The organism is Brevundimonas sp. KH_025 (assembly GCF_057839885.1).
In genome coordinates this window covers 2113205-2222025 of record NZ_CM174501.1, presented here as the reverse complement: position 1 = coordinate 2222025, position 108821 = coordinate 2113205, and the positions used below count along the sequence as shown (strand labels likewise).

Annotated in this window: 111 protein-coding genes, 1 tRNA gene, 2 other RNA genes and 1 riboswitch (2 of these 115 running past the window's edge); of the genes, 57 read left to right on the top strand and 57 right to left on the bottom strand. The window is 68.5% G+C overall.

Annotation, left to right across the window (positions count from 1 at the left end):
* A protein-coding gene (locus AC3IS2_RS10990; RefSeq protein ID WP_489197805.1) for a DUF5996 family protein crosses the window boundary here: on the top strand, positions 1-453 show its 3' portion. 492 nt of this gene lie to the left of the window's left edge; the window shows 453 of its 945 coding nt (coding positions 493-945); its start codon lies off the left edge, out of view; it ends in the stop codon at positions 451-453.
* A 3-nt stretch (positions 454-456) separates the two neighbouring features.
* Here AC3IS2_RS10990 and thrC read toward each other — a convergent pair whose 3' ends face one another.
* Positions 457-1845 carry a threonine synthase gene (gene thrC, locus AC3IS2_RS10985; protein ID WP_489197804.1) on the bottom strand — a complete coding sequence of 463 codons (1389 nt, stop codon included), beginning with the start codon at positions 1843-1845 and terminating at the stop codon, positions 457-459.
* 153 nt (positions 1846-1998) lie between these two features.
* On the opposite strand from thrC, the gene AC3IS2_RS10980 reads away from it, so the two are divergent.
* Positions 1999-2943, top strand: coding sequence for an aspartyl protease family protein (locus AC3IS2_RS10980; protein WP_489197803.1), 945 nt, complete (start codon positions 1999-2001; stop codon positions 2941-2943).
* A 4-nt stretch (positions 2944-2947) separates the two neighbouring features.
* Here AC3IS2_RS10980 and ypfJ read toward each other — a convergent pair whose 3' ends face one another.
* From ypfJ to erpA, 3 genes are all read right to left on the bottom strand, one after another.
* On the bottom strand, positions 2948-3799 hold the full coding sequence (gene ypfJ, locus AC3IS2_RS10975; protein WP_489197802.1) for a KPN_02809 family neutral zinc metallopeptidase: 852 nt from the start codon (positions 3797-3799) through the stop codon (positions 2948-2950).
* 82 nt (positions 3800-3881) lie between these two features.
* Positions 3882-4274, bottom strand: coding sequence for a hypothetical protein (locus AC3IS2_RS10970; protein ID WP_489197801.1), 393 nt, complete (start codon positions 4272-4274; stop codon positions 3882-3884).
* A gap of 43 nt (positions 4275-4317) precedes the next feature.
* Positions 4318-4671, bottom strand: a complete 354-nt coding sequence (erpA, locus tag AC3IS2_RS10965; protein ID WP_489197800.1) for an iron-sulfur cluster insertion protein ErpA — start codon at positions 4669-4671, stop codon at positions 4318-4320.
* Between the two features lie 103 nt (positions 4672-4774).
* Here erpA and AC3IS2_RS10960 point away from each other — a divergent pair, with 103 nt between their 5' ends.
* The 10 genes from AC3IS2_RS10960 to AC3IS2_RS10915 all read left to right on the top strand — a co-directional run bounded on the left by AC3IS2_RS10960 (position 4775) and on the right by AC3IS2_RS10915 (position 12382).
* Positions 4775-5962, top strand: coding sequence for a deoxyguanosinetriphosphate triphosphohydrolase (locus tag AC3IS2_RS10960; RefSeq protein ID WP_489197799.1), 1188 nt, complete (start codon positions 4775-4777; stop codon positions 5960-5962).
* 79 nt (positions 5963-6041) lie between these two features.
* Positions 6042-6833 carry an SPOR domain-containing protein gene (locus AC3IS2_RS10955; protein WP_489197798.1) on the top strand — a complete coding sequence of 264 codons (792 nt, stop codon included), beginning with the start codon at positions 6042-6044 and terminating at the stop codon, positions 6831-6833.
* 21 nt (positions 6834-6854) lie between these two features.
* Positions 6855-7904: a beta-N-acetylhexosaminidase gene (gene nagZ / locus AC3IS2_RS10950; RefSeq protein WP_489197797.1), complete on the top strand. Its 1050-nt coding sequence runs from the start codon at positions 6855-6857 to the stop codon at positions 7902-7904.
* 2 nt (positions 7905-7906) lie between these two features.
* Positions 7907-8731: a segregation and condensation protein A gene (locus AC3IS2_RS10945; protein ID WP_489197796.1), complete on the top strand. Its 825-nt coding sequence runs from the start codon at positions 7907-7909 to the stop codon at positions 8729-8731.
* A gap of 148 nt (positions 8732-8879) precedes the next feature.
* Positions 8880-9548 carry an SMC-Scp complex subunit ScpB gene (gene scpB, locus AC3IS2_RS10940; protein ID WP_489197795.1) on the top strand — a complete coding sequence of 223 codons (669 nt, stop codon included), beginning with the start codon at positions 8880-8882 and terminating at the stop codon, positions 9546-9548.
* 180 nt (positions 9549-9728) lie between these two features.
* Positions 9729-10097, top strand: coding sequence for an AtpZ/AtpI family protein (locus tag AC3IS2_RS10935; RefSeq protein WP_489197793.1), 369 nt, complete (start codon positions 9729-9731; stop codon positions 10095-10097).
* A gap of 14 nt (positions 10098-10111) precedes the next feature.
* Positions 10112-10903: a F0F1 ATP synthase subunit A gene (locus AC3IS2_RS10930; protein ID WP_489197792.1), complete on the top strand. Its 792-nt coding sequence runs from the start codon at positions 10112-10114 to the stop codon at positions 10901-10903.
* 57 nt (positions 10904-10960) lie between these two features.
* Entirely contained in the window at positions 10961-11185 is a 225-nt protein-coding gene (locus tag AC3IS2_RS10925) for a F0F1 ATP synthase subunit C (protein WP_087140839.1), read from the top strand.
* A 73-nt stretch (positions 11186-11258) separates the two neighbouring features.
* Positions 11259-11864: a F0F1 ATP synthase subunit B family protein gene (locus AC3IS2_RS10920; protein ID WP_489197791.1), complete on the top strand. Its 606-nt coding sequence runs from the start codon at positions 11259-11261 to the stop codon at positions 11862-11864.
* The gene (locus AC3IS2_RS10915) at positions 11864-12382 is read left to right on the top strand and encodes a F0F1 ATP synthase subunit B (RefSeq protein ID WP_489197789.1); all 519 of its coding nucleotides are present in this window, start codon (positions 11864-11866) and stop codon (positions 12380-12382) included. The genes AC3IS2_RS10920 and AC3IS2_RS10915 overlap by 1 nt, the downstream gene beginning before the upstream one ends.
* Positions 12383-12457: 75 nt before the next feature.
* Here AC3IS2_RS10915 and AC3IS2_RS10910 read toward each other — a convergent pair whose 3' ends face one another.
* From AC3IS2_RS10910 to gcvT, 6 genes are all read right to left on the bottom strand, one after another.
* Positions 12458-12925 carry a DUF6789 family protein gene (locus AC3IS2_RS10910; protein ID WP_489197787.1) on the bottom strand — a complete coding sequence of 156 codons (468 nt, stop codon included), beginning with the start codon at positions 12923-12925 and terminating at the stop codon, positions 12458-12460.
* Positions 12926-13042: 117 nt separating this feature from the next.
* A complete protein-coding gene (locus AC3IS2_RS10905; protein WP_489197786.1) occupies positions 13043-13456 on the bottom strand; it encodes a hypothetical protein in 414 nt (137 codons plus the stop codon).
* Positions 13457-13636: 180 nt separating this feature from the next.
* Positions 13637-15217: an aminomethyl-transferring glycine dehydrogenase subunit GcvPB gene (gcvPB, locus tag AC3IS2_RS10900; RefSeq protein WP_489197785.1), complete on the bottom strand. Its 1581-nt coding sequence runs from the start codon at positions 15215-15217 to the stop codon at positions 13637-13639.
* Between the two features lie 14 nt (positions 15218-15231).
* On the bottom strand, positions 15232-16578 hold the full coding sequence (gene gcvPA / locus AC3IS2_RS10895; RefSeq protein ID WP_489197784.1) for an aminomethyl-transferring glycine dehydrogenase subunit GcvPA: 1347 nt from the start codon (positions 16576-16578) through the stop codon (positions 15232-15234).
* Positions 16579-16735: 157 nt separating this feature from the next.
* Positions 16736-17101 carry a glycine cleavage system protein GcvH gene (gcvH, locus tag AC3IS2_RS10890; RefSeq protein WP_489197783.1) on the bottom strand — a complete coding sequence of 122 codons (366 nt, stop codon included), beginning with the start codon at positions 17099-17101 and terminating at the stop codon, positions 16736-16738.
* A gap of 12 nt (positions 17102-17113) precedes the next feature.
* Complete coding sequence (gene gcvT, locus AC3IS2_RS10885) at positions 17114-18229, bottom strand: glycine cleavage system aminomethyltransferase GcvT (protein ID WP_489197782.1); 1116 nt, start codon at positions 18227-18229, stop codon at positions 17114-17116.
* A 161-nt stretch (positions 18230-18390) separates the two neighbouring features.
* Positions 18391-18489: riboswitch (glycine riboswitch) on the bottom strand.
* A gap of 111 nt (positions 18490-18600) precedes the next feature.
* Here gcvT and AC3IS2_RS10880 point away from each other — a divergent pair.
* Positions 18601-19569, top strand: coding sequence for a class 1 fructose-bisphosphatase (locus AC3IS2_RS10880; RefSeq protein WP_489197781.1), 969 nt, complete (start codon positions 18601-18603; stop codon positions 19567-19569).
* Between the two features lie 139 nt (positions 19570-19708).
* On the opposite strand, the gene AC3IS2_RS10875 is transcribed toward AC3IS2_RS10880, so the two are convergent.
* The 3 genes from AC3IS2_RS10875 to AC3IS2_RS10865 all read right to left on the bottom strand — a co-directional run bounded on the left by AC3IS2_RS10875 (position 19709) and on the right by AC3IS2_RS10865 (position 23393).
* Entirely contained in the window at positions 19709-20725 is a 1017-nt protein-coding gene (locus AC3IS2_RS10875; protein WP_489197780.1) for an adenosine deaminase, read from the bottom strand.
* A 186-nt stretch (positions 20726-20911) separates the two neighbouring features.
* The gene (gene argS / locus AC3IS2_RS10870; protein WP_489197778.1) at positions 20912-22714 is read right to left on the bottom strand and encodes an arginine--tRNA ligase; all 1803 of its coding nucleotides are present in this window, start codon (positions 22712-22714) and stop codon (positions 20912-20914) included.
* A 4-nt stretch (positions 22715-22718) separates the two neighbouring features.
* The gene (locus tag AC3IS2_RS10865; protein WP_489197777.1) at positions 22719-23393 is read right to left on the bottom strand and encodes a Tat pathway signal sequence domain protein; all 675 of its coding nucleotides are present in this window, start codon (positions 23391-23393) and stop codon (positions 22719-22721) included.
* 149 nt (positions 23394-23542) lie between these two features.
* Between AC3IS2_RS10865 and ispH the strand changes: the two genes are divergently transcribed.
* The gene (gene ispH / locus AC3IS2_RS10860) at positions 23543-24514 is read left to right on the top strand and encodes a 4-hydroxy-3-methylbut-2-enyl diphosphate reductase (protein WP_489197776.1); all 972 of its coding nucleotides are present in this window, start codon (positions 23543-23545) and stop codon (positions 24512-24514) included.
* Positions 24515-24587: 73 nt separating this feature from the next.
* Here the strand turns inward: ispH and AC3IS2_RS10855 are convergent, their stop codons facing one another.
* Entirely contained in the window at positions 24588-25154 is a 567-nt protein-coding gene (locus AC3IS2_RS10855; RefSeq protein ID WP_489197775.1) for a DUF3035 domain-containing protein, read from the bottom strand.
* Between the two features lie 68 nt (positions 25155-25222).
* Positions 25223-25750 (bottom strand): signal peptidase II, encoded by a 528-nt coding sequence (lspA, locus tag AC3IS2_RS10850; protein ID WP_489197774.1) that lies wholly within the window; start codon positions 25748-25750, stop codon positions 25223-25225.
* Positions 25751-25858: 108 nt separating this feature from the next.
* On the opposite strand from lspA, the gene AC3IS2_RS10845 reads away from it, so the two are divergent.
* From AC3IS2_RS10845 to AC3IS2_RS10830, 4 genes are all read left to right on the top strand, one after another.
* Complete coding sequence (locus AC3IS2_RS10845) at positions 25859-26728, top strand: TIGR01459 family HAD-type hydrolase (protein WP_489197772.1); 870 nt, start codon at positions 25859-25861, stop codon at positions 26726-26728.
* Positions 26729-26766: 38 nt separating this feature from the next.
* Complete coding sequence (locus AC3IS2_RS10840; protein ID WP_489197771.1) at positions 26767-27228, top strand: MaoC family dehydratase; 462 nt, start codon at positions 26767-26769, stop codon at positions 27226-27228.
* 8 nt (positions 27229-27236) lie between these two features.
* On the top strand, positions 27237-28166 hold the full coding sequence (locus AC3IS2_RS10835) for a bifunctional riboflavin kinase/FAD synthetase (protein ID WP_489197770.1): 930 nt from the start codon (positions 27237-27239) through the stop codon (positions 28164-28166).
* 78 nt (positions 28167-28244) lie between these two features.
* Positions 28245-28625 (top strand): hypothetical protein, encoded by a 381-nt coding sequence (locus tag AC3IS2_RS10830; RefSeq protein ID WP_489197769.1) that lies wholly within the window; start codon positions 28245-28247, stop codon positions 28623-28625.
* Positions 28626-28656: 31 nt separating this feature from the next.
* Here the strand turns inward: AC3IS2_RS10830 and AC3IS2_RS10825 are convergent, their stop codons facing one another.
* Positions 28657-28818 carry a hypothetical protein gene (locus AC3IS2_RS10825; RefSeq protein WP_489197768.1) on the bottom strand — a complete coding sequence of 54 codons (162 nt, stop codon included), beginning with the start codon at positions 28816-28818 and terminating at the stop codon, positions 28657-28659.
* A 439-nt stretch (positions 28819-29257) separates the two neighbouring features.
* Complete coding sequence (locus AC3IS2_RS10820) at positions 29258-29812, bottom strand: DUF3828 domain-containing protein (RefSeq protein WP_489197766.1); 555 nt, start codon at positions 29810-29812, stop codon at positions 29258-29260.
* 247 nt (positions 29813-30059) lie between these two features.
* Between AC3IS2_RS10820 and ileS the strand changes: the two genes are divergently transcribed.
* Positions 30060-32987: an isoleucine--tRNA ligase gene (ileS, locus tag AC3IS2_RS10815; protein WP_489197765.1), complete on the top strand. Its 2928-nt coding sequence runs from the start codon at positions 30060-30062 to the stop codon at positions 32985-32987.
* Between the two features lie 189 nt (positions 32988-33176).
* Here the strand turns inward: ileS and AC3IS2_RS10810 are convergent, their stop codons facing one another.
* Entirely contained in the window at positions 33177-33875 is a 699-nt protein-coding gene (locus AC3IS2_RS10810) for a 2OG-Fe(II) oxygenase (protein ID WP_489197763.1), read from the bottom strand.
* A gap of 54 nt (positions 33876-33929) precedes the next feature.
* Entirely contained in the window at positions 33930-35198 is a 1269-nt protein-coding gene (gene tipF, locus AC3IS2_RS10805) for a flagella assembly cyclic-di-GMP phosphodiesterase TipF (protein WP_489197761.1), read from the bottom strand.
* 111 nt (positions 35199-35309) lie between these two features.
* Between tipF and AC3IS2_RS10800 the strand changes: the two genes are divergently transcribed.
* Positions 35310-36080, top strand: a complete 771-nt coding sequence (locus AC3IS2_RS10800; protein ID WP_489197760.1) for an SDR family NAD(P)-dependent oxidoreductase — start codon at positions 35310-35312, stop codon at positions 36078-36080.
* Between the two features lie 82 nt (positions 36081-36162).
* The gene (locus tag AC3IS2_RS10795; protein WP_489197758.1) at positions 36163-37077 is read left to right on the top strand and encodes a lysophospholipid acyltransferase family protein; all 915 of its coding nucleotides are present in this window, start codon (positions 36163-36165) and stop codon (positions 37075-37077) included.
* An 8-nt stretch (positions 37078-37085) separates the two neighbouring features.
* On the opposite strand, the gene AC3IS2_RS10790 is transcribed toward AC3IS2_RS10795, so the two are convergent.
* Together AC3IS2_RS10790 and AC3IS2_RS10785 are read right to left on the bottom strand one after the other, a co-directional pair.
* Positions 37086-37583 carry a response regulator gene (locus tag AC3IS2_RS10790; RefSeq protein ID WP_489197757.1) on the bottom strand — a complete coding sequence of 166 codons (498 nt, stop codon included), beginning with the start codon at positions 37581-37583 and terminating at the stop codon, positions 37086-37088.
* 65 nt (positions 37584-37648) lie between these two features.
* Entirely contained in the window at positions 37649-37858 is a 210-nt protein-coding gene (locus AC3IS2_RS10785; protein WP_489197755.1) for a DUF2093 domain-containing protein, read from the bottom strand.
* Between the two features lie 84 nt (positions 37859-37942).
* On the opposite strand from AC3IS2_RS10785, the gene AC3IS2_RS10780 reads away from it, so the two are divergent.
* Positions 37943-39103 (top strand): DmpA family aminopeptidase, encoded by a 1161-nt coding sequence (locus AC3IS2_RS10780; RefSeq protein WP_489197754.1) that lies wholly within the window; start codon positions 37943-37945, stop codon positions 39101-39103.
* A gap of 141 nt (positions 39104-39244) precedes the next feature.
* On the opposite strand, the gene xseA is transcribed toward AC3IS2_RS10780, so the two are convergent.
* Complete coding sequence (xseA, locus tag AC3IS2_RS10775; protein ID WP_489197752.1) at positions 39245-40726, bottom strand: exodeoxyribonuclease VII large subunit; 1482 nt, start codon at positions 40724-40726, stop codon at positions 39245-39247.
* Between the two features lie 65 nt (positions 40727-40791).
* Here xseA and AC3IS2_RS10770 point away from each other — a divergent pair, with 65 nt between their 5' ends.
* Together AC3IS2_RS10770 and purD are read left to right on the top strand one after the other, a co-directional pair.
* Positions 40792-40953 (top strand): hypothetical protein, encoded by a 162-nt coding sequence (locus AC3IS2_RS10770; protein ID WP_431563955.1) that lies wholly within the window; start codon positions 40792-40794, stop codon positions 40951-40953.
* A gap of 56 nt (positions 40954-41009) precedes the next feature.
* Positions 41010-42287 (top strand): phosphoribosylamine--glycine ligase, encoded by a 1278-nt coding sequence (gene purD / locus AC3IS2_RS10765; protein WP_489197751.1) that lies wholly within the window; start codon positions 41010-41012, stop codon positions 42285-42287.
* A 48-nt stretch (positions 42288-42335) separates the two neighbouring features.
* Here purD and AC3IS2_RS10760 read toward each other — a convergent pair whose 3' ends face one another.
* Positions 42336-43034: a murein L,D-transpeptidase catalytic domain-containing protein gene (locus AC3IS2_RS10760; RefSeq protein WP_489197750.1), complete on the bottom strand. Its 699-nt coding sequence runs from the start codon at positions 43032-43034 to the stop codon at positions 42336-42338.
* A gap of 128 nt (positions 43035-43162) precedes the next feature.
* On the opposite strand from AC3IS2_RS10760, the gene AC3IS2_RS10755 reads away from it, so the two are divergent.
* On the top strand, positions 43163-44479 hold the full coding sequence (locus tag AC3IS2_RS10755; RefSeq protein WP_489197749.1) for a metal-dependent hydrolase family protein: 1317 nt from the start codon (positions 43163-43165) through the stop codon (positions 44477-44479).
* Positions 44480-44655: 176 nt separating this feature from the next.
* Here AC3IS2_RS10755 and AC3IS2_RS10750 read toward each other — a convergent pair whose 3' ends face one another.
* From AC3IS2_RS10750 to tkt, 9 genes are all read right to left on the bottom strand, one after another.
* On the bottom strand, positions 44656-45849 hold the full coding sequence (locus AC3IS2_RS10750; RefSeq protein WP_489197748.1) for a phosphoglycerate kinase: 1194 nt from the start codon (positions 45847-45849) through the stop codon (positions 44656-44658).
* Positions 45850-45966: 117 nt separating this feature from the next.
* Positions 45967-46974, bottom strand: coding sequence for a type I glyceraldehyde-3-phosphate dehydrogenase (gene gap, locus AC3IS2_RS10745; protein ID WP_489197747.1), 1008 nt, complete (start codon positions 46972-46974; stop codon positions 45967-45969).
* Positions 46975-47088: 114 nt separating this feature from the next.
* Complete coding sequence (locus AC3IS2_RS10740) at positions 47089-48390, bottom strand: S41 family peptidase (RefSeq protein WP_489197746.1); 1302 nt, start codon at positions 48388-48390, stop codon at positions 47089-47091.
* 54 nt (positions 48391-48444) lie between these two features.
* On the bottom strand, positions 48445-48702 hold the full coding sequence (locus AC3IS2_RS10735; protein WP_489197745.1) for a YbdD/YjiX family protein: 258 nt from the start codon (positions 48700-48702) through the stop codon (positions 48445-48447).
* The gene (locus AC3IS2_RS10730; RefSeq protein ID WP_489197744.1) at positions 48695-50782 is read right to left on the bottom strand and encodes a carbon starvation CstA family protein; all 2088 of its coding nucleotides are present in this window, start codon (positions 50780-50782) and stop codon (positions 48695-48697) included. Before AC3IS2_RS10730 ends, AC3IS2_RS10735 begins: the two co-directional genes overlap by 8 nt.
* A 264-nt stretch (positions 50783-51046) precedes the next feature.
* Positions 51047-52240, bottom strand: coding sequence for a formate-dependent phosphoribosylglycinamide formyltransferase (purT, locus tag AC3IS2_RS10725; protein WP_489197743.1), 1194 nt, complete (start codon positions 52238-52240; stop codon positions 51047-51049).
* Between the two features lie 4 nt (positions 52241-52244).
* The gene (locus AC3IS2_RS10720; RefSeq protein ID WP_489197742.1) at positions 52245-52637 is read right to left on the bottom strand and encodes a VOC family protein; all 393 of its coding nucleotides are present in this window, start codon (positions 52635-52637) and stop codon (positions 52245-52247) included.
* Positions 52634-53476 carry an alpha/beta hydrolase gene (locus tag AC3IS2_RS10715; RefSeq protein ID WP_489197741.1) on the bottom strand — a complete coding sequence of 281 codons (843 nt, stop codon included), beginning with the start codon at positions 53474-53476 and terminating at the stop codon, positions 52634-52636. Before AC3IS2_RS10715 ends, AC3IS2_RS10720 begins: the two co-directional genes overlap by 4 nt.
* Before the next feature lie 5 nt (positions 53477-53481).
* Positions 53482-55431 carry a transketolase gene (gene tkt / locus AC3IS2_RS10710; RefSeq protein WP_489200145.1) on the bottom strand — a complete coding sequence of 650 codons (1950 nt, stop codon included), beginning with the start codon at positions 55429-55431 and terminating at the stop codon, positions 53482-53484.
* A 143-nt stretch (positions 55432-55574) separates the two neighbouring features.
* On the opposite strand from tkt, the gene AC3IS2_RS10705 reads away from it, so the two are divergent.
* The 7 genes from AC3IS2_RS10705 to AC3IS2_RS10675 all read left to right on the top strand — a co-directional run bounded on the left by AC3IS2_RS10705 (position 55575) and on the right by AC3IS2_RS10675 (position 58895).
* Positions 55575-55832: a hypothetical protein gene (locus AC3IS2_RS10705; protein WP_489197740.1), complete on the top strand. Its 258-nt coding sequence runs from the start codon at positions 55575-55577 to the stop codon at positions 55830-55832.
* Positions 55832-56170, top strand: a complete 339-nt coding sequence (locus tag AC3IS2_RS10700) for a cell division protein ZapA (RefSeq protein WP_489197739.1) — start codon at positions 55832-55834, stop codon at positions 56168-56170. The genes AC3IS2_RS10705 and AC3IS2_RS10700 overlap by 1 nt, the downstream gene beginning before the upstream one ends.
* A gap of 62 nt (positions 56171-56232) precedes the next feature.
* Positions 56233-56393, top strand: a non-coding RNA gene (ssrS, locus tag AC3IS2_RS10695) — 6S RNA.
* 269 nt (positions 56394-56662) lie between these two features.
* Positions 56663-57208, top strand: a complete 546-nt coding sequence (locus tag AC3IS2_RS10690; RefSeq protein WP_489197738.1) for a 5-formyltetrahydrofolate cyclo-ligase — start codon at positions 56663-56665, stop codon at positions 57206-57208.
* Positions 57205-58029, top strand: a complete 825-nt coding sequence (locus tag AC3IS2_RS10685) for a TIGR00282 family metallophosphoesterase (RefSeq protein ID WP_489197737.1) — start codon at positions 57205-57207, stop codon at positions 58027-58029. Before AC3IS2_RS10690 ends, AC3IS2_RS10685 begins: the two co-directional genes overlap by 4 nt.
* Before the next feature lie 105 nt (positions 58030-58134).
* Positions 58135-58584, top strand: coding sequence for a MotA/TolQ/ExbB proton channel family protein (locus AC3IS2_RS10680; protein ID WP_489197735.1), 450 nt, complete (start codon positions 58135-58137; stop codon positions 58582-58584).
* Positions 58584-58895 carry a BlaI/MecI/CopY family transcriptional regulator gene (locus AC3IS2_RS10675; protein ID WP_489197733.1) on the top strand — a complete coding sequence of 104 codons (312 nt, stop codon included), beginning with the start codon at positions 58584-58586 and terminating at the stop codon, positions 58893-58895. Before AC3IS2_RS10680 ends, AC3IS2_RS10675 begins: the two co-directional genes overlap by 1 nt.
* A gap of 10 nt (positions 58896-58905) precedes the next feature.
* On the opposite strand, the gene AC3IS2_RS10670 is transcribed toward AC3IS2_RS10675, so the two are convergent.
* From AC3IS2_RS10670 to AC3IS2_RS10660, 3 genes are read right to left on the bottom strand one after another with little or no spacing between them, the layout of a single operon-like run.
* Complete coding sequence (locus tag AC3IS2_RS10670; protein ID WP_489197731.1) at positions 58906-59247, bottom strand: indole-3-glycerol-phosphate synthase; 342 nt, start codon at positions 59245-59247, stop codon at positions 58906-58908.
* Positions 59247-61457, bottom strand: a complete 2211-nt coding sequence (gene purL / locus AC3IS2_RS10665) for a phosphoribosylformylglycinamidine synthase subunit PurL (protein ID WP_489197729.1) — start codon at positions 61455-61457, stop codon at positions 59247-59249. The genes AC3IS2_RS10670 and purL overlap by 1 nt, the downstream gene beginning before the upstream one ends.
* A 46-nt stretch (positions 61458-61503) precedes the next feature.
* Positions 61504-62301, bottom strand: a complete 798-nt coding sequence (locus tag AC3IS2_RS10660; protein WP_489197727.1) for a hypothetical protein — start codon at positions 62299-62301, stop codon at positions 61504-61506.
* A 117-nt stretch (positions 62302-62418) separates the two neighbouring features.
* Here AC3IS2_RS10660 and AC3IS2_RS10655 point away from each other — a divergent pair, with 117 nt between their 5' ends.
* Positions 62419-62700 carry a hypothetical protein gene (locus AC3IS2_RS10655; protein ID WP_489197725.1) on the top strand — a complete coding sequence of 94 codons (282 nt, stop codon included), beginning with the start codon at positions 62419-62421 and terminating at the stop codon, positions 62698-62700.
* Positions 62701-62746: 46 nt separating this feature from the next.
* Positions 62747-63832, top strand: a complete 1086-nt coding sequence (locus AC3IS2_RS10650) for an aspartyl/asparaginyl beta-hydroxylase domain-containing protein (protein WP_489197724.1) — start codon at positions 62747-62749, stop codon at positions 63830-63832.
* On the opposite strand, the gene AC3IS2_RS10645 is transcribed toward AC3IS2_RS10650, so the two are convergent.
* The 4 genes from AC3IS2_RS10645 to AC3IS2_RS10630 all read right to left on the bottom strand — a co-directional run bounded on the left by AC3IS2_RS10645 (position 63829) and on the right by AC3IS2_RS10630 (position 66499).
* Positions 63829-64641, bottom strand: a complete 813-nt coding sequence (locus AC3IS2_RS10645) for a hypothetical protein (RefSeq protein WP_489197723.1) — start codon at positions 64639-64641, stop codon at positions 63829-63831. The genes AC3IS2_RS10650 and AC3IS2_RS10645 overlap by 4 nt on opposite strands.
* A 56-nt stretch (positions 64642-64697) precedes the next feature.
* Positions 64698-65360: a phosphoribosylformylglycinamidine synthase subunit PurQ gene (gene purQ, locus AC3IS2_RS10640; RefSeq protein ID WP_489197722.1), complete on the bottom strand. Its 663-nt coding sequence runs from the start codon at positions 65358-65360 to the stop codon at positions 64698-64700.
* 246 nt (positions 65361-65606) lie between these two features.
* A complete protein-coding gene (locus tag AC3IS2_RS10635; RefSeq protein ID WP_489197721.1) occupies positions 65607-66035 on the bottom strand; it encodes a hypothetical protein in 429 nt (142 codons plus the stop codon).
* Positions 66032-66499 carry a YbhB/YbcL family Raf kinase inhibitor-like protein gene (locus AC3IS2_RS10630; protein ID WP_489197720.1) on the bottom strand — a complete coding sequence of 156 codons (468 nt, stop codon included), beginning with the start codon at positions 66497-66499 and terminating at the stop codon, positions 66032-66034. The genes AC3IS2_RS10635 and AC3IS2_RS10630 overlap by 4 nt, the downstream gene beginning before the upstream one ends.
* A 115-nt stretch (positions 66500-66614) precedes the next feature.
* Here AC3IS2_RS10630 and AC3IS2_RS10625 point away from each other — a divergent pair, with 115 nt between their 5' ends.
* Positions 66615-67784: a class I SAM-dependent methyltransferase gene (locus AC3IS2_RS10625; protein ID WP_489197718.1), complete on the top strand. Its 1170-nt coding sequence runs from the start codon at positions 66615-66617 to the stop codon at positions 67782-67784.
* A 4-nt stretch (positions 67785-67788) separates the two neighbouring features.
* Here AC3IS2_RS10625 and AC3IS2_RS10620 read toward each other — a convergent pair whose 3' ends face one another.
* Genes AC3IS2_RS10620 through purC form a run of 3 tightly spaced genes read right to left on the bottom strand, consistent with a single transcriptional unit; the run spans position 67789 to position 69276 of the window.
* Positions 67789-68277 carry a GNAT family N-acetyltransferase gene (locus AC3IS2_RS10620; RefSeq protein WP_489197717.1) on the bottom strand — a complete coding sequence of 163 codons (489 nt, stop codon included), beginning with the start codon at positions 68275-68277 and terminating at the stop codon, positions 67789-67791.
* A gap of 1 nt (position 68278) precedes the next feature.
* Positions 68279-68518: a phosphoribosylformylglycinamidine synthase subunit PurS gene (purS, locus tag AC3IS2_RS10615; protein ID WP_105563084.1), complete on the bottom strand. Its 240-nt coding sequence runs from the start codon at positions 68516-68518 to the stop codon at positions 68279-68281.
* Positions 68518-69276, bottom strand: coding sequence for a phosphoribosylaminoimidazolesuccinocarboxamide synthase (gene purC, locus AC3IS2_RS10610; protein ID WP_489197715.1), 759 nt, complete (start codon positions 69274-69276; stop codon positions 68518-68520). The genes purS and purC overlap by 1 nt, the downstream gene beginning before the upstream one ends.
* Before the next feature lie 269 nt (positions 69277-69545).
* Here purC and AC3IS2_RS10605 point away from each other — a divergent pair, with 269 nt between their 5' ends.
* From AC3IS2_RS10605 to AC3IS2_RS10595, 3 genes are all read left to right on the top strand, one after another.
* Positions 69546-69869 (top strand): DUF1476 domain-containing protein, encoded by a 324-nt coding sequence (locus AC3IS2_RS10605; RefSeq protein ID WP_489197714.1) that lies wholly within the window; start codon positions 69546-69548, stop codon positions 69867-69869.
* Between the two features lie 21 nt (positions 69870-69890).
* Positions 69891-70682, top strand: coding sequence for a sterol desaturase family protein (locus AC3IS2_RS10600; RefSeq protein ID WP_489197712.1), 792 nt, complete (start codon positions 69891-69893; stop codon positions 70680-70682).
* Positions 70683-70763: 81 nt separating this feature from the next.
* Positions 70764-71246, top strand: coding sequence for a hypothetical protein (locus tag AC3IS2_RS10595; RefSeq protein WP_489197710.1), 483 nt, complete (start codon positions 70764-70766; stop codon positions 71244-71246).
* Between the two features lie 174 nt (positions 71247-71420).
* Here AC3IS2_RS10595 and AC3IS2_RS10590 read toward each other — a convergent pair whose 3' ends face one another.
* The 4 genes from AC3IS2_RS10590 to purB form a co-directional block, all read right to left on the bottom strand.
* The gene (locus AC3IS2_RS10590; protein WP_489197709.1) at positions 71421-72053 is read right to left on the bottom strand and encodes a fasciclin domain-containing protein; all 633 of its coding nucleotides are present in this window, start codon (positions 72051-72053) and stop codon (positions 71421-71423) included.
* A 119-nt stretch (positions 72054-72172) separates the two neighbouring features.
* The gene (gene purU / locus AC3IS2_RS10585; protein ID WP_489197708.1) at positions 72173-73012 is read right to left on the bottom strand and encodes a formyltetrahydrofolate deformylase; all 840 of its coding nucleotides are present in this window, start codon (positions 73010-73012) and stop codon (positions 72173-72175) included.
* Positions 73013-73024: 12 nt separating this feature from the next.
* Positions 73025-73522: a DNA-deoxyinosine glycosylase gene (locus AC3IS2_RS10580; RefSeq protein ID WP_489197706.1), complete on the bottom strand. Its 498-nt coding sequence runs from the start codon at positions 73520-73522 to the stop codon at positions 73025-73027.
* 5 nt (positions 73523-73527) lie between these two features.
* Positions 73528-74829: an adenylosuccinate lyase gene (gene purB / locus AC3IS2_RS10575; protein ID WP_489197705.1), complete on the bottom strand. Its 1302-nt coding sequence runs from the start codon at positions 74827-74829 to the stop codon at positions 73528-73530.
* 311 nt (positions 74830-75140) lie between these two features.
* On the opposite strand from purB, the gene AC3IS2_RS10570 reads away from it, so the two are divergent.
* Together AC3IS2_RS10570 and AC3IS2_RS10565 are read left to right on the top strand one after the other, a co-directional pair.
* The gene (locus AC3IS2_RS10570) at positions 75141-75461 is read left to right on the top strand and encodes a DMT family transporter (RefSeq protein WP_489197703.1); all 321 of its coding nucleotides are present in this window, start codon (positions 75141-75143) and stop codon (positions 75459-75461) included.
* Positions 75462-75490: 29 nt separating this feature from the next.
* Positions 75491-76147 (top strand): glutathione S-transferase family protein, encoded by a 657-nt coding sequence (locus AC3IS2_RS10565; protein ID WP_489197702.1) that lies wholly within the window; start codon positions 75491-75493, stop codon positions 76145-76147.
* A gap of 192 nt (positions 76148-76339) precedes the next feature.
* On the opposite strand, the gene AC3IS2_RS10560 is transcribed toward AC3IS2_RS10565, so the two are convergent.
* A complete protein-coding gene (locus AC3IS2_RS10560) occupies positions 76340-78052 on the bottom strand; it encodes a lytic transglycosylase domain-containing protein (RefSeq protein ID WP_489197700.1) in 1713 nt (570 codons plus the stop codon).
* Between the two features lie 93 nt (positions 78053-78145).
* Complete coding sequence (locus AC3IS2_RS10555) at positions 78146-78958, bottom strand: uracil-DNA glycosylase (RefSeq protein ID WP_489197699.1); 813 nt, start codon at positions 78956-78958, stop codon at positions 78146-78148.
* A gap of 191 nt (positions 78959-79149) precedes the next feature.
* Between AC3IS2_RS10555 and AC3IS2_RS10550 the strand changes: the two genes are divergently transcribed.
* The 6 genes from AC3IS2_RS10550 (at position 79150) to ppdK (ending at position 89756) form a co-directional block, all read left to right on the top strand.
* Positions 79150-80799 (top strand): electron transfer flavoprotein-ubiquinone oxidoreductase, encoded by a 1650-nt coding sequence (locus AC3IS2_RS10550; RefSeq protein ID WP_489200144.1) that lies wholly within the window; start codon positions 79150-79152, stop codon positions 80797-80799.
* A gap of 39 nt (positions 80800-80838) precedes the next feature.
* Positions 80839-82734 (top strand): tetratricopeptide repeat protein, encoded by a 1896-nt coding sequence (locus tag AC3IS2_RS10545; protein WP_489197698.1) that lies wholly within the window; start codon positions 80839-80841, stop codon positions 82732-82734.
* Positions 82735-82738: 4 nt separating this feature from the next.
* Positions 82739-83611, top strand: a complete 873-nt coding sequence (locus AC3IS2_RS10540; RefSeq protein ID WP_489197697.1) for a 4-(cytidine 5'-diphospho)-2-C-methyl-D-erythritol kinase — start codon at positions 82739-82741, stop codon at positions 83609-83611.
* A 61-nt stretch (positions 83612-83672) separates the two neighbouring features.
* Positions 83673-84560, top strand: coding sequence for a glycine--tRNA ligase subunit alpha (locus AC3IS2_RS10535; protein ID WP_404619234.1), 888 nt, complete (start codon positions 83673-83675; stop codon positions 84558-84560).
* Between the two features lie 153 nt (positions 84561-84713).
* On the top strand, positions 84714-86774 hold the full coding sequence (gene glyS / locus AC3IS2_RS10530) for a glycine--tRNA ligase subunit beta (RefSeq protein ID WP_489197696.1): 2061 nt from the start codon (positions 84714-84716) through the stop codon (positions 86772-86774).
* 291 nt (positions 86775-87065) lie between these two features.
* A complete protein-coding gene (gene ppdK / locus AC3IS2_RS10525) occupies positions 87066-89756 on the top strand; it encodes a pyruvate, phosphate dikinase (protein WP_489197695.1) in 2691 nt (896 codons plus the stop codon).
* An 88-nt stretch (positions 89757-89844) separates the two neighbouring features.
* Here ppdK and AC3IS2_RS10520 read toward each other — a convergent pair whose 3' ends face one another.
* The 7 genes from AC3IS2_RS10520 to AC3IS2_RS10490 form a co-directional block, all read right to left on the bottom strand.
* Positions 89845-90111: a hypothetical protein gene (locus AC3IS2_RS10520; protein ID WP_489197694.1), complete on the bottom strand. Its 267-nt coding sequence runs from the start codon at positions 90109-90111 to the stop codon at positions 89845-89847.
* A 98-nt stretch (positions 90112-90209) separates the two neighbouring features.
* Positions 90210-91355, bottom strand: coding sequence for a beta-ketoacyl-ACP synthase III (locus AC3IS2_RS10515; protein WP_489197693.1), 1146 nt, complete (start codon positions 91353-91355; stop codon positions 90210-90212).
* Between the two features lie 144 nt (positions 91356-91499).
* The gene (locus AC3IS2_RS10510) at positions 91500-93569 is read right to left on the bottom strand and encodes a capsule polysaccharide biogenesis protein (RefSeq protein ID WP_489197691.1); all 2070 of its coding nucleotides are present in this window, start codon (positions 93567-93569) and stop codon (positions 91500-91502) included.
* A gap of 177 nt (positions 93570-93746) precedes the next feature.
* Positions 93747-94565 (bottom strand): HpcH/HpaI aldolase/citrate lyase family protein, encoded by an 819-nt coding sequence (locus tag AC3IS2_RS10505; RefSeq protein ID WP_489197690.1) that lies wholly within the window; start codon positions 94563-94565, stop codon positions 93747-93749.
* A complete protein-coding gene (locus AC3IS2_RS10500) occupies positions 94565-95242 on the bottom strand; it encodes an SDR family NAD(P)-dependent oxidoreductase (protein ID WP_489197688.1) in 678 nt (225 codons plus the stop codon). Before AC3IS2_RS10500 ends, AC3IS2_RS10505 begins: the two co-directional genes overlap by 1 nt.
* 52 nt (positions 95243-95294) lie before the next feature.
* Positions 95295-96191: an ROK family protein gene (locus tag AC3IS2_RS10495; RefSeq protein WP_489200143.1), complete on the bottom strand. Its 897-nt coding sequence runs from the start codon at positions 96189-96191 to the stop codon at positions 95295-95297.
* The gene (locus tag AC3IS2_RS10490) at positions 96188-96682 is read right to left on the bottom strand and encodes a GAF domain-containing protein (RefSeq protein ID WP_489197687.1); all 495 of its coding nucleotides are present in this window, start codon (positions 96680-96682) and stop codon (positions 96188-96190) included. The genes AC3IS2_RS10495 and AC3IS2_RS10490 overlap by 4 nt, the downstream gene beginning before the upstream one ends.
* Positions 96683-96856: 174 nt before the next feature.
* Between AC3IS2_RS10490 and AC3IS2_RS10485 the strand changes: the two genes are divergently transcribed.
* Complete coding sequence (locus tag AC3IS2_RS10485; protein WP_489197686.1) at positions 96857-97036, top strand: hypothetical protein; 180 nt, start codon at positions 96857-96859, stop codon at positions 97034-97036.
* Positions 97037-97482: 446 nt separating this feature from the next.
* On the opposite strand, the gene AC3IS2_RS10480 is transcribed toward AC3IS2_RS10485, so the two are convergent.
* The gene (locus tag AC3IS2_RS10480; protein WP_489197685.1) at positions 97483-98643 is read right to left on the bottom strand and encodes a serine hydrolase domain-containing protein; all 1161 of its coding nucleotides are present in this window, start codon (positions 98641-98643) and stop codon (positions 97483-97485) included.
* Positions 98644-99139: 496 nt separating this feature from the next.
* Positions 99140-99215 (bottom strand) — tRNA-Ile (locus AC3IS2_RS10475).
* A gap of 184 nt (positions 99216-99399) precedes the next feature.
* Here AC3IS2_RS10475 and AC3IS2_RS10470 point away from each other — a divergent pair.
* From AC3IS2_RS10470 to AC3IS2_RS10425, 10 genes are all read left to right on the top strand, one after another.
* The gene (locus AC3IS2_RS10470; RefSeq protein ID WP_489197683.1) at positions 99400-100152 is read left to right on the top strand and encodes an SIMPL domain-containing protein; all 753 of its coding nucleotides are present in this window, start codon (positions 99400-99402) and stop codon (positions 100150-100152) included.
* Positions 100153-100301: 149 nt separating this feature from the next.
* Positions 100302-102089, top strand: coding sequence for a signal peptide peptidase SppA (gene sppA, locus AC3IS2_RS10465; RefSeq protein ID WP_489197682.1), 1788 nt, complete (start codon positions 100302-100304; stop codon positions 102087-102089).
* 112 nt (positions 102090-102201) lie between these two features.
* The gene (locus AC3IS2_RS10460; RefSeq protein ID WP_489197681.1) at positions 102202-102522 is read left to right on the top strand and encodes a hypothetical protein; all 321 of its coding nucleotides are present in this window, start codon (positions 102202-102204) and stop codon (positions 102520-102522) included.
* Between the two features lie 9 nt (positions 102523-102531).
* Entirely contained in the window at positions 102532-103293 is a 762-nt protein-coding gene (locus AC3IS2_RS10455) for an N-acetylmuramoyl-L-alanine amidase (RefSeq protein ID WP_489197680.1), read from the top strand.
* Positions 103294-103325: 32 nt separating this feature from the next.
* An RNA gene (gene rnpB / locus AC3IS2_RS10450) (RNase P RNA component class A) lies at positions 103326-103704 on the top strand.
* A 506-nt stretch (positions 103705-104210) separates the two neighbouring features.
* Positions 104211-104687 (top strand): division/cell wall cluster transcriptional repressor MraZ, encoded by a 477-nt coding sequence (locus AC3IS2_RS10445; protein ID WP_489197678.1) that lies wholly within the window; start codon positions 104211-104213, stop codon positions 104685-104687.
* Complete coding sequence (gene rsmH / locus AC3IS2_RS10440; protein ID WP_489197677.1) at positions 104684-105661, top strand: 16S rRNA (cytosine(1402)-N(4))-methyltransferase RsmH; 978 nt, start codon at positions 104684-104686, stop codon at positions 105659-105661. Before AC3IS2_RS10445 ends, rsmH begins: the two co-directional genes overlap by 4 nt.
* Positions 105658-106068, top strand: coding sequence for a cell division protein FtsL (ftsL, locus tag AC3IS2_RS10435; RefSeq protein ID WP_489197675.1), 411 nt, complete (start codon positions 105658-105660; stop codon positions 106066-106068). The genes rsmH and ftsL overlap by 4 nt, the downstream gene beginning before the upstream one ends.
* A 20-nt stretch (positions 106069-106088) precedes the next feature.
* Positions 106089-107882, top strand: a complete 1794-nt coding sequence (locus tag AC3IS2_RS10430) for a peptidoglycan D,D-transpeptidase FtsI family protein (RefSeq protein ID WP_489200142.1) — start codon at positions 106089-106091, stop codon at positions 107880-107882.
* Positions 107879-108821, top strand: the 5' portion of a protein-coding gene (locus AC3IS2_RS10425; protein WP_489197674.1) for a UDP-N-acetylmuramoyl-L-alanyl-D-glutamate--2,6-diaminopimelate ligase. The gene runs 518 nt beyond the window's last position; the window shows 943 of its 1461 coding nt (coding positions 1-943); the start codon lies at positions 107879-107881; its stop codon lies off the right edge, out of view. Before AC3IS2_RS10430 ends, AC3IS2_RS10425 begins: the two co-directional genes overlap by 4 nt.

The window sequence follows — 108821 nt, the reverse complement described above, 5'->3', positions numbered from 1 at the left end:
CGGTTTCTGGGCAAGTGCAGCCCCGTCCATCTGTTCTGGGGCGCCTTCGATCTGGCCGTGACGCGGTTCTCGGGGCGGCGGGCGCCCCTGCATCCGGGCGGGGTGCCGAACCTGCCCGACGACGTGACGCGCGAGGCCTATTCGCACGAGGTGTCCAGCGCGGGCTTCTGGCCCGGCGATCCCAAGCGCGAGCCGTCCTTCTACGCCTACGCCTATCCCGCGCCGCCGGGGTTTGAAGCGGCGGCTGCAGCGCCGGTCGCGGCCCATTGGGACGCCGGGCTGGGCGAGTTTGTCCTGCCCTATGCGGCGGTGCGGGCCGAGGACGATCCCGACGCCGCCCTCTGCGCCTTTCTGGAAGCCACCTATGAGGCCGCCGCTGATCTGGCGGCCTGGGACCGGGCGGCGCTGGAATGTCCGCAGGGACAGCCGCGTCACCCCCGCTGGGTGGGCTAGGGCCTAGCCCGCGAAGCCCTTCACCGCCGCCAGCGCCGCCTCGGCCGTGTTGTCGATGATGGTCAGGCGCTCGGGCTGGTCGCCCAGGGCGCGGATGACGGGGGCGGGTTCGGGCTGGAAGCCGAGCACGTCCGAGGCGAAGGCGCCGAACTTGGACGGGTGGGCGGTCGACAAGGCGACGACGGGGCCGTCAGCGCGGTCCAGTTGGCGCGCGGCGGCCAGGGCCACGGCGGTGTGCGGGCAGACGACGCGGCCCCAGGCGGCGTGGGCGTGGGCGATCTCGGCCTGGGTCGTCGCCTCGTCGATGGAGACGGCGGAGACTTCCGATTTCAGAGCGGCCAGCAGGTCCGGGGACAGGGTGACGGCGCCGTCGCGGGCGAAGGTCTCGAACACGGCGCGGACAGCGTCGGCGTCGCGGCCGGAGGCCTCATAGACCAGACGTTCGAAGTTGGACGGCGCCTGGACGTCCATCGACACGCTGCCGCTCTCGACGGCGGGGCGGCGGGCATAGACGCCCTCGTTGATGGCGCGGGCCAGGGCGTCGTTCTGGTTGACGGCGGCGACGAAGCCGTTGACCGGCAGACCCATCTTCCTGGCCGCGATGCCGGCGAAGGCGTCGCCGAAATTGCCGGTCGGGACGACGAAGGTCGCCGCCTGACCCAGCTGGGCCGTGGCCGAGACATAGTAGGGGATCTGCCCCGCCAGCCGGCCCCAGTTGATCGAGTTGACCGACGACAGGCGGCGGCCGTCGCGCAGGGATTCCTCGGCCAGAAGGCCCTTCACCAGACGCTGGCAGTCGTCGAAGTCGCCGCGCACGGCCAGGTTCAGGACGTTGTCGGCCTGAACCGTCGTCATCTGCTTGCGCTGCACCGGCGAGACGCGGTCCAGCGGGTGCAGGACGACCAGATTGATGCGCGCGGCCCCGGCGAAGGCGCGCACGGCGGCGGCGCCAGTGTCGCCGCTGGTGGCGGTCAGCAGGGTCAGCTTCTGGCCCGTCGCGGCCAGGGCCTCGTCCGACAGGGCGGCGACCAGTTGCATCGCCAGATCCTTGAAGGCGGCGGTCGGGCCGTGGAACAGCTCCAGCACGAACAGGCCGGGCTCCAGCTCGACCAGGGGCGTCACCGCCGGGTGGTCGAAGCCCTTGGTCAGCCGCTCCAGCGCGCGATCCAGCGCGCCAGCGGGCAGGGCGTCGCCGATGAAGGGGGAAATCGCCTCCTTGGCCATCTCGGCATAGGTCCGCCCCGGCCGCGCCGCGTCGGCGGGCAGGGTCGGCCAGGCCTGCGGCATATAGAGGCCGCCGTCGGGCGCGATGCCGCGCAGCAGGGCGTCGGCGAAGTTGGTCGGGGCGGCGTCGCCGCGCGTCGAAAGGTAACGGTCGGGGGAGGTGCTCATGACGGGTCGTTTCTAGCTGTCGGGCGGCGCTTCGTCATGATTATTTTGCGTCAGCGAAGGCGATTTCGCGGTTTCGCGCAACAAGATGACGATAGGGCGCTGCGGCGTCGGAGGGGCTGGCGCATCGTCGCTGTCCGGTCCATGTCAGGCAGGATGAGACGCCGTTCCTTCCTGATCCGCGCGGGCGCCGCCGCGGCCGCTGTCGGCGGCGGCCTGTGGCTCAAGGACCATGTGATCTGGCGGCGGCCGACGCTGGCCTTTCCCGAGGGCGGGAGCAGCGGCTGGCTGTCGTTCGCGGTCGCCGACGCGGCCACGCCGACGGTGCGGACGCGGATCGCCGGGCGCGAGGTGACGGCCCTGATCGACAGCGGCGCCCAGTATTCGGTGATCGACCGGGGGCTGGTCGAGGCGCTGGGCCTGACGCGTTTCTTCGACATGCCGATGGTGGCCTATGGCGTCGGGGGCCAGCCGCAGGTCGGACGCGGGGTGACGCTGGACGTGACGGTCGGATCGCTGACCGTCGGCGCGCTGCGGGCGGCCATCCTCGATCTGGGGCCGCTGGCGGCTGAAGCGGGGCTGGGCGCGCCGCTGGTGCTGGGGCAGGACCTGCTAGGGGAGGCGGTGCTGGAGCTGGACATGAAGCGCCGACGCGCGCGCCTGACTGATCCGGGCGATCATGTCGTTTCGCCAGCCCTGAGACCTGTCGCGGTCAAGCGCAGCGGCACGGCGATGACCGCCGAGGTGACGGTCGAGGGGGCGGTGATCCGGGCCGTGGTCGACACGGGTTTCTCGTCCCTGATCGCGCTTGGCCAGGGTGCGGCCGAGGCGGCGGGCCTGCTGGACGGACGAACCGAGGCGGTCGGGTCCAGCATCGTCCTGGGCGGGGTGGCGCGGGCGCGGGTGATCGAGGTGCGGACCGTGACCTTTGGCGACGACCTGTGGCGGTCGGTGGGGGTGCCGGTCTTCGCCGACGGGCCTCTGCCCCATGCGCCCGACGCCCTGCTGGGCGTGGCCGCCTTCGAGGATCGCGACGTGGTGCTGGACCTGGGGCGAGGGCGTCTGCACGTCTCGCCCCAGATGGACCTGACGGTGGGTTAGGGCGTCACAGCCCCTTGAAGGTGTCGCAGGCCGCCGGGTCGCCGGTCTGATAGCCGCGCTGCAGCCATTCGACCCGCTGGGCCGAGGAGCCGTGGGTGAAGCTCTCGGGCGAGACGCGACCGCCGCCGCGACGTTGCAGCGCATCATCGCCGATGGCCTGGGCGGTCTTCATGCCTTCTTCCAGATCGCCCGGCTCCAGAGCCACCTGACCGCCGGAGACGGCGGCGGCGTTGCTGGCCCAGACCCCGGCGTAGCAGTCGGCCTGAAGCTCCAGCGCGACGGAATACTTGTTGCCCTCGGCCTGTGATCGCGCGGCCTGCTGGGCGCGCTGCACCTGCTGGCTGGCGCCGGTCAGGGTCTGGATGTGGTGGCCGAACTCGTGGGCGATGACATAGGCCTTGGCGAAGTCGGCGCCCGAGGCCCCCAGCTTGGTCTCCATCTCGCGCCAGAAAGACAGATCCAGGAAAACCTTCTGGTCGGCGGGGCAGTAGAAGGGGCCCATGGCCGACTGGCCGAAGCCGCAGCCCGTCTGGGTGCCTTGCTCGTAGAGGACCGTGGTCGGCGGCGTGTAGCCGCGCAGCTTGGTCTTCCACACGTCGTTGATGTTGGAGCCGATGACCTCGACGAACTGACCCGCCTGATCCTCGGGCGAGCCGAGTTTGCCGGCCTGTTCCGACTGGCTGGCGCCGCCGAACTGGCTGGCGACCTGCTGGGTCGTGGTGGGGTCGATGCCGAAGACGAAATAGCCGATGGCCGCCAGCACCAGAACCCCGATGCCGCCGCCCGCCACCGCGCCGCCGCCCATGCCGCGCCGGTCCTCGATGCCGCCGCCGCGCCGTCCGCCCTGCCAACGCATGATGTCGTCTCCGCCCTGAAATCTCGCCCGAAGCTAGGCCGAAACGCGGGGATCAGGGAAGGGATGCAATTGTAACCGGCGGTCAGTGCGGGCGGCGGTCCAGCCAGGCGTCGATCTCGGTGACGCCGCGCGTCATCTCCTCGCGCCGGGCCGCTTGGGCTTCGCGGGCCTGTCGTTCCTGTTCCGGGGTGCGCGGGGCGTAGACCGTCGGCGGGGGCAGGGGCGGCGTCGGTTGGCGCGCGGCCTGCAGCCGCTGGATCGTCAGCTGGGTCTGCAGCCGCTGCTGCTGGGCCAGGGCTTCACGCTCGGCGGCCTGATTGCGCAGACGGTCCATCTCAAGGCGGTGCTGGTCGGCGATGGCGGAGCCGGGGTCGTAGCCGGGCGGCGGCGGACCCGGCCAGCCGGGCCAGGTCTGGGCGTTCGCGGCCAGAGGCAGGGCGGCCAGCAGCACGGTCATGAAGATCAAGCGGCGCATGATCGAAACATGGGCGCCCGGTCGGCTTGCGCCAAGCGAAGCCTTAGATGGCGAAGCTGACGCCGCAGCCGCAGCTGGAGGAGGCGTTGGGGTTGCGCACCACGAACTGCGCCCCCGCCAGTTCGTCGACGAAGGCGATCTCTGACCCCTTGAGGAAGGGGATGGAGACGGGGTCGATCACCGCCGCCTGACCGTCGCGGCGGATGATCAGGTCATCGGCCTCGGCGGCGTCGACAAGTTCCAGCCGATACTGAAAGCCCGAGCAGCCGCCGCCGTCGACGGCGACGCGCAGCATGACGGCCTTGCCCTCGGTCACGGCCAGCTTGGCCAGACGCTTGGCCGCGCTCTCGGCCAGAACGATGCCTTCCGGCGCGCGGGCCGAAATGGAAAGCGACAAGTCGCGGGCTGATTCTGTGGATTGGACGGTGCTCACGGCTCTCTATATGAGGAGCTGACAGGCGTTCGCAAAGGCCTGTGCTGCAATAGAAGTGCTGTCCGCCTTGAGCCAGACCCGCGCGTCCTTCGCCGAAGACCCCGCCGCCAGCCGCGGCCGCCACGTTTTCGAGCCCGCCAGCCGCACCCGCACCCCCTTCGCCCGCGACCGCGACCGCATCATTCATGCCACGGCCTTCCGCCGCCTGAAGGAGAAGACCCAGGTCTTCGTCGCGCACGAGGGCGACCACTACCGCACCCGCCTGACCCACAGTCTGGAGGTGGCCCAGATCGCCCGGTCGCTGGCCCACGCCCTGCGGCTGGATGACGATCTGGCCGAGACCATCGCCCTGGCCCACGACCTGGGCCATCCGCCCTTTGCTCATGCGGGCGAGGACGAGTTGCAGGCTCAGATGGCCGACTACGGCGGCTTTGATCACAACGTCCAGAGCTTCCGCGTCATCACCGAGCTGGAAGTCCGCTATCCGAAATTTCTCGGCCTGAACCTGAGCTGGGAGACGGTCGAGGGCGTCATCAAGCACAACGGGCCGGTGATGCATCACCTGGACGAGCCGGCGTGGAAAACGGTGGCGGCTTATGCGCCGGGCGGGGCGGCGAACTGGGACCTGAGGCTCGACACCTTCGCCTCGCTGGAGGCCCAGTGCGCGGCCATCGCCGACGACATCGCCTATAACAACCACGACGTGGACGACGGGGTGCAGGCGGGCCTGTTCACCCTGGCCGATCTGGCCGACGTGCCGCTGATCGGGCCGTGTCTGGCCGGGGTGCGCCGCGACTGGCCGGCGCTGGACGACCGCATGGTGCGTCTGGAGGCCGTGCGCCGCATGATCGGCATCATGGTCGACGACGTTCTGGCCGAGACCGAGCGGCGGCTGGCCGAGCACCGCATCGTCACCGTCGAGGACGTGCGTCGCGCGCCGCAGATGATGGTGCAGTTCTCGCCGGGCATGATGGCCGACCTGGCCGTGCTGCGTCGCTTCTTGTTCGAGCGGATGTATCGCCACTATCGGGTCAACCGTACCCGCAGTCAGGCGCGCCGCGTCCTGGCGCAGCTGTTCCACCTGTTCATGGCCGAGCCCGAGGTCATGCCGCCCGAATGGTCAGCCCCGGCCCTGTCGGACGATCCGGTCAAGCGGGCGCGGGCGGTGTGCGACTATATCGCCGGCATGACCGACCGCTACGCCATCGAAGTCCACGGCAAGCTGTTCAGTCTCGACCTGGCGCTTGATCTGTGATTCGAAAGCGGCCACGGGCGGGCTAGACTGATGTTTCCCGGCGCCGATTCGCGCGGGGCCGATCCAGAAAGCGCGACCCATGTCCTACGACGACGATCACCGAGGCAACCCCAACGCCGGCCGCGAGCGGGGGGCCTATACGCCGCCCACCGACGACGACCTGCCGTTCGAGCGTCGCAGCTATGATCCTCGTCGCGCCCCTGCCGCCAAGTCGCCGCCGATCACCCTGATCATCAGCGCCGTCGTCCTGCTGCTGCTGATCGTGGCCGTGGTGGTCTTCTATCGCTCGGGCGTGCGCTCCTCGACCGACGCCCCGCCCGCCGTGGGCACGCCGGTCGAGAGCATGAAGGTCGAGGCGCCGCTGGACGCCCAGCCGATCGACCCGGAAGCCGGCGTGCGCGTCTATCGCGACGGCGGCGAGGCGACCGGCGCCGCCCCCACCTTCACCCCCGGCCCGGAAGCGGTCGAGCCGCGCCCGGCGCCCCAGCCGCTGCCCGCCGCGCCGACGGCTCTGCCGCCTGCCGCCCCGGCCGTCGTTGCGCCTGCTGCTCCCAAGGCCAAGCCCGTGACCCCGGCGCCGGCCGTCAAGGCTCCGACCGCGCCAGCGCCGGCGGCTCCCGCCGCCGCTGGCGGTTCCTCGGGCGTGCAGATCGGCGCCTTCTCCTCGACCGCCATCGCCGACCGTGAATACGCCGCCGTCGCCGCGCGCTTCGGCTCGTTCGCCTCGGGCGCCGAAAAGCGGGTGCAGGAAGTCACCGCCGCCAACGGCTCGACCGTCTATCGCACCACCTTCGGCGGCATGAGCCGCGACCGCGCCGTCGCCTTCTGCAACGCGCTGAAGGCCGCCGGCCGCGACTGCATCGTCCGCTAAGACGAGCAGGAAAGAAGACGCATGACCTCCGCCGCCATCTACGGCTGTTCCGGCCATAAGCTGACGGCGGAGGAGCGCGCCTTCTTCGCCGAAGTCCGCCCCTGGGGCTTCATCCTGTTCCGCCGCAACGTGGACACGCCCGCTCAGGTCAAGGCTCTGGTCGAGGACCTGCGCGACAGCATCGGCCGCGCCGACGCCCCCGTCCTGATCGACCAGGAGGGCGGCCGGGTGCAGCGCCTCGGCCCGCCGCACTGGCCCAAGTATCCGCCCGGCTCGGCCTACCTGAAGGCGACGAACGATCCGGCGGCGGCGCGCGAACTGGTGCGGCTGGGGGCGCGGCTGATCGCCCACGATCTGCGCGAGCTGGGCATCACCGTCGACTGCGTGCCGGTGCTGGACGTGCCGGTGCCGGGCGCTCACGACATCATCGGCGACCGCGCCTATGCTCAGGACCCCGCCACCGTGACCCAGCTGGGCCGGGCGGCGGCGGAAGGCCTGCTGGCGGGCGGCGTCCTGCCCATCATCAAGCACATTCCCGGCCACGGCCGCGCCTTCTCTGACAGCCATCACGACCTGCCGGTGGTCGAGACCGATCTGGCCACGCTGGACGGCTGGGACTTCGCCCCGTTCAAGGCCCTGTCGGATATGCCGATGGCCATGACGGCCCACGTCGTCTTCACCGCCGTCGACGCCAAGCGCCCGGCCACGACGTCGAAGAAGGGCATCCGCCTGATGCGCGAGCATCTGGGGTTCTCGGGCCTGATCATGTCCGACGACCTGTCGATGAAGGCCCTGTCCGGCACCCTGACCGAGCGCGCCGAACAGTCGTTGAAGGCGGGCTGCGACGTCATCCTGCACTGCAACGGCGATCTCGGCGAAATGCGTCAGGTGGCCGAGGGGACCGGCAAGCTGAAGGGCGAGGCCAAACGCCGCGCCGAGGCCGCGCTGGCCCGCATCGTCCACACCGCCGAGCCGTTGGACGTCGCCGAGGCCCGCGCCCGGCTGGAGGCGGCTCTGAGCGGGCGCTTCGAAGCCGCTAAAGGGCCCGATGTCGGCGAGGCGCAGGCCTAACAATGGATCAGGCGTTCCAGCCCAATCTGGACTTCGCCGCCGTTGACGACGCTGACGCCGCAGAGGCCTTCGTCGTCGATCTGGAGGGCTATGAAGGGCCGCTGCACGTCCTGCTGGCGCTGGCGCGCACACAGAAGGTGGACCTGCTGAAGCTGTCCATCACCAAGCTGGCGGAACAGTATCTGGCCTTCGTTCACGAGGCGCGTCGGCGCAACTTCGCCATGGCCGCCGACTACCTCGTGATGGCGTCCTGGCTGGCCTATCTGAAGTCCCGCCTGCTGTTGCCGCGCACCGAAAAGGGCAAGGCCGAGGAGCCGCCGGCGGAGGAAATGGCCGCCGCGCTCGCGTTTCGCCTGCAGAAGCTGGAGGCCATGCGCCGCTCGGTCGAGGCCATCACCAGCCGCCCGCAGTTGAAGCGCGACGTCTTCACGCGTGGCGACCCGGAGGCCGCGGTCATCATCCCGTCCGACCGCGTCGACGCCAGCCTCTATGAGCTGATGGCCGCCTATGTCGCCCAGCGTCGGCGCGAGGAACGGCGCCGCTACGCCCCCGGCCAGCGGGTCGAGGCCTTCCAGCTGGAGGCGGCGCGCGACTGGCTGCGCGGCCTGATGCCGCGTCTGGCCGACTGGACGCCGCTGGAACAGATCGCGCCCTCGCGTGAAGCGGAAGGCGAGGGGCCGAGCCAGGCCAGCTATACTGCCTCGACCCTGTCGGCCAGTCTGGAGCTGGTGAAGGAGGGCGAGATGGACGTGCGCCAGGCCGAGGCCTTCGCCGACCTCTTCCTCAAACGCCGGGGCCTGGGCCAACCGCTGGAGCTGACGCCGTGAGCCCCCACCATTCGCTCATCCCGGCGAAGGCCGGGATCCAGATGCAAGAACAGCTCGTGCCTGTCTTTCGCAGATCCGTCCTGCAAGCCCTTGCGCCCTACAATCTGGATCCCGGCCTTCGCCGGGATGAGCGGGATCGGGTGCGCTGATGTCTGACCTCAGCTTCAAACCCGACGAAACCGAGATCGAGCGCCGGGTCGAGGCCCTGCTGTTCGCCGCCGCCGCCCCCCTGTCGGCGGTCGAGATCGCGCGCCGTCTGCCCGAGGGCGCCGACGCGGGCCGGGCCATCGCTTCCTTGCGCCAGCGCTATCAGGGGCGGGGCGTCGAGCTGGAATGCGTGGCCGACCGCTGGCGGTTCCGCACCGCCGCCGACCTCGGCTTCCTGATGACCGAGGAGCGCGAGGAGCCGCGCCGCCTGTCCAAGGCCGCGCTGGAGACCCTGGCCATCATCGCCTATCACCAGCCCTGCACCCGCGCCGAGATCGAGAGCGTGCGCGGCGTCTCCCTGTCCAAGGGGACGCTGGACCTGCTGCTGGAGATGGACTTCGTGCGGCTGCGCGGGCGTCGGCGCACGCCGGGGCGGCCCGTCACCTACGCCACGGCCGACCGCTTCCTCGAGCATTTCAGCCTGGCCAGCCTCTACGACCTGCCGGGCGTGCAGGAGATGAAGGCCGCGGGCCTGCTGGATCTGTCGATTCCGGTCGGCTTCGAGGTGCCCGATCCGACCCGTAGCGGCGACTCGGAGGGCGAGGACCTGCTGACCAACCTGGACGACGGCGCGCCCGAATTCGCCCAGGATTTCGTCAGCGAGGACTGAGACTCGGCCCCCGAGCAGCGACGCATCGCCACGCCTGTTTTTTGGTTGGCCGTAAGGCGCTGAAAAACAAAGGCTTAAGTAAAGATTGGCGCGCCTTGACCTGAGGCCCCCTCGGCTATAGGTTCCGCGCCGAATTCAGACCCGTTCCGGCCCTGTGTCGGACGCTGAGCGAACAGGCCCATGTCCCCGACGAAGGAATCGCGCGAAGAGGCGATCAAACGCCTCAACGAAAGCGCATCCGCGCTGGAAGGCCGGACCAAGGTCGAGCAATCGGCCGAGTTCGCTGCGCACGCGGTGACGGGACAGGCCTACAAGATCATCGCCGAGCTGCTCGGCGGTGTTTTCGTTGGTCTGGGCCTCGGGTTCGGCGTCGACCGTTTGTTCGGCACGACCCCCTGGGGCCTGTTGGTCGGAGTCCTTCTGGGCTTCGCCCTGGCGATCTACATGGCGCGCCGGACAGCCAACCGGCTGATGGCGCAGGCGATGGCGGCAGGTGTCAAGGCGGAAGCCGTGCCCTACGTCGAAGCCGGCGAAGACGAAAAAGACTAAGGAGCGAAAGGCCCGTGGCCGATCCGATTCACCAGTTCCAGATCGCGCCGATGCCGGGCCTCGACTTCGGCGAGGTCACCCTTCCGCTTGTCGGCAAGGTCAGCCTGGCCTTCACCAACTCGCACCTGGCGATGACCCTGGCCTTTGGCCTGGTGGTGATCTTCCTGACGCTGGCGACCTCGCGCGCCCAGGTGGTGCCGGGCCGCATGCAGGCGGCGGGCGAAACCCTGTTCGGCATGATCGACAACCTCGCCCAGTCGATCATCGGCCACGACGGCCGCAAGTATTTCCCGTTCGTCTTCACCCTGTTCCTGCTCATCCTGATGATGAACATTCTGGGGATGTTCCTGACCTTCACCGCCACCTCGCAGCTGGCCGTCACCGCCACCTTCGGCGTCCTGACCTTCGCCCTGGTGGTCATCATCGGCATCGCCAAGAACGGCCTGGGCTTCTTCGGCCTGTTCTGGCCGACCAGCGCGCCGTTGGCCCTGCGTCCCGTCGTCGGCCTGATCGAGTTCTTCTCCTTCCTGCTGCGTCCCGTCACCCTGGCGCTTCGTCTGTTCGGCAACATGCTGGGCGGTCACGTGGCGCTGAAGATCTTCGCCGGCTTCATCGTCTCCCTGGTGGGCGTGGCGCTGGCAGGCGGCACGGGCCTGTTCGCCCTGCCGGTGGCGGCGCTGTCGCTGGGCATGGTGATCGCCCTGACCGCGCTCGAGTTCCTCGTGGCCTTCCTTCAGGCTTTCGTTTTCGCCGTTCTGGCCTGCATCTATCTCAATGATGTGGTCAACCTGGGCCATGGCCATTAAGGCTGCGGACCAGCACTAACCCCACCCTCTAACGCTCCAAGAATTAGGAATATCATCATGGACGCTGAAGCCGCCAAGTTCATCGGCGCCGGTATCGCCACCATCGGCATGGTCGGTTCGGCCCTGGCCGTCGGCAACATCTTCGGCCAATTCCTGGCCGGCGCCCTGCGCAACCCGGCTGCCGCCGCGTCGCAAGTCGGCAACCTGTTCGTGGGCGCCGCCCTCGCCGAAGCCCTGGGCATCCTGGCCTTCGTGCTCGGCATCCTGATCTGGCTCGGCTAAACCCGAACCCGCTGATCAGCGGCGGCGCGCCTGACCGGCTGCGCCGCCGCATCTGCTTTCACGACGGATAATCATGGCTGCAACTCCCTCAGCTCCGCCCCCGGTCTTGCCGGTGGAACAGGCCGTCGAATACGCGGCCGAAACCGGGCACGTGCCCGCCAACGCGGCTGCCGCCGCCGCCGAGCATGACGCCGGCGGACTGCCGCAGTTCGAGTTCCAGCACTGGGCCGGGCAGGTCGTCTACCTGCTGATCCTGTTCGTCATTCTGTATGCGCTCATCGCCAAGGTCTTCGCGCCGCGTCTGCGCCGCGTGATCGACGAACGGGCCGAAACCATTTCCGCGGCCGTGGCCACGGCGCGTTCGGTTCAGACCGAAGCCGCCGCCCAGGCCGAAGCCGCCCGCGCCGAGGTCGACAAGGCCCGCGCCGACGCCCGCGCCACCGCCGTCGCCGCCAAGGCGCGCGTCGCCGCCGAGATCCAGGCCCGTCAGGCCCAGGACGAAGCCGCCGTCGCCGCCCGCGTCGCCGACGCCGAGAAGGCCATCGCCGCCACCCGCGACGGCGCCATGGCCCATGCCTCGACCATCGCCTCGGACACCACCCGCGCGATCGTCGAGCGTCTGACCGGCAAGGCCCCGACGGCCGCCGAGGCCGACGCGGCCGTCAAGGGAGCCGCCTGATGAACATGTTCCTCGATCCCCACTTCTGGGACCTCAAGACCAGCGCCGAACTGTGGGTTCTGGTCGGCCTGATCATCTTCGTCGCCATCGCCGTGATGGCCGGCGCGCCGCGCATGGCCGCCAAGGCCCTGGACGGCAAGGCCGCCAAGATCCAGTCGGAACTGGACGAAGCCGCCCGCCTGCGCGCTGAAGCCGAAGCCATGCTGGCCCAGATCCGTCAGGAAAAGGCCGAGGCCGAGGCGCAAGCCGCCGAGATGCTGGCCGCCGCCGAAGCCGACGCCAAGCGTCTGGAAGCCGAAGCCAAGGTTCGCATCGAAGAAGGTCTGGCCCGTCGTCAGGCCCTGGCCGAGCGCCGCATCGCCCAGGCCGAGGCCCAGGCCACGACCGAGGTCAAGGCCGCCGCCGCCGACCTGGCCGCCAAGGCCGCTCAGGACATCCTGGCCGCCCGTCTGGCCGGCGCCAAGTCGGACCCGCTGATCGACGCCGCCATCAGCCAGATCGGCGCCAAGCTGAACTGATCGCCGTCGTGGCGACAAGCACATCAGGCCCCGCCGGCGACGGCGGGGCCTTTTGCGTTTTGGCGAGGCCCGCGATCAGTGAGCGGGCGCGCCGTGGATGAAGCCGGCGCGTTTCTCGCGCGCCACCAGCCGGGCATAGACATTGCCCAGCACGCCGCCGAAGACCATGTGGGTGATCAGCATCCAGGCGAAGGTGCCGAAGCCCGCGCTGCCCGTGAAGGTGCGCGGATCGCCCATCATGGTGATGATCAGCATCATGCCCACCCAGGAAGCAACGGCGAACAGGATGCCCTTGGTTTCGGGCGTCTTGGTCGGCAGTCGGGCGTAGAGAAGAGCAAACAGCGGACCCAGCACCAGCGAACCGATCACGAAGTGAATGGCCCAGCCGGCGGCCAGATTGCCCGACAGGCCGAACATCCTGGCCACAATGCCCGGGAAGGGATCGAACATCCGGCCCAGCAGCATATTGCCGGCCTCAAGGATGGAAACCGCAACGGTGGCCGAGAAGCCGGCGAGGATTCCCTTTTGTACGCGTGACATCATTTGAACAGCGCCTCCCAACGCTATCGGCTTCTGATTACGCGAGAGGAAGCATACGCCGATCGCGACGGGCCGCGCGGCGGTTGAGTTCACGTTACCGTGTGCGGTGAAGCGTGGCTGTTAGCGGAACAGCCTGCGGACGGCGCGACGGGTCCGCTTGCGCGCCCGGATCAGCAGCCGCGAGGGGCGGCGACGCAGCACCACCTTTTCGGCGCGCAGAGCCTGCTGCCAGAAGACCGGCGCGATCTCGGGCTTGCGGCGCATCAGGCGGCGGAAGGGATAGACCCACTTGGGTCGGGCATGCTGGGCGCGGATGAACTGCCGCTTGGCCCACCAGGAGTTGCGTAGCAGCAGGACCAGGCCGACCGCGATGACCGGCACGCCGCCGGGGCCGGGCAGGGGGGCGATCAGGATGCCCAGGCCGATGATCAGGAAGCCCAGCGCCATCATCCCCAGCCGCTGCGCACGACGCAGCAGTCCGGGCCTCTGGCGAGGCCGGCTGTCGGCGCGGAAGGGAATCAGGGCCAGGGTCACGAGCGTCACGGACGAGGGAGGAGGAGGCGACCGCCTTGGGAGGGGCTGTCAGCCTATCCTAGACACGGGCGACAAGGCCGAACCGTGGCGTGGGGGTGAAGCTTTCGTAAGAGGGGCCTGAAAAGCAAAACGCCGTGTCCCGAAGGACACGGCGCTTCACTTCAGACCGCGATCGGACGCTTATTCGGCGGCGATGTTGGAGCCTTCCGGGGCGGTCCAGCGCAGACGCGGCGCGCGCGCGGCGCGGGTCTCGTCCAGGCGCCGCAGGGGCGCATGGAAGGGGGCGCCCTTGAAGCGTTCGACGTCGCCCGCCTTGGCGGCCTCGGCCAGCAGACGCATGGCGTGGATGAAGCGATCCAGCTCCTGCTTCGATTCCGTCTCGGTCGGCTCGATCAGCATGGCCCCGTGGACGACCAGGGGGAAGTACATGGTCATCGGGTGGAAGCCCTCGTCGATCATCGCCTTGGCGAAGTCGAGCGTGGTGATGTCCGTGCCCTTCAGCCATTCGTCGTCGAACAGGGCTTCGTGCATGCACGGTCCCTCGGGGAAGGCCGGGCTCATCAGGTCCTCGAGGCGGGCCTTGATGTAGTTGGCGTTGAGGACGGCGTCCTCGGCCACCTGACGCAGGCCGTCCGAGCCGTGGCTCATCATGTAGGACAGGGCGCGGACATACATGCCCATCTGGCCCTGGAAGGCGCACAGGCGGCCGAAGGCCTGCGCCGCCTCGTCTTCCTCGCGCTCGACCAGCTTGTAGCCGTCCGCGCCCGCCACGACCCACGGGGCCGGGGCGAAGGGGGCCAGGGCTTCCGACAAGACCACCGGACCCGCGCCGGGACCGCCGCCGCCGTGGGGCGTCGAGAAGGTCTTGTGCAGGTTGATGTGCATGGCGTCGACGCCCAGGTCGCCCGGGCGCACCCGGCCGACGATGGCGTTGAAGTTGGCGCCGTCGCAGTAGAAGTAGGCGCCCGCTTCGTGGGTCAGGCGGCTGATCTCCAGGATGTCGCGCTCGAACAGGCCGCAGGTGTTCGGGTTGGTGACCATGATGGCCGCCACGTCCGGACCCAGCTTGGCGGCCAGATCGGCCACGTCCACGCGGCCGTCGTCGGTCTGGGCGACCTCGACCACCGAATAGCCGACGAAGGCGGCGGTGGCGGGGTTGGTGCCGTGGGCCGAGGTCGGGACCAGCACCTTGCGGCGCTGCTCATGCTCGCCCTTGGCTTCGTGGGCGGCGCGAATGGCCATCAGGCCGCACAGTTCGCCGTGCGCGCCGGCCTTGGGCGACAGGGCCACCGCGGGCATGCCCGTCAGTGTCTTCAGCCAGTGGGCCAGTTGGTCCATCAGTTCCAGCGCGCCCTGGACCGTCGATTGCGGCTGCAGCGGGTGGATGTCCGAGAAGCCCGGCAGGCGCGCCATCTTCTCGTTCAGGCGCGGGTTGTGCTTCATCGTGCACGAACCCAGCGGATAGATGGCCAGGTCGATGGCGTGGTTCTTCTGGCTCAGGCGCACATAGTGGCGCATGGCCTCCGGCTCCGACAGGCCAGGAAGACCAATGGGGTCCTTGCGAACCAGGTCGCCCAGGTCCGAACCGTCCGTGGCGGGCTTGGGCAGGTCGACGCCGGTCTTGCCCCAGCCTTCGCCTTCGAAGATCAGGTGCTCGTCCTGCAGCAGGCCGCGCGCGCCCGTCAAGGTCGGGTGCTTGTAGTCGTTGTCCGGCAGGGCGTTCGGGGTGGTCGGGCGGCCGACAGTGTTCATCGTGCTCATGGTTCTATCTCCCCTCAGGCCGCCAGGACCTTGGCGAGCGAAGCCGCCAGGATCTTGATGTCGGCGTCCAGCGTGGTCTCGGTCGCGGCGACCAGCAGCACATCATCCAGACCCGCTTCCGGGGCCAGACGGCTGTAGGGCACGCCGGCCAGGATGTGATGGTCGGCCAGGGTCTGGACCACCTCAGCGGCGTTCTTGGGCAGCTTGACCGCGAACTCGTTGAAGAAGCGCGGGGTCAGGATCTCGACGCCGGGAATGGCGGCGAGGGCGTCGCGCGTGGCCAGGGCCTTCTCGTGGTTGAGCAGGGCCATCTGGCGCAGGCCCGTCTCGCCCAGCAGGCTCATGTGGATGGTGAAGGCCAGGCAGCAGAGGCCCGAGTTGGTGCAGATGTTCGACGTGGCCTTGTCGCGGCGGATGTGCTGCTCGCGCGTCGACAGGGTCAGGACGAAGCCGCGACGGCCGTCGGCGTCGACGGTTTCACCGCAGTAGCGGCCGGGCGTCTGGCGCAGCAGCTTCTCGCGGGTGGCGAACAGGCCGATGTAGGGACCGCCGAAGTTCAGGGCGTTGCCGATCGACTGGCCTTCGGCCGCGACGATGTCGGCGCCCATTTCGCCGGGCGACTTCAGCAGGCCCATCGACACGGCTTCCGTCACGACGACGATCAGCAGGGCGCCGGCGGCGTGAGCGGCCTCGGCGATCTTGGTCACGTCGGTGGCGGTGCCGAAGACGTTGGGGGTCTGGACGACGACGCAGGCCGTGTCCTTGTCGATGGCGGCGATGACAGCGTCTTCAGCGTCAACGGCGGCGGTCAGAGCCTCGGTCTCGACGCCGACGGCGTGAACCACGGTCTCGGTCGCCTTGACGTAGTGGGGATGCACCCCGCCCGAGATGATCGCCTTGTTGCGGCGGGTCACGCGGGTGGCCATCAGCACGCCCTCGGCCATGGCGGTCGAACCGTCATAGAGCGAGGCGTTGGCGACTTCCATGCCGGTCAGGTTCGCGACCTGGGTCTGGAACTCGTACAGGTACTGCAGCGTGCCCTGGGCGATTTCCGGCTGGTAGGGGGTGTAGCTGGTCAGGAATTCCGACCGCTGGATCACGTGATCGACCGTGGCCGGGACGTGGTGCTTGTAGGCGCCGGCGCCGCAGAAGAAGGGGACGGTCCCGGCCGTGGCGTTCTTGCCGGCCATGGCCGAGAGGGCGCGTTCGACCTCCAGCTCGCCGGCCACGCGGGGCAGGTCGACAAAGCCGTCGCGGCGCGCGGCCTGCGGCACGTCGATGAACAGGTCGTCGATGGATTTGGCGCCGATGGCGGCCAGCATGGCCTCACGGTCGTCGGGCGTCAGGGGGAGGTAGCGCATCTTTGACTCCTAGCCCTTCCCCTCGAGGGGGAAGGGTTGGGATGGGGTGTTGGCAGGCGGTCGCCGAAAGAAACTCGGGTGGCGCCGATCGGAGTTCAGATGGGAAAGGGGATGCCTCCACCCCTCCCAACCCTCCCCCTCGAGGGGAGGGCTTCTATTATTGCGTGCTCAGGAAGGCGTCGTAGGCGGCCTGATCCATCAGGGCTTCGACCTGCGAAGCGTCCGAAATCTTGATCTTGGCGAACCAGCCTTCGCCTTCGGGATCGGCGTTGACGGTTTCCGGGGCCGAGGCCAGGGCGGCGTTGCCCTCGACCACTTCGCCCGAGACGGGGGCGTAGACGTCCGAGGCGGCCTTGACGCTTTCGACCACGGCGAAGCTGTCGCCCTGGTTGAAGCTCTTGCCGGCTTCCGGCGTCTCGACGAACACCACGTCGCCCAGGGCGTCAGCAGCGTGCTTGGAAATGCCGACCGTGGCGACGTCGCCCTCGAGGCGAACCCACTCGTGATCTTTGGTGAAGCGCATGTGTCTGATCTCTCAGGCTTTAGGTTTGCGATAGTAGCGGGTGGCCACGAAGGGAGTGGCGACGACTTCGGCGGCGGCGGGTTTGCCGCGCACGATGACTTTCAGGTCCGTTCCCAGCGCGGCGAAGGCCGGCGGGACGTAGCCCATGGCGATGTTGCGGCCCAGGGTCGGCGAGGGGCCGCCCGAGGTGATGACGCCGATGACGTTTCCGTCCATGTCGGCGATCTCGGCGCCTTCACGGGCCGGGGCGCCTTCCTTGACGTTCAGGCCGATGCGGACGCGCGCCGGGCTGTCGGCCAGTTCCTTGAGGATGCGCTCGGCGCCGTTGAAGTCGGCGGCTTCCTTGCGCGACTTGGACAGAGCGAAGGTCAGGGCTGCCTCGACCGGGCTGGTCGTGGCGTCGACGTCGTGGCCGTGCAGCGGCAGGCCGGCTTCCAGACGAAGCGAGTCGCGGGCGCCCAGGCCGATCGGCTTCACGCGGGCGTCGCTCAGCAGCAGGTTCCAGACGCGCTCGGCGTCGGCGTTCGGCACCGAAATCTCATAGCCGTCCTCGCCGGTGTAGCCCGAGCGCGAGACGAAGCAGTCGACGCCGAACAGCATCAGACGGGCCGAATCCATGAAGCCCATCTCGCCCAGGGCCGGCTCATGCTTGGCCATGACCTCGGCGGCTTCCGGCCCCTGGATGGCCAGCAGGGCGCGGTCGTCGAGGACGACCAGCTTGGCGTCGCCGGCCAGATTGGCGTTGAGGAAGGCGAAGTCGGCGTCCTTGTTGCCGGCGTTGACCACGACATAGAGGCCGTCATGGTCGGGCTTGCCGGCCATCAGGTCGTCCATGATGCCGCCTTCGGCGTTGAGCAGCAGGGAATACTTCTGCTTGCCGGCCTTGAGGATTTCATAGTCGCCGGGGACGAAGCGCTGGAACTGCTGGATCGCGTCGTCGCCGGTGATGCGGGCCTGGCCCATGTGCGAGACGTCGAACAGGCCGGCGTGTTCGCGGGTCCAGCGGTGTTCGGCCAGAACGCCTTCGTACTGGACCGGCATGTCATAGCCGCCGAAGCCGACCATGCGGGCGCCCAGCGCGCGGTGCGCGGCGTTGAGGGGGGTGGTCTTCAAGGCCTGGTCGCTCATCGAGCATCCTCCGGTCGCGGGTTGCGGCGATAGCTTCGCCGTCGTCGCGCCCCCGCTGTCCTGAAGCCTGAGAGATTCCGACCGTCCCCGCAAAAGAGGTCGGCCTTGCTCCGTCGGCGCGCCCATGAATCCCGGGAAGGGGGGCGACTTTCCAGCGTCCGTGCGCTTTCGCGGTCCTTTTGCCTGAGCGTTTCCGGGGCGGTTGCGCCTTCGGCTCCGGCAGCCGCTACACGACCGCCGATCTCTCCCGCGAGAGCGTGCGACCTAAGGCCCCGACTCCGAGGCGAAGTCAAGCGGGACCGGGCTTGCCGCGAACGATCCGAAGGGCCATGAGGGCGCGAACTGCTCTCGTGACAGGATTGAAGGCCGCCATGACCGCCCGCACCGACCTCGCCGCCCACCTGGCCTCCCTCGATCTGCCGCAGGCCCTGACCCAGACCCTGACGGCCGCCGCCGCCGCCTGCGTCGAGATCCGCAAGATCGTGTCGGGCGGGGCCCTGGTCGGGGCCCTGGGCGCGTCCGGCGCCGTCAACGTGCAGGACGAAGAGCAGAAGAAGCTCGACGTCATCTCCAACGATGTCCTCACCGAAATGCTGTTGGCCTGCCCGGCCGTGGCCGGCGTGGCGTCGGAAGAAATGGACACGATCCAGCCGGGGACCAACCCGGCGGGCGAGTACCTGGTCCTGTTCGACCCGCTGGACGGCTCGTCCAACATCGACATCAACGCCCCGGTCGGCACCATCGTCTCGGTGCTGAAGGCGCCGTCGGCGACGCCGACCGAGGCCGACTTCCTGCAGTCCGGCCGTCATCAGGTCGCGGCGCTGTATGCCGTCTATGGCGGCCAGACCATGCTGGTTCTGACCACGGGCCAGGGCGTGGCGGGCTTCACCCTGTCGCACGACGGCCAGTGGCTGATGACGCACGGAGCGATCACCGTCCCGGCGGACACGAAAGAGTTCGCCATCAACATGTCGAACCAGCGCCACTGGGCCGAGAGCGTGCAGCGCTACATCGCCGGCTGCCTGCAGGGCGCCGACGGTCCGCGCGGCAAGAATTTCAACATGCGCTGGGTCGCCGCCATGGTGGCCGACGTGCACCGCATCCTGATGCGCGGCGGCGTCTTCCTCTACCCGTGGGACAAGCGCGAGCCGAACAAGCCGGGCAAGCTGCGCCTGATGTACGAGGGCAACCCCATGGCCTTCCTGATCGAACAGGCGGGCGGCAAGGCGACGACGGACGGGACCCAGGCGATTCTGGACGTGACGCCGACGGAGCTGCACCAGCGGATTCCGGTGGCGCTCGGTTCGGCCAACGAGGTCGATCAGATCGCGGCGGCCTAACCTTCACGCTGTCATCCCGGCCAAGCCTCGCATCGCGAGGCGCAGAGCCGGGACCGCCAAGGACTCGACATTCAAACGGCAGCGCTTCCGGCGGTCCCGGATCGAGCCTGCGGCTCGTCCGGGATGACGCAAGAGAGGGTCAGGCGGCTTTTGCGTAGGCCTCGACCTCGGCGAGCCGCGCCGTCTTGTCGGCGTCGCTCAGGAAGCTGCCTTCGAAGCTGTTCTTCGCCAGTTGCGTCACCTGCTCCCGCGTCAAACCCACGGCGTTGGCCAGCTGGATGTAGTTGGCGTTCACATAGCCGCCGAAATAGGACGGGTCGTCCGAGTTCAGAGTGACGTGCAGGCCGCGGCGCAGCATCTCGGGGACCGGGTGGTCCTTCAGGTCCTTGACCACGCACAGCTTCAGGTTCGACAGCGGGCAGACGGTCAGGGTCATCTGCTCGGCGGCCAGACGCGCGATCAGGGCCTCGTCCTCCATCGAGCGGTTGCCGTGGTCCATGCGGTCGATGTGCAGCAGGTCCAGGGCCTCATGCACATAGGCGGGCGGGCCTTCCTCGCCGGCGTGGGCGCACAGTTTCAGGCCTAGGTCGCGGGCGGCGGCGAAGACGCGCTGGAACTTGGACGGCGGATGGCCGACCTCGGACGAATCCAGCCCGACGCCGATGAAGTGGTGCAGATACGGCTTGGCCATTTCCAGCGTGGCGAAGGCTTCGTCCTCGCTGAGGTGACGCAGGAAGCTGAGGATCAGGCCGCTGGTGACGCCCAGTTCGGCCTTGGCCCGGTCCATGCCCGCGATCAGGCCCTCGACCACCACGCCGAAGGGGACGCCCCGGTCGGTGTGGGTCTGGGGGTCGAAGAAGATTTCGGCGTGGCGCACGTTGTCGGCGGCGGCGCGCTGGAAATAGGCGAAGGCCAGGTCCTCGAAGTCCTGTCGCGTCAGCAGCACGGCGGCGCCCGCGTAATAGATGTCGAGGAAGTCCTGAAGGTTCGAGAAGTCATAGGCCGCGCGCACGGCCTCGACGCTGTCGTAGGGGATGGCGACGCCGTTGCGCTGCGCCAGCTCGAACATCAGTTCGGGCTCGAGCGAGCCCTCGATGTGCAGGTGCAGTTCGGCCTTGGGCAGACCGGCGATGAAGGCGTCGAGGGCGAGGGGCATTGGGGGGGAGGCTCCGTAGCAAGACGGAACCATAGCGAACGCGCCCCATCCCGTCATCCCGGCCGCAGCGTAGCGGAGAGCCGGGACCGCCCAAGACGCGGCATTGGACTCGACATTCAGACGGTCGCGCTTCCGGCGGTCCCGGATCGGCCCTGCGGGCCGTCCGGGATGACGTCGGAAGGGAGATTACATCCGCTCGGGCGTCTCAATGCCCAGCAGTTCCAGCGCCTGTTCCAACTGGTGCAGGCTGGCGGCGGCGAGGGCCAGGCGCGAGCCCTTGGTGGCGGCGTCGGGCGCGACCAGGATCGGGCAGGCGGCGTAGAATTTCGAGAAGCTCTGCGCCAGCCGATAGGCGTGTTCGGCGATCAGGTTGGGCGAACGCTTGTCATAGGCGTCCGCCGTGGCCGCGTCGAAGGCGTCCAGCGTCAGGGCCAGATCACGCTCGGCCGGTTCGGCGACGACGATGGGGGCGAAGGCCACGCCCTGATCGGCGGCCTTGCGCAGCAGGGATTTCACCCGCACGGCCTGATACAGCAGATAGGGGCCGGTCTTGCCCTCGAAGCTCATGAAGCGGTCGAGGTCGAACACGTAGCTGGTCGTGCGGTTGTTCGACAGGTCGGCGAATTTCAGCGCCGCGACCGCCACCTTGCGGGCGATGTCCTCGAACTCGGCTTCCGGCAGGTCATCGCCCAGCTTGGCCTCGTGCAGGCGCTCGCGCGCCTTGTCGGTGGCCATGGTGATCAGGTCGTGCAGTTTCAGCACGCCGCCCGCGCGGGTCTTGAACGGCTTGCCGTCGGCGCCGTTCATGGTGCCGAAGCCGAGGTGTTCCAGCGACTTTTCAGGCGCGTAGCCGGCCAGATAGGCGGCGCGGAAGACCTGTTCGAAATGCTCGGCCTGACGTTCGTCGACGACGTAGAGGATCAGGTCGGGATCGATGGATTTGCGGCGGTCCAGGATCGTGGCCAGATCGGTCGTGCCGTACATGGCCGAGCCTTCCGACGACACCACCAGCAGGGGCGGCGGGCTGGGGGCCTCGATGACCGAGCCGTCGGCCAGCTTCTTCTTGCGGGTCTCGCCGGGCTTGGCGACGTGGACCACCTGGGCGCCGTCGTCGGGGACCAGCAGGCCGGTCTCCTTCAGGTGGGCCAGCATCTCGGGCATCAGGGGATCGGCGTCGCTCTCGCCGTTCCACAGGTCGAAGGTGACGTCCAGGGCGCCGAACTCACGCTCCAGTGCGGTGCGGCTGACGGCGACGAAATGCGCCCACAGGGCGCGGTAGCCGGGACGGCCGCCCTGCAGTTCAGCGGTCGCCTTGCGGGCGCGGTCGCGGAAGGCGGGGTCTTCCTTGGCCTTGGCGGCGGCCTGCGGATAGAGGCGTTCGAGGTCTTCCAGCGTCACCGGGCTGTCGGCGGGGAAGGGGCCGTCGCCGTCGGCCATGAAGGCCAGGCCCAAGCCCTCGTCGCCGCAGGCGGTGATCAGCAGGCCCATCTGGAAGCCCCAGTCGCCGAAGTGGGCGTCGCCCCAGACCGTGTCGCCGCGGAAGCGGAACAGCCGCTTCAGGCTCTCGCCGATGATGGAGGAGCGCAGGTGGCCGACGTGCATCGGCTTGGCCACGTTGGGGCCGGCGTAGTCGATGACGACCTTGCGCGACGGCGTATTCAGCGAGGCGCCGGCCAGGACTTCGTCGGCGGCGACCTCTGCGGCGCGCTGCGACAGGGCGGCGTCGGAGAGCTTCAGGTTGATGAAGCCGGGACCGGCCACCTCGACCGACGACAGGCGCGGATCAGCGGTCAGGCGTTCGGCCACCTTGGCGGCCAGTTCACGCGGATTGGCCTTCAGCGCCTTGGCGGCGGCCAGCGCGCCGTTGGACTGGAAGTCGGCCAGGTCGGGACGGTCGGAGGCGACGACGCGGGCCAGGGCCTTGTCCACGCCTTCGGCGGCGAAGGCGGCTCCGACCGCTTCGCTGAGAGAGGTCTTGAGATCAGTCATGTTCTTAGGGGTTCGGTTGGGGCTGGCCGGCGGTGACGCGGAAGCGGCTGCCCGAGCGGTTGAACTCGGCCATGTCCGGCGTGACGTCGAAGCCGACCAGGACTTCGAAGTTGTTGCCGCTGGTGGTGGCGTCGGCGCGCGGGATGACGATGGACTGGGCCTGCTGGACCGTGGCGGTCGTCTGGCCTTCGAAATTGACCGGCAGGTCGAAATATTCCTTGGCCAGGACGGCCGAGTTCCGCTCGGTCACCGCCACCCAGTAGCGATAGGTGCGGGCATCGCCGCTGGCTTGCGGACCCTTGCCGAGGTTGAACAGGATGTTGAAGTCCAGGCGGATCGGGTCGGCGTCGCGATAAACGCAGTCGGCGGTCACGCCTTCGATCTCGCCGGTGAAGCCGATGGTCGCCGTGGAGGGACGGTTGAAATCCGTCATCTCGACGTAGCGGGCGGCGTCGTACAGCACCTTCACATAGGGGCAGGGGCCGGCGTTGGCGCGGCGCGACAGCGGGGCGATCCGCACCTGACGCGCGTTTTGCGACGTGCCCTGGTCCGGCGCCTGGTCGCGGCTCTGCTGGCCGCCCGGGCGGCCCTGGCGACCGCTGGACTGGGCCTCGGCGGATTGGGGAATCAGCACGGCCGCGAGGGAGAGGGCGGCGAGGGCGGTCAGGACGCGACGCATCAGGAGCTTTCCGGCAGTCGAAGGGGGCGCGGGACGATCGGACGTCCGACCTAGCCACGCTCGGTGGTGATAGCGGCTAAAGCGAGGCGCGGCAAACGCGACCATGCAGGCAGTGGCGGCAAGGGGCGCGAGCGACTAGGTTCCGGGCCATGAACGCGCCTGTATCGTCCTCCGCCTTTGAACGTCGTCCCCTGAACGTGCGGCTCGCCACGCCGCGCGGCTTCTGCGCCGGGGTGGACCGCGCCATCCAGATCGTCGAGCGCGCCATCGAGAAATTCGGCGCTCCCGTCTATGTGCGCCACGAGATCGTTCACAACCGCCACGTCGTCGAGCGGCTGAAGGGCATGGGCGCGGTCTTCGTCAAGGAGCTGGACGAATGCCCCGACGACCGGCCCGTGGTCTTTTCGGCCCACGGCGTGCCAAAGTCGGTGCCGGCCACGGCGCAGTCGCGCGAACTGCTGTTCCTCGACGCCACCTGCCCCTTGGTGTCCAAGGTCCACGTCGAGGCCGAGCGCCACCATGCGGCGGGGCGGCACATCATCCTGATCGGCCACGCCGGCCACCCTGAGGTCGTCGGCACCATGGGCCAGCTGCCGCCCGGGGCGATCAGCCTGGTCGAGACGGTCGCCGACGCGGAAAGCTTCCAGCGGCCCGGCGATCAGCCCCTGGCCTACGCCACCCAGACCACGCTGTCGGTGGACGACACCGCCGACATCCTGGCGGCGCTGAAGCGGCGCTTCCCGGAACTGCCCGACCCGCACAAGGAAGACATCTGCTACGCCACCACCAACCGGCAGGAGGCGGTCAAGCGTCTGGGCGAGGGGTGCCAGCTGGTGCTGGTGGTCGGCTCCAAGAACTCGTCCAACTCGGCCCGTCTGGTCGATGTGGCGCTGAAGGCCGGGGCCGGCGACGCCCGTCTGGTCGACGATGCGGGGGACGTGGACTGGTCGTGGTTCGACGGCGTGACCACGGTCGGCGTCACCGCAGGGGCCTCGGCGCCCGAGCCGCTGATCGAGGCCCTGATCGACGCGATCCGCGACCGATTCGACGCCGTCGTGACCGAAGACGACGGCGCGCGCGAGACCGTTTCGTTCAAGCTGCCGCGCGCCCTGACGGCCTGAGCGACGGAATAAAGAAAAGGGCGCGTCCGTCGAAACGAACGCGCCCCTGATTTCCTGGCCTTTCAGCCCTGTCTTACAGGCCTGGCAGCTTGAAGCGGCTGTCGCGGCGCGGGGTGATGGCGATGCCTTCGCGGCCGCCGGTCAGGGCTTGCAGACGGGCGTGTTCGGAGTTGGCGTCGATGGTGCGCGAACCCTCGGCGGTCTGGCTGACGGTTGCGGTCTGGGTGGCCGGATCGTTCTTGCGCCAGAACATGACGCGGTTGGCCCAGCTTTCTTCCTTGTGGGCCAGGTCGCCGAACTCGTCATCGACGACATAGCGGGCCAGGGGATCGGCGCGGTCGGCGCCGGCCTGGGCGACCAGGGCCTGCTCGCCGCCGGTGCGGGTCACGGCCTGGCGCTGACCCAGCAGGATCTGACGGGCGGCGCTTTCAGGGGCCAGTTCCTGCGGACGCGGCTGGCCCGGCGACGGCGGGGTCAGGCCGTATTCCGGCGGCACGGCCAGCGGGGCGCTGGCGACGGTGACGAACTCGTCCGGCACGACCTTGGTCAGGCCGATGCTCTGCTTCATGCTCGCGCAGGCGGTCAGGCTGAGGGCGGTGGTGGCGAGAAGGGCCACAGTGAGGGCGCTACGGATACGCATAAGGTCAGCTCGGCTCCGGGAGGCGCGCCCTGTGGCGCTGGCTCGGGACGATAGTGAAGAGGGGGTGATTACGACTTTTCGTTGGCCGCGCCAACCGTGGAGCTGCGTTCCGACAGGAAGCTGTCGAGGATCAGCAGGACGACGCCGACCGTGATGCCCGCGTCGGCGATGTTGAAGATCCACGGAAACAGGCCGGTTCCCGAGAAGTCGAGGAAGTCCACGACCCCGCCGAAACGGATGCGGTCGAAGACGTTGCCCAGGGCGCCGCCCATGACCAGGCCGATGGCCGCGATCATCAGCTTGCGGTCCGAGCGGGTCGCCCACCAGGCAAGAGCGGCCGCCACCAGAATCGAGAAGGCGCTCAGGATCCAGCGCCCCGCGCCGCCGCCGAACAGGCCGAAGCTGACGCCCGTGTTCAGCACATAGGTCAGGTTGAAGACCGGCGGCATGACCTCGGCGATGCGATAGCCGTCGGGAATCTGCGAGATGTGGGCCGCGTCGATGGCGCCCAGAACCCAGGCCTTGGTCAGTTGGTCCAGGACGATGATGACGAGGGCGATGCCGTAGGCGGCGTAGGCGAGGCGAGAAATTTTCATGTCCCAAGCCGGTTAGCAGGAAGCAGGGCGAGGGCGAAGAGGGAAAGCGACGACGCGGCGCGGCGGTTGCAGCCTTCCACCTCGCGCCCTGACGACTATAACGCTGGCATGACCTTGCCTCACGCCTTGCCCCGCCTGTCCGCCGTCGCCGACGACTACGACATCCTGCTGTGCGACGTCTGGGGGGTGATCCACAACGGCCGTGAGAGCTGGGCCACGGCCTGCGAGGCCCTGACCCGGTTCAACGAAAAGGGCGGGCATGTCGTCCTGATCTCCAACTCGCCGCGCCCGTCGTCGGACGTGGTGGCGCAACTGGACTTCCTGGGCGTGCCGCGCTCCGCCTGGAAGGCCTTTGTCACCTCGGGCGACGCCACCCGCGCCGAACTGGCCCGCCGCGCGCCCGGCCCGGCCTGGATCATCGGCCCCGACCGCGATTTCGTCCTGTATGAAGGCCTGAACCTGACCAGCGCCCACGACGCCGAGGACGCCGCCTTCATCTCGGTCACAGGCCCCTACAACGACGCGATCGAGACGCCCGAGGACTATCGCGAGCGCCTGATTCCCGCCGTCGAACGCGATCTGGAGCTGATCTGCGCCAACCCCGACCGCATCGTCCAGAAGGGCGACCAGATCATCTATTGCGGCGGCGCCATCGCCGACCTCTACGAATCCATGGGCGGGCGCGTGGTCATGGCCGGCAAGCCGTTCGGTCCCATCTACGAACTGGCCCTGCGCGAGGCTCAGACGCTGATGGGGCGTCCCGTCGATCGCTCGCGCGTCCTGTGCATCGGCGACGGCGTCATCACCGACGTCCTGGGCGCTGCGGAACAGGCGCTGGACTGCCTGTTCATCGCCCAGGGCATCCACGGCGACGCCGCCAAGGGGCCGGACGGAACGCTGGATCCGGCCCTTGCGGGCGAATTGCTCCGGGCCGAGACGACCTTCGCCCGCTACGCCGCGCTGGAACTGGCGTGGTGAGGCTCGCCATTTCGTCGCACCTGCCGTAAAGCCCGCACATGGTCGAATACGTCACACAGCACCCGTCGGGCGGTTACATCCTCGACGAACTCCACGTCGGCATGGCCGCAGAGAAGACCGTCCACGTCACCGAGGACCGGATTCGCCTGTTCGCCGAGGCGTCGGACGACTTCAATCCGGTGCATCTGGACGAGGCCTTCGCGTCCAAGACCGCCTATCGCGGCCGCATCGCCCACGGCCTGCTCAGCGCCGCCTTTGGTTCGGCGGTGGTCGGCACCATCCTGCCGGGCGCCGGCTCCATCTATATTTCGCAGACCCTGGCCTTCCACTTCCCGGTCCGCATCGACGACATGGTCCGCATCGTCATCACGGTGATCGAGATGGAGACCGACAGCGCCCGCGTCGAGCTGAAGTGCGAAGGCTTCGTCGGCGACAAGCTGATCATGGACGGCGTGGCCGTCGTGCGCGTGCCGCGTCGGCGCAAGCCCTCGGCGCGCTGAGGCCAGAGGTGGTCGAGGTCATTCGCGGCTGGCGCGACCTGCCGGCCTCGCAGCGCGGCGCGGCCGTGGCCGTCGGCGCTTTCGACGGGGTGCACCGGGGCCATCAGGCGGTGATCGCCTCGGCCCGCGAGGCGGCCCAGCGTCTCGGCGTCCCGCTGGGCGTGGTCAGCTTCGATCCGCATCCGCGCCGCCTGTTCCAGCCCGAGGCCGCGCCCTTTCGCCTGATGACGGCGGACCAGATGGCCCGCGCCCTGGCGCCGCTGGGCGTCGACCGCCTGTATTTGATCCCCTTCGACGCCGAGATGGCGGCGATGAGCGACGAGGATTTCGCCGGGCGCGTGCTGGGTGAGGGCCTCGGCATCGTCCACGCCGCCGTCGGCTTTGACTTCACCTTTGGCAAGGGCCGCTCCGGCTCGCCCGAAGCGCTGCGGACCTATGGCGAGGGTCTGGGCTTCTCCGTCTCCGTCACCGACCGGATCGACGACGCCTCGGGGCTGAAGCTGTCGTCCTCGGCCGTGCGCGAGGCGCTGAAGGCCGGCGACATGGACCGCGCCGCCGCCATCCTAGGCCGCCCCTTCGCCATCCAGGGCGAGGTGATCCACGGCGACAAGCGCGGCCGCACCATCGGCGTGCCCACCGCCAACATCGCCATGGGCGACTATATGCGCCCCGCCTATGGGGTTTACGCCGTTCGCAGCCGCCTGCCGGACGGACGGGTCATCGACGGCGTCGCCAACCTGGGCGTCCGTCCCATGTTCGAGATCGAACAACCCCTGCTGGAAGTCTGGCTGTTCGACTTCGACGAGAGCCTCTACGGCCAGACCGTCGAGACCGAACTGGTCGCCTTCCTGCGCGGCGAGATGAAGTTCGACGGCCTGGATGCGCTCAAGGTCCAGATCGAGGCCGATGCGGCGGCGGCGAAGGCTGCGCTGGGCTGAGGGGCGGCTTTCGACTCGTTGCGGACGCTGGATTTGTCAGTTGGTGACGCAGTGCGGTTCTTCACATAACCTCGCAGTATGAGATCGCTGATTGCCCTAGCCACCATTATGTTCGTGGCAACGCCGGCCACGGCGGATGAAGCGGATTTTTGTCGGTCGGGACAATCCTACGAACTACGTGAGGCGATCATCACCTATCGCCGTTGTCCTTCGATGCACATCGCCCGGCCCTACGCCCGGTCGCTCGATCGATACACAGTCCCGATGGCGGCTTCGGCCTTGCTGAGCCTTTGCAGCGACGAAGGCGACGCGGTGGAAGCCCTATTGCTGTCGTGTGCTAACGGCAACGCCGACGAAGCCAGATCGCGGTTCTCACCGATCTACCGGAGGCTCTTCGAAGGGGCCGAAACGATAATCCCGTTGGACCGGGCCGAACGTAGGCATCAGCCTGACGGGTAACGCCATGTCCGCCAGCCACCCTTAGCCGCCGCTACCCGATCGCCTTCAGCAGGCACTCCGACAGGGCCGGATGCCCCGCCACCAGAATGTCCGCCACGCGCCATTGGGTGGCTTCGCGGGACAGTTTCAGGGTCTGGCGTCTTTCCTGACCATCGACGGTGAAGACGACGGCGACCTCGCCGTCCCGCGGCACCGGTTGGTCGAACGCGCCTCGATTTCATGCCAGCTGCTTATGCGCCGCTGATGCGCGATGGAGGAAACCGCATGGAATCCTTACGGGATTCTGCGGTCCTTAGCGGCTCTCTGAAGCGCATGGGGCAGGCCTGAAGCCGGGGATTTCAGGCGAGCGCGGGGCGTCCGACGTCAGAACGGAACGCCTTCGTCGCCCAGGCGACGGCAGAGCTCGAGCGGTTGGCGAAGCGGCGGCGGCGGTCCGTCGCCGCAGCACTGGCCGTTTGCTGCGAACGATCTGCTTTCAGAAAGCCAGGAATGAACAAGCTGAACCCGCATCAGATTTTCACCGCCGTCGTCGGCAGCGTGGCCGTGTCGGCTTTCGTGACAAGCTTGGTCATACTCGTGCGCCTGACGCTTGTCTGAGCGAGCAGCGATCCCGCTGTCGCAGACCTTTGCGACTAGCCCTCGGCGCGTTCGGCGATGACCATCAGTTCGTCGTGCAGCGACTTGCCCTTGTCGTCGACGACGTCGGCGATGCGCCACATGGGGCCTTCCTTGACCAGCTTCAGGGTCTGTCGGTGCGTCTCGCCGTGGTTGGTGAAGCTCACATCCGCGGACGCCGCCTTGTCGCCGTCCGGCGTCATCTTCAGCGCGGTCAGGGCGAAGCCGTCGGCGTCCTGACAGGCGCAGATCGGGTCGTAGTTCAGATAGGGAACCTCGCCCTTGGCGGCGCGGAAGTCGGCGCCGACGAGAGCGTTCAGGGTGCGCGAATAGAGCGGGTCGCGACCGGGGGTGATCGCGGCCGCCGCCGGGTCCGGCGTCGCGGAAGGGGCTGCGGCGTTGGCGTAGAGGGCGCGGACGAAGGCCTCGGCGTCCTGTTCTCCGGCGGCATAGATGGCCGCGCGTCCGGTCAGCGCCGCCTCGGCAGGGGCGGGCGGGGCCTCCTCGGCCGGGGAACAGGCCGCCGCCGTCAAAGCCAGCACCGTCGCTGTCATGATCGCCTGAACGCGCATCCGCTCGCCTCCCGTTCCTGTGTTCGCTTCGACTATGGCGCAGGCGCCGCCCGGTCTGCTAGACCGTTTCAACCATGACCGTTCGCGTGATCCGTCCGATTTCGATTAGCCGCCCGGCGTAGCGCCAGGGCTGGTCAGCCCCGCGCACGTCGGGATCGAATATCGCCGATGCCGTTCAACGGCCTTCACGCTAGACTGCGCTCGCGCCGCCCTCTCGGCGCCCGCGCACAAAGACAAAGATTACCCCATGGCCGACGCCACCAACGACACCGCTTCCGACGCTTCGGGCCGCGACTATCGCGACACCGTCTTCCTGCCCGAGACGCCCTTCCCCATGCGGGGCGGGCTGCCGAAGAAGGAACCGGAGATCATCGCCGCCTGGGGCGACCTGTACGGCCACCTGCGCGCCACCCGTCAGGCCCAGAAGGCGCCGCTCTACGTGCTGCACGACGGCCCGCCCTACGCCAATGGCGACATCCACATCGGCCACGCCCTGAACAAGACGCTGAAGGACTTCGTCGTCCGCTCGCGCTTCCTGCTGGGCTATGACGTCGACTACGTCCCCGGCTGGGACTGCCACGGCCTGCCGATCGAGTGGAAGATCGAGGAGCAGTTCCGCGCCAAGGGCCGCCGCAAGGACGAGGTGTCCAAGTCGGAATTCCGCAAGGCCTGCCGTGAATACGCCGCCGGCTGGATCGACGTGCAGCGCGACCAGTTCAAGCGCCTGGGCATCACCGGCGACTTTGACAACCGCTACGCCACCATGGACTTCACGACCGAGGCGGCCATCGTCGCCGAGTTCCACAAGTTCAAGAACTCGGGCCAGCTGTATCGCGGCTCCAAGCCCGTCATGTGGTCGCCGGTCGAGCGCACGGCTCTGGCTGACGCGGAGGTCGAGTATCACGACCACGTCTCGCCCACGATCTGGGTCAAGTTCCCGGTGGTCGGCGCGACCGACAGCCACCCCGACGACCTGCTGTCCTTCCGCGCGGCCACGCCCTCGGTGGTGATCTGGACGACCACGCCCTGGACCATCCCGGCCAACCGGGCCATCAGCTACGGCCCCGACATCGCTTATGGCCTGTATGAGGTCACGGCGCTGGAGGAAGGCCTGGACTATGAGCCCTGGGCCAAGCCGGGCGACCGCTTCATCATCGCCGACAAGCTGGCCGAGGACGTGTTCAAGGCGGCCAAGATCAGCGGCTTCACCCGCGTCGACGGCATCAACCCGTCGGGTCTGGAATGCGCCCACCCGCTGGCGGCGCTGGATTCGGGTTACGGCTTCTCCGTGCCGCTGCTGGCCGGCGACCATGTGACCGACGACGCCGGCACCGGCTTTGTCCACACCGCGCCGGGCCACGGCGCGGACGACTATGCTGTCTGGCAGGCCCACGGCCACCGCGAGGTGCCGGACACGGTCGACGCCGACGGCGCCTATTATGATCACGTCCCCCTGTTCGCCGGCCTCAAGGTGCTGGAGACCGAGGGCAAGAAGACCGGCAAGTTCGGCCCCGCCAACGGCGCGGTGATGGACAAGCTGATCGAGGCCGGCAACCTGCTGGCGCGCGGCCGGATGGAGCACTCTTATCCGCACTCGTGGCGCTCCAAGGCCCCGATCATCTTCCGCAACACGCCGCAGTGGTTCATCCGCATGGATGAGCCGCTCGACAATGACGGCACCCTGCGCGACCGCGCCCTGACGGCCATCGACGCCACCGCCTTCCACCCGGCGGCGGGCAAGAACCGCATCCGGTCGATGGTCGAGGGCCGCCCCGACTGGCTGATCAGCCGTCAGCGCGCCTGGGGCACGCCCCTGGCCATGTTCGTGGACAAGCAGACCGGCCAGCCCCTGCATGATCCCGAGGTCGACGCCCGCATCCTGAAGGCTGTGTCCGAGGGCGGCGCCGACGCCTGGTTCGACCGGCCCGACGCCGACTTCCTGGGCGCGCACGACGCCGACCGCTTCGAGAAGATCCAGGACATCCTCGACGTCTGGTTCGACTCGGGCTGCACTCACGCCTTCACGCTGGAAGCCCGTGATCCGGCCCATGGCTACAAGGGCGACCGCCCGTCGCACTGGCCCGCCGATCTCTATCTGGAAGGTTCGGACCAGCATCGCGGCTGGTTCCAGTCCAACCTGCTGGAAGGCTCCGGCACGCGCGGCCGCGCCCCCTATGACGCCGTCCTGACCCATGGGTTCACCCAGGACGAGAACGGCGAGAAGATGTCTAAGTCCAAGGGCAACACCACGGACCCGGCCGTCATCATCAAGGAGTCGGGCGCCGATATCCTGCGCCTCTGGGTCGCCCTGGTGGACTATGCCGAGGACCAGCGGATCGGGAAGCAGATCCTGCAGACCACGGTCGACGCCTATCGCAAGTTGAGGAACACCGTCCGCTATCTGCTGGGCGCGCTGAACGGCTTCGACGAGGCCGAACGCCTGCCCTACGACCAGATGCCGCCGCTGGAGCAGTTCATCCTGCACCGTCTGCACGAACTGGATGGTCAGGTGCGCGAGGCCTACCGCGACTACCGCTTCCAGGACGTCGTCCGTCCGGTGATGGAGTTCTGCTCGGGTGATCTGTCGGCCCTGTATTTCGACGTGCGCAAGGACAGCCTCTATTGCGACCGTCCCGACAGCGTTCGTCGTCGCGCGGCCCGCACGGTGATGGACGAGGTCTTCATGCGCCTGACCGCCTGGCTGGCCCCGCTGACGCCCTTCACCATGGAAGAAGCCTGGACGACGCGCTTCCCGGACGCCGGCACCAACTGCGCTCGCGTCATCCCGGAAACGCCTGACCAGTGGCGCAACCCGGCTGAGGCCGAGCGTTGGGCCGGGGTCAACACCGTGCTGGAGATCGTCAACGAGGCGCTGGAAGCCGCGCGTCGCGACAAGCTGATCGGCGGCGCCCTGGACGCCTGGCCGGTCGTCACCGGCCCGGCCGAGGCCTTCGCTCCGTTCGATGGCCTGGACGCCGCCGAGGTGTTCCGCACCTCGGGCGCTGAACTGGTGGTCGGCGGCGACGCCGTCACCGTCGAGGTGAAGCTGGCCGACTATGCCAAATGCGCCCGTTCGTGGCGCCGGGTGCCGGACGTCGGCTCCGACGCCGACTTCCCCGACCTGTCGGCCCGCGACGCCGACGCGGTCCGGTGGTTGGACGCGCAGAAGGCTTAAAGGATCAGGCCCCTTCGTTTCGACGGAGGGGCCTTTTCTTTGGCCCATCCACTGTCCGCTCATCCCCGCGGAGGCGGGGACCCAGTGCTTTGGCTGCACACGTCGCGCCTTGAGTTCGGGCAGGATTTCAAGCGGAACCGCGTGTGGCTCTCACTGGGTCCCCGCCTCCGCGGGGATGAGCGGGAATTGTTAGCTCGCATCATGAAAAATCAGCCCCAGCGTCATCCGCTGGCCCGCGCGCACCGTGCTGACCCCGTGGCGCATCTGCACGCGATAGTCGCCGCGCGTTCCGGCGACGGGGCGTTCGCGCACGGCGAAGATGACGGCCTCGCCCTGTTTCAGCGGCACGACATGGGCCTGTGACTGCGAGCGGGGCTTCTGCTCGACCAGAACGAACTCGCCGCCCTCGAAATCCGCCGGATCGCTGAGCAGGATCGCGGCCTGCAGCGGGAAGACCAGATCGCCGTAGAGGTCCTGATGCAGCCGGTTGTAGTCGCCGGGGCCGTAGCGCAGCATCAGCGAGGTCGGCCGCGTCTGGCCCGCCGCCCGACACTGGGCGGTCAGCGCATTGAGACTGTCGGGAAAGCCCGACCGCTCCAGCCGCGCCGCCCAGCCGTTGGCGACGGGCGCCAGTCCCGCATAGAGCCGCGCCCGCAGCCGGGGCAGGGGATCGGGCAGGGGATTGTCGAAGTACTGATACTCGCCCTGCCCAAAGCCGTGGCGCTGCATGACGATGCGGCTGCGGAACCGTTCGGGCTGGTCGTAGAGGGCTTGCAGGGCCGCGCAGGTCGCGGGCGTCAGCAGAGGCCCGACGACGGCCCAGCCCCGGGCGTTCAGGTCGTCAGCGATGCGGGGCCAGTCGAGGGCAGGGGAGGAGGCGTCGGTCATGGCCGCATGAACGCGGCTTTCGTCGCTGCTGTCTGGCGGCTTTCGGCTGCGGGATCAGAACCGGCGGCGCTGCTCGGCCGACTTCAGCGTGGTGCGGACGAACTCGGCAGGGGGATCGGTCTCGGCCAGGACGGCTTCCTTGATGGCGCGGGGCTCGCCGAACAGGTGGCCCTGGCCCATGCCGATGTCGAGTTCGAGGATGTCGACGACCTGTTTCTCGCTCTCGACCTTCTCGGCGATCAGTTCGAGGCCATAGCGGCGGGTCAGGGGCGCGAAGTCGGCGGCCTGGATGTCGGGCTGGGTGGCGAGCGGCGCGGCGCCGTCCAGATCCAGCAGCTGTTCGATCAGCAGGTCGGCCGCCACCTTGATGAAGCGCACGTCCGAACGCTGCAGGTCGGCGAAGTCCAGATCCAGCGTCTGCACCTTGTCGATGGAGAAGCGGAAGCCCAGGTCGGCCAGCTTGGCCATGTTGCGGGCCTCGGCCGCGCCGCGCGCGTCGAAGGTGGCCTGACCCAGTTCGAAGATCAGGGCCTCCTTCAGGTCGCGGTTCTGGCTGAGGAAATCCAGGAACTGCGGGAAGAAGGTCTCGTCGCCCAGCGAGGCCAGCGACACGTTGCAGAAGACGCCGACCTTGCGGTCCTGACGCGCCAGACGGCGCACGATCTGGGCGCAGCGGAACAGCAGCAGGTTGTCGATGGCGGGCAGCAGGCCCTCGCCCTCGGCCACCGACAGGTATTCGGCGGGCATCATGATCCGGTTGGACGGATCGCGCAGGCGGGTGAAGCTTTCGTAGAAGACGGTCCGGCGCTGCGGCAGGGTGACGACCGGCTGCAGATAGAGGTCGATCCGGTTCTCGGTCAGGGCGTCGTGGACGGTCTTGAGCAGGGTGTTCGACTGGACCTGACGGCGGCCCTCATAGGTGTCGGCGGTGATCGGCGAGGACGACAGCCGCTCGTCGATCGAATCGCTCATCTGCTGGATCAGGCCCTCCAGCATTCGGACTTCGCCGGTCAGGGCCTCGGTGCGCGACAGGGCGCCGCTCTCGATGGCCTGGGCCAGTTCGGTCAGGGCGCCTTGGGTCGACTCCATCGCATCGGCCAGCAGGCGGTGCGCCTCGCGGACCTTGGCGATCTCCTTGCGCAGGGCGCGGCGGTCCAGAACCCCGGCGATCACGGCGTGCAGCCCCACCAGAACGCCCAGCGCGCCCAGCACCCCGGCGGCGCCCGCGCCCGCGCCCATACCGGCGCGCCAGATCGCCGCCCCGATGGTCAGGGACAGGAACAGGTAGCCGAAGAACAGAAAACCGCCGGTAATCTTGCGCATGGGGCCGGTGTTGAGCCGCCTTTCCCGTATGGAATCGGCCGAGTATCGGTCTAACTAGAGGTAACGGCTAGGGTTGGGACGCATAAATCCGATCCCAAGGGAGGTTAACGCATGGAATTGTTCGATCTGAGCGGCAAGGTCGCGGTCATCACCGGCTCCTCCAAGGGCATCGGCAAGGCCATCGCCGAGCGTCTGGCCGAGCACGGCGCCCGCGTCGTCATCTCCTCGCGCAAGGCCGGGCCGTGCGAAGAGGTCGCCGCCGCCATCAATGAAAAGCACGGCGAGGGCCGCGCCATCGCCATCCCCGCCAACATCGCCTCGAAGGACGACCTGCAGCGGTTGGCGGACGAGACGACCAGCACGTTCGGCCAGATCGACATCCTGGTCTGCAACGCCGCGACCAATCCCTACGCCGGGCCGATGGCCGGCATCGCCGACGACCAGTTCGAGAAGATCCTTCAGAACAACGTCATCTCCAACCACTGGCTGATCCAGATGGTCGCGCCGCAGATGCTGGCGCGCAAGGACGGGGCGATCCTGATCATCTCGTCGATCGGCGGGCTTCGCGGCAACGCCCTGATCGGCGCCTACAACATCTCCAAGGCCGCCGACATGCAGCTGGCGCGCAATCTGGCGGTCGAATACGGCCCCTCGAACGTGCGCGTGAACTGCATCGCGCCGGGCCTGGTCCAGACCGATTTCGCCAAATACCTGTGGGAGAACCCGGAGCTGCTGAAGACCGTGACCGAGCCCGCCCCGTTGAAAAGGATCGGCCAGCCCGATGAAATTGCGGGCACGGCGGTCTATCTGTGCAGCCCTGCGTCGGCCTATGTGACCGGACAGACCCTGGTAGTGGACGGCGGACTGACGATTGCCTGGTGATAGTGAAACGCGCTCAAGCAGCCCGAAGGGCGTTAGCGAAGGCGAAATGCGCTCAAACAGCCCGAAGGGCGGTAGCGCCCACATGAAGGTCTCGTTTCTTCAGGACCTGAACTGGCGGCTGGAGGCGCTGGCCTTCTCCGGGCTGTTCGCCTTCCTGCGGGCGCTGGGCGTCGAGGGGGCGTCCAGCTTCGGCGGAAAGCTGCTGCGCTGGCTGGGGCCGCTGACGGGCACGCACAAGACGGTCACGCGCAACCTGCGCATCGCCTTCCCCGACATGGACGCGGGCGCGCGCGCGCGTCTGGCCGTGGACCAGTGGGAGCAGACCGGGCGGACCTTCGCCGAACTGGCGGTCATGGATCGCCTGACGCCCGAAAGCGGGCGGATCGACGTGGTTGGACTGGAGCGGCTGCACGCCATCCGCGACTCTGGCCGGCCGGTGGTCCTGATCTCGGGCCATCTGGCCAATTTCGAGGTCATGGCGGCGGTCATCATGGCGGCGGGGGTGCCGTGCCAGGTGACCTATCGCGCGGCCAACAACCCCTATGTCGACGCCCTGATCCGCCAGAGCCGCGAACGCTACGGCATCAAGCTGTTCGCGCCCAAGGGCGACGGCACGCGCGAACTGATGGCGGGGATGAAGCGCGGCGAGTCCATCGCCCTGCTGGTCGACCAGAAATACAGCCAGGGGCCGGAGGTCGAGTTCTTCGGCCAGCCGGTCAACGCCTCGCCCGGCGCCGCAAGGATGGCGCTGAAGTTCGGCACGGTGATGCAGCCGCTGTCGGTGACGCGCCTGCCCGGCGTCCGCTTCCGCGTCACGGCGCACGAGCCGATCCCCGTGCCCGATACGGGCGACAAGGCCGCCGACGTCCTGGCCGGCATCCAGGCGGTCAACCGCTTCGTCGAGGACCGCGTGAAGGAACACCCGGTGGACTGGTTCTGGGTCCACAAGCGCTGGCCGCCCGAGGTCTATGAGGCGCTGAAGGCCGCCGAGGCTTAGTTGGCGGCCTAGTCGATCACCGCATCGCTCGCGCGCCGGAACGGCCCGAGGTGGTTATCCGCATGGGTGCGTCGACGGTCAGGGCCGAAATAGGCGCCGCCCCGGATGAAGGCGCGGGGCCGCATGATCACGGCCTCGATGCGCGCCAGAAGGGCCTGGGGCGTCACGGGCTTGGTCACGAACTCGGTGACGCCGGCGTCGCGCGCTTCGGTCACGCGGCGCTTCTCCGAATGTCCGGTCATCATGATGATCGGCAGATAGGGGTTGGGACTGTCGGACGCGGTGCGGACCATGCGGGTGAAGGCGACCCCGTCCACCGGCAGCATCTTGAAGTCGACGATCGCCAGATCGGCGGGCCGGTTCCTCAACGCCGCCATTGCGGCCGATCCGTCATCGACTTCACGCACGCGGGTGACGCCGATCGACTTCAGCATGGCGCCGACAATGGCGCGCATGTTCGGATTGTCGTCCGCCAGCAGGATGTCGAGGGAATGCAGGGAAGACATGAGAACACGACACAGACTGCGGCGCCGCAACGGCGCCAAGCGGAAACGCGCGAAAGGATTGGGTGTCAGCCGCGCTCGGCCGCCATGAATTCCAGCGGGCTGGCGTAGGCCTCCTGGCGCTCGACCGACCAGTAGCGCAGGGCGGCCAAGGGGATCGGCACATGGCTGACGGCGCAGGTCACATAGGCGCCGGGGCGCAGCACGGCGAACTCGCCGTCGCCGTAGTGCAGGGTGGCGGGCGAGGCGGAAACAGGCGGAGCAGAAGGCGTCGTCATGGGGCGATGATTGGCATGGCTTGCGACGCGAGACGAGAGGCGAATCGCTGTCATCTGAAAACAAGTCGATGACAGGAGCCGCCGATGATCCGCCGCAACCCCATGCTGTCCGCCGTGGTGATGGCGACGACGCTGGCCGCCGCACCGACTGCAGCGCAGCCGACCGAGATGCGGCCGACGATTCGCGACCTGGGCCGGGCGCCCGGCGTCCTGTCGCCCGGGCCGCTGAACGCCATCACCGACGTGGCGGGCGTGCGGGTGGGGCAGGTGACGCTGCGGTCAGGCGACAGCATCCGCACCGGGGTGACGGCGGTCCTGCCCCACGGCGGCGACCTGTTCCGCGACAAGGTTCCGGCGAGCCTGTCGGTCGCCAACGGCTTCGGCAAGCTGGCCGGCGCGACCCAGATCAGGGAGCTGGGCGAGATCGAGACGCCTATCGTCCTGACCAACACCCTGTCGGTGGCGCGCGGCATCGACGGCGTGCTGGACTGGACGCTGAAGCAGCCGGGGCATGAAGACATCCGCTCGGTCAACGCCGTGGTGGGCGAGACCAACGACGGCGGGCTGAACGACATCCGGGCGCGCGTCGTCACGGCCGCCGACGTGGTGCGGGCCATCGAGACGGCGACGCCGGGGCCGGTCGACCAAGGGGCGGTCGGGGCGGGGACGGGCACCATCGCCTTTGGGTTCAAGGGCGGCATCGGCACCAGTTCGCGCCAGCTGCCCGCCAGCCTGGGCGGCTTTACCGTGGGCGTGCTGGTGCAGTCGAACTTCGGCGGGGTGTTGAGCATGGACGGCACGCCGGTCGGCGTGCCGCTGGGCCGCTATTATCTGCGCCAGGAGGTCGAGGCCGAGCGGGCCGACGGCTCCATCATGATCGTGGTGGCGACGGACGCGCCCCTGTCGGACCGCAACCTGGAGCGGCTGGCCGACCGCGCCTTCGCCGGTCTGGCGCGGACGGGGGCGGCGTTTTCGAACGGATCGGGCGACTACGCCATCGCCTTTTCGACGGCCGAGGGCGTGCGCCGGACGCCGGAGCGGCGAGGCGGAGCGACGACGGTGACTGACTGGCCCAACGACCGCATGTCGCCCCTGTTCGTCGCCGTCGCCGAGGCGACCGAGGAGGCCATCCTCAACTCCCTGCTCAAGGCCGAGACCACGACCTCGGTCATCGACGGCAAGCCGGTGACGGTCGAGGCGTTGGATGTGGAGGCGGTGAAGGGGCTGCTGACGGCGCGGCGCTAGGCGCCTTTCCTCCCCATGAAATGGGGAGGGGGACCACGAAGTGGTGGAGGGGGCGGCGCAGACGTCTGCAGGGGAGTCGCCCCCTCCGTCACGTCGGCTGCGCCGCCGCGCCACCTCCCCACAAAGTGGGGAGGAAAGGCACTAGAACAGGTCGCCCTGGCCTGCCGTCGGGGCCTTGGGACGCGGCGTAGGCTTGGGAGCCGACGGTGCGACGGGGCGCGGCGCGGCGCCCTCGCCGTCGATGGTCGCATCCTTCGCGCCGTCGCCGAAGACGATGCGCACCGCCTGGCCGGGCGACAGGGCGGCGGCTGAGGCGATCATGGCGCCGGCTTCGTCCTCGATGCGGGCGAAGCCGGGCTTGGGCCGCTTGGGGTCCAGCGTGGCGAGCGCCCGCGACAGGGCGGCCAGCCGGGTCTCGTCGCGGTCCAGCCGCCGTTTCATCGCCGGGCCGAAGCGGTCGGCGTAGGCGGCCAGACGGTCGCCGCGCCGCTCGATGGCGCGGTCCAGCAGGCCTTTCGACAGACGTCCGCCGACGACGGCCAACTGACGCTCATGCACGGCGACATTGCGATGCAGGCCCGAACCCAGACGGCTGGCGGCGTGGTCGAGGCGTTGCTGCGGCAGGGCCAGCAGGTCCTCGGGGCGGGCGGGCAGGCCGCGGGCGGCCGCGCGCAGGCGGGTGCGGCGATCCTCCAGCAGACGCGATCCCGCCCGCGCCAGACGCGCCTCCAGATCGCTCAGCGCCCAGCGCAGGTCGGCCAGGACCGGGGTGGCGATCTCCGCGGCGCCGGTCGGCGTCGGGGCGCGGCGGTCGGAGACGAAGTCGATCAGGGTGGTGTCGGTCTCGTGCCCCACGGCCGAGATGATGGGGATGCGGGCCTCGGCCACGGTGCGGGCCAGGGCTTCGTCGTTGAAGCACCACAGGTCCTCGACCGAGCCGCCGCCGCGCGCGACGATCAGCAGGTCGGGGCGGGGGATCGGCCCGTCCGGTGTCATCTGGTCGAAGCCGCGAATGGCGTTCGACACCTGACCGCTGGCGGCGTCGCCCTGAACCACCACCGGCCAGACGATGACGCGGCAGGGCCAGCGTTCGGCGATGCGGTGCAGGATGTCGCGGATCACCGCCCCGGTCGGGCTGGTGATGACGCCGATGGTCGCGGGGAAGGTCGGCAGGGGCTTCTTGCGCGTCGGCTCGAACAGGCCCTCGTCGCGCAGGCGCGCCTTCAGCCGTTCGAGCTGGGCCAACAGGGCGCCGGCGCCGGCCGGCTCCATGCTCTCGATGACGATCTGATAGGAGGACCGGGCCGGGTAGGAGGTGATCTTGCCGGTGACGATGACTTCCAGTCCGCTTTCCGGCTGGGCGCCCAGGCCCTTGACCACGCCCTTCCAGATCACGCCGTCGATGGCCGCCTTGTCGTCCTTGAGCGTCAGATAGACGTGGCCCGAGGCGTGGCGGTTCACCTTGGAGATCTCGCCGCGCAGGCGGACGTGGCCGAAACGGTCCTCCAGCGTGCGCTTCAGCGCGAAGCTGAGCTCCGAGATCGACAGGGGCGGATTGTTGTCGCGCGCGGCGGCGGGCGCCTCGGCGGGGCCTTCGAAAGCATAGTCGTCGTCAAAGCTCATGGCGCTACCTTAGCCTCTGCGGCGGGCGGCGGGAACGGGGCGGCGGTCCGACCGTTAGCGGAGCCATGGAACCCGCCGATCCGCCCGGAACCGATCCCGCCGAACGCGCGCCGCGCGAGGACGACCTGTCGCGTCGCAGCAACGCCCCGGCCGTCAGCCCCTGGCTGGCGGTGTTCGTCATCCTGCTGCTGGGCCTGCTCATCTACGTCGGCCTGGCCCTGCTTTAGGCCGCTAACCCTTTCCCCCGCTTGACCCGCGCGGCGCGGGCGGTCATTGCGCACGCATGAACATTCTGCTCGTCGGATCCGGAGGGCGTGAGCACGCCCTGGCCTGGAAGATCGCCCAGTCGCCGCTGGTCAAGCGGCTTGTCGCCGCGCCCGGCAATCCCGGCATGGCGAAGCACGCCGAGCTGAAGCCGGAGATCAAGGCGACCGACGTCGAGGCCCTGGTCGCCCTCGCGCGCGAGATGAAGGCGGACCTGGTCGTGGTCGGGCCGGAATCGGCGCTGGCCGAGGGCCTGGCCGACCGGCTCAACACCGTGGGCATTCCCTGCTTCGGCCCGACCGCCAAGGCGGCGCAGCTGGAGACCTCCAAGGCCTTCTCCAAGGCCTTCCTGGAGCGGCACGACATTCCGACCGCCGGCTACGGCGTCTATGACCGCGTGGCGGACGCCAAGGCGGCGCTGGACGTGTTCAAGCCGCCCTACGTCATCAAGGCCGACGGTCTGGCGGCGGGCAAGGGCGTGGCCATCAGCCCCGACAAGGCGGACGCCGAGGCCGAGATCGAGCGAATGCTGGGCGGGCGCTTCGGCTCGGCCGGATCGCGCGTGGTGATCGAGGAGTTCATGGACGGCGAGGAGGGCTCGCTGTTCGCCCTGTGCGACGGCCAACGCGCCGTCCTGTTCGGCGGGGCGCAGGATCACAAGCGCGCCTTCGACGGCGACATGGGGCCGAACACGGGCGGCATGGGCGCCTATTCCCCGGCGCCGGTCTTCACCCCGGAACTGGTGCAGCAGGCTGACGAGCGCGTGGTGCAGCCGACCATCCGCATGATGGCCGCCGAGGGCGCGCCCTATCGCGGCGTCCTTTACGCCGGGCTGATGGCGACGAGCGAAGGCCCCAAGGTGGTCGAGTTCAACGCCCGCTTCGGCGACCCGGAGTGCCAGGTGCTGATGATGCGCTTCGACGGCGACATCGTGCCCCTGCTGCTGGCCTGCGCGCGCGGCGACCTGACCAAGGCCCCGGCGCCCCGCTTCAAGGACGGCGTGGTCATCACCGTGGTTCTGGCGGCCAAGGGCTATCCCGACAGCCCGCTGGAAGGCTCGGTCATTCGCGGCGCGGATCAGGACTTCGGCCCCTACGTCCAGGTCTTCCACGCGGGGACCAGAAAGCGCGAAGACGGGACTTTGGTGGCCGCCGGCGGGCGTGTGCTGAACGTCTGCGCCCGTGGCGTCGACGTCGCCGAGGCGCGCGCTCGCGCCTACGAAGCCATCGCCAAGATCGACTGGCCCGGCGGTTTCCACCGCACCGACATCGGCTGGCGCGCGCTGGAGCCGCGCTAAGAAGCGGCTCTGGGACTCATGGAGCCGCGTTAAGCGGCTCCTTAAGGTTCAGGTCATGGCGAACAGAAGCCGGCCCTCGCCCATGCGTTCGCGCAGGGGAACCAGGTCGGCGTGGGACACCGAGAAGCAGCCGTAGGACCGGCCCAGCTTGCCTTCGCGGGCCAGGAAGGCCGGGTCGGCGTAGTCGGCGCCGTGGATGATGATGGCCCGTTCGCGCGCCCTATCGTTGGAATATTCCAGCCCGTCCAGCAGGACGTTCGGCCCTTGCTGCGAACCCCAGTTGGCGCCGGCCGTGGCGTAGGCGCCGATCGAGGACATGTGGCTGTCCATCTCGTTCGAGAAGCGCTGGGCGAAGCCCGAGTGCGCCGGGTCGGAGCCGCGACCGTGGCTGGTGCGATAGGCCGTGACCCAGCCGCCTTCCAGGTCGACTTCGTACAGGCGATCCTCGCCCGAGAACTTCTGGAAATCGACCAGATACATCCGGTCGCGCTTGCTGATCTTGCGACCGTGGGTGTCGAGCGCGGCGCGGGCGCGCTCCAGCAGATCCTTGCGGACGATCCCGTGCGGGTCGATGGCGGGGCCGCTCGCCGTGGCGATCGAAGCCGGCCGAGGCGTTGCGGTCGGGACCGGAACGACGGGAAGGCTGGCAGGCGCGGCGCCGGCGAGCTGAACGGTGGAGGCGGCGGAGGAGCACCCCGCCAGCAGGGCCGAACCGCCCAAGATCAAGCCACGTCTGGAAAGCCGCATGCGACGCCCCTCGCACGATTTAAACAACTGTATCGGCTTGTTTCACAAAGGTCCGTAACGACGCAACCTGAGCCTTGGCGAAAGCGTCCCAGCGTCTAAGGTGACGGCGGATGTTCTGGGAGGGACCGATGAAGAAACTGGCTCTGATTGTGGCCGCCGCCGTTCTGACGGCCACCTCGGCGCAGGCGCAACAAGCCCCTGCGGCCTCTTCGGTTTCCACCGAACAGCCGACGACGTTCGTTCAAGTGGGGCGGCTTCTGGCCGATCCGGCCAGCGGCCGCGTGCTTCGCGATAAAACTCTCGTGATCAGAGGGAACCAAGTCGTCGAAATCCGCGACGGCTTCGTCGGCGATGGAAAAGTGGTCGACCTGCGCGGCGCCTTCGTCCTGCCCGGCCTCATCGACAGCCACGTTCACCTGACCAGCCAGCAGAGCCCGACCTCGCGTCTGGACAATGTGACGGAGTCCGAAGCCACCCAGGCCATGATCGGCGCGCGCTACGCCCGCCGCACCCTGAACGCCGGCTTCACCACCGTCGCCGACCTGGGGGCCAGCAACGAGGCCATCTTCGCCCTGCGCGACGCCGTGCGGCGCGGCGACGTGCCGGGGCCGCGCATCATCGCCTCGGGCTCGGCCGTGTCGGTTCATGGCGGGCATGGCGACATCAACGGCTATCGCGAGGACATCATGCATGTCCTGTCGCCGGAAAGCGTCTGTTCGGGCGTCGAGGACTGCATGCGGGCCGTCCGGCTGCAGGTCCGCAGCGGCGCCGACATCATCAAGATCACCGCGACCGGCGGCGTCCTGTCCAATACGGCGGCGGGCCTGGCCCAGCAGTTCAGCGAGGACGAACTGGCCGCCATCGTCGCCTCGGCCCACCGCATGGGACGTCAGGTCACGGCCCATGCCCACGGCGTCGACGGCATCAACGCCTTCCTGAAGGCGGGCGGGGATTCCATCGAGCACGGCACCTATCTGGACGACGAGTCCATGCGTCTGTTCAAACAGCATGACGCCTGGCTGGTGCCGACCCTGATGGCCGGGGACTTTGTGGCGCGCGTGGCCGCCAGCCCCGACAACTTCTTCAGCCCCGCCCAGACCGCCAAGGCGCTGGAAGCCGGGCCCAAGATGCTGGACATGGCGCGTCGCGCCCATGAGGGCGGGGTCCGCATTGCGTTTGGCACCGACTCGGGCGTCTCGGCCCACGGCGACAATGCGGGCGAGTTCGTGCTGCTGGTGCGCGCCGGCCTGACCCCGCTGGAGGCCATCCAGGCCGCCACCGTCGGCGCCGCCGAGCACCTGAAGATCGCCAACGAGGCCGGTCGCCTGGCGCCGGGCATGCCCGCCGACCTGATCGCGGTGTCGGGCGACCCGTTGAGCGACGTCACCGAACTGCAGCGCGTGCGCTTCGTGATGAAGAGCGGTCAGGTCTTCCGCGCCGACTGACCCGCTTGGTCAAAATCCCGTCCTTCTCGGTGAGAAGGACGGGGATCGGTCTCGAGCCTGATCGGTTGAGGAGGAATCGCTTCGCGATTCCGCCGATGCCGTGAATCAGGCTCTCCGCATGATGCTGGAGCGAATATCTGGGTTGGAATGCGATCCGCATTCCAACCGATTTCGCTCTAGGCGCGCAGGGCTTCGACGCCCGGCAGGACCTTGCCCTCCATCCATTCCAGGAAGGCGCCGCCGGCGGTGGAGACGAAGGTCATGTCGTCGGCCGTGCCCGCGTGGTTCAGGGCCGCGACGGTGTCGCCGCCGCCGGCCACGGCGACCAGCTTGCCGGCGTGGGCCAGTTCGGCGGCGTGCTTCGCCGCTGCAACCGTGGCCTTGTCGAAGGGCGGGACCTCGAACACGCCCAGCGGGCCGTTCCAGATCAGGGTCTTGGACAGGTCCATGGCGCGCGCCAGACGGGCGACAGTCTCGGGACCGGCGTCCAGGATCAGGTCGTCGGCGGCGATGCGGTCCAGGGCGCGCACGCCCGAGTCCACGCCCGGCTTCACGCCCTTGGCCACGACCACATCGACCGGCAGCAGCAGCTCGCAGCCCTTCTGGCGGGCTTCCTCGATGATTTCGAGCGCGGTGTCGGCCAGGTCCTTCTCGCACAGCGAACCGCCGACATCGACGCCTTGGGCGTGCAGGAAGGTGTTGGCCATGCCGCCGCCGATGGCCAGGTAGTCCAGCTTGGCGACCAGGTTCTTCAGCAGGTCCAGCTTGGTCGAAACCTTGGCGCCGCCGACGATGCCGATGACCGGCTTCTGCGGATTGCCCAGCGCCGCGTCGAGCGCCTGAAGCTCGCGCTTCATCGCCTCGCCGGCGTAGGCGGGCTTAAGGCGGGCCAGACCTTCGGTCGAGGCGTGGGCGCGGTGCGCGGCCGAGAAGGCGTCGTTGACGTAGAGGTCGCCCAGTTCCGCCAGCTGGGCGGCGAAGGCCGGGTCGTTCTTTTCCTCGCCCTTGTGGAAGCGGACGTTCTCCAGCAGCAGGACGCCGCCCGCGTCGAGGTCGGCGACGGCGGCCTTGGCCTCATCGCCCACGCAGTCGTCGGCGAAACGGACGGGGCCGTGCAGCAGCAGCTCCAGCGGCTCGACCACCGGGCGCAGGCTCATCGAGGCCACGCGCTCGCCCTTGGGCCGGTCGAAGTGGGCCAGCAGCACCACCTTGGCGCCGGCTTCGCGCAGGCGGTGAATGGTCGGCAGGGCGGCCTTCAGCCGGGTGTCGTCCGTGACCTTGCCGCCCTCCATCGGCACGTTGAAGTCCACGCGGACCAGAGCGGTCTGGCCGGACAGGTCAGCGGCGTCGTCGAGGGTGCGGAAGGTCATTTGGAAGATCCGTCTTTGGAATGTCGGGCCTTGGCCCATCGTCTTGAAACAAGGGGCCCTCAGCCGATCGGCGAGAGCCCCTTGATAGGTCGGCAGTCAGTCAGGCGCGAGGCCGGATCAGAGGAACTTCGCCATCGCCAGGGCGGTGTCGCTCATGCGGGTCGCGAAGCCCCATTCGTTGTCGTACCAGCTGAGGACGCGCACCAGGGTGCCGTCGATGACCTGGGTCTGGGGCAGGGCGACGGTCGAGGAGGCGGCGACGTGGTTCAGGTCGGAGGAGACCAGGGCGTCGTTGGTCGTGACCAGGACGTCCTTCATGGCGCCGTCGGCGGCGGCTTGCAGGGCGGCGTTGACCTCTTCCTTGGTGGTGGCGCGGGCGGCGACGATCTTCAGGTCCACGGCCGAGACGTTCGGGGTCGGGACGCGGATCGACGAGCCGTCCAGCTTGCCCTTCAGTTCCGGCAGGACCAGGCCGACGGCCTTGGCGGCGCCGGTCGAGGTCGGGATCATCGACAGGGCGGCGGCGCGGGCGCGATACAGGTCCTTGTGCATCGTATCCAGCGTCGGCTGGTCGCCGGTGTAGGCGTGGATGGTGGTCATGTAGCCGCGCTCGATGCCGACCAGTTCATGCAGAACCTTGGCGATCGGGGCCAGGCAGTTGGTGGTGCACGAGGCGTTCGACACCACGATGTCGTCGGCCGTCAGGATGTCGTGGTTGACGCCGAAGACGATGGTCTTCTCGACGCCGTCGGCCGGGGCCGAGATCAGGACGCGCTTGGCGCCGGCGGTCAGGTGGGCCGAGGCCTTTTCCTTGGAGGTGAAGATGCCCGTGCATTCCAGGGCGATGTCCACCTTCAGTTCGGCGTGCGGCAGGTTGGCCGGGTCGCGCTCGGCCGTGACCTTGATCTTGCCGGTGCCGACGTCGATCCAGTCCTCGCCCGTCGTGACCGTGCCCGGGAAGCGGCCGTGCACCGAGTCGTAGCGGAACAGGTGGGCGTTGGTCTCGACCGGACCCAGGTCGTTGATCGCCACGACTTCGATGTCCGTGCGGCCATGCTCGACGATCGAGCGAAGCACAAGGCGGCCGATGCGGCCGAAGCCGTTAATGGCGACGCGAACGGTCATGGGGAGGTCTCCTGAGCAAGGGCAAGTTTGTTTGGATGCCTTCTCGGACTATCGGCGTCTCGATTCAACCCCGCCGCCATAACAAGGTGTGTTCGGGTGTAACCGAAAGCGAACCTAGGCGGAGCGTCGCAGCAGCCGGCTGGAGCCTGTCTGGCTGTCGAGAACTTCCAACCCCGTGACGCGTCCTTCGCCGTCGCGCAGGAAACGGATACGGCGATAAGGCTCGTTCACATCGAAGAAGAGGTCGGGCGACAAGGGGCGCAGCCGCCATGCCGGGCGGCGCTCGGACCGCCAGGTCAGGCCGTCGTCGCTGGCGCGAACCTCCGAGTTGCCGTAGGCGCCGAGGTAGGCGGCTGCGTCGAACGGGGCGGCGGGGGCGTCCAGGGCCTCGCGCACCCAGGCGGCTTCGGTCGCGGCGGCGGGGGCGGCGGTCGACTGCCCGGCGAGGGCGGCTTTCCAGGCCGTCTCCAGCGCGTCCTCGGCGGGGACAGCCACGTCGGGACGGACGCCGACCTGTTCCCAGTTGGCGCCGGTCAGGGGATTGGTCGGCGAACCGGTCGAGATGAAGACGCGATAGCCCGACGGCGTGGTCGCCGGCCCGCCCGGATTGGCCGCGCCGCCCGACGTCTCGCCGACGATGACCGCGCGCCTGGCGGCCTGCAGCGTATAGGCGAAGGCCTCGGCCGCCGAACCGGTGCGGGCGCTGATCAGGACATAGACCGGCACGTCCACGCGCGGCGCGGCGTAGGGCTGGGCGGGGGCCTCGCTGCTTTCGCCCTCGCGCGAGCGGAAGCGGTTGTAGACGTCGGCGTCCGGCCCGACGAAGGCGCTGACCAGATAGCCGACCATGGCGGGCGAGCCGCCGCCATTGTGGCGCAGGTCGAAGATGACGGCGTCGGCGCCGGAGATCAGTTGAAGGGCAGCGTCGACCTGTTTGCGGGCGGGATCGTCGGCCCCTTCGAAGTCGGCGAAGAAGCGCATGTCGATCAGGCCGACATTGCCGGGCAGGATCTGAACCGCGCGGAAGCCCTGGCCTCCACGGGCGGCGACCACGGGGAAGGGCACCGGGGCGAGGCCCGACGAAGCCATCGCCGATGGGATTTGGGCGGGCGTCGAGAGCGTCGGTCGGCTGACGCTGAAATGCTGATCGTAGGGTTCAAGCCGCGCGGTCAGCGCCGTTTCCAGGTCGCGCGGATCGGTCAGGCCGTCGTAGCGGCCCGCGGCGGCTTCGGCCTCCAGCGCCGCGGCGATGGTTTCGGCCTTGGCGGGATCGAAATAGGCGTCGCGGATGGCGGCGGCGACCTGGCCGACGACGACGCGCGGCGCGGCGGGGGCCTCGGCCTGTCGCGCGAACGCGGGCGAGGCGGCGAGGAGCAGGGCGGCGGCAAGGCCGAGGGCGTTGGCGGGCGCTTTCATGCCCGCCACCTTATGCCGTCGCCCGGTCTTGGCGAGTGAACTCGCGGTAAGGTCTCAGCAGCAGCGGAAGGCGCCGCCGGCGCCGAAGCGCCGCTGTTCGTGCAGGCGGAAGAAGGCGGTGCGGTCCAGCGGCGGCTGGTCCGGGTGGGTCGCCTCGGCGTGGGCGACATAGACCTCATAGTCGGGCTGGCCGACCATGAGGCTGGCGGTGCGGCGGGCGTCCTTGCCCCACCGCATCAGCGCATCCCGGCAGACGCAGAGCAGGTCTGCGCCTTCGCCGGTCGGGGCGCTCTGAGGCGAGGGCCTAGGCACGGGCCGCGTCCATGGCTTCGTCCGCCAGCGTCAGTTCGTGGGCGGCGGGCTGTTCGACCACGGTGGGTTGGCTGTTCTGACGGGCCTTGAGGCAGGCGCGGACGCCATAGACCACCATGGTCAGGACCACGAACAGGAAGCCCGCCGTCAGGGCCGAGTTGACGTAGTCGTTGATGATGATCCGGTGCATGTCGCCCGCCGTCTTGGCCGGGGCCAGGATGTCGCCGGCGGCCAGGGCCTCCTGATACTTCCGGGCATGGGCCAGGAAGCCGATCTTGACGTCGGAATGCAGCAGCTTCTGGAAGCCGGCGGTCAGGGTGCAGATCAGCAGCCAGACCGCCGGGACCGCCGTGGCCCAGGCGAAGCGCTCGCGCTTCATCTTGAACAGGACCACGGTGCCGAGGATCAGGGCGACGGCGGCCAGCATCTGGTTGGCGATGCCGAACAGCGGCCACAGGCTGTTGATGCCGCCCAGCGGGTCAACCACGCCGGTGTAGAGGAAATAGCCCCACAGGCCGACCGTCAGGGCCGTGGCCACGACGTTGGCGGTCCAGGACTTGGTCTCGCGCATCTTGGGCACGGCGACGCCCAGCAGATCCTGGATCATGAAGCGGCAGACGCGGGTGCCGGCGTCGACCGTGGTCAGGATGAACAGGGCCTCGAACAGGATGGCGAAGTGGTACCAGAAGGCCATCATGGCCTTGCCGCCGATGACGCCCGACAGGATGTGGGCCATGCCCACGGCCAGGGTAGGCGCGCCGCCCGCGCGCGACAGGATGGAGTGCTCGCCCACGTCGCGAGCCAGCTGTTCCAGCTCGCCGGGGGTGATGTGGAAGCCCCACTGGGCCACGGCGGCGGCGGCCGAGACGGCGTTGTCGCCGATCACCGCGACCGGGCTGTTCATGGCGAAATAGACGGCCGGGTCCAGCACCGTGGCGGCGATCAGGGCCATGATGGCCACGAAGCTCTCGCACAGCATGGCGCCATAGCCGATCAGCGGGATCTGGTTCTCGTTCTCCAGCAGCTTGGGCGTGGTGCCCGACGAGATCAGGGCGTGGAAGCCCGAGACGGCGCCGCAAGCGATGGTGATGAACAGGAAGGGGAAGAGGGCGCCGGAGAAGACCGGGCCGGAGCCGTCGATGAAGGGGGTGATGGCGGGCATCTGGATATGCGGGCGCACGATCAGGATGCCGACGGCCAGGGCGACGATGGCGCCGATCTTGAGGAAGGTGGACAGGTAGTCGCGCGGCGCCAGCAGCAGCCAGACCGGAATGACCGAGGCGACGAAGCCATAGGCCATCATGGCCAGGGCCAGGGTCGTGCCCGACAGGGTGAAGGCCGGACCCCAGAAGGGATCAGCCGCGATATGACCGCCGCCGATGATGGCCAGGATCAGCAACACGACGCCGATCACCGAGACCTCGCCCACGCGGCCGGGCCGCAGATAGCGGGTATAGAGACCCATGAAGACGGCGATGGGGATGGTGGCCGCGACGGTGAAGGTGCCCCACGGGCTCTCGGCCAGGGCCTTGACCACGACCAGCGCCAGAACGGCCAGGATGATGACCATGATCATCAGCACGCCCACCTGGGCGATGATGCCGGGGATGGGGCCCATCTCGGTGCGGACCATGTCGCCCAGCGAGCGGCCGTCGCGGCGGGTGGACATGAACAGGACCATCATGTCCTGCACCGCGCCGGCCAGCACCGCGCCGACCAGGATCCACAGGACGCCGGGCAGATAGCCCATCTGCGCCGCCAGCACCGGCCCGACCAGAGGCCCCGCGCCCGCGATGGCCGCGAAGTGGTGGCCGAACAGGACGTTGCGGGGCGTGGGCACATAGTCGAGCCCGTCGTTATGGCGCACGGCGGGCGTGGGCCGTTTCGCGTTCAGGCCCATGACCTTGCCGGCCAGGTAGCGGGCGTAGAAGCGGTAGGCGATGGCGTAGACGCAGAGCGCCGCCACCACGATCCAGACGGCGCTGATGCTCTCGCCCTGATGCAGGGCGATGACGGCGAGGGCCACCGCCCCCAGTATGGCGATGGCGCCAAAAATTAGCGCGGTCTTGAGCTTGCCCATGGCGAAACGGTCCTCCGGGCCGACTACGTGCGACCTTTCGGCATTTCTGAACCCTTTAGGGCCTGGGCGCCAACCGACTAAAGTCGAAGGTCGGCGGGTTTATTTTACAGTCAGGGCCAGCGTTGCGGCGTTTCTCCTCCCCATTCCATGGGGAGGTGGCGCGGGTGCGCAGCGCCCGTGACGGAGGGGCCGCTTCATTCAGGCGCAGAAGCCCCTCCACCGCTACGCGGTCCCCCTCCCCATAGAATGGGGAGGAAAGAAGCGTCAGGGTTTGACGACGCGGACCTTGCCTGCCGCTTCCGCCGCGCGTTGGCGCGCCTGATCCGTGTCGGACCCACGCGCCAGGGCGACGCCCATGCGGCGACGCTCATACGCTTCAGGCTTGCCGAACAGACGCAGGTCGGCGGTCGGGACCGACAGGGCCTCGGCCACGCCCTCGAAGATGACCCCCTCGGCCTCCATGCCGCCGTAGATAACGGCGCTGGCGCCGGGCTCGCGAAGGGTGACATCCACCGGCAGGCCCAGGATGGCGCGGGCGTGCAGGGCGAACTCGCTCATGGTCTGGGTCGCCAGCGTCACCAGGCCGGTGTCGTGCGGACGCGGCGAAACCTCCGAGAACCAGACCGTGTCGCCCGTGACAAACAGCTCGACGCCGAAGACGCCGAGACCGCCGAGCGCGTCCGTGACCTTGCCGGCGATCTCCTGCGCGGCCTTCAGCGCGGCCTCGCTCATGATCTGGGGCTGCCAGCTTTCGACATAGTCGCCCTTCTGCTGGCGGTGGCCGATGGGGGCGCAGAAGTCGGTTCGCACCGCCCCGTCGCGCAGCGAACGCACCGTCAGCAGGGTGATCTCATAGTCGAAGTCGATGCGGCCCTCGACGATGACGCGCGTCGTGTCGACCCTGCCCGAAGCCAGGGCGTAGTCCCAGGCGTCGGCTACGGCCTCGGCGGTCTCGACATAGGACTGGCCCTTGCCTGACGAGGACATGACCGGCTTGACGAAGCAGGGGAAGCCGACGGCCTCGGCCCCCGCCGCCAGTTCCTCGGCGGAACCGGCGAAGGCGTAGGGGCTGGTGGGCAGGCCCAGTTCCTCGGCGGCCAGACGGCGGATGCCCTCGCGGTTCATGGTCAGCTGGGTGGCGCGGGCGGTCGGGATGACCCGGGCCATCCCCGCCGCCTCGATGGCCGCCAGGACGTCGGTGTCGATGGCCTCGATCTCCGGCACGATGATGTGCGGGGCCTCGGCCATGATCAGGCCGTTCAGCACCTGAGGGTCGGTCATCGGAATGACGTGGCTGCGGTGCGCCACCTGCATGGCCGGGGCGTTGGGATAGCGGTCCACCGCGATCACCTCGGCGCCCAGACGCTGCAGCTCGATGGCCACCTCCTTGCCCAGTTCGCCCGAGCCGAGCAGCATGACGCGGGTGGCGTTGTCGGTAAGCGGCGTGCCGATCTTCATGGCGTCAGGCTCCGGTAGCAGGTTCGATCAGGTCCCAGGCGTTGCCGTAGAGGTCTTCGAAGACCACCACCTTGCCATAGGCTTCGTGACGGGGCGTTTCGCGGAAGACCACGCCGGCTTTGAGCCAGGCGGCGTGATCGCGCATCAGGTCGTCGGTGTAGAGGAAGAGCCAGACGCGCCCGCCCGCCTGATCGCCGACGCGGGCCAGTTGTTCGGGCGTCACAGCGCGGGCCAGCAGCAGCGAGGTCTGGCCGCCTTTGGGCGTCACGCGGACCCAGCGTTTTCCGCCGCCCATGTCGGCATCCTCGCTGAGCTCGAAGCCCAGCTTGCCGACATAGAAGGCGACGGCCTCGTCATAGTCGCGGACCAGCAGGCTGACGGCGCCGAGATGGCTCATGAGGTCGGAACCGCATAGAGGCGGCGGAAGGCGTCCAGGGCGGCGCCGTGATAGATGGTGGCGTGGCTCTCGGTCGGGCGCGGGGTGAAGGTCCAGTTGACGCCGGGCAGGGCGTGATCGCGCAGATTGGCGGTCAGGACGTCCATCGGCGTCTGCATCTCCTCGCCCTCGTCGCCGAGCGTCAGGATCAGTGTGCGCGGGTCGTTGGAATGATCGCGCAGATGCGCCCCCGACTGCTGCGCCAGAACGCCGCCGTCCCACCACAGGCTGGGGCTGACGGCGACATAGGCGTCGAACATCTGCGGTTCCTTCAGGAAGGTCTCGACCACGAACAGGCCGGCCAGGGACTCGCCCATCAGGGCGGTCTCGCCGTTGGTGCGCAGACGGCCCTCAATGAAGGGCTGGACCTCCTCGGCGACGAAGCGGCGGAAGCGGTCGGACTGCCCCTGCGTCGGATAGCGGGCGATCAGTTCGGGGGCAGCGGTCGGCAGGGCCAGTTCGTTGCGGCGGTCCACCGAGGCGATGCCCACGACGATGACGTCGCGCGTCGTGCCGACGATGGTCCCCAGCTGGGCGATGCCCGAGATGTGGTGGAAGTCCTGATCCTGACCGCCGTCGAGGACGTAGAGGACCGGATAGGTCTGGCCGCTGCGCTCATAGCCGGGCGGCAGCCAGACGTTGATCTGGCGCGTCTGGCCCATGACCGTCGAGGGCAGGGCGTAGGAGTGGCCGATGACGACGGGCGTCTCGACCGCTGCGGGGGCGGCGGTCTCGGCCAGCACGGGTGCGCCGCCCGCCATCGACAAGCCGAAGCTGAGGACGAGGGCGAGGCGGCGCATGAGGCTTACAGCCGGGCCTTGGCGGCTTCGACCACGGCCTCGGCGGTGATGCCGAACTCGCGGTAGAGGACTTCGGCCGGGGCCGAGGCGCCGAAGGACGACATGCCGACGAAGCCGCCGTCTTCGCCGATGAAGCGTTCCCAGCCCTGCTTGATCGCGGCTTCCACGGCGACGCGGACGGTGCCGCGGCCGATGACGGCGTCCTGATAGGCCTTGGGCTGCTGCTCGAACAGTTCGAAGCAGGGGACAGAGACGACGCGGGTCGGCGTGCCTTCGGCTTCCAGCGTTTCGGCGGCCTTCAGCGCCAGAGCAACCTCGGTGCCGGTGCCGAACAGGGTGACTTTCGCCTCGCCGTTGGCGGCCTTCAGCTCATAGGCGCCCTTGCGCGACAGGTTTTCGCCCGCGTCGGTCAGGCGCACCGCCGGGGTCTTCTGACGCGACAGGCACATGCCCGACGGCGTCTTCTTATGCTGCAGGGCGACCTGCCAGCACTCCAGCGCCTCCACAGTGTCGGCGGGACGGAAGACCATCAGGTTGGGGATGGCGCGAAGCGCCGCCAGATGCTCGACCGGCTGGTGGGTCGGGCCGTCTTCGCCCAGACCGATGGAGTCATGGGTCAGGACATGAACCACGCGCACGCCCATCAGGGCGGCCAGGCGGATGGCCGGGCGGCTGTAGTCCGAGAAGACCATGAAGGTGCCGGCGTAGGGGATGACGCCGCCGTGCAGGGCCATGCCGTTCATGGCCGAGCCCATGCCGTGTTCACGGACGCCCCAGTTGACGTAACGACCGGCGTAGTAGGGCGCGTCGAGGATCTGGGTGTCCTTGACGAAGGTGTTGTTCGAACCGGTCAGGTCGGCCGAGCCGCCGATCAGTTCAGGGATGGCGTTGAACACCGTCTCGAGCGCCTCGCCCGAGGACTGGCGCGTGGCCAGGGCGGGCTGGGTCGAGACCAGTTCCTTCAGCTTGGCGTCCAGGGCCTCGAAGGCGCCGGTCGGCAGGTCGCCGGCCATGGCGCGGGTGAAGTCGTCGCGCTGGGCGTGGTTCAGCAGACGGGCTTCCCAGCCCTTGCGGGTCTTGGCGCCCTGCTTGCCGACCTTGGCCCAGGCCTTCTGGATGCCTTCCGGCAGTTCGAAGGGGGCGAAGGGCCAGTGCAGGGCTTGGCGGGTGGCGGCGATCTCGGTCGCGCCCAGGGCGGCGCCGTGGGTCTTGTGGCTGCCTTCCATGGTGGCGGCGCCCTTGCCGATCTTGGTCTTGCAGGCGATCAGCGTCGGCTTGTTCTGCTTGGTCGCCCAGGCCAGGGCCTTCTGGATCTGCTTGAAGTCGTGGCCGTCGATGGCCTTGACCGCCCAGCCCGAGGCCTTGAAGCGGGCCAACTGGTCGGTGTTGTCCGACAGCGACACCTTGCCGTCGATGGTGATTTCGTTGTCGTCCCACATGACGCACAGCTTGTTCAGCTTCAGACGGCCGGCCAGGGCGATGGCTTCCTGCGACACGCCTTCCATCAGGCAGCCGTCGCCGGCGATGACCCAGGTGCGGTGGTCCACCAGGTCCGAACCGAAGCGGGCGGCCAAATGACGCTCAGCCAGGGCGAAGCCGACCGAGTTGGCGATGCCCTGACCCAGGGGGCCGGTGGTGGTCTCGATGCCGGTCATGTGACCGTATTCCGGGTGGCCGGCGGTCTTGGCGCCCCACTGGCGGAAGTTTTCCAGCTGTTCCCTGGTCGCGTCCTTGTAGCCGGTCAGGTGCAGCAGGCTGTAGATCAGCATCGAGCCGTGGCCCGCCGACAGGATGAAGCGGTCGCGGTCGGCCCAGTCGGGGCGGCTCGCGTCGAACTTCAGGAATTTTGAGTAGAGGACGGTGGCGACGTCGGCCATGCCCATCGGCATGCCGGGGTGGCCGCTCTTGGCCTTTTCGACCCCGTCCATGGCGAGGACGCGGATGGCGTCGGCCATCTGCTTGGGCGAAGGCTTGGCGAATGCGGCTTGGGCGTCGGTCACGGCGAGACCTTTCCTCAGGAACAGGATAAAGCGGGGGCGCGCCGCTTTACCCCGACGCGCGCACGGGTTCTATACGGAATCTGGACGAAAGGACCCCAATGGACGCCGTTACGGCCGCAAAAACACGCATCGACAAGGCCCTGGCCCTGCTGGAACGCAAGGTGCTGGAGCTGAAGGCGCGTCCGGCCACCGCCCCCGCCATCACCGACGACGACCTGTTCGCGCCGCGCCCGTCGAACGCCGCCGACCTGGTGCGCATCGCCGAGCTTGAGGCCGCGGGCCGCGACGCGGCCGAGGCCCTGGGCCGCGCCGCCGAGGCCGTGCGCGACGTTCTGGCCGAGCAGGAGGCGCGCTGATGGCGACCGTCACGGTAGAGGTCAACGGCCGTCCCTACGCCGTCGGTTGCGCCGATGGCCAGGAAGAGCGCGTCCGCATCCTGGCCCGCCAGTTCGACACCCACGTGCGCCAGATCGCCGGCGACGTCGGCCATGTCGGCGACCTGCGCCTGTTCCTGATGGCCTCGCTGATGCTGGCCGACGAACTGCACGAGGCGCGCCTGCGGCTTGAGAACGGGCAGGGACCTGCCGTGCAGGACGGCCCGCAGAAGGCCCCGCCGCCTCCGCCCGGCGACGGCGTGGCCGAGGCCCTGAACGCGGTCGCGGCGCGGATCGAGAAGATCTGCCAGACGATTTGAGGTCTTCGGCGTCGTCCGCCATTGTTGAAACCCGCCGGACCGCCTATCTTGTCCAACGGCGGGTCCTGCTGTGGCTCACGTCGAAGACAACATATCCTTCTGACCTTAATTCACTCAAAGGGATCTGTCCCTGACCGGGCTCGAGGGCTTGGTCATACGGAGCCCACCTGGCTACCCAGGTCGAGAGGATTTAAACCGTCTTCACGGCTCTCGCGGCGCCGCCACCCCATCCTTTTTGCGCTATCGCTCGCCGCGCGAGGCTCGCTGCTTGAGCGCGGGCGATCCTCCCCTGCGAAGCGGGGGAGGGGGACCATGCGCAGCATGGTGGAGGGGGCGAGGCCAAGCTCTGTCCGAAACAGAAGTTGCAGAATGCGCGCCCGGCCGAGGTTTGCGTCCGCAGCCGCCCCCTCCACCGCCTGTCGGCGGTCCCCCTCCCCCGTGAACGGGGGAGGATTGATGGGCGTTCTCGCGCAACTCGGTTAGAGAAGGCCCATGACCACCAAACACGAACTCCGCTCCTCGATGCGCGCCCTGCGCAAGCGGTTGGCCGAGGTCGACAATGAGGCGGCCGAGCGCGCGGCGGGTCACGCCGAGGCCCTGCCGCCCGGCGCGACGGTCGCCCTCTATCGCGCCATGGGGTCGGAGCTGGACACGGACGCCTTGGCGATCGCCCTACATCAGGCGGGCCGCCGCCTCTGCCTGCCGGTGGTCATCGAGCGCGACGCGGCCATGATCTTTCGCGCCTGGGCGCCGGGCGAGCCGCTGGAGCTGGACGCGGCGGGCTGCCCCGCGCCCCTGCCGCTGGCCGAAACCGTCACGCCCGATCTGATCCTGACGCCGCTGCTGGCCTTCGACGCCCACGGCGGGCGGCTGGGGCAGGGCGGGGGCTATTACGACCGGACCTTCGCGACCCTGCCGGACGCGCTGCGTGTCGGCTTCGCCTATGCCGGGCAGCAGGTCGAACGCCTGAAGCTGGAGGCTCATGACATGCGTCTGCATGGCGTTCTGACCGAGAAGGGCTATAGAGCCGTCCTATGAGACTGGCATTTTTCGGTGACGTGGTCGGCAAGTCCGGTCGCGATGGACTTTCGGATCATCTTCCGGGGCTGAGGCGCGACCTCAAGCTCGACTTCGTGGTGGTCAACGCGGAGAACGCCGCGGGCGGTTTCGGCATCACCGAGAACACGGCGCGCGAGATTTTCGCCGCCGGCGCCGACGTCCTGACCCTGGGCAATCACAGCTGGGACCAGCGCGAGGCCCTGACCTATATCGTGCGCGAACCGCGCCTGATCCGCCCGGCCAACTATCCGCGCCTGATGGACGCGCCGGGGCGAGGCGCCGACGTCTTCGTCACCGCCGACGGCCGCCGGGTGCTGGTCATCAACGTCCTGGGCCGGGTGCACATGGACCCGATGGACGATCCCTTCAGCGCCGTTGAGCGCGAGTTGGAGGCCGCGCCCCTGGGCGTGGTCGCTGACGCGGTCATCGTCGACATGCACGCCGAGGCGACCAGCGAGAAGATGGGCATGGGCCACTTCTGCGACGGCCGCGCCAGCCTGGTCGTCGGCACCCACACCCACGTCCCGACCGCCGACGCGCAGATCCTGCCCCACGGCACGGCCTATCAGACCGACGCCGGCGGCTGCTGCGACTATGACTCGGTCATCGGCAACGACAAGGAAGAGCCGCTGCGGCGCTTCACCACGCGGCTTTCCGGCGGACGCTACGTCCCCGCCAGCGGCCCGGCCACCATCTGCGGCGTCTTCGTCGAGACCGATGACCGCACGGGTCTGGCCAAGCGGGTTGAAGCCATCCGCGTCGGCGGGCGGTTGAGCCAGGCGATTCCGCAGGTCGATTAATCGTCAGTCTCGGGAGGCCGATCGACCGGCCTTTCGACAAAGCGATTGACAAGGCAGATTACACTTGTAGCCTTCAATGATTACAAACGTAATCAGGAGGGTTCCATGCTTCGTGTCCTGCGTATTGTTCCGCTTCCTCTCGTGCTCCTTGCGAGCCCGGCCTACGCCGCCGAACGGTTCGGCATGGGGCAGGTCTTTCTCTACTCCAACAACTTCATGAAAATCATCATGGCGCTGCTGGCGGCGGCCACACTCGCCGCCGTCGTGGTTGCGGCGGTCAAGCTGGCCTCGGGCCCGCGACTGACCGGCGGCTCGGCCTTCCTGTCGGCCTTGCGGCTGGGCGGGCCGCTGATCAGCTTGCTGGGCGCCGCCTACATCGCTCTGACCGGCTTCATGGCTGTGGCCCAGGTGGGGCAAACCAGTCTGGCGATTTGGGCGCCGGCCATCGCCGAGGCGTTGCTGCTGCTGATGCTCGGCCTCCTGTCGGGCGTGGTGGCGGTGATCGCCCACTGGGCTGTCGAGGCGCGCATCGACCGCGCCGTGCTGCGGGTCTGATGAGCCGAATTCCAATCACCGAGGCCGAGAGCGAGGTGCTGGCCGCCCTGTGGCGGCGCGGGCCCCTCTCGGCCAAGGCCTTGCTGGCCGAGGTCAAGGCGGCCCAGGCCTGGGGCGACGCCACCATCAAGACCCTGTTGGGGCGGTTGATGCGCAAGGGGGCGGTGCTGTCCGAACGCGACGACGGGCGGCAGCAATATCGCGCGCTCGTCAGCCGTCAGGCCTATGTCGAGGGGGAGGTCCAGGCGCTGGCGGACCGTCTGTTCGGGGGCGACCGTCAGGCCCTGCTGGACACCTTGCGCCCCGATTGACCCTTTGGTCCTACTGAGCGGCCTGTCGGGCCTCCAGCGCCCGCAGGCGACCTTCCTCGGCCTTCAGGTCGCCGGTCAGTTGGCTCTTGAGGGCCGGGTCGGTGGTGGCGGCGAGCAGGGCGCGGGTGTCCTTGACCGCTTGACGGCGGGCGGCGATCAGGCGGGCGAGTTCGTCGTCCGCAGCAGCAGCAGACGGCCTGGCGGCTGCTTGTTCTTCTTCGGTGGTCTTCAGCGCCGCCGCTTGCCGCGCGGCGGCGGCGTCGCGCAGGGCGTGCTGGACCGGGTCGCCGCCCTCGATGTCGCAGGCGGCGAGCAGGGCCGCGCTGCCAACAACGAAGGCGAGGGTTCGCATCAGCCTTCGATCCAGTTCGGCATCCAGCTTTCGTGGATCTCGCGCAGGTGGGCGACGGGGATGCGGTACAGCTCGCCCTTCGGCCCCGAGGAGGCGAAGTCCGCGCCCTTGGCCGTGCCGACGATCGAGGCGTGCAGACCGGCTTCCTTGGCTTGCGCCAGCAGGGGGGCGGCGTCGGCCACGGCGACCAGATAGCGGGCCTGGTCCTCGCCGAACAGGAAGGCGTGGGCGTGAGCCTCGCTGGAGGCGTTCAGTTCGATGCCGACGTCCGAGGCCAGGGCCAGATCGGCGGCGGCGCCGACCAGACCGCCGTCGCTGAGGTCGTGGACCACGGTCAGGTCGCCCGTCTCGATCAGACCGCGCACGAAGTCGCCGGTCTTGCGTTCCAGCTTCAGGTCGACCGGCGGCGGGGCGCCTTCTTCGCGGCCCAGAACCTCGCGCAGATAGATGGACGAACCCAGTTCGCCGTGCGTCTCGCCGATCAGCACCAGGACATCGCCTTCGGCCACGCCGCTGAAGCTGGTGACGACGTCATAATTGGTCAACAGGCCGACCGCGCCGACCGTCGGGGTCGGCGGAATGGCGACGCCGTTGGTCTCGTTATAGAGGCTGACGTTGCCCGACACGACGGGGAAGTCCAGCTCACGGCAGGCCTCGGCCATGCCGTCGGTGGCGCGCACGATCTGGCCCATGATCTCGGGGCGCTGCGGGTTGCCGAAGTTGAGGTTGTCGGTGATGGCGATGGGACGCGAGCCCACGGCGGTCAGGTTGCGCCAGGCCTCGGCCACGGCCTGCTTGCCGCCTTCATAGGGGTCGGCCTGGACATAGCGCGGGGTGCAGTCGCTGGTGACGGCCAGGCCCTTGTCCGTGCCGTGAACGCGGACCACGCCGGCGTCGGCGCCGGTGGACGAGTCCTGCAGGGTGTCGGCCATGACGTGACGGTCGTACTGTTCCCAGATCCAGCGCTTGGACGCCATGTCGGGGCAGGCGATGACCTTGATCACCGCGTCGTTCCAGCTTTCCGGGGCCGGAACTTCGGCCGGGGCGAGGCGCGGCTGCAGTTCGGGCTGGACCCAGGGGCGGTCGTACAGGGGGGCGTCGTCGAACAGCGGGGCCAGCGGCACGTCGCAGACCACCTCGCCGTGATGCTTCAGCACCAGATGGCCGGTGTTCGTCGTCTTGCCGATGATGGCGAAGTCCAGGCCCCACTTCGTGAAGATGCGATAGCCGACTTCCTCGAAGCCCGGCTTCAGGACCGCCAGCATCCGCTCCTGGCTTTCCGACAGCATCATCTCATAGGCGGTCATGCCTTCTTCGCGCTGGGGCACCTTGTTGAGATCCAACTCGACGCCGACGCCGCCCTTGCCGGCCATTTCGACCGACGAAGAGGTCAGACCCGCGGCGCCCATGTCCTGAATGGCGGCGACGGCGCCCGAGGCCATCAACTCCAGCGTGGCCTCGATCAGCAGCTTCTCGGCGAAGGGATCGCCGACCTGGACGGTGGGGCGCTTCGCTTCCGACTCGTCGTCGAACTCGGTCGAGGACATGGTGGCGCCGTGGATGCCGTCGCGGCCCGTCTTGGAGCCGAAGTAAACCACGTCATGGCCCGCTTGCGGCGCGGCCGAGTAGTAGATCTCATCGGCCCGTGCGATGCCCACGCACATGGCGTTGACCAGGATGTTGCCGTTGTAGCCCTTGTGGAAATTGGTCTCGCCGGCGACCGTCGGCACGCCGACGCAGTTGCCATAGCCGCCGATGCCCGAAACCACGCCCTTGACCAGATGCCTGGACTTCTCGTGGCTGGGATCGCCGAAGCGCAGGGCGTTCAGCAGGGCCACCGGGCGGGCGCCCATGGTGAAGACGTCGCGCATGATGCCGCCCACGCCCGTCGCCGCGCCCTGATAGGGCTCGATGTAGGAGGGGTGGTTATGGCTCTCCATCTTGAAGATGCAGGCGTCGCCGTCGTCGATGTCGATGACCCCGGCGTTCTCGCCCGGGCCGCAGATGACGCGCGGTCCCGTGACCGGGAACTTCATCAGCTGCTTCTTGGAGGATTTGTAGGAGCAGTGCTCGGACCACATCACCGAGAAGACGCCCAGCTCGACGTGGTTGGGCTCTCGTCCCAACCGGTCCAGCAGGACCTGATACTCGTTCGGAGCCAGACCGTATTCAGCGGCCAATTCTGCGGTGGTCTTTTGCGGAGCGCTCATGGGCGGGGCTTCTAGCCGGGTCTGAGCCTCCTGTCAGCCCGTCCGTTCAGCGCGGGCGCTCGATCCCGCGTTTCAGGCCGAAGACGAGGATGACGGCGGCCACGACCAGCAGGAAGGCGGCGCCCAGGGCGATGAAGCCAAGCACCGGATTTCGCGCCTGTTCCGCTACAAAAGCGCCGACCAGACCCCAGGCGATGGGCAGGGAATAGGCCAGGGTGCGCAGATAGAGGGTGACCTCGATCCCGACCAGAACCACGACCACGATGGCGGCGATGGCCCACGCCGTTGGCGACAGGAAGCCGGGCAGGGCGTCGAACGCCGTCGCCGTGGTGATCAGGTTCAGCGGCGCGGCGACGGTCAGCCACCCGGCCAGCGCCGCCAGCGGCCAGATCAGGAACCAGCGGTCGCGCTCCATGATCCCGGTCGTGCGGATGGTCTTGGCGTTGGCCAGCAGCGGAACCAGCAGGGCCAGCAGCGAGGCGAAGATGATGACGACGCTGGCCGCCTTCAGGTTCAGGGCGGCGGCGATGATCCACACGCCGATGCCGAACATGGCCACCGCAGAGGGCCAGCCCATGCGGTTGATCAGCACGCTCTCGCCCGTCTGCGGCAGGGCCTGTCGTGCGGCATAGGCCAGCAGCCCCAGATAGATCAGGCCCCATATGGAGAAGGCGTAGCCCGCCACCTGCAGCGTCTGGTCGCCGTCCGCTGCGAACGCGGCCTGGGACAGGCCGAAGCCGAGCAGGTGCTGCACAATCGGAACCACGACGGCGAAGACGGCGGCGGCCAGGACGGCCAGACGGCGGGTCTGCTGGGCGGGCGTGGGGCGTTCGATGGCGGACATGGCGACGATTCCGGTGAAGCTTCACCTTCACTACGCGCCAGCGACCGGAATGGTTCATCGGAACCGCCGGGGCCGCGCCCCGCTTAGGTCAGGAAGGATCGCTCACAGGAGACCGTCATGGCCGACCCCGACAACCTGCCGGAAGACCCGGCCCTCGACACCGAGGAGGTGGAAACCAACCGGGCCCTGGAACAGGGGCTCGGGGTCGGCGCCCGCGAACTGGCCGCCATCGGCGAATCCGGCGCGAAAGGCACGCTGGAGCGCCCGCTCGACGAAGAAGGCGAGCCGGTCGAGGAAGAGGTCGAGGTCGGCGACGCGGGGCGCAGCGCCAATGTCCTGGACCGCAAGGACAAGGCGCGGCCGGAGGACGAGCAGTTGGACAAGGAGTCCGACGCCTGACCCATGGGCGCTTGACCCGGTTCGCGAGGCATCGTTCCATCGCTCGATGAGCGATGTTCGACTGTCAGATCCCCAGGCTCTTTTGGCGCGGGCGCGCGCTGCGCGGGAGCAGTCGAATTTCGCGGCGCTTGCCGTCGAGGCTGACGCCCTGCTGCTTTTGACCCCTCGTGAGCCGCGCGCCCTGGTGCTGAAGGGGGACGCCCTGGCGGGACAGGGGGATTATCGTGCGGCCATGACCTTCTACGGCGCGGCCCTGGCCCAGGGCCGCGCCGTCGCCGCGCCGTCGCCCGACCTGCGCGCCGAACTGGAGCGCGCGGCCCGCGCCCAGGCCGAGGGCGCGCGGCGGTTCGAACAGGGGCTGCGCGACGGGCTTGAAGCGCGGGGATTCGAACCGGCCTCGTCCAGCGCGCGCTTCGCCGCTTCGCTGGACCTGATGACGGGCCGGCGACGGCTCTATCATCAGCAGCCCAAGTTCTATCTGCTCCCGGGCCTGCCGCAGATCGAGTTCCAGCCGCGCGAGACGGTCGCCTGGCTGGCCGGGGTCGAGGCGGCGGCGCCCGCGATCCGGGGCGAACTGGATGCGATCCTGGCCGAGCCGGCCCTGTTCGCCCCCTATGTCGAGGATCGCGCCAACCGGCCGAAGCACGATCAGGCCGGGATGCTGGACAACGCCGCCTGGAGCGCGGTCTTTCTGTGGAAGGACGGGGCCGAGGTTCCCGAGATCGCCGCCCGCTGTCCTGAGACCATGCGGGCCCTGGCCGAGGCCCCTCTGTGCCGGATTCCCGGCCGCTCGCCGTCCATCCTGTTCTCCAAGCTTCAGGCCGGGGCCAAGATCCCGCCGCATCACGGCCTGATCAATCCGCGCCTGATCTGCCACCTGCCGCTGATCGCGCCGCCCGGCTCGCATTTCCGCGTCGGCGGCGAGGTGCGTGAATGGCGGGAGGGTCAGGCCTGGGCCTTCGACGACACCATCGAGCACGAGGCGTGGAACGACAGCGGCCGCGACCGCACCATCCTGATCTTCGACGTGTGGAAGCCCGAGATCACGACCGAGGAACAGGACCTGATCCGCGCCCTGTTCGCCACGATCGACGCCGCTGGCGGGGCCGGGGCGCCGAAACTGGGCGTTTAGCCGGGGGCCATGAGGAAGTTGACGGTGAACACGATCATCCGACGGTCGATCAGGGGCGTGTCGCGGTCGGTCGAACGCACCCGCGCCCGAGCAAGGGAATCGCGCACGGAGCGGCCCAGATTATAGCCGCCGGGGTGCTCGCTCTCGACAACGCAGTCCTCGAGCCGTCCTGTCGCCCGCGTCACGCAGGTCAGGGTCACGAAGCCCTTGGTCGGGCTGCGGCCCTTGACCGATTCGGGGAAGGTCGGTTGCGGCGTCCGATCCCAATCGATGCCGGCGGGCAGGCCGCTTTCCGCCTCGTCGCCCGCATCCAGATCGCGCGGATCGACCAGGGCGCGGCCGCAGGCGGTCAGGGTCTGTTCGATCGCCGAACTCGAGGGCACCAACTCCATCACATAGCGGGTGCCGGGCTGGCCCCTCTGGCCGGCGACGCCGATCTCCAGCTTGCCGCCCTTGGCCAGTTCGCGGGCCAGTCTGGCGGGCACGCGGCTGAAGGCGGCGCCACGGTCGGAACCCACGGTCCAGGCGCTGGCGTAGGGGGCGTCGCCTCCGACCCCGATCCGCAGGGTGCGTGATTCGCCTCTCACTTCGGGCAGGCCGTGGATGGTGACTTCGAACACGCCGTCCATGCAGCGGCTGGACAGGGTGACGCCGTTGTCGAACTCGGCCAGGGCGACGACCGCCTTGCGCTCCGGCACATGGGCCAGAACCCAGTCCTGGCCTGCGGGCGCCGCATCCTGCGCCTGGGCGGCGAAGCCTGGCGACGTGATCAGAACCGCCGCGGCGGCTGACAAGAGACGAGACAGCATGACGAACCCCCGACGAATGCGTCGGTGAAGCTAGCCTAGACCAGGCCGTCAGCCAATCAGGCGGCGGCGTAGATGCTTTGGAACAGGGTGGCGCCGTCGGCGGAGCCCAGTTCGGCTTCGAAGGCGCGGTCGGGGTGGGGCATCATGCCCAGCACGTTGCCGCGCGCGTTCTGGATGCCGGCGATGTCGGCGACCGAGCCGTTGGGGTTGTCGACGTAGCGGAAGACCACCTGGCCCTCGCCCTCGATGCGGGCCAGGGTTTCAGCGTCGGCGAAGAAGTTTCCGTCGCCGTTGCCCTGGGTCATGACGACTTCGCGCTGGCCCTGATAGCCCGAGGTGAAGCGGGTCTGGCCGTTGGCGACCGTCAGGCTGATGGGCTTGCAGACGTATTTCAGACCGGCGTTGCGCAGTAGGGCGCCCGGCAGCATGCCGGCCTCGCACAGGACCTGGAAGCCGTTGCAGATGCCCAGGACGGCCACGCCGTCGTCGGCGGCCTTCTTGACGGCCTGCATGATCGGGGCCTGGGCCGCCATCGCGCCGCAGCGCAGATAGTCGCCGTAGGAGAAGCCGCCCGGCAGGACGATCAGGTCCAGTCCCGTGGGCAGTTCGGTCTCGGCGTGCCAGATCATTTGGACCTGTTCGCCAGTGGAACGTTCGATGGCGACCTTGCAGTCGCGATCACAGTTGGAACCCGGGAAGACAATGACGGCTGCGCTCATGGGCGGGCCTCCTAGCATCATTTGATGGGGATGTCAGGCGTGGCCGTGCATCGTCTTTCGCCCCGTCATCCAGGCGACGATCCAGACCGCGAATCCGCCCAGCGACAGGCCGACGCCGAGGCGTCGGTGGGGGATATGAACTATCGCGATGCAGCAAACTTACGCTGCGTCGCAAAATAGGGGCTGAGCCTTTTGCTTCAACCTTGGCGGGGCGATCAGCCCATCACACTTTGTGTGCGGCCAGGGTCAGGCGCTGACCAGTTCGGCGCGAACCTTGGGGTGCGACACCGACAGGCCCAGGGTCTGCGCGGCGTATAGCTCCAGCAGCAAGCGATCCTGATCGTCGGGCAGAGGCAGCCACCGCGCCTTGATCGGCTTGCGGCGGCCGGGGCGGGGAGAAGGCTCGCTGACGCTGATCCGAGAAGCACCGCCGCCGACCGGCTTCTGCACCCTGGCGGCCAGCGACAGGCGCAGCGACGGCGCCAGCATCCGCTCTTCCAGATGCGGCGGGCTGCCGACATGGATCGGTTCGTCTTCCTGATAGAAGACATAGACCGCCCCAGACGCGGGCAGGCGCGCCTGGGTCAGGGGTTCCAGCGGTCGGGCCATCAGGCGGCGGAACAGGTCGGGGACCGCCGCCAGCCTTTGATCGTGATTACGCGTCGCCGTCGTCACCCGCCGCGGTTCTCGTAGGTCGCCGTGATCGAGGCCTTGGCCAGAGTATGGAAATGCAGGTTGAAGCCGAAGACGGCGCCGGAGTTGTCAGGCGTCACGTTCAGCCGCTCCACGTCCACGGCGAAGACGGTGAAGATGTAGCGGTGGGGCCCGTGTCCCGGCGGCGGGGCGGCGCCGCCGTAGCCCGGCTCGCCAAAGTCGGTGCGGCCCTCGACCGCGCCACGGGGCAGGTCGGCGCCGGCGGCCAGTGCGGTCACGTCAGCGGGGATATTGGCCACGGTCCAGTGCCAGAAGCCCGAGCCCGTCGGCGCGTCCGGGTCGAAACAGGTGATGGCGAAGCTCCGGGTCCCCTCGGGCGCGCCCGACCAGGACAGCTGCGGCGCGATATTGCCCCGCGCCATCACCTGGGCGTCGGGCAGGAGGTCGCCGTCGCGAAAATCGGCGGAGGTGAGGGTGAAGGTCATCGACGGCGCTCCCTTGATCTGGTTCGCGGACGGAACGGTCGGGCTTCGACACCGTTGCGCAGCGACAGGCTGTTCCTAGCCAAGCTTGGTCGACGTTCAAAGCGCGGAGAGCCGGATGCTGCAATCCCTTCTCGACCGGACCTTCCTGACGCGCGCGGTGCGAGTGCGCCTGCCGGACGGGCGCGAGCTGACGGCGGGGCCGGGCGCGCCGGAGCTGACGGTGGCGATCGCGGACACGAAGACGGCCCTGGCCATCGCCGCCAACCCCGACCTAGCGCTGGGCGAAGCCTTCATGGACGGGAGTTTCCGGGTCGAGGACGGCGACATCTACGCCTTCCTGCAGCTGACGACCTCGCAACTGGCGATCCGTCCGCGCGGGAGGAAGCTGGACCTGCTGCAACGCATCCGGCGCGGCGCCGAACAGGCCAATGATCGGCTGCATGCGCGCAGCAACGTCCACCACCACTATGACCTGACGGTCGACTTCTATCGGCTGTTTCTGGACGAGGACCTGCAATACTCCTGCGCCTTCTTCGAGACGCCGGACGCAAGCCTGGATCAGGCCCAGGTGGCCAAGAAGCGGCGGCTGATCGACAAGCTGGTGCTGTCGCCGGGCCAGAGCGCGCTGGACATCGGCTGCGGCTGGGGCGGGCTGGGTCTATCGATGGCCGAGCGCGGCGCGCGCGTCATCGGCGTCACCCTGTCGACCGAACAGCACCGCACCGCCAATGAGCGGGCCGCGGAAGCCGGCCTGTCGGAGCGAGCCGAGTTCCGGCTTCAGGACTATCGCGACCTGAACCAGACCTTCGACCGGATCATCTCGGTCGGGATGTTCGAGCATGTCGGCGCGCCCAATTATCAGGAGTATTTCGACGCCATCGCCCGGTTGCTGGACGACGACGGAGTGGCGGTCATCCATTCCATCGGCCGCAAGACCCCGCCCAGCCGCACCCAGCCGTTTATCCGCAAATACATCTTCCCCGGCGGCTATATCCCGGCCCTGTCCGAGGTCCTGCCCGCCATCGAACGGTCGGGCCTGTGGGTCACGGACATGGAGGTGGTGCGGCTGCACTATGCCGAGACGCTGAGGAACTGGCGGGAACGGTTTCTCTCTCGCCGTGACGAGGCCCTGACCCTGTATGACGAGCGGTTCTGCCGGATGTGGGAGTTCTATCTCGCCGCCAGCGAGGTCGCCTTCCGCGAGCTGGGCCATATGGTCTTCCAGCTGCAGCTGACGAAGCGCCAGACGGCGGCGCCGCTGAGCCGGGACTATCTGTGCGGGTGACGGCTCAACCGAAGGCCGGGTGGTAGCGCACGTCGCCGGATCCCTCGATGGGACCGAAGGCCAGGGCCATGAAGTATTCGGGCGGCGGGCCGGGATAGGTCAGGCGCGGGTCCTGAACGAAGCCGAAGCGGTTGTAGTAGGCGGGTTCGCCCATGACGACGCAGCCGCGCGCGCCGCGTCCGCGCAGGTCGGCAAGGCCCGCTTCGATCAGTCGGCGGCCTATGCCCTGGCTCTGGCGATCCGGCGCGACGGAAACCGGGCCGAGACCGAACCAGTCGCCCTGGCCGGGCCATTCGACAGGAGAAAAGGCCGCGTGGCCGACCACCTGGCCCTCGCTCTCGGCCACCAGCGACAGGGTCAGGGCGGCGGCGTCGCGCAGGGCGTCGATAATGCGCGGCTCGGAGCCGTCGCTGTGCGGATGGCCGTCAAAGGCCGCCGCCGTCAGAGTCCGGATTGCGGCCCGATCCGTTTCCGTCTCGGGCCGCAGGATCATGTCAGGCGACTTCGATCCGGTAGCTTTCGATGACCGTATTGGCCAGCAGGGTGTCGCACATGCGCTTCACCTCGGCTTCCTTGTCGGACACGCTGTCGTCGAGGTCGAACTCGATCATCTTGCCGACGCGGGCGTTGGCGACGCCGGCCCAGCCCAGACCCTGCAGGGCGCCTTCGACGGCCTTGCCCTGAACGTCCAGAACGCCGGGCTTCAGGAAGACGTGAACTTTCACCTTGGCCATTAGTGCAGTCCTCCTTGGATCACGGTCGGCATGTCCTTCATGATGCCGAGGCGGCGGGCCACCTCGGTGTAGCTTTCGATCACGTCGCCCATGTCGCGACGGAAGCGGTCCTTGTCCAGCTTCTCGCCGGTGGCCGAATCCCACAGACGGCAGCTATCGGGGCTGATCTCGTCGGCCAGGATGACGCGGGCGAAGTCGTTTTCCCACACCCGGCCGAACTCGATCTTGAAGTCCACCAGGGTGATGCCGACGGCGCCGAACATGCCGCACAGGTAGTCGTTGACGCGGACGGTCATGGCCAGGATGTCGTCCAACTCCTGGGTCGTGGCCCAGTTGAACGCCGTGATGTGCTCTTCCGTCACCATCGGGTCGTTCAGCTCATCCTTCTTGTAGTAGAATTCGATGATCGAACGGGGCAGGGCGGTGCCCTCTTCCTGGCCCAGGCGGGTGGCCAGGCTGCCGGCGACGACGTTGCGGCAGACGACTTCCAGCGGAATGATCTCGACTTCGCGGATCAGCTGCTCGCGCAGGTTCAGGCGCTTGATGAAGTGGTTGGTCACGCCGATGCCGTTCAGGCGCGACATGATGAACTCGCTGATGCGGTTGTTGATCACGCCCTTGCCTTCCAGCACGGCCTTCTTCTGGGCGTTGAAGGCGGTCGCGTCATCCTTGAAATACTGGATCAGCGTGCCCGGCTCAGGACCCTCGTACAGGATCTTGGCCTTGCCCTCGTAGAGCTTCTTGCGCTTGGTGTTCATCATCGGGTCCCGGGAGGGAAGGAAACGGACGGCCTCAAAACGAAAAGCGCGCGGCCCCGGCCCAATGCGGAGGGGGCGGCGCGATCCTTGAATCGACAGCGGCTATATAAGACCGGACGCCCTTTAACCGAAGGGCGTCTGTGACACAAATATCGTCCCATGACGCAGCGTCAGGACCGCGACCGCAAGTCCGGTTGCGTTCGGACGGAAGGGGGCTATAGACGGGCCATGCGGACCGCGCTTTCGTCCGCCACTGGAGTGACGACCGCATGACGACCTTCGACGATCGGGAAAAGGGCTACGAGACCAAGTTCGCCCTCGATCAGGAACAAGAGTTTAAGGCCATCGCGCGTCGCAACAAGATGCTGGGCCTGTGGGCGGCCGAGAAGATGGGCCTGTCGGCAGACAGCGCCGAGCAATACGCCGCCGCCGTGGTCCGCGCCGACTTCGAGCAGCCGGGCGAGGAAGACGTCTTCCGCAAGATCGCCGGCGACTTCAAGGGTTCGGGCCTGACCGTGTCCGAGGGCGAACTGCGCTCCAAGATGGACGAACTGGGCTCCATCGCCCGCGAACAGATCCGCGCCGGCGAATAATCATCCGAGCGGGAAGCGTCCGTGGCCGAGCTTCTCGTTCAATCCTCGCACTGGCAGCTTCTGCTCACCGCCCTGGCGTTTGTCGCCCTGGCGGGCGTCGAGACCCTGTTTCCGCTGAGCGCCGACCGACGCCCCCGCGCGCGGCGCTGGTTCGCCAACGCCGCCCTGTTCCTGATCGGCTTCGGCGTCGTCGTCCTGGCCTCGCCGCTGATGCTTCAGGGGGCGGCCTGGGTGCGAGGCGTGCTGCATTTCCCGCCGTTGACCGGCCTGGGTCTGCCTGCCTGGCTGCTGGTCGTCGTGTCCTTCCTGCTGATCGACCTGCTGGCCTATCTGACCCATGCCCTGTTCCACGGCGCGCCCTGGCTGTGGCGGCTGCACCGGGCGCATCATTCCGACGTTGTCGTGGACGCCTCGACCGGGGTGCGCCACCATCCGATTGAAAGCCTGGTCGGCGCCGCCATTCAATTGATGATCTTTTCGGTCCTCGGCGTGCCCCTGCTGGTGGTCCTGGCCTATGGGCTGATCACCACCCTGTGGCAGTTCGTGACCCATGCCGATGTCCGCCTGCCCGAGCCGATCGACCGGGCGCTGAGGCTGGTGGTCGTGACCCCCGGGATGCACCGGGTGCATCACTCGGTGCGGATGGACGAGGGCAACAGCAATTTCGGCATGGTCCTGTCCGTCTGGGACCGGCTGTTCGGTACCTATCGCCGTCGTCCGGCGGCGGAGCGGGCCGGCATGGCTCTGGGCGTCGAGGGTGATGTCGGAGGGGCGAGCCTGCCCGCGCTTCTGGCCGATCCGCTGCGGCCCTGAGGGTGCTGGCTCCCGAATTGAATAACGCTGGTCGCCTAGGCCGAGATCGGCTACCTCTGCGGTAAATCGAAGGGGAATTTCATGATTATCAGACACGCCGCCGCAGGCTTGGCCGCGGGCGCTGTTCTTCTTTTCGCTACCGCCAGTCAGGCTGGCTTTTCGTATTCGACGACGCTCACGGTGTCGCCGAATCCGGCGAGCGTCGGGCAAACTGTTACGCTGGGGGCCACTGTCAACTCAATGAGCGTTGGCTGCACGGGGGCTGTCGATTTCAAGGACACGGTGGCGAATACGACCATCTGCTCGTCAAGCTTGACGGTATTGAATCCCAGCACATCGACGGCAAGTTGCACGACCACCCGGCCTGCTGGAAGCTACAGCATTCGGGCGGACACTAGCGGGATGTGCCCGTCGTCAAGTGCGACAACGACCCTGGTCGTCAACGCCGCCCCCACCGCCGTGCCGACGGTCGGTGAGTGGACGATGTGGGGGCTGGCCGGCCTTCTGCTGATCGGCGGCGGCGCGGTCGCGTCTCGCCGATTCAACATCGCGCGCGGGATCTGAGGCGGGCGCCAGCCGCCCTCACGCCGACGATGCACATGAAAAGGGCCGCGCTCAGGAGCGCGGCCCTTCTTGGTTCCAGGCGGCTTGGGGGAAGCCTCGCCTGAAAGCTGCGCCTGACGCGATGGGCGTCCGATGCAATGTCAGAACGCGCGATCGCGCCATTGGTTCACGCGATCATTTGGGCATCAGCACCGCGTCGATGACGTGGACCATCCCGTTCGACTGGCCGACATCGGCCTGGGTGATGGTCGAGGTCCCGCCCTTGGCGTCGGTGATCTGCCACTTGCCGCCGCCGGCGTCCTTGATCGTCAGCTTCTCGCCCTGGACCGTGGTCAGGCTGGCAGTGCCGCCGCCCTTCTGGGCCTCGGCGGCGATGTCGGCGGCGGTCAGGCGGCCGGGCACGACGTGATAGGTCAGGATCCTGGTCAGGGCCGGCTTCTGGGCCGGCTGCATCCAACCGTCGCGCGTCGCGGCGGGGATCTTCTCGAAGGCGGCGTTGTCGGGCGCGAAGACGGTGAAGGGGCCGGCGCCTTGCAGCGTCGTCGCCAGACCCGCGGCCTGGATCGCGGCGACCAGGGTGGTCAGGTTCGGCGCCTTGGAGGCGTTGGCGACGATGTTGTCCATCGGGCTCATGGCCACGCCGCCGACCATGGGGGCGGTCGTCACGGGAGCCATCGCGGCCGACTCGGCTGGCATGGTGTCGGCCGGGGCCTTTTCGACCGTGGGCGCGTTGTCGCCGCAGGCGGCCAGGGCCAGCAGGGCGGCGGCCGATACGGTGGCGAGGGCGGCGGTTCGGGTGATCTTCATGGCGTCTCTCCATCGACGTCCGCTCGGTTGGGGGCGCGGCGTCGGGGGGAACTACGGTCGAGGACCGCAAAAGGATGCGATCTACTTCAAATTATCCGGCGCGATCCATGATCGCCGCATCAATCCGCGAAGACGACCGTCTTGCCGCCATGCATCAGGATGCGGTCGTTCAGGTGGTGCGACACGGCCCGCGCCAGAACCCGACGCTCGATGTCGCGGCCCTTGCGGATCAGGTCGGCGGGGGCGTCGCGGTGGCTGATGCGCTCCACGTCCTGTTCGATGATGGGGCCTTCGTCCAGGTCGGCGGTGACGTAGTGGGCGGTGGCGCCGATCACCTTCACCCCCCGCGCATGGGCCTGATGATAGGGTTTGGCGCCCTTGAAGCCCGGCAGGAAGGAATGGTGGATGTTGATGCAGCGCCCCGCTAGCTGCGTCGTCAGGTCGTCGGACAGGATCTGCATGTAGCGCGCCAGCACCACCAGCTCCGTTCCGGTCTCCTCGATCAGGGCCAGAAGCTGGGCCTCTTGCGCCGCCTTGTCGCCGCTCATGGGCAGGTGGTGGAAGGGCAGGTCGCCCAGGTCGACGTGGCCGATCATGTCGCGCGGATGGTTGGACACGACGGCCGTCACCTGCATCGGCAGTTCGTCGATGCGCCAGCGATAGAGCAGGTCGGCCAGGCAGTGATCGAACCGCGAGGTCAGGATCATCACCTTGCGGGGTTCCGGTCCGCGCAGGGTCCAGTCCATGTCGAACCGCTGGGCCACGGGAATGAAGGCCGCGCGAATGGCGTCCTCGGCGTCCCCCTCCAACGGTTCGAACACCACGCGCATGAAGAAGTAGCCGCTCAGGGCGTCGCCGAACTGCTGGGCGTCCGAGATATTGGCGTCCCGCTCCAGCAGGAAGGCGGAGACGGCCGCCACGATGCCGTGGCGGTCAGGGCAGGAAAGGGTCAGAATCATCGAGCGGCCGACCTATTCGAGAATGAAGCCGCTCAGCATGGCCCAGCTTTCCGCTTTTGCCGACAGGGATATTGCGTGCGCGGGGCTGGAGGACGGCAGGTCGATCAGGGCGACGCCTTCCAGATCGGCCAGAATTCGACGCCCCAGCTTCGCCGCCAGCCCGCCGTTGAAGGCCACGGCGGCGAGGTTCGGCAGACCCCCCGCCAGACCGCGCAGGTCGGCAGCTTCTGGCGAACGGATGGCGGCGTCCAGGCTGCCGGAGCGTTCGGCCGAGGCGATCACGTCCCACAGGCCGACGCCGCGCGCCTTCAGGCGATCAAGGCGCTCCTCGTAGGGCAGGGCGGGCAGAGCCTCGCCCAGCAGGCCGCCGATCAGCGGCCAGAAGCCGTTGCGCGGATGGGCGTAATACTGGGCCGCCTTCAGCGAGGCGTCGCCGGGCAGGCTGCCCAGGATCAGGACGCGGGTGCGGTCGTCAACGACAGGCTCGAAGCCGACCGCACGCGCAGGCAAGGGCTTCAGCCCTCGCCGAAGACTCGCTTGAACACCACGTCCACGTTCTTGGTGTGGTAGCCGAGGTCGAACAGGGCTTCGAGTTGGTCGTGGGGCAGGGTGACGCGGGCGTCGGCCTTGAGGAAGTCGAGGAAGGCGCCTTCGCCGCGCCAGACCTTCATGGCGTTCTCCTGAACCGCCGCATAGGCGTCTTCACGCGATACGCCGGCCTGCGTCAGGGCCAGCATGACCCGTTGCGAGTGCACCAGACCGCCCAGGCGGTCGATGTTCTTCTGCATGTTCTCGGGATAGACGTTCAGCCGCTCCATCACGCCTGCCAGGCGGTGCAGGGCGAAGTCGAGGTGGACGGTGGCGTCGGGGCCGATGCCGCGCTCGACCGAGGAGTGGCTGATGTCGCGCTCGTGCCACAGGGCGACGTTTTCCATCGCCGGAACCACGGCCGAGCGGACCAGACGGGCCAGGCCGGTCAGGTTCTCGGTCAGGATCGGGTTGCGCTTGTGCGGCATGGCCGACGAGCCCTTCTGACCCTTGTCGAAGAATTCTTCGGCTTCCAGCACCTCGGTGCGCTGCAGGTGGCGGATTTCGACGGCCAGACGCTCGATCGACGAGGCGACGACGCCCAGGGCGGCGAAGTAGGCGGCATGACGGTCGCGCGGGATGACCTGGGTCGAGACCGGCTCGACGGCCAGACCCATCTGGTCGGCGACGTATTGCTCAACCGCCGGATCGACGTTGGCGAAGGTGCCGACGGCGCCCGAGATGGCGCAGGTGGCGATTTCCTCGCGCGCCGCGATCAGGCGGCGTTTGGCGCGCTGGAACTCGGCGTGATAGCCGGCCAGCTTCAGGCCGAAGGTGACGGGCTCGGCGTGGATGCCGTGCGAACGGCCGACGGTCGGGGTGTATTTGTGTTCCTTGGCGCGGACTTCCAGCGCGGCCAGGACGCGATCGACGCCGCCCAGCAGCAGGTCGGTCGAGCGCGCCAGCTGCACCGCGAAGCAGGTGTCCAGCACGTCCGAAGAGGTCATGCCCTGGTGCAGGAAGCGGGCTTCCTCGCCGACGATTTCCGACACATGGGTCAGGAAGGCGATGACGTCGTGCTTGGTGGTGCGTTCGATCTCGTCGATGCGGTCGGCGTCGAAGGTGACGTCCTTGCCCTTGGCCCAGATGGCGTCGGCGGCGTCCTGCGGGATCACCCCCAGTTCGGCCATCTTGGTGGCCGCGTGGGCCTCGATCTCGAACCAGATCTTGTACTTGGTCTCTTGCGACCAGATGGCGACGGCTTCGGGGCGGGTATAGCGCGTGATCATGGACCGGTCGTGTCGTTCGAGAGGGGCCTTGAGTCAAGGTTTGCCGCTCCAAACTTCCGTCATCCCGGCCGGAGCCGCAGGCGCAGAGCCGGCACCGCCCCAAACGCGGCGGTTTGGGGCGTCTGATTTGAGCCTGGTGTTTGTGGCGGTCCCGGATAGCGGCTTCGCCGCTTCCGGGATGACGCGCGTTTGAGCGCGCGTGCTTGACTTCCGCCTCCCTTGTCCCAGATAGGAGCCTCAGAGGACGACCTCTCCCTTCATTGGGCATGACCGCCGGGACGACCCGGCTCGCCATGCAAGGGAGCACCGTCATGGCCTGGATTTTCCTTCTTCTCGCTGGCGTCCTTGAGGTCGTCTGGGCCTTCCTGATGAAGGCGTCCGACGGCTTCACCAAGCCCTGGCCCACCATCGGCACCATCGCCTTCATGATCGTCAGCTTCGGCCTGCTGTCGATGGCGATGAAGACCCTGCCGCTGGGCACGGCCTACGCCATCTGGACCGGGATCGGCGCGGTCGGCGCCTTCATCGTCGGCGTCATGGTGCTGGGCGAGGCCCTGACGCCGATGCGCATCGGCGGGGTGGTGCTGATCGTCTCGGGCCTGGTTGTGCTGAAGCTCTCCTCAAGCCATTGATAGGCGACAGCCTTGCAGGAGAGACGGCCATGGAACTGGTGATCGGCGACAAGCTCTATTCCACCTGGTCGTTGCGGCCCTGGCTGGTGCTGAAGCGCTGCGGCGCGGACTTCACCGAGACGGTGGTGCGGCTGAACCAGCCCGACACCGCCGAACAGATCGCGCGGCATTCGCCCGCGGGACGGGTGCCGGTGCTGAAGGTCGATGGCGAGACCATCTGGGACAGTCTGTCGATCTCGGTCTGGTGCGCCGAACGCTATCCCGAGGCCCGGCTGTGGCCCGCCGACGCCCATGCGCGCTGGCAGGCCCGGTCGGTGACGTGCGAGATGCATTCGGGCTTCATGGCCCTGCGCACCGAATGCGCCATGGCGCCCGACCACGCCATGGTCGGCCCCGACCGCAGCCCTCCGCCGAAGGGAGAGGACACGGCCGCCGACATCCGCCGTCTGGTGCAGATCTTCCGCGAGGCGCGCGCCCGCTTCGGCGCCGGCGGGGACTACCTCTATGGCGAATGGTCGATCGCCGACGCCTTCTTCACGCCTGTCGCGGCGCGGGTGCGTCATTTCCAGATCGACCTGGCCGCCCACGGCGACACGGACGGCGTGGCGCGCGCCTACGTCGACGCCCTGCTGGCCCAGCCCGACTTCATCGCCTGGGGCGATCAGGCCCTGGCTAACGCCGCTTAACCCAAGCCGAAAACCGGCGATTAACGAGTGACGCCGCAGTCTGTTCTCACGGCGTAAGGCCGTGGGGGCAGGCGATGCGCACGATCAGCAAGAATACCGACTGGGCCAAGACGGCGCGCGGCTATTTCCTCGCCGCCCTGGCCTTCGCCTTCGTCTGGGCCATGCTGCTGTCCAGCGTGGTCTGAGCAGGATCTAGCGCGAGCCGCCGCCGGTCGCGGCCTCGGCCACCTGCATCGGCGCGGGCTGAAGCACGGGCGGCGGCGCCACATAGTCCAGACGGATCGGCACGGCCTTGGCGCCCGCCGCCACGGCGTCCAGCGTGTTCAACGGCGCGCCCAGCATCCGCTGATAGATCCAGTAGGCGGCCACGACCTTTTCCACGTATTCGCGCGCTTGCGGCACGTCGATGGTCTCGATCAGCAGCAGGGGATCGGCGTCCGGCCCCAGCTTGCGCACCGCCGCCAGCATCGGTCCCGGCCCGGCGTTGTAGGAGGCCACGGCCTTCAGCAGATCGCCCTGGAAGGACTCGATCTGGAACAGGCGGTTCACATAGTCCTGACCCAGCTTCAGGTTCGTCGCGGGGACATACAGCCGCTCGGGGCTGCGGACATAGTCCTGATCCCCGGTCATGTAGGCGGCGGTGGCGGGCATGACCTGCATCATGCCATAGGCGCCGGCCCCGGAGCGGGCGGTGGGGTTGAAGTCGGTTTCCTTGCGCGCGATGGCGTAGACCAGCGCCTTTTCGATGGTGAAGCCGCCCTCGGGCTCCAGCACCGGCATGGGATAGCGGCTCGCGTCGATGCGGGCGGCGTCGGACTGGGCCGCGCGGTTGGGGGCCACGGTGCGATAGAGGCCGGCCCACAGGCGGCGCGCGGCGTCGCCGTCAGCGCTGCGCATTCCGTTGCGGGCGGCTTCTTCCGCCTCGTTACGGCGACCGACTTCATAGAGGGCGACCGTGCGGCGCGCCGTCTCGTCGGAACGGATGAAGGCGTTCAGTTCGCGGGCGTCCACGCCGGTCGGCTCGGGCGTGAAGCTGGCGCGTTGCAGCGTCGCCCCATAGGCGCGCGGGCCCATGTTCTCGATGACGGGTTCTTCGCCCAGTTGGCGCAGGGCGACCTGGCCGTAGAAGGTCGCGGGCCAGCGCGCGGCCTTGCGCAGGTGCTCGGCCACCTTGTCCTGACGGCCCGACTGGGCGGCGGCGCGGGCGGTCCAGAAGGCGGCGCCGGCGCGAACCCAGGGGTCCTCGGTCGGGTCGTCGGCTACGCGCTCGAAGGCGCGGAAGGCGTCGGAGTATTCATGCAGGCGCCAAGCCGCCAGCCCCGCGCTCCACCAGTCGCCCATCTCCGCGCCGGTGCGATAGGCGCCGGCCAGATCGTCGTTGTTCAGCGCCACGCGCGCCGCCTTGGCCGGATCGGTGACGCCGCCGTCGTTGGCGCTGGCGCCGGTCACGCTGGCCCAGGTGCGTTCGATCAGATTGCCGGGACGTTTCGGCTCGACTGCGCCGTCGGGGATGCGGCGCATGGCCAGGGTATAGACGCGCGGCGCCATCGGCAGGTCGGAATAGGTCTCCAGCCAGGCCGCCAGTTCGTCATAGGTCGCGACGTGGGCGGGGTGGAACAGGCGCTCGAACTCGACCTGGCCCAGCAGGACGCGGTCGCGCGCCTGACGCGCGGAATTGCGGGCCAGCTCCAGATCGCCGCGCCGCAGGGCGTCGAAAGCGGTGGTGTAGCTGAGGCGGTCTTCGCTGCTCAGGGCCGTGGGCGTGCGATCCGAATCGTTCGCGACATAGGCGACGCCCCCCTCGTCAGCAGCCCCGCTTTCGGCCGCCAGAGCAGCAGGCGCAACCGTGACGCAGAGCGCAGCGGCGAACAGGGGCGCGAGGGTCGCGCGACGGAAATGACGCATACGCGGCGGCCCCCTTCATCGGCGCGGCTCCCGTCTCAGGTCGGGATTGTCAGCGCTCTGTGGACTGGTCGTCAGCCGGCGATCATGCCTGACTCAGCCGTTCGGCTCAACCTGAGCCGTATCTAGACGCGCCGCCAGCGACAGCATGTCGGCCCAGGCGACCCGTTTCGCCTGCGGCTGACGCAGCAGGAAGGCGGGGTGCAGGGTGGCGAGAACGGGGGCCGAAAATCCGCCCTCGGCCAGTCGCCATTCGCGCCACTGGCCGCGAATCTTCATCAGGCCTTCCTCGGTGTTCAGCACCGATTTCGCCGCGGCCGCCCCGACCAGCAGCACGGCCCTGGGCTGCATCAGGGCGAAGGCGCGCTCCACGAAGGGGGCGCAGGCGGCCTGTTCCTGCGGCGTCGGCGAGCGGTTGCCGGGCGGCTTCCAGAAGACGGTATTGGTCATGAAGGCCTGATCGGCCAGGCCCGCAGCCGCCAGCATCCGGTCCATCAACTGGCCCGCCTGACCGACGAAGGGTTCGCCGCGCAGATCCTCGGTCTCGCCCGGCGCCTCGCCGATCAGCAGGATCGAGCCCTTGGGATTGCCGCGCGCGAACACGGCCTGCCTGGCTCCCATGACCCGCAGGGGACAGCCCTCGAAGGCGGCGACCGCCTCGGCCAGTTCGTCCATCGTCGTGGCGGCTGCGGCGACACGGCGCGCCTCGCCGACCGCGTCTGCGCCGGACATTCCTCCATGCAGGGCGGTGACGCTGGCCGAGGCCTTCTGCATCACCTGCGGGGCCGGCGGGGCGACGAAGACCGTGCGATCGACCGGGGCTTCCAGGTAGCAGGCGTCCACCCCCGCATCGCGCCAGAAGGCGAGCAGGGCTTCGGTTGCGGCGGCATCAAGGGGCTGAGGCGTCATTCGATGACAGGGATAAGCCTTGACCGCCGCTGCGTCACCTCATGATAAGGCGGATAACCACGACGATAACGAGGATTCAGGGGAAGATGGCTGAGCAAGCGATCGAAGGCGGTGCGATCAACGCCTGGCAGGAAGCCGTCATCGACAAGCTCCCGCCGGCGGAAGCGCTGGAAGGCGTCGAGCGCGAGGTCATGGAATATGACGTCGTCATCGTCGGCGGCGGCCCGGCCGGCCTGTCCGCCGCCATCCGCCTGAAGCAGCGCGCCGAGAAGGACGGGAAAGAGATCTCCGTCGCCGTGCTGGAGAAGTCGGCCGAGATCGGCGGTCATATCCTGTCGGGCGCGGTGATCGATCCCAAGGCGCTGAACGAGCTGTTCCCCGACTGGAAGGAGCGCGGCGCGCCGCTGGAGACCCCGGTCAAGACGGACAAGTTCCTGGTGCTGGGTCCGCAGGGCCAGGCTTCGCTGCCGATGTTCGCCATGCCGCCCTTCATGCACAACCACGGCTGCTACATCGCCTCCCTGGGCAATGTGGCGCGCTGGCTGGCCGAACAGGCCGAGGCCCTGGGCGTCGAGGTCTATCCCGGCATGGCCGCCAGCCACGTTGTCTGGGATGAACCGTCCGGTCGGGTGAAGGGCGTCGTCGCCGGCGTCTTCGGCATCGACCGCGAAGGCAAGCCGACCGGCGACTTCCAGCCCGGTCTGGAACTGCACGGCAAATATGTCTTCATCGCCGAGGGCGTACGCGGCTCGCTGGCCAAGACCATCATGGCCCGTCACGACCTGACGGCGAACTCGGACCCGCAGAAGTTCGGCATCGGCCTGAAGGAACTGTGGCAGATCCCGGCGGACAAGCATCAGCCCGGCCTGGTCCAGCACACGACCGGCTGGCCGCTGGACGACAAGACGGGCGGCGGTTCGTTCCTGTATCACTTCGGCGACCGCTACGTGTCGGTCGGCTTCGTGGTGCACCTGAACTACAAGAACCCGTATCTGTCGCCGTTCGACGAGTTCCAGCAGTTCAAGCGCCACCCGGCCATCGCCGAGCATCTGGAGGGCGGCACGCGCGTCTCCTACGGCGCCCGCGCCATCACCGAGGGCGGCTTCCAGTCGGTGCCGAAGCTGGCCTTCCCCGGCGGCGCCCTGATCGGTTGTTCGGCGGGCTTCGTGAACGTGCCGCGCATCAAGGGCAGCCACAACGCCATGAAGACCGGCATGATGGCCGCCGACGCCGCCTATGAGGCCGTGATCGCGGGCCGCGAGGGCGATGTGCTGGAGGCCTATGAAGAGGCCTACAAGGCGTCGTGGGTCTACAAGGAGCTGAAGGTCGTCCGCAACGCCAAGCCCATCCTGTCCAAGCTGGGCACCATGATGGGCGGCGCGGTTTCCATGTTCGACATGTGGGTCAACCACCTGACCGGCGGCTTCTCCTTCTTCGGCACGATGAAGCACACCAAGACGGACGCGGCCTCGACCGAACCGGCGTCGAAGCACAAGCCGATCACCTATCCCAAGCCGGACGGCAAGCTGTCGTTCGACAAGCTGTCCAGCGTCTTCATCTCGAACACCAACCACGCCGAGGACCAGCCGGCCCACCTGAAGCTGCTGGACCCGACCGTGCCGATCAACGTCAACCTGCCCAAGTACGGCGAGCCGGCCCGGCTCTACTGCCCGGCGGGCGTCTATGAGGTGCTGACCGACGAGCAGGGCCAGAACCCGCGCTTCCAGATCAACGCCCAGAACTGCGTCCACTGTAAAACCTGCGACATCAAGGACCCGTCGCAGAACATTGTCTGGACCACGCCGGAAGGCGGCGGCGGCCCCAACTATCCGAACATGTAAGTCGAGGCGTTTCCGCCTCTTGCGGGCGGAAGGGAAAGCGTGAAGGGTCCGCCCATGCGCTTCGCCTTCCGCCGCTCCGCCCTGTTCGCCGCCGCCTCGCTGATCGCGCTGGGCCTGGCCGCGCCGTCGCTCGCCCAGGACGCGCCGCAGACGCGGCCGGTGCAGGACGCGCCGGCCCAGGCTGAGCCTGACGCCGAGATGGAACCGACGCAGGAGCCGGACGCCGACGCTCCGGTCGATGAAGCGGTGGCCGAACCCGAGGTCGCGCCGATCCCTGCGGTCTGGGCGCCGATTCCGACCGATGCGGCGCAGCACAGCGCCTACGGGCTCTATCTGGCGGGCCGCAACGCCCTGATCAGCGGCGAGAGCGAGGCGGGCGCCGCCTATCTGGCGCGGGTCGAGAACCTGACGCCGGAACAGCCGCGCGTGCGCGAACAGGCCTTCACCGCCGCCCTTCTGGCCGGCGACCTCGACGTCGCGGGCCGGATCGCGCCGGAAGGCGAGGGCGTCTCGCCCGTCATCGTCCAGGCCGGGCGTCTGGTTTCGGCCGTTCAGACCTTCGTGGGCGGCGACGCCCGCCGCGCCAACGCCTTGTTCAAGGCCGCGCCCATCGACTCGCCGCATGACCGCGCCGGCCTCTATGTCCAGGTCTGGATCGCGGCGGCGGCTGGCGACTGGGACCGGGCCCTGGCCGCGCCGCCGACGACCCTGGATCCGATCAGCGTCCTGGTGGCGCGCGGCAATCGCGCCCGTCTGCTGGAGCTTCGTCGTCGTCATGACGAGGCCGACGCCGAATGGCGCGACCTGACCAGCCACGCCCTGGCCTCGGCCCTGTTCCGGCTGCCCTATGGCGAGTTCCTGGAACGGCGCGGCAAGCGTGATCTGGCCCTGGCCCAGTATGACGCCGCCATCGCGGCCGGCGCCAGCGACCGTGCCACCCGTCAGGCGCGCGAACGCGTCCTGGCCAAGGGGCGGCCGCCCGCCGCGCCGACCTGGCGTCAGGGCGCGGCCCTGGCGTTGAAGACGGCGGCGGATCAGGCGATCGCCCAGCGTGCGCTCGAGTTCGGCGTGGTCTATCTGCGCCTGGCCCTGAATCTGGAGCCTGACGACCAGACCCGGCTGATGATCGGTCAAACCCTGCAGCAGGCCGGGCTGGAGCCGGCCTCCCGCGCCGCTCTGTCCCAGATCGGCGACCGCGACCTCGAGGTCTTCGCCGCCGCCCGGGTGCAGAGCGCCGTCAGCCTGGAGAAAGAGGATCAGTCCGAGGCCGCTCTGGCCGAACTGCGCCGCGCCGCCGCCGCCCGCCCGAACGAGGCGACCATCGCCTATATGCTGGCCGGCCAACTGGTGCAGATGGAACGGTTCGAAGAGGCGCTGACCCTGCTGAACGGGCCTTTGTTGAACGCGGCCGTGCAAGGGTTCGAGGTGCGTTTCCTGCGCGGCGCCGTCTATGAGGCGCTGGACCGCAAGCCCGAGGCCGAGGCGGAGCTGTGGGCCGCCTTGCAGCAGCAGCCCAACAGTCCGACGGTGTTGAACTATCTCGGCTACCTCTGGGTCGACGGCGGAACCCGGGTGGAGGAAGGGGCCGAGATGATCGCCCGCGCCTTCGCCGCCGATCCGAACGACGGCAATATCCAGGACTCGCTGGGCTGGGCCCAGTATCGCCAGGGCCAGTTCGAGGCGGCCGTCGATACGCTGGAGAAGGCGGTGGCCAAGGAGCCGGCCAACGCCGAGATCAACGATCACCTGGGCGATGCCTACTGGGCGGTGGGCCGCCGGCGCGAGGCGGGCTTCCAGTGGAACCGCGTGCTGAGCCTGGAAGTCGAGGCCGAGCGCAAGGCCGAGGTCGAGGCCAAGCTGCGCGACAAACTGGGTCAGGAACCGACCGGCGACAAGGGCGCGGGCCTGGGGGCGGGCGCGGGCGCCGAGAGCTGACGTCGTGACCCTGACTGGGCTGGCGCCGGCCAAGATCAACCTGTTCCTTCACGTCGGGCCTGTGCAGGTCGACGGCTATCATCCGCTGGCCAGTCTGGTCGCCTTCGCCGACCTGGGCGATGCGGTGACGGTCACGCGGGCCGACGCCCTGTCGCTGAGCGTGACCGGCCCGTTCGGCGGGGCGCTGGCGGGCGAGGGCGACAACCTGATCCTGCGCGGGCTGCGGGCGCTGGGCGAGGCCGCCGGGATCGGCGCGCCGCCGGTGGCGGTGAGCCTGGACAAGCAGCTTCCCATCGCGGCGGGGCTGGGCGGCGGTTCGGCGGACGCGGGCACGGCCATCCGGCTGGCGGCGCGACTGCTGGACCTCGATCTGGACGAGGCGGCGCTGGAAGGTGTCGCGGGCGTGGTCGGGGCGGACGGGCCGATGTGCCTGCGCGCCCGTCCGGCCTGGGCGACGGGCAGGGGGGACGATCTGAGCGACGAGCCGCGCCTGCCGCCGCTGTACGCCGTCCTGCTCAACCCCGGCCTGCCGTCGCCGACGGGGGCGGTATATCGGGCCTATGACGATGCGCCGGTCGGCGCCGCCGATTGCCCCGAGGCGCCCGCTGACTGGTCGCCCGCCGCCGTGATCGACTGGCTGTCGCACCAGCGCAATGATCTGGAGGCGCCCGCCCTGCGCGTCACGCCGGGGATCGGCGAAGCTCTGGCGGCCATGCGCGCCGCGTCCGGCTGTCGCCTGACTCGGATGTCGGGATCGGGCGCGACGGTCTTCGGCCTGTTCGACGATGCGGCCGCCGCCAAATTGGCTGCAGATGCCCTGCAACGCCCCGGCTGGTGGGTGCGGTCCTGCCTGTTGGGAAATCCCGCCTCCGGTTGAACTCAGCTTCGCCGCCCTCTAGGGTCCGACCTCAAATTTTGCGCTGCGAAAACGAGCCGTCGTGACGACCGAACCCCTATCCTTCCAGGACCTGATCCTGACCCTGCACAAATACTGGGGCGACCAGGGCTGCGCCATTCTGCAGCCCTATGACATCGAGGTCGGCGCCGGCACCCTGCACCCGGCCACGGTGCTGCGGGCGCTCGGTCCCAAGCCGTGGAAGGCCGCCTATGTCCAGCCGTCGCGCCGCCCCGGCGACGGCCGCTATGGCGAGAACCCCAACCGGCTGCAGCATTACTACCAGTATCAGGTCATCCTGAAGCCGAACCCGGACAACCTGCAGGAGCTGTATCTTGGCTCGCTGGCCGCCATCGGCATCGACCCCAAGCTGCACGACATCCGCTTTGTCGAGGACGACTGGGAAAACCCCACCGTCGGGGCCTGGGGCCTGGGCTGGGAGGTCTGGTGCGACGGCATGGAGGTGACGCAGTTCACCTATTTCCAGGGCGTCGGCGGCATCGAGGTCGACGTGGTCTCGGGCGAGCTGACCTACGGGCTGGAGCGTCTGGCCATGTATGTTCAGGGCGTCGACAACGTCTATGACCTGAAGTTCAACAAGGAAGGCCTGACCTACGGCGAAGTCTTCCTCGAGAACGAGCGCCAGCAGTCGGAAGCCAACTTCCACGGCTATGACGTCGCCGCGCTGAAGCGCCGCTTCGAGGACATGGAGCGCGAGGCCGCCCACTTCCTGACGCTGAAGGGTCCGCAGGGCCAGCCGCTGGTCCTGCCCGCCTATGACCAGGTGCTGAAGGCTTCGCACCTGTTCAACCTGATGGACGCCCGCGGCGCCATCGCCGTCGCCGAACGCCAGAGCTACATTGGCCGCATCCGCGACCTCTGCAAAGCCTGCGCACTCGCTCAAGTCGAACATGAGAAGGCGACGTCGTGAGCCCCACCCTGCCGTCATTCCGGGGCGGCGCAGCCGAACCCGGAACCCAGGCGCCGGCGCTCCGCACGGCTCTTTCCGCTTTGAACTCCGCCGTCTGGGTCCCCGGATCGGCGTCGCTCCGCGACTTGTCCGGGGATGACGGAATTTAATCGAATGCCCCAGCTTCTCCTCGAAATCTTCTCCGAAGAAATCCCCGCCCGCATGCAGCAGGGCGCAGCGCGCGACCTGGAGCGCATGGCCTCCGAGCGTTTGAAGGCCGCCGGCCTGACCTGGGACGCGCTGAATGTCTTCGCCGGGCCGCGCCGCCTGACGCTGGTGATCGACGGCCTGCCGACCGCCGCCGAGGACCGCAACGAAGAGGTCAAGGGGCCCAAGACCTCGGCCCCCGCTCAGGCGCTGGAAGGCTTCCTGCGCAAGACCGGCCTGACGCAGGACCAACTGGTCGAGCGCGACGGCGTCTGGTTCGCCGAGATCAGCAGCAAGGGCCGCCAGACGACCGAGGTCTTCGCCGAGGCCGTCGATCAGATCGTCCGCAGCTTCCCCTGGCCCAAGTCGATGCGCTGGGGCGCCGGCACCCTGCGCTGGGTGCGCCCGATCAAGCGCATCGTCGCCCTGTTCGACGGGGCGGTGGTGCCGTTCGAGATCGACGGCATCCACAGCGGCGACGTGACCGAGGGGCATCGCTTCCTCGGCAGCGGCAAGCCGTTCGCGGTCAAGGACTTCGCCGACTATCGCGCCAAGCTGGAACGCGACTTCGTTCTGCTGGACGTGGCCGACCGCAAGCTGCGCATTCTTGAAGCCGCCAAGGCCGCCTGCGCCGCGCGCGGTCTAGCTCTGGTCGATGACGACGGCCTGCTGGACGAGGTGGCGGGTCTGGCCGAATGGCCGACGCCGATCCTGGGCGACATGGACCCGCAGTTCCTGTCGCTGCCGCCCGAAGTGGTCCGCCTGTCGATGAAGGTGCACCAGAAGTATTTCGCTGTGCGCGATCCGGCCAAGGATGGACTCGCCCCGAACTTCCTCGTCGTCGCCAACGTCGAGGCTACCGACGGCGGCAAGGCCCTGGCCGCCGGCAACAGCCGCGTCCTGTCGGCCCGCCTGAACGACGCCCGCTTCTTCTGGGACGAGGATCAGAAGGTCGGCTTCGACGCCTGGAACGACAAGCTGAAGGGCGTCACCTTCCACGCCAAGCTCGGCACCCTGGCTGAACGCGTCGACCGCATCGCCGCGCTGGCCCGCGAGATCGCCCCTCTGGTCGGCGCCGACGCGGATCAGGCCGAACAGGCCGCGCGCCTGTCCAAGGCCGACCTGGCCTCGGGCATGGTCAGCGAGTTCCCGGAACTGCAGGGCGTCATGGGCGGCTACTACGCCCGTCTGGCTGGCCAGCCAGACGCCGTCGCCGACGCCGTGCGCGACCACTACAAGCCGCAGGGTCCGGGCGACACGGTCCCGACCGCCCCGGTCACGGTCGCCGTCGCCATCGCCGAGAAGCTGGACACCCTGGTCGGCTTCTTCGCCATCGACGAAAAGCCCACGGGCTCGCGCGACCCCTACGCCCTGCGCCGCGCCGCGCTGGGCGTGATCCGGCTGGTGCTGGAGAACGGGGTGCGGATGCCGCTGACCCAGATCGGTAAAGTCGCTGATCGCGTTCGCGCTGAGCAACCAACCGGTGCTCTCGGTAAGCTTGATCCGGCTGAGCTTGGCACCTTCTTCGCCGACCGTCTGACCGTCCTGCTGCGCGATCAGGGTCAGCGCCACGACCTCGTGGCCGCTGTCTTCGCTCTGGGCGACGACGATCTGGTGCGGATCGTGCGTCGAGTGGAGGCGCTGGCCGCCTTCCTCGCCACGGACGACGGGGCCAATCTGCTGGCCGGCTACAAGCGGGCGTCGAACATCCTCAAGGCCGAGGAGAAGAAGGGGCCGCTGCCCGAGGGCGCCGTCGCCACCGGCCTGGCTGACCAGCCGGCGGAAGAAACCGCCTTGGCCTTTGCCGCCGCCGCCGCCGCGACCGCCGTGGACGCGGCGCTGGAGACCGAAGACTTCGCCGCCGCCATGACGGCCCTGGCCGCCCTGCGCGGTCCGGTGGACGCCTTCTTCACCGGCGTCATGGTCAACTCCGACGTGGCCGAGGAGCGCGAGAACCGCCTGAAGCTGCTGGGTCAGGTGCGCGGCGTCATGGGTCGGGTCGCGGACTTCGGCCAGATCGCGGGCTGATTTCTGATCCTTCTCCCCTCGAGGGAGAAGGTGGGCGGCGGAGCCGCTCGGATGAGGGGGACGTGTCCATAAACGCGACGCCTTCAGTCCGGCCTCCGCCCGCCCCCTCATCCGTCTCGCTGGCGCGAGCCACCTTCTCCCTCGAGGGGAGAAGGAAAAAGGTGCGCTGACACATCCTCACACGGATTGTTACGCCCCCGGCCTCGCCTTCGCAGGTGCAGCGCGCTAGTGAGGGCCACCGTGCCGGGACTCAAGGCCCCGCGCGACAGACCACGGCTCAGGGACTGCAAGATGACCAAGTGGGTGTACGGCTTCGGCGGGGGCTCCGCTGACGGCGACGCGTCGATGAAGAACCTTCTCGGCGGCAAGGGCGCGAACCTGGCCGAGATGTCGTCTCTCGGCCTTCCGGTGCCGCCCGGCTTCACGATCACGACGGAAGCCTGCGTCCACTATTACTCCAACGGCGAGACCTATCCGGCCGAACTGGCCGCACAGGCCGCTGCAGGCCTGAAGACCGTCGAGGGCATTGTCGGCAAGACCTTCGGCGATGCGTCCAACCCCCTGCTGGTCTCGGTGCGCTCGGGCGCGCGGGCCTCGATGCCGGGCATGATGGACACGGTACTGAACCTGGGCCTGAACGACCAGACGGTCGAGGGTCTGGCTGCTCTGTCGGGCGACCGTCGTTTCGCCTTCGACTCCTATCGTCGTTTCATCACCATGTATTCCAACGTGGTCCTGGGCATCGGCCACGACCAGTTCGAGGAGGTTCTGGACGACCACAAGGATCGTCTGGGCGTCTCGATCGACACCGACCTGACCGCCGAGAACTGGGAAAAGGTCGTCGGCGACTACAAGATTCTGGTCGAGCGCGAACTGGGCCAGCCCTTCCCGCAGGACCCGCATGACCAACTGTGGGGCGCCGTTTCGGCCGTCTTCGCCAGCTGGATGAACGACCGCGCGAAATTCTATCGCCGCATGCACGACATCCCCGAAAGCTGGGGCACGGCCGTCAACATCCAGTCGATGGTGTTCGGCAACATGGGCGAGACGTCGGCGACGGGCGTGGCCTTCACCCGCAACCCCTCGACCGGCGAAGCCAAGCTGTACGGCGAGTTCCTGATCAACGCCCAGGGCGAGGACGTGGTCGCGGGCATCCGCACGCCGCAGTCCCTGACCCAGGCGGGCCGCGAGGAAATGGGCGAGACCGCCCCCTCGATGGAAGAGGCCATGCCGGTCGTCTTCGGCCAGTTCGTCGACGTGGTCGGGCGGCTGGAAAGCCACTACCGCGACATGCAGGACATCGAGTTCACGGTCGAGCAGGGCCGTCTGTGGATGCTGCAGACCCGCAACGGCAAGCGCACGGCCAAGTCGGCGCTGAAGATCGCCGTTGATCTGGCCTCCGAGGGCGTGATCTCGCAGGAAGAGGCCGTGTCGCGGGTCGAGCCCGCCGCCCTCGACCAGTTGCTGCACCCGACGCTGGACCCCAACGCCGCCCGCACCGTGGTGGCGGCGGGCCTGCCGGCCTCGCCGGGCGCCGCGACCGGCAAGATCGTTTTCGACGCCGACGAGGCCGAGCGCCTGTCGCAGGTCGGCGACGCCGTCATTCTGGTGCGCGAAGAAACCAGCCCCGAGGACATCCACGGCATGCACGCGGCGCGCGGCATCGTCACGGCGCGCGGCGGCATGACCAGCCACGCCGCCGTCGTGGCGCGCGGCATGGGCCGGCCCTGCGTCTCCGGCGCCGGCGAGATCTCGATCAACGAGAAGGCCGGGACCTTCACCGCGCGCGGCCGCACCTTCAAGGCCGGCGAGGTCATCACCATCGACGGCGGCAAGGGCGAGGTGCTGGACGGCGCCGTGGCCATGATCGAGCCGGAACTGACGGGCGACTTCCAGACCCTGATGGCCTGGGCCGACGGCGTGCGTCGCCTGAAAGTCCGCGCCAACGCCGAGACGCCGCTGGACGCCAAGACCGCGCGCGGTTTCGGCGCCGAGGGCATCGGCCTGTCGCGCACCGAGCACATGTTCTTCGACGAGGCCCGCATCGCCGCCGTGCGCGAGATGATCCTGGCCGACGACGAGCAGGGCCGCCGCATCGCCCTGGCCAAGATCGCGCCCTTCCAGAAGGCCGACTTCGCCGACCTGTTCACCATCATGGCCGGCCTGCCGGTGACGATCCGCCTGCTGGACCCGCCGCTGCACGAGTTCATCCCGCACACGGACGCCGACATCGACGCCCTGGCCGCTGGTTCGGGCCTGGACGCCGCCAAGCTGAAGCGTCGCGCGCGGGAACTGCATGAGACCAACCCCATGCTCGGCCACCGCGGCTGCCGCCTGGGCGTGGCCTATCCCGAGATCTACGAGATGCAGGTCCGCGCCATCCTCGAGGCGGCGCTGGAGGTGAAGAAGGCGTCGGGCCTGGCCCCGATCCCCGAGATCATGCACCCGCTGGTCGCCCTGGGTCTGGAGATGAAGTTCCTGCGCGAACTGACCGACCGCACGGCCAAGGCCGTGTTCGCCGATGCCGGCGACAGCGTCGAATACCTGGTCGGCACCATGATCGAACTGCCGCGCGCCGCCCTGCGCGCCGCCGATCTGGCTGAATACGCCGAGTTCTTCAGCTTCGGCACCAACGACCTGACCCAGACCACCTTCGGCATCAGCCGCGACGACTCGGGCCACTTCCTGCAGGCCTATCTGGACAAGGGCATCTTCGAGACCGATCCCTTCGTGCGTCTGGACCAGGACGGCGTGGGCGACCTGATCCGCATCGCCGCCGAGCGCGGGCGCGGGATCAAGCCGGACATGAAGATGGGCATCTGCGGCGAACACGGCGGCGACCCGTCGTCCATCGCCTTCTGCGAGAGCGTCGGCCTCGACTACGTCTCCTGCTCGCCCTACCGCGTGCCGATCGCCCGTCTGGCGGCCGCCCAGGCCGCGCTGTCGGCCCGTTCCGGCGAGGAGCGCGAAAAGGACCGCTGAGGCGGTCCTTCCTCCTCAGCTGACGCCTGATACGACGAAGGCCCGCTCCGGGAGGAGCGGGCCTTTCGTTTGGCCGAAGGGATGCGGTTTAGGTCACGCCCGGCGCCAGCGCCCAGCGCAGCGAGTTCTCGCCGAAGGGCTTGATGAAGAAGTCGCGGTAGCGCTCGAACACTTCGATGATCTTCATCTTCAGGTCATGGGTCACGGACTCGCCGCGCTGGCGTTTCATCGCCGCGACGCAGTTGACCACGATGTCCATATGGGCCGATCCGCCCATATGCTTCAGCACCGTGGCCACGTCGTGGGCCAAGGGATCGCTGAGCTTCTCCGCCCAGGGTGAAACTGTCTGAGTCATTCGGGCGCCGTCCCCCCTCGTTCTCGACACCTGTAAGGGTTTGCAAAATTCTGCGAACAGTGCAAGCGCTGCGGAAATAATGATTCCTGTTATCTCAATCAGCCGCGCTTTCGCACAAAGACCGTGCCCGCCGAATAGCCCGCGCCGAAGCTGCAGATCAGGCCCGTGTCGCCCGGCGCGAAGCCGTCGTTCTTCAGGTGGAAGGCGATGATCGATCCGGCCGACGAGGTGTTGGCGTAGTCGTCCAGGATGATGACGTTCTCTTCGGCCTCGGGCTCGCGGCCCAGCACCTTCTTGCCGATCAGGGTGTTCATGTTGATGTTGGCCTGGTGCAGCCACATCCGCTTCAGACCGTGCGGGTCCAGGTTCAACTCGGCGGCGTGGTCCAGGATCATGTCCGAGACCATGGGCACCACCTCCTTGAAGACCTTGCGCCCCTGCTGGACGAACATCTTGTCGGTCAGGCCGTCCGAAGACACCGGCTCGCTCTCGCCCGTCGGCAGGGCGGCGCGATTCAGGAAGCCGAAATTGTTGCGGATATTGTTCGAGAAGCTGGTCTTCAGCTTCGTCCCGACGATGTCCCAGCCGCCCGGTCCGGCCTGATCCTCGGCCTCGACGATGACGGCGGTGGCCACGTCCCCGAAGATGAAGTGGCTGTCGCGATCCTTGAAGTTCAGGTGGGCCGAGCAGATCTCCGGATTGACCATCAGCACGGCCTTGACCGAGCCTGTGGCGACAAAATCCGCCGCCGTCTTGATGCCGAAGGTGGCCGAAGAGCAGGCGACGTTCATGTCGAAGGCGAAGCCCTCGATGCCCAGGGCCTGCTGCACCTCGATGGCCATGGCGGGGTAGGGGCGCTGCATGTTGGACGCGGCGCAGATGACGGCGCCGATATCGCTGACCGGCTTGCCCCAGGCCTTGATGGCCTCCTGGGCGGCCTTGACGGCCATTTCGGCCAGGATCGACAGTTCGTCGTCGCCGCGCGCGGGCAGGTTGGGCAGCATTCTTGAAGGATCGACGATGCCGCTCTTGTCCATGACGAAGCGCGACTTGATGCCCGAGGCCTTCTCGATGAAGGCTTCCGAAGAGGGCGTCTTCAGCTCCAGCTCGCCGGCGGCGATGGCCTCGGCGTTCTCGGCGTTCCAGCCGTCGGCCCAGGCGTTGTAGGCGGCGACCAGTTCGGCGTTCGAGACGGACTGCTCCGGCGTGAACAGGCCGGTGGCGGAAATGACGGCTTTTTGCACTTTTTAGTTCCCTAACGCTCGGCGCGCGGCGCCTCGCTGCATGAGGGAGTTGGCTCCCTGACGGCGTCCGGTTTTGTGGGCGCGCGTTGCGGCGAAGTTCGGGCGCCTCGCGGCCGGACAGGTCCGTAGCGATAACGAACCCCCTCAATAGGCCGGTGGAAGGCTCCGGTCGAGACTGGCCTTGATGCCGCGCCACCATCTGTTGATCCGGCCGCGCGGCGGGGCGGGCAGGGGGTGATCGCGCGCCGCGATCAGGGCCTCGACCAGATCTTCAGCCTCGCAGGGCCAGCCCTCGGGCGTGACATAGACGGGATAGCCGATCAGGGCGGCGTGGATGACGCTCTGCAGCGAGGCGCGGCGGGTGCGGCGCTCGAAGGTCATCCGATCGTCGGTCAGCCCCCAACCGGCATAGAAGGGCCGGCCGTAGACGCTGACCGGCTTGCCCCGCATCAGGGCCTCGAACCCGGTCAGCGACGTCAGCGTCGCCAGCCGGTCGCAGGCGTTCAGGCAGTCCACGATGTCCAGATCGTCGGCCGAGGCGTCGACCTCCTCCATCGCCGCATGGTCCAGCAGGCCCGGCCGGTTGCCCGCCGTCACGTCGGGGTGGTTGCGATAGATCAGGAAGGCGTCGGGATGATCCGCCCGCGCCGCCTTCACCAGGCCGGAGTTGGTGCGGAGGTCCGGACCGCAGCCCATCATGATCGAGCGGTCGTTCTCGACCTGTCCCACGACCAGCAGGGTGGGCTTGTCAGTCGGCCAGGACGCCGGGACGCCCGCGCCCTTCAGATTGTATTTCGACAGCCCTGCCTCGACCACGCGGGCGCGAAGGCGCTCGGCGCGCGCCGCCCGATCCGGCGACGACTCGCCCGCCTCGATCAGGCTTTCCAGCCGGCTGGGCCGGGTCGGGTCGTAGTAGACGCCCTGATCGTCCAGGGCGACCGACAGGGCGCCGAAGAAGTCGGAGCCCAGGCCGCGCGAACGGATGAAGCCGTCCTCCATGCGCACGACGGAGCCTTCGAAGGCATCGGCGGCGGCGCGGATTTGCGGCGTCTCCTTGCCGGCCCACCAGATCAGCTTGCCGTTCGTCGCCCGGGCATGGGCGACGGCGGCCTTGGCGCGCCAGAAGTAGCGGACGCGGCCCTTGGGCGAGTTCAGCAGGCGGCGCACCGGCGGCCGCTTGGCCGGGGCGAAACCGACGGCGGCCCAGTCGCCCGCCAGCCGGTCGGCCCGGTCGCGCAGGGCGATCAGCCGCTCCAGCGCCGCCTCGGCCTCGCAACGCCGGCCTGTGACTGGATCGACGTAGCGGGTGTAGGCGATCAGCGCCGCCGCCGCGACCTGTTCCAGATCGCGCGCCGCGCCGCGCCGCCCGGTCTGCACCGCGTCCGTCGTCAGGCCCCAGCCCGAATAGAAGGGCGCGCCGAAACAGCGCACCGGCAGGCCGCGCAACAGGGCCTCGAACCCCAGGGCCGAGGTCACGACATAGACCGCGTCCACCGCCGCCAGCAGGTCGGCGGGCCGCACGTCGCTGTCGATCAGGGTGACGCCGTCCAGTTCGCCGGCCGGGATGCAGCCCTGCTTGCGTCCCGCCGCCACGGCCGGGTGGCGCTTGACGATCAACTGGGCGCCCGGCTCGTCGCGCCGCGCGGTCGCCAGCATGTCCGAGAAGCTGGCCTCGCTGGCCAGTCCATAGCCGATGGAGGCGTCGCCGAACGTCTGATCCACGATCAGCACCCGGCGGCCGGGTTTCAGCAGGCCAGTGTCCAGCGGGCCGCCCATATTGGTCTTGGATACGCCCGAGGCTGTGATGCGGTCGATCAGGCCGCGGGATCGGCTCCGCATGGCGGCGTCGCACCAGTCTGGCGCCGTCTCGATCAACTGCTCCAGCCGGCTGGGCCGCGTCGCGTCATAATAGACGCCGAGATCATCGACGATCAGGCTGAGGCTGGTCGCCCCGCTCTCGCCCAGGCCGACGGAGCGCAGAAAGCCGTCCTCCAGAGCGATGTAGGGCTTGCCGTTCTTCTCGGCCCAGCGCCGCCCCACCGCCGCCGTCGGCTTCATGCCCCAGCCCAGAACGGCCTCGGTTTGCGGCCCCGGCAGGGCCGACAGGTCGTAGTCCGGAAGGAAGGTCTTCAGGAAGGGCGTCTTCAGCACGCCGGGCGCGCAGACCCAGGCGCGGGTGAGGGAAGCGGGTGAAGGTAGGGGCGTCATGGTCATGCTTGTGCGTGTCTAGGGTCTGCTGAGTCCGCGCGCCACCCTTTCTCCGCTCATCCCGGCGGACGCCGGAATCCAGTTCTTTGGCTTCATCCGCGGGGCGCCACTCTGGCTCGCGAGAAGGGTCGAGGCGGCGTGTGCGGCTCTCACTGGATCCCGGCGTCCGCCGGGATGAGCGGGTTAGAGCTTGGCGAGCAATTCCTCAGCCGCCGCCAGATGCAGCCGTTCCACCATCTCCCCCTCGACGCGGACCACGCCCAGCCCCTCGGCCTCGGGCGTGGCGAAGGCGGCGACCACGGTGCGCGCCCAGGCGATCTCGTCCACCGACGCGCCGAACGCCGCATTGGCCCCCTCGATGTGCGACGGATGGATCAGGCTCTTGCCGTCAAAGCCATAGAGCCGCCCTTGGGCGCATTCGGCCGCAAAGCCCGCCTCGTCCTTGATCCGGTTGAACACGCCGTCGATCACCGTCAGGCCGTTGGCCCGCGCGTGGGCCACGACCGCCGCCAGCCAGGGCTTCAGCGGCTCGCGGTCGGGCGCGGCGCCGGTCTTCAGATCCTTGGCCAGATCGTTGACGCCGAGCATCAGGCCGCTGAGCGCGCCGTTCGCTGCGGCGATGTCTTTCAGGTCGATCAGGGCGCGCGGCGTCTCGATCATGGCCCATAGATCGACGCCGGGCCGCAGGTCGCGCGACAGGGCGTGGACCATGGTCGCGCTCTCGACCTTGGGCGCGACGATCAGATCGACCGGCGCATCCCGCAGCGCCGCCAGGTCGTCGGCGCCCCAGGGCGTGTCCAGTCCGTTGATCCGCACGGCCAGGCGCGGGCCGAAACCGCCTTCACGCGCCGCCGCGACCGCCGCCGCCCGCGCCTCGGCCTTCACCTCGGGCGCCACCGCGTCCTCGAGGTCCAGCACCGCCACGTCGCATGTCAGGCCGCGCGCCTTCTCGACGGCGCGGGCGTTGGAGGCGGGCAGGTAGAGGACGCTGCGCGCCCGCATCAGACCCGGCCCGTGACCGGCAGCAGGGCGCCGGTGATCGCCCGCGCCTGGGGCGAGGCCAGGAACAGGATGGCGGCGGCCAGATCGGCGGGCGCGACCCACTTCTTCGGGTCGGCGTCAGGCATGTCGGCCCGGTTGGCCGCCGTGTCGATGATGGAGGGCAGGACGGCGTTGACCGTGACCGAGGTCGTCTTCAACTCCTCGGCCAGGGCCTCGGTCAGGCGATGCACCGCCGATTTCGACGCCGCATAGGCCCCCATGCCGTGCGCCGCCTTCAGCGCGCCATTGGCGCCGACGTTGACGATCCGGCCTTCATCGGAGGCCTTCAGATGGGGCAGGGCGGCGCGGCTGGCGTTCAGGGCGGTGGTCAGGTTCAGGGCGAACATTCGGCTCCATTCGTCGTCGCCGCCCTCGATCCCCTGCCAGACGAAGCCGCCGGCGATGTTCAGCAGGGCGTCCAGACGACCGAAATGCGCGGCGATCGTTTCGACGGCCTGTTTCGCGGCGGCCGGGTCGGTCAGGTCGACGCCGCCGACCTCGAGCACGCCTTCGGGCATGACATGGCCGCTGGCGTGGTCGATGACCGCGACCTTCAGCCCTTGCGCCAGCGCGGCCTCGACCACGGCCTTGCCCAGCACGCCGTGTCCGCCGGTGATCGCTACGACCCGTTCGCTCATTGTCCCGCTCCCTGATGGTTCGGCGCGGACCATAGCGGCGCCCGTGGCGGGATCAATCGCCCCAGAGCCGCGCGGCGCCGCGCACGCCCGAGGAATCGCCCCACCTGGCGGCCAGGATCCGCCCGTCCCAGTGATCGGAGAAGGCGTGGCGGGCCACGATCTCGGGCAGGCGATCATACAGTTCGCCCACGTTCGACATGCCGCCGCCCAGGACGAAGGTCTCCGGATCGGCAAGGTTGACCACCATGGCCAGCGCCCGTCCCAGCCGGTCGATGTAGCGGTCCAGCGCCGTCACCGCGCCTGGGTCGCCCTGACGCGCGGCCTCGATGACGGCTTGAGCCTTCCAGGCCCGGCCCGTCGTCGCCTGGTGATCGCGCTGGAAGCCGCTGCCAGACACCCAGGTCTCCAGGCAGCCGTGCAGCCCGCACCAGCAGGCCGGGCCGGGGGCTTCCTCGGCGGACGGCCAGGGCAGGGAGATATGGCCGATCTCGGCGGCGACGCCGTGCGCGCCCTCGACCAGCCTGCCGTCGATCACCAGTCCGCCGCCGCAGCCTGTGCCCAGAATGACGCCGAAGACGCTGGACGCGCCGGCGCCGGCGCCGTCCACGGCTTCGGACAGGGCCAGGCAGTTGGCGTCATTGGCCAGCCGCACGGGGCGGCCAAGCGTCGTCTCCAGATCTTCGGCCAGGCGGCGGCCGTTCAGATAGGTCGAGTTGGCGTTGCGGATCAGGCCGGTGCGCGGCGAGGGCGACCCCGGAATGGCCAGGCCGACCGAGCGCGCCGGTCCCGCCTCGGCCTCGACCTGCGCGATCAGGTCCGCGACCAGGGCCAGGGCGGCGTCGTAACTGCCTGGATTGGGTTCGCGGATTCGCGCGGCGAAGGCGCCCGCGTCATCCAGCGCCGCCGCCTCGATCTTGGTGCCGCCGAAATCGACCCCGATGCGCATCAGGCCGCGAACACCCTGGTCATCAGACGCTCCAGCGCCTCGGCGTCCACGGCGTCAAAGGCGGCCTTCTCGGTCGCGTCCACGTCCAGCACGGCGATCAGGTCGCCCGCCGCGTCCAGCACCGGGACGACGATCTCGCTGGCCGAGCGGCTGTCGCAGGCGATGTGGCCGGGGAAGGCGTGGACGTCCTCGACCACCTGGGTCTGGCGGTCGCGCGCCGCCGCGCCGCAGACGCCGCGCCCGAAGGGGATGCGCAAACAGCCCAGCGTGCCCTGATAGGGGCCGACCACCAGTTCCTGCGGCTTGGCCTCGTCCACGACGTAGAAGCCGGTCCAGAAGAAGACGGGAAAGGCGTCGGCCAGCATGGAGGCCACCGTCGCCATGCGCGCCGTCCGGTTCGGCTCGCCGTCCAGCACCGCCAGAATCTCGGCCTCGACCTCGGCATAGCGTTCAGCCTTGTCGGCGGGGCGGTCGTCGCGGGCGACATAGGACATGACGGCTCTCCTTCTGGAGACCGCCATATAGGCTCCGGCTTCGCTGCACAAAGGGGCGGACGGCACTCAGCAAGAATCAGAACAAAAAGCGAACAATTCACTTGAGGGTCTCGTGGGTCGCGCGCTAGCTTCGTCCATGCCTGTCTTGTGAGGCCGGTTTTGGGGAGGGCGGGGATGAGCGGTGCATCGCAGTCGGACGAGAATTTCGCGCGACATCTGGCGTGGCTGGATCGCGAGTTGGCCCTGAGGGTGGAGGAGGCGCGCGCGGGCGATCCCGGCAATCGCGCCCTGGCCGTCGGGCTGCTGATCGGTCTCGTCGCGGGCATGACGCGCGGCGGGGCGGGGGCGTCATGAACGCATTGCGCGAAACGGCGCCGGATCTGGAGCGTCTGCTGGATGACGTCGACTGGTTGCGGTGTTCAGGCCGGGACCTGCACCGGCTGGCCGAAGGCGCGGCCCAGGCGGCGGCGCGAAGGTGTCGGGACCACTTAAGAGTGGCTCAACCCCGGCCTGAAAAGCCACTCGTTTTTTCCGACCACCACTTAGCCGACCACCTAAGGGCGCCTCAATCGCACCCCGCACCTTAGCGCGAGGCTAGGGCGGGTTAGCGCCATGAACCGACATTGGCTCACCTCCAGAAACGCGACCTCCAGGGTCTGCGGCTCCGCAAAGATCAAGGCGGCGAGGACCGAAACCTAAATGGTCCCCGCCACCTAGTGTTAGACTGACGGCGCCCTGCATTGAACCGATCGGCTTTTGCCAACCGCCAATCCGGCCGCACTCGCGACGAGACGTTATCGTCAGTTTTCGACAGCGAGGCCGGGGATATATTGCGAAGCAATCTTGTCAGCAAATCTCTGGGGCCCAGCGCCCAAGAGGTTCGTCAGAACGATCACCGTAAGGTCATCCTCGGGGTAGATGAAGATAGCCGCGCGATCGCCGCCCGTGGGCGTGATTGCGGGATGTTCCGCGCGGCGGATGACCGGCCAGCCGAGTCCATAGCCATTGATGGTCCTGTTGAAACCGCGATAGCTTCCGTCGGGCAGCTGATGCGGTGTCCACAGCTGTTCGAGACCTCTTTCGCTGACCAGTTTCCGATCCTGCAGCGCGATAACCCATGCGGCCAGATCCGTGGCCGTGGCCTGAACGCCTGCCATGGGATGCATGTAGGCGGGCCACGTCTCATGGCGCGCCATCGGGGTCTCGCTGCGCTCGACGCCGACGGTCCTCATGTCCGTTATCTGCAGCGTCAAATAGGTATAGAGCGAGGCGAGCTCGGGCACAGTATCGGCAGTGTGTCCAAAGCGTGCCTGCTCCATGCCCGCCGCGTTGAACTGCCCCTCGCGAACGAAATCAACGAAGCGCTTGCCCGAGACCTTCTCGATGATTTTGCCCATCAGGGCATAGCCGGTCTGATTGTAGGCATACTGCGTCCCGGGCGCATACTTCAGGGGAAGTTCCTGCACCTTCGCCCAGGCGGCGTCGGGCTCGGCGCCGTCGATCAGTCGGGTATTGTCGTCAATGATCTCGGGCAGGCCGGATGTGTGCGTGAGGATCTGGCGGACCGTGATCTCATTCCACGATGCCGGAAGCTCTTCGAGATATTGCGTCACCGATGCATCGAGATCGAGTTTTCCGGCCTCGACAAGCTGCATCGCCGCGACGCCGGTGAATGCCTTGCTGATCGAGTTGACGCCGAAAACAGTGCGTTCCGTTACAGGCTTCGTGGTCTCGAGGTCGGACTGGCCGTAAGCGCCCGTGAATATGATTTCGCCGTTTTTCACGATCGCCAGCTGGAGTCCCGGAATACGGCGAGAAGCCATCTCGCTTTGAACCAGGCGTTCAATCGCGACGGTCTTGTTGTCCGCTTCTGCGACCTGGGTTGTGCGGGCGTTCGCGCTATCGGCAAGACCGCCCATGACCGCAATCAGGCCGATCGCGGCAGAAATTTTGTTCAGCATTCTTTTGGTTATCCATAGCTTGGGGGATATCGGCTGCGATTGTGGACCGGCTATCGACACGCCTTTGCGATCACCTGGGCGGGAAGGAGCTGCGGCGGGCGCAACGGCGCGTTGACTGAGAGATGGGCTGGTCATGGCGTCGGTTGACCCGTTCGCTGCATGCTCGTCCACCCAGGCTCGGTCAATGGTGCGCCTTGATCGGTGAACAGCAGTATACACGGCGAACGGTCGCCTCAAGGGGCTGTCAGGTTTGGGTGCAGCAGCGGCCCCGCAGGGTCGGCTCCCTATCTAACGCTACTCAGGAAAGGTGGTGCCGCTTAGGTGACTCGAACACCTGACCCCATCATTACGAATGCAAATGGTCACTGGTCCTGAGCGGACCTTTCAAACTTCGCCTTTGAGTCAAAGTCCGACAAAGGCGAGCTCGATCGGGTGTAATCGGCGCTTGAGCCGCTCTTAACTGGTTTTGAGGCAGTTCTAAGTGGTCTCGACAAGATGGTAGGCCTGGAGGGACTCGAACCCCCAACCAGACCGTTATGAGCGGTCGGCTCTAACCATTGAGCTACAGGCCCCCGAGAGGAGAGGCTGTGCCTAGCAGGCGTTGCGCCTGCTGCAAAGACGCCCCAGACCTGTCACGCTTTTCATGCCGATGAACGGAACCTGCACAGGGGGATGAAGCGTTTGTTCAGGCTGAAACGGCCAAGGTAGGTCGTGGCTGGCGAACACGTCCGGCCGATGGACTTCACGGAGACTATGATGACCCGCACCGCACGCGCCCTGATGCTGGGCACGGCCCTGATGACTCTGGCGGCGCCGGCCGCCATGGCCCAGTCGCAACCCGGCGGTTCTTCCCCGATGCAGGTGCACGCCATGGCTCAACAACCCGCCCTCAACCTGTCCGCCTATGGCGAGGTCAAGGTCGCGCCGGATCAGGCGACGATCAATTTCGGCGTCGTCACCGAGGCGGCGACTGCGCAAGAAGCCATGGCCCAGAACGCCCAGCAGATGACCCGCGTCATCGCCGCCCTGCGCCGCGCCGGCATCAACGAGCGCGACATCCAGACCTCGGGCCTGAACCTGTCGGCGCAATACGACTATCAGCAGAACGAGCCGCCCAAGCTGCGCGGCTATCAGGCCCAGAACCGCGTCACCGTGGTCATCAACGACCTGACCAAGGTCGGCACGACGGCCGACGCCGTGGTCGCGGCGGGGGTCAACCAGATCGACGGCATCGCCTTCGGCCTGAAGAACCCCAAGGCGGCCGAGGACCAGGCTCGCCAGCTGGCCGTGCGCGCCCTGCAGGACAAGGCGCGGCTGTATGCCCAGGCCCTGGGCGTGCAGCTGGGCGGCGTCCGCTCCCTGACCGAGGGCGGCGGTTATGCGCCGGAGCCGCGTCCGATGTACGCCCGCGCCATGGCCATGGACGCCGGCGGCGCCTCGACCCCGGTGTCGGCGGGCGAACTGACCGTCCGCATCGACATCAGCGGGACCTACGACATCGGCCGCTGATCGGCTGAACGGAACGCAAGGAGAGGGCCCGCCGGCGACGGCGGGCCCTTTCTGCGTTCATTACCACGCCTTCATTTGACGCCTTGCGCGCGCGCCCTATGCTCGCGGCAGGCCGCGCGTGGCCCGCTGACCGGACGGCCGCCTTTTTCATGAAACAGTTCTTCCTGACCATGCTCGGCGTCTTCGCCGGGCTCGTGGCCTTTTTCATCGTCCTGCCGATCGCGGCCTTGTTGTTCTTCGCGGCGGCGGCCGGGGCGTCCAAGCCGACCACGCCCGCCAATTCGGTGCTGGAGCTGGACCTGCGCGAGGGGCTGACCGACCAGCAGCCGACCAATCCGTTCGCAGCCTTCGGCGGCTCGGGCCTGTCGGTGGTGCACATCGTCGACACCCTGGCTCAGGCCGAGAGGGACGACAGCGTCAAGGTCCTGCTGGTCCGCGCGCCCGAGACGGGCATGACGCCCGCCGCCGCCGACGAGGTGCGCCAGGCGATCAACCGCTTCCGCGCCTCGGGCAAGACGGTCGTCGCCCACAGCCAGGGCTTCATGCCGATCGGCGCGGTGGTCTCCAGCTACATGGTCGCGGCCAGCGCCGACCAGCTGTGGATGCAGAACACGGCGAACTTCCAGGCGACCGGCCTGTCCACCGACAACATTTTCCTGGGCCGCGCCTTCCAGAAGTACGGCGTCCAGCCCGAGTTCGAGCAGCGCCACGAGTACAAGAACGCCGTCAACGAATACACGCAGAGCGATTTCACGGGCCCGCACCGCGAGGCGATGGTCGCCTGGATGACCTCCATCTACGACAGCGCCCTGGCCAACACGGCGCGCGACCGCAAGACCACGCCCGAGGCGCTGAAGGCGACCATCGAGGCCGGTCCCTATTCGGCCGAACAGGCCCTGTCGCTGAAGCTGGTCGACAAGATCGGCCAGGTCGAGGAAGCCGAGGCCGCCGCCAAGGCCAAGGCCGGCAAGGACGCCAAGATCATCAGCTTCGGCGACTACGCCTCGATGCAGGGCGCGCGCAACGGCTCGGGCAAGTCGGCCATCGCCATCGTCGGCGGCGAGGGCGCGATCATGACGGGACGCGGCGGCGACGCCTCGCCGTTCGGCTCCGGCTCGGACATTCGATCGGACGACACGGCCAAGGCCATCTATGACGCCATCGAGGACAAGAGCGTGAAGGCCATCGTCTTCCGCGTTTCGTCGCCGGGCGGCTCGCCCGAGGCGTCGGAACAGATCCTGGCCGCCGTGCGCGCGGCCAAGGCGGCGGGCAAGCCGGTGGTGGTGTCCATGGGCGCCTATGCGGCCTCGGGCGGCTACTGGATCAGTTCGGAAGCCGACTGGATCGTGGCCCAGCCCTCGACCCTGACCGGCTCCATCGGCGTCTTCGGCGGCAAGTTCGTGCTGGCGGACGCGCTGGGCCGTTTCGGCGTGGACATGCGCGGCCTGTCGGTCGGCGGCGACTACGCCGACGCCTTCTCCTCGACGCAAGCCTTCGATCAGGGCCAGCGCGCCGCCTTCGCCGCCTCGATGGACCGCGTCTATGAAGAGTTCGTCGCCCGTGTCGCCAAGGGCCGTAAGCTGCCGGTCGAACGGGTGCGCGAGATCGCCAAGGGGCGGGTCTGGACTGGAGCGCAGGGCAAGGCTCTGGGGCTGGTCGATGAACTGGGCGGTCTGAACGAGGCCATCATCAAGGCGCGCAAACTGGCCAACATCCCGACCAGCGAGTCGGTGCGGTTCAAGCGCTTCCCGACGCCGCAGTCGCCGTGGGAGGCTCTGGCTTCGGCCTTCGGCGCCTCGGGCCAGGCGGCCGAGGCCATGGTCTCGGTCGGTCACGTCATGGGCGATCCGGCGGCTCAGGCCATGCTGAATCGTGTCGAGGCCGAGCGCCTGCGCAGCCGCGGCGCGGTGGTGCTGGCCGACCAGCCGGCTTTTTGAGGGCGAAGACCCTGACTGATGCGTGATGTCGCAGTCCATTGACCGTTCAGGTCGATGGACCGACATTGGGTTTCAGGCGTTCCTTCATCGGTTCGCCATGAGAGGCAGTTCCATGATTAAGTCCGACCCCTTCGCCCAGATCGACTTCAACGCCCGTCGCCGCTCCGGCGGCCTGCTGGCGCCGTTCGTCTGGCTGGGCGGCCTCGTCGCCACGGCCTTGGCCTTGACCGTGGGCGCCGTGCTGGCTGTGTTGACCGCCGCCGCCGTGGCTGTGATCGCCCTGATCGCGGGGGTGGTCGTCTTTTTCGCCGGTTTCGCCTTCCGCGCCCGTCGCGCCCGCAGCGCCAAGGTCCGCCGCGACGAGGGCGTGATCGACGCCCAGAAGGTCGGCGACACCTGGGTCGCCTACGGCTGGGAACGTGAAGGGCGCTGATCGGGCGTCATGCTGAGCTTCACCGACGCGCCGTCCCCCAACTTCAACGCCCGGCGCGGCCCGCCGGACATGCTGGTGCTGCACTACACCGGGATGCAGACGGCTGAAGAGGCGGTTGCTCGTCTGCGCGATCCCTCGGCCGAGGTCTCGGCCCACTATGTCGTGGACGAGGACGGCTCGATCCTGCGTCTGGTGCCCGAGGAACGGCGCGCCTGGCACGCGGGCCGGGGCGTCTGGCAGGGCGAGACCGACATCAACGCCGCCTCCATCGGCGTCGAGATCGTCAACCCGGGCCATGAGTTCGGCTATCGCGCCTTTCCCGAGGTCCAGATCGCCACGGTGATCGAACTGATCGCCGACATCCGCTCGCGCTGGACCATCGCCGACGCCCGCATCCTCGGCCATTCCGACACGGCGCCTGACCGCAAGCAGGATCCCGGCGAGCTGTTCCCGTGGAAACGTCTGGCCGAGGCCGGGCACGGCCTGTGGTTCGACCCCGCGCCCGAGCGCGTCGCCGCCCTGGGCGCCGACCTGTCGCCGGGCGACGAGGGGCTGGGCGTCATCGTCCTGCGCTCGGGCCTGCATCGGCTGGGTTATGGGCTGAAGCCGGGCGGCGAGTACGACGATGAAACCCGCCTGACCATCGAGGCCTTCCAACGCCACTGGCGGCCCGACCGCATCGACGGCGTCGCCGACGGCGAGACCCGCGCCCGCCTGGTCGGCCTGCTGCAACTGGCCTCGGCGGGCAGCGTCACCGGCGTTCTGGATTGACGCGCGCCGCGTTCGCGCGCACTTAGCCCCCGCCAGACGGCCGGGCGGTCGCGGCGAGAGCTTGCTCTTGTCGAGGAAAGTCCGGGCTCCACGGTGAAGAGGCGGCGGGTAACTCCCGCCCGGGGCGACCCGAGGGATAGCGCCACAGAAAGCAAACCGCCTGGGCTTCGGCTCAGGGAAGGGTGAAAGGGTGGGGTAAGAGCCCACCGCGTCGGCGGCAACGTCGGCGGCATGGCAAGCCCCGCCTGGAGCAAGACCGAATAGGGACGTCGCGCGGTTTCGGCCGCAGGGTTCACCGCCCGAGGCGTCCGGGTAGGTCGCGAGAACCGTCCAGCAATGGGCGGTCCAGAGGAATGATCGTCGCCGCCTTTCGGGGCGGAACAGAACCCGGCTTACAGGCCGTCTGGCATATTTTCTTGGGCCTATCGCGCTTCGCGCTACTTGAGGCCGTGTTTGGGGGCTATCGCCCTTCGGGCTACTTGAGGCCCGTTCCCGTTCAATTTCCGCCGTCATCCTCGGGCTTGACCCGAGGATCGAGCGTGGCGCGCGCTCTTCCTTGCCGATGTCGTGCAGGCGGACGACCCGATCCTCGGGTCAAGCCCGAGGATGACGGCGGCAAAGTGGTGCGCCTGGGTGAGGGCAGGGGATCTGGTGGCGCCATTAACCCCTGCGTTGAAAACATGGCGAAAAAAGCCGTCCACAGGCTGTGAATACTATTGATGTTGCCTGTATGTTCTCATTTTACACTTGCTGAGACGTTCGACGAACTGCAAATTTGGTTAAAGGGTGTCAACTAATCCCATTGAGGCCCATTTGATCCCATGCTATCCCACAGCCTCATGAGTAGGGGCTGTCGCCCGGCGCGTGGACGTATCAACGGACTTCAGGGGCGGGCCTAGGGCTCGATAGGGCAAAGCGTGTTTCTCTCGACCTACGAGAAGCAGCTGGACGGCAAGCGCCGTCTCTTGATCCCCCAGGAATTCCGCACGGCCGAAAACGGCGCCGAGCACGGCGTCTTCTGCTTCCCCTCCATCGAAGCCGACTGCCTGGAAGCCGGCGGCGACAAGCTGTTCGCCGAATACCGCGCCGTCATCGAAAGCCTGCCCTTCGGCGATCCCTACCGCTCGGCGCTGGAAGCTTCGATCTTCGGCGAGCAGAAGCCGCTGGCCTATGACTCGGGCGGCCGCATCACCCTGCCGGAGCACCTGTGCGCCGAGGTCGACCTGTCGGACACGGTCGTCATCTACGGCGTCGGCGAGCGCTTCCAGGTCTGGAACAAGGACAAGTGGGCCGCGCACCGCGCCGAGCAGCGCCGCATGGCGCGCGAGGGCCTGAAGCAGTTCGGCGAGATGCGTCGCCAGGCCTCGGCGGTGAAGGTCGGGGGCGCGGCATGACGTCTCCGCACGCCCCCGTCCTGCTGGCCGAAGTTCTCGAGGCGCTGAACCCGCAGCCGGGCGACGTCATCATCGACGCCACCTTCGGCGCCGGCGGCTATACCCGCGCCATTCTGGATCGCGGCGCCCAGGTCATCGGTCTGGATCGCGACCCGACCGTCCAGCCGCACGCCGATGCGGTCGCCGCCGCCTATCCGGGCCAGTTCCAGCTGATCCGCACCCCCTTCTCGGGTCTGGCCGAGGCCTTCGCCGAGAGCGGCAAGGCCAAGCTGGACGGCGCCGTCTTCGACATCGGCGTCTCGTCGATGCAGCTGGATCAGGCCGAGCGCGGCTTCTCCTTCATGCGCGACGGCCCGCTGGACATGCGCATGGGCGATACGGGGCCGACCGCCGCCGACATCGTCAATACCTGGGATCACGGGCCGATGGCCCATATCTTCAAGCAGTACGGCGACGAACGTCAGTCGGGCCGGGTGGCGACCGCCATCCTGCGCCGCCGCGTCGAGCAGCCCTTCAGCCGTACGCTGGATCTGGCCGAGGTGGTCGAAAAGGCCCTGGGCGGTCGTCGCGGCGCGCCGATCCATCCGGCGACCCGCGTGTTTCAGGCCCTGCGCATCGCCGTCAACGACGAACTGGGCCAGCTGGAGCGCGGTCTGGAAGCCGCCGAGGCGACCCTGGCGCCGGGCGGGCGGCTGGTCGTCGTCACCTTCCATTCGCTGGAAGACCGCATCGTCAAGGCCTTCATGACCGAGCGCACCGGCAATGCGCCCGGCGGTTCGCGCCATGCCCCGGTCGCGGTGGAAACCCGCAAGCCCAGCTTCGACCTGATGTTCAAGGGGGCGCGCGAGGCGGGCGAGGCCGAACTGGCCGCCAACCCCCGCGCCCGTTCGGCGCGGTTGCGCGCCGCTGTCCGCACCGAGGCCCCGGCCTGGGGCGCGATTGAAGGAAGGTCTGGCGGAGGGAAGCGCGCATGATCGCCGTCCCTGTTCCGGTGAAGCGCCTGTTCGACTGGAAGGTCCGCGGCGTGCGCTGCGTCGAGATCATCGGCGTGGTCTGCGTCGCCGCCCTGGTCTTCTCGGTCTATATCGCCAAGGCCGCCGCCGCCCGCGAAAGCGCCGAGATCAGCCGAATCGAGAGCGAGATCCGCGAGAACCGCCAGCGCGTCCGCCTGCTGCGCGCCGAGGCGACCCGGCTGGAGCAACCCGCACGGCTGGAGGCCCTGTCGCGTGAAATCGGCCTGGGCCCGGTCGATGTCCGCCGTCAGGCGGTCGAGGCGGGTCTGCCGGCCATCGCTCCGCCGCCGGCTCCGGTCGTGGCTGCGCCTGCCGCCGCCGCGCCCGCCCCGGCCGCCGCGCCGGTTGCAGGGGAGACCCTGCATTGAGCGTGCATGATAACCACGGCATGGACTATCGCCGCCCCGCGCCGGGCCGTCCGCAGCCGCGCCCGCAAGGGGCGTCGGTGGGGCCGTCGGTCGGCGGCCTGTTCGCCGCCTGGGGCCGCTGGGTCGCCAACTGCGTCTGGTGGATGGAGCATTCGTTCGAGCGCGCCCGCGCCGACGGCCGTCCGGAAGAAGACACCCGCGTCCGCATCTTCCTGATCCTGGCGGTGTTTTCGGCGGTCTTCGCCTGCCTGGCCCTGGGCGCGGCCCACGCCGCCCTGTTCGCGCCGCGCGGCGGGTCGGGCGCCGGCTTCAACGCCAACGCCCTGACGCGCGCTGATCTGGTGGATCGCAACGGTCAGCTGCTGGCCACCAACATCACCCACTACGGCCTCTATATCGACCCGAACGAGATCTGGGATCCGGCCGCCGCCAAGGCCCAGCTGCGCCGCGCCCTGCCGCGCGTCTCGGCCAAGCGTCTGGACCGTGTGCTGGGCGGCGAGCGTCGCCTGCTGGTGCTGAACGGCCTGACCCCGTCCGAGCGCAGCGCGGTCCACGCCCTGGCCCTGGGCGGCATTTCGTTCGAGCCCGAGGATCGCCGCGTCTATCCGCTGGGAACCTCGGCGGTGCACCTGATCGGCCGGGCCGATACGGGCGGCGAGGGCGTGTCCGGCTCCGAACTGGCCTTCGACCAGGAAATCCGCGCGGCGGGCGCCGCCGGCGAGGACTTCCAGCTGTCGATCGACCTGCGGGTCCAGGGCGTGGTCGAGAACGAACTGGCCGCCGCCGCCGAGGCCGCCGGGGCCAAGGGCGCCGTCGCCGTGGTCACTGACGTCCAGACCGGCGAGGTCCTGGCCATGGCCAGCTGGCCGACCTACGACGCCAATCGTCGCAACGCGGCGCCCGACGAGGCGACGCTGAACCGTGTCACCTCGGGCCACTATGAAATGGGTTCGGTGTTCAAGAGCTTCACCGTCGCCGCCGGCATCGACACCGGGCGGGCCGACATGAACACCCTGTTCGACGCCTCGCAGGCGCTGCAGATCGGCAAGCGTCGCATCAAGGACTTCCACGCCACCAACAAGGTGCTGACGCTGGAAGAAGTCTATCTGCACTCGTCCAACATCGGCACCTCGCGTCTGGCCGTCGAAATGGGCGGCGACGTGATGCGCGACTACTTCCAGCGGCTGGGCCTGCTGGACGCCGCCCCGATCGAGCTGAAGGAATCGGCCCGTCCGTCGCGTGTCCGCAAGTGGGACGACTCGACCCTGGCCTCCCTGTCCTTCGGCTACGGCATCATGGTCACGCCGATCCAGTATGTGGCCGCCTATGGCGCTCTGGCCAACGGCGGGCGCTACATTCCCCTGACCCTGCGCAAGGGCGGTCTGCCCAACGCCCAGGCGCGTCGGGTCGTCTCGCCCGAGACCTCGGCCACCATGCTGGACCTGATGCGCCGCAACGTGACGCGCGGCTCGGGCCGCTTCGCCGACGCGGCGGGTCTGCGGGTCGGCGGCAAGACCGGCTCGGCCAACAAGCTGGTCAACGGCCGTTACGATCCGACCCACGCCGTCGGCTCCTTCGCCGCCGTCTTCCCCGCCGACGGCCCGGTGACGGCCAAGCGCTACACCATCTTCGTCCTGGTGGACGAGCCGTCCTCGTATCCGCGCACCGGCGGCTATGTCGCCGCGCCCGCCGTCGGCAAGATCGCCGACCGCATCGCCCCCTTCCTGGGCGTTCAGCGCAAGGCCGACCGCTGGTCCACGGCGCTGGGCGAGAAGATCCCCGAGTTCCAGGACGTCGAGGGCGACGGCCGATGAGCGCGCTTCGCCTTTCCGAAATCCTGCGCCGCGACCTGGCCTCGGACCCCGAGATCACCGCCGTCACCGCCGACAGCCGCAAGGTCGTCCCCGGCGCCCTGTTCGTGGCCCTGCCGGGCGCGTCCGCCGACGGCCGCGCCTTCATTCCGCAAGCCCTGGCCAGGGGCGCCGCCGCCATCCTGGCCCCGGCCGACACGCCTGCGGGCGTCGCCCCTCTGCTGGTCGCCTCGGGCGACGTGCACCGCGCCTACGCCCTGGCCGCGCGCAGCTTCTACGGCCCCCAGCCCAAGACCTGCGTCGCCATCACCGGCACCAACGGCAAGACCTCGGTGGCCAACTTCTGCCGTCAGATCTGGGCCGGCCTCGGCCTCAAGTCGGCCAGCATGGGCACGCTCGGCGTGGTGGGTCAGAAGGGCGACAAGACCTACGCCCTGACCGGCCCCGGCCTGACCAGCCCCGACGCCGCCGACGCCGCCCGCCTGCTGGCCGAACTGGCCGCCAAGGAGGTGACGCACCTGGCGCTCGAAGCCTCGTCGCACGGCATCGAGCAGCGCCGTCTGGACGGGGTGGCCATTCGCGCCGCCGGCTTCACCAACCTGACCCAGGACCACCTCGACTATCACGGCACGATGGAGGACTATCGCGCCGCCAAGCTGCGCCTGTTCGAGGCCCTGCTGCCGCGCGGTCGCACCGCCGTGCTGAACGCCGATTCCGACGCCTATTCGGCCTTCGCCTCGGCCTCGATCATGGCCGGTCTGGGCGTCATGGGCGTGGGCGAGCGCGGACGCGACCTGACCCTCTTGGCGCGCCGGGCGACGCCGGAAGGCCAGCGCCTGACCATCGACGTGCGCGGTCGAGTTCATGACATCCTGCTGCCCCTGGCCGGCGCCTTCCAGGCCTCGAACGCCCTGGTGGCGGCGGGCCTGTGCATCGCGGGCG

What these genes read in the sequence shown, in the direction of transcription:
- thrC (WP_489197804.1), bottom strand. Translation starts at nt 1,845, where the DNA reads ATGAGCACCTCCCCCGACCGTTACCTTTCGACGCGCGGCGACGCCGCC.
- AC3IS2_RS10980 (WP_489197803.1), top strand. Translation starts at nt 1,999, where the DNA reads ATGAGACGCCGTTCCTTCCTGATCCGCGCGGGCGCCGCCGCGGCCGCT.
- ypfJ (WP_489197802.1), bottom strand. Translation starts at nt 3,799, where the DNA reads ATGCGTTGGCAGGGCGGACGGCGCGGCGGCGGCATCGAGGACCGGCGC.
- AC3IS2_RS10970 (WP_489197801.1), bottom strand. Translation starts at nt 4,274, where the DNA reads ATGCGCCGCTTGATCTTCATGACCGTGCTGCTGGCCGCCCTGCCTCTG.
- AC3IS2_RS10955 (WP_489197798.1), top strand. Translation starts at nt 6,042, where the DNA reads ATGTCCTACGACGACGATCACCGAGGCAACCCCAACGCCGGCCGCGAG.
- nagZ (WP_489197797.1), top strand. Translation starts at nt 6,855, where the DNA reads ATGACCTCCGCCGCCATCTACGGCTGTTCCGGCCATAAGCTGACGGCG.
- AC3IS2_RS10945 (WP_489197796.1), top strand. Translation starts at nt 7,907, where the DNA reads ATGGATCAGGCGTTCCAGCCCAATCTGGACTTCGCCGCCGTTGACGAC.
- scpB (WP_489197795.1), top strand. Translation starts at nt 8,880, where the DNA reads ATGTCTGACCTCAGCTTCAAACCCGACGAAACCGAGATCGAGCGCCGG.
- AC3IS2_RS10935 (WP_489197793.1), top strand. Translation starts at nt 9,729, where the DNA reads ATGTCCCCGACGAAGGAATCGCGCGAAGAGGCGATCAAACGCCTCAAC.
- AC3IS2_RS10925 (WP_087140839.1), top strand. Translation starts at nt 10,961, where the DNA reads ATGGACGCTGAAGCCGCCAAGTTCATCGGCGCCGGTATCGCCACCATC.
- AC3IS2_RS10920 (WP_489197791.1), top strand. Translation starts at nt 11,259, where the DNA reads ATGGCTGCAACTCCCTCAGCTCCGCCCCCGGTCTTGCCGGTGGAACAG.
- AC3IS2_RS10915 (WP_489197789.1), top strand. Translation starts at nt 11,864, where the DNA reads ATGAACATGTTCCTCGATCCCCACTTCTGGGACCTCAAGACCAGCGCC.
- AC3IS2_RS10910 (WP_489197787.1), bottom strand. Translation starts at nt 12,925, where the DNA reads ATGATGTCACGCGTACAAAAGGGAATCCTCGCCGGCTTCTCGGCCACC.
- gcvPB (WP_489197785.1), bottom strand. Translation starts at nt 15,217, where the DNA reads ATGAGCACGATGAACACTGTCGGCCGCCCGACCACCCCGAACGCCCTG.
- gcvPA (WP_489197784.1), bottom strand. Translation starts at nt 16,578, where the DNA reads ATGCGCTACCTCCCCCTGACGCCCGACGACCGTGAGGCCATGCTGGCC.
- gcvH (WP_489197783.1), bottom strand. Translation starts at nt 17,101, where the DNA reads ATGCGCTTCACCAAAGATCACGAGTGGGTTCGCCTCGAGGGCGACGTC.
- gcvT (WP_489197782.1), bottom strand. Translation starts at nt 18,229, where the DNA reads ATGAGCGACCAGGCCTTGAAGACCACCCCCCTCAACGCCGCGCACCGC.
- AC3IS2_RS10880 (WP_489197781.1), top strand. Translation starts at nt 18,601, where the DNA reads ATGACCGCCCGCACCGACCTCGCCGCCCACCTGGCCTCCCTCGATCTG.
- AC3IS2_RS10875 (WP_489197780.1), bottom strand. Translation starts at nt 20,725, where the DNA reads ATGCCCCTCGCCCTCGACGCCTTCATCGCCGGTCTGCCCAAGGCCGAA.
- argS (WP_489197778.1), bottom strand. Translation starts at nt 22,714, where the DNA reads ATGACTGATCTCAAGACCTCTCTCAGCGAAGCGGTCGGAGCCGCCTTC.
- AC3IS2_RS10865 (WP_489197777.1), bottom strand. Translation starts at nt 23,393, where the DNA reads ATGCGTCGCGTCCTGACCGCCCTCGCCGCCCTCTCCCTCGCGGCCGTG.
- ispH (WP_489197776.1), top strand. Translation starts at nt 23,543, where the DNA reads ATGAACGCGCCTGTATCGTCCTCCGCCTTTGAACGTCGTCCCCTGAAC.
- AC3IS2_RS10855 (WP_489197775.1), bottom strand. Translation starts at nt 25,154, where the DNA reads ATGCGTATCCGTAGCGCCCTCACTGTGGCCCTTCTCGCCACCACCGCC.
- lspA (WP_489197774.1), bottom strand. Translation starts at nt 25,750, where the DNA reads ATGAAAATTTCTCGCCTCGCCTACGCCGCCTACGGCATCGCCCTCGTC.
- AC3IS2_RS10845 (WP_489197772.1), top strand. Translation starts at nt 25,859, where the DNA reads ATGACCTTGCCTCACGCCTTGCCCCGCCTGTCCGCCGTCGCCGACGAC.
- AC3IS2_RS10840 (WP_489197771.1), top strand. Translation starts at nt 26,767, where the DNA reads ATGGTCGAATACGTCACACAGCACCCGTCGGGCGGTTACATCCTCGAC.
- AC3IS2_RS10830 (WP_489197769.1), top strand. Translation starts at nt 28,245, where the DNA reads ATGAGATCGCTGATTGCCCTAGCCACCATTATGTTCGTGGCAACGCCG.
- AC3IS2_RS10820 (WP_489197766.1), bottom strand. Translation starts at nt 29,812, where the DNA reads ATGCGCGTTCAGGCGATCATGACAGCGACGGTGCTGGCTTTGACGGCG.
- ileS (WP_489197765.1), top strand. Translation starts at nt 30,060, where the DNA reads ATGGCCGACGCCACCAACGACACCGCTTCCGACGCTTCGGGCCGCGAC.
- AC3IS2_RS10810 (WP_489197763.1), bottom strand. Translation starts at nt 33,875, where the DNA reads ATGACCGACGCCTCCTCCCCTGCCCTCGACTGGCCCCGCATCGCTGAC.
- tipF (WP_489197761.1), bottom strand. Translation starts at nt 35,198, where the DNA reads ATGCGCAAGATTACCGGCGGTTTTCTGTTCTTCGGCTACCTGTTCCTG.
- AC3IS2_RS10800 (WP_489197760.1), top strand. Translation starts at nt 35,310, where the DNA reads ATGGAATTGTTCGATCTGAGCGGCAAGGTCGCGGTCATCACCGGCTCC.
- AC3IS2_RS10795 (WP_489197758.1), top strand. Translation starts at nt 36,163, where the DNA reads ATGAAGGTCTCGTTTCTTCAGGACCTGAACTGGCGGCTGGAGGCGCTG.
- AC3IS2_RS10790 (WP_489197757.1), bottom strand. Translation starts at nt 37,583, where the DNA reads ATGTCTTCCCTGCATTCCCTCGACATCCTGCTGGCGGACGACAATCCG.
- AC3IS2_RS10785 (WP_489197755.1), bottom strand. Translation starts at nt 37,858, where the DNA reads ATGACGACGCCTTCTGCTCCGCCTGTTTCCGCCTCGCCCGCCACCCTG.
- AC3IS2_RS10780 (WP_489197754.1), top strand. Translation starts at nt 37,943, where the DNA reads ATGATCCGCCGCAACCCCATGCTGTCCGCCGTGGTGATGGCGACGACG.
- xseA (WP_489197752.1), bottom strand. Translation starts at nt 40,726, where the DNA reads ATGAGCTTTGACGACGACTATGCTTTCGAAGGCCCCGCCGAGGCGCCC.
- AC3IS2_RS10770 (WP_431563955.1), top strand. Translation starts at nt 40,792, where the DNA reads ATGGAACCCGCCGATCCGCCCGGAACCGATCCCGCCGAACGCGCGCCG.
- purD (WP_489197751.1), top strand. Translation starts at nt 41,010, where the DNA reads ATGAACATTCTGCTCGTCGGATCCGGAGGGCGTGAGCACGCCCTGGCC.
- AC3IS2_RS10760 (WP_489197750.1), bottom strand. Translation starts at nt 43,034, where the DNA reads ATGCGGCTTTCCAGACGTGGCTTGATCTTGGGCGGTTCGGCCCTGCTG.
- AC3IS2_RS10755 (WP_489197749.1), top strand. Translation starts at nt 43,163, where the DNA reads ATGAAGAAACTGGCTCTGATTGTGGCCGCCGCCGTTCTGACGGCCACC.
- AC3IS2_RS10750 (WP_489197748.1), bottom strand. Translation starts at nt 45,849, where the DNA reads ATGACCTTCCGCACCCTCGACGACGCCGCTGACCTGTCCGGCCAGACC.
- gap (WP_489197747.1), bottom strand. Translation starts at nt 46,974, where the DNA reads ATGACCGTTCGCGTCGCCATTAACGGCTTCGGCCGCATCGGCCGCCTT.
- AC3IS2_RS10740 (WP_489197746.1), bottom strand. Translation starts at nt 48,390, where the DNA reads ATGAAAGCGCCCGCCAACGCCCTCGGCCTTGCCGCCGCCCTGCTCCTC.
- AC3IS2_RS10730 (WP_489197744.1), bottom strand. Translation starts at nt 50,782, where the DNA reads ATGGGCAAGCTCAAGACCGCGCTAATTTTTGGCGCCATCGCCATACTG.
- purT (WP_489197743.1), bottom strand. Translation starts at nt 52,240, where the DNA reads ATGAAGATCGGCACGCCGCTTACCGACAACGCCACCCGCGTCATGCTG.
- AC3IS2_RS10720 (WP_489197742.1), bottom strand. Translation starts at nt 52,637, where the DNA reads ATGAGCCATCTCGGCGCCGTCAGCCTGCTGGTCCGCGACTATGACGAG.
- AC3IS2_RS10715 (WP_489197741.1), bottom strand. Translation starts at nt 53,476, where the DNA reads ATGCGCCGCCTCGCCCTCGTCCTCAGCTTCGGCTTGTCGATGGCGGGC.
- tkt (WP_489200145.1), bottom strand. Translation starts at nt 55,431, where the DNA reads ATGGCCGACGCCATCCGCGTCCTCGCCATGGACGGGGTCGAAAAGGCC.
- AC3IS2_RS10705 (WP_489197740.1), top strand. Translation starts at nt 55,575, where the DNA reads ATGGACGCCGTTACGGCCGCAAAAACACGCATCGACAAGGCCCTGGCC.
- AC3IS2_RS10700 (WP_489197739.1), top strand. Translation starts at nt 55,832, where the DNA reads ATGGCGACCGTCACGGTAGAGGTCAACGGCCGTCCCTACGCCGTCGGT.
- AC3IS2_RS10690 (WP_489197738.1), top strand. Translation starts at nt 56,663, where the DNA reads ATGACCACCAAACACGAACTCCGCTCCTCGATGCGCGCCCTGCGCAAG.
- AC3IS2_RS10685 (WP_489197737.1), top strand. Translation starts at nt 57,205, where the DNA reads ATGAGACTGGCATTTTTCGGTGACGTGGTCGGCAAGTCCGGTCGCGAT.
- AC3IS2_RS10680 (WP_489197735.1), top strand. Translation starts at nt 58,135, where the DNA reads ATGCTTCGTGTCCTGCGTATTGTTCCGCTTCCTCTCGTGCTCCTTGCG.
- AC3IS2_RS10675 (WP_489197733.1), top strand. Translation starts at nt 58,584, where the DNA reads ATGAGCCGAATTCCAATCACCGAGGCCGAGAGCGAGGTGCTGGCCGCC.
- AC3IS2_RS10670 (WP_489197731.1), bottom strand. Translation starts at nt 59,247, where the DNA reads ATGCGAACCCTCGCCTTCGTTGTTGGCAGCGCGGCCCTGCTCGCCGCC.
- purL (WP_489197729.1), bottom strand. Translation starts at nt 61,457, where the DNA reads ATGAGCGCTCCGCAAAAGACCACCGCAGAATTGGCCGCTGAATACGGT.
- AC3IS2_RS10660 (WP_489197727.1), bottom strand. Translation starts at nt 62,301, where the DNA reads ATGTCCGCCATCGAACGCCCCACGCCCGCCCAGCAGACCCGCCGTCTG.
- AC3IS2_RS10655 (WP_489197725.1), top strand. Translation starts at nt 62,419, where the DNA reads ATGGCCGACCCCGACAACCTGCCGGAAGACCCGGCCCTCGACACCGAG.
- AC3IS2_RS10650 (WP_489197724.1), top strand. Translation starts at nt 62,747, where the DNA reads ATGAGCGATGTTCGACTGTCAGATCCCCAGGCTCTTTTGGCGCGGGCG.
- AC3IS2_RS10645 (WP_489197723.1), bottom strand. Translation starts at nt 64,641, where the DNA reads ATGCTGTCTCGTCTCTTGTCAGCCGCCGCGGCGGTTCTGATCACGTCG.
- purQ (WP_489197722.1), bottom strand. Translation starts at nt 65,360, where the DNA reads ATGAGCGCAGCCGTCATTGTCTTCCCGGGTTCCAACTGTGATCGCGAC.
- AC3IS2_RS10630 (WP_489197720.1), bottom strand. Translation starts at nt 66,499, where the DNA reads ATGACCTTCACCCTCACCTCCGCCGATTTTCGCGACGGCGACCTCCTG.
- AC3IS2_RS10625 (WP_489197718.1), top strand. Translation starts at nt 66,615, where the DNA reads ATGCTGCAATCCCTTCTCGACCGGACCTTCCTGACGCGCGCGGTGCGA.
- AC3IS2_RS10620 (WP_489197717.1), bottom strand. Translation starts at nt 68,277, where the DNA reads ATGATCCTGCGGCCCGAGACGGAAACGGATCGGGCCGCAATCCGGACT.
- purS (WP_105563084.1), bottom strand. Translation starts at nt 68,518, where the DNA reads ATGGCCAAGGTGAAAGTTCACGTCTTCCTGAAGCCCGGCGTTCTGGAC.
- purC (WP_489197715.1), bottom strand. Translation starts at nt 69,276, where the DNA reads ATGAACACCAAGCGCAAGAAGCTCTACGAGGGCAAGGCCAAGATCCTG.
- AC3IS2_RS10605 (WP_489197714.1), top strand. Translation starts at nt 69,546, where the DNA reads ATGACGACCTTCGACGATCGGGAAAAGGGCTACGAGACCAAGTTCGCC.
- AC3IS2_RS10595 (WP_489197710.1), top strand. Translation starts at nt 70,764, where the DNA reads ATGATTATCAGACACGCCGCCGCAGGCTTGGCCGCGGGCGCTGTTCTT.
- AC3IS2_RS10590 (WP_489197709.1), bottom strand. Translation starts at nt 72,053, where the DNA reads ATGAAGATCACCCGAACCGCCGCCCTCGCCACCGTATCGGCCGCCGCC.
- purU (WP_489197708.1), bottom strand. Translation starts at nt 73,012, where the DNA reads ATGATTCTGACCCTTTCCTGCCCTGACCGCCACGGCATCGTGGCGGCC.
- purB (WP_489197705.1), bottom strand. Translation starts at nt 74,829, where the DNA reads ATGATCACGCGCTATACCCGCCCCGAAGCCGTCGCCATCTGGTCGCAA.
- AC3IS2_RS10570 (WP_489197703.1), top strand. Translation starts at nt 75,141, where the DNA reads ATGGCCTGGATTTTCCTTCTTCTCGCTGGCGTCCTTGAGGTCGTCTGG.
- AC3IS2_RS10565 (WP_489197702.1), top strand. Translation starts at nt 75,491, where the DNA reads ATGGAACTGGTGATCGGCGACAAGCTCTATTCCACCTGGTCGTTGCGG.
- AC3IS2_RS10560 (WP_489197700.1), bottom strand. Translation starts at nt 78,052, where the DNA reads ATGCGTCATTTCCGTCGCGCGACCCTCGCGCCCCTGTTCGCCGCTGCG.
- AC3IS2_RS10555 (WP_489197699.1), bottom strand. Translation starts at nt 78,958, where the DNA reads ATGACGCCTCAGCCCCTTGATGCCGCCGCAACCGAAGCCCTGCTCGCC.
- AC3IS2_RS10550 (WP_489200144.1), top strand. Translation starts at nt 79,150, where the DNA reads ATGGAATATGACGTCGTCATCGTCGGCGGCGGCCCGGCCGGCCTGTCC.
- glyS (WP_489197696.1), top strand. Translation starts at nt 84,714, where the DNA reads ATGCCCCAGCTTCTCCTCGAAATCTTCTCCGAAGAAATCCCCGCCCGC.
- ppdK (WP_489197695.1), top strand. Translation starts at nt 87,066, where the DNA reads ATGACCAAGTGGGTGTACGGCTTCGGCGGGGGCTCCGCTGACGGCGAC.
- AC3IS2_RS10520 (WP_489197694.1), bottom strand. Translation starts at nt 90,111, where the DNA reads ATGACTCAGACAGTTTCACCCTGGGCGGAGAAGCTCAGCGATCCCTTG.
- AC3IS2_RS10510 (WP_489197691.1), bottom strand. Translation starts at nt 93,569, where the DNA reads ATGACCATGACGCCCCTACCTTCACCCGCTTCCCTCACCCGCGCCTGG.
- AC3IS2_RS10505 (WP_489197690.1), bottom strand. Translation starts at nt 94,565, where the DNA reads ATGCGGGCGCGCAGCGTCCTCTACCTGCCCGCCTCCAACGCCCGCGCC.
- AC3IS2_RS10500 (WP_489197688.1), bottom strand. Translation starts at nt 95,242, where the DNA reads ATGAGCGAACGGGTCGTAGCGATCACCGGCGGACACGGCGTGCTGGGC.
- AC3IS2_RS10490 (WP_489197687.1), bottom strand. Translation starts at nt 96,682, where the DNA reads ATGTCCTATGTCGCCCGCGACGACCGCCCCGCCGACAAGGCTGAACGC.
- AC3IS2_RS10485 (WP_489197686.1), top strand. Translation starts at nt 96,857, where the DNA reads ATGAGCGGTGCATCGCAGTCGGACGAGAATTTCGCGCGACATCTGGCG.
- AC3IS2_RS10480 (WP_489197685.1), bottom strand. Translation starts at nt 98,643, where the DNA reads ATGCTGAACAAAATTTCTGCCGCGATCGGCCTGATTGCGGTCATGGGC.
- AC3IS2_RS10470 (WP_489197683.1), top strand. Translation starts at nt 99,400, where the DNA reads ATGACCCGCACCGCACGCGCCCTGATGCTGGGCACGGCCCTGATGACT.
- sppA (WP_489197682.1), top strand. Translation starts at nt 100,302, where the DNA reads ATGAAACAGTTCTTCCTGACCATGCTCGGCGTCTTCGCCGGGCTCGTG.
- AC3IS2_RS10460 (WP_489197681.1), top strand. Translation starts at nt 102,202, where the DNA reads ATGATTAAGTCCGACCCCTTCGCCCAGATCGACTTCAACGCCCGTCGC.
- AC3IS2_RS10455 (WP_489197680.1), top strand. Translation starts at nt 102,532, where the DNA reads ATGCTGAGCTTCACCGACGCGCCGTCCCCCAACTTCAACGCCCGGCGC.
- rsmH (WP_489197677.1), top strand. Translation starts at nt 104,684, where the DNA reads ATGACGTCTCCGCACGCCCCCGTCCTGCTGGCCGAAGTTCTCGAGGCG.
- ftsL (WP_489197675.1), top strand. Translation starts at nt 105,658, where the DNA reads ATGATCGCCGTCCCTGTTCCGGTGAAGCGCCTGTTCGACTGGAAGGTC.
- AC3IS2_RS10430 (WP_489200142.1), top strand. Translation starts at nt 106,089, where the DNA reads ATGGACTATCGCCGCCCCGCGCCGGGCCGTCCGCAGCCGCGCCCGCAA.